This is a genomic window from Cognatundibacterium jejuense (assembly GCF_014284255.1).
Classification (GTDB): domain Bacteria; phylum Pseudomonadota; class Gammaproteobacteria; order Burkholderiales; family Burkholderiaceae_D; genus Undibacterium; species Undibacterium jejuense.
This window is the reverse complement of the sequence record NZ_JACOFV010000015.1, coordinates 1-115343: the sequence shown is the minus strand read 5'-3', so window position 1 is coordinate 115343 and position 115343 is coordinate 1. Positions and strand designations below refer to the sequence as shown.

Annotated in this window: 112 protein-coding genes and 2 pseudogenes (1 of these 114 running past the window's edge); 42 read left to right on the top strand and 72 right to left on the bottom strand. The window is 46.5% G+C overall.

Features of this window, described 5'->3' with window-relative positions; translation table 11 throughout:
• The 5 genes in view from H8K32_RS15790 to H8K32_RS15770 are tightly spaced (at most 5 nt apart) and all read right to left on the bottom strand, a layout consistent with a single transcriptional unit that may run on beyond the window.
• Positions 1–7, bottom strand: partial view of an SCO family protein gene (locus H8K32_RS15790; RefSeq protein ID WP_186913509.1) — the 5' end (the start) only. Its footprint begins 581 nt before the window's first position; the window shows 7 of its 588 coding nt (coding positions 1–7); its start codon is at positions 5–7; the stop codon falls past the left edge of the window.
• Between the two features lie 2 nt (positions 8–9).
• The gene (gene cyoE, locus H8K32_RS15785; RefSeq protein WP_186913508.1) at positions 10–894 is read right to left on the bottom strand and encodes a heme o synthase; all 885 of its coding nucleotides are present in this window, start codon (positions 892–894) and stop codon (positions 10–12) included.
• 1 nt (position 895) lies between these two features.
• On the bottom strand, positions 896–1987 hold the full coding sequence (locus H8K32_RS15780) for a COX15/CtaA family protein (protein ID WP_186913507.1): 1092 nt from the start codon (positions 1985–1987) through the stop codon (positions 896–898).
• Between the two features lie 5 nt (positions 1988–1992).
• The gene (locus H8K32_RS15775) at positions 1993–2604 is read right to left on the bottom strand and encodes an SCO family protein (protein WP_186913506.1); all 612 of its coding nucleotides are present in this window, start codon (positions 2602–2604) and stop codon (positions 1993–1995) included.
• Positions 2588–3352, bottom strand: a complete 765-nt coding sequence (locus H8K32_RS15770; RefSeq protein WP_186913505.1) for an SURF1 family protein — start codon at positions 3350–3352, stop codon at positions 2588–2590. Before H8K32_RS15770 ends, H8K32_RS15775 begins: the two co-directional genes overlap by 17 nt.
• A gap of 68 nt (positions 3353–3420) precedes the next feature.
• Here H8K32_RS15770 and H8K32_RS15765 point away from each other — a divergent pair, with 68 nt between their 5' ends.
• Entirely contained in the window at positions 3421–3621 is a 201-nt protein-coding gene (locus H8K32_RS15765) for a twin transmembrane helix small protein (protein ID WP_186913504.1), read from the top strand.
• A 101-nt stretch (positions 3622–3722) separates the two neighbouring features.
• On the opposite strand, the gene H8K32_RS15760 is transcribed toward H8K32_RS15765, so the two are convergent.
• The 7 genes from H8K32_RS15760 to H8K32_RS15735 all read right to left on the bottom strand — a co-directional run bounded on the left by H8K32_RS15760 (position 3723) and on the right by H8K32_RS15735 (position 9885).
• Positions 3723–4583 carry a cytochrome c oxidase subunit 3 gene (locus H8K32_RS15760; protein ID WP_186913503.1) on the bottom strand — a complete coding sequence of 287 codons (861 nt, stop codon included), beginning with the start codon at positions 4581–4583 and terminating at the stop codon, positions 3723–3725.
• A 40-nt stretch (positions 4584–4623) separates the two neighbouring features.
• A complete protein-coding gene (locus H8K32_RS15755; protein ID WP_186913502.1) occupies positions 4624–4851 on the bottom strand; it encodes a DUF2970 domain-containing protein in 228 nt (75 codons plus the stop codon).
• Entirely contained in the window at positions 4848–5438 is a 591-nt protein-coding gene (locus H8K32_RS15750) for a cytochrome c oxidase assembly protein (protein ID WP_186913501.1), read from the bottom strand. Before H8K32_RS15750 ends, H8K32_RS15755 begins: the two co-directional genes overlap by 4 nt.
• Before the next feature lie 12 nt (positions 5439–5450).
• Positions 5451–5561, bottom strand: a complete 111-nt coding sequence (locus H8K32_RS20175; RefSeq protein WP_222613146.1) for a cytochrome oxidase small assembly protein — start codon at positions 5559–5561, stop codon at positions 5451–5453.
• A gap of 63 nt (positions 5562–5624) precedes the next feature.
• Positions 5625–7238, bottom strand: a complete 1614-nt coding sequence (gene ctaD / locus H8K32_RS15745) for a cytochrome c oxidase subunit I (RefSeq protein WP_186913500.1) — start codon at positions 7236–7238, stop codon at positions 5625–5627.
• A 26-nt stretch (positions 7239–7264) separates the two neighbouring features.
• A complete protein-coding gene (gene coxB, locus H8K32_RS15740) occupies positions 7265–8437 on the bottom strand; it encodes a cytochrome c oxidase subunit II (protein ID WP_186913499.1) in 1173 nt (390 codons plus the stop codon).
• A 533-nt stretch (positions 8438–8970) separates the two neighbouring features.
• Entirely contained in the window at positions 8971–9885 is a 915-nt protein-coding gene (locus tag H8K32_RS15735; RefSeq protein ID WP_186913498.1) for a methyltransferase domain-containing protein, read from the bottom strand.
• Between H8K32_RS15735 and H8K32_RS20670 the strand changes: the two genes are divergently transcribed.
• Both H8K32_RS20670 and trmL read left to right on the top strand, forming a co-directional pair.
• Positions 9782–10732: a ComF family protein gene (locus H8K32_RS20670; protein WP_343068042.1), complete on the top strand. Its 951-nt coding sequence runs from the start codon at positions 9782–9784 to the stop codon at positions 10730–10732. The two genes, H8K32_RS15735 and H8K32_RS20670, sit on opposite strands and share 104 nt — an antisense overlap.
• A 9-nt stretch (positions 10733–10741) precedes the next feature.
• Positions 10742–11212: a tRNA (uridine(34)/cytosine(34)/5-carboxymethylaminomethyluridine(34)-2'-O)-methyltransferase TrmL gene (gene trmL, locus H8K32_RS15725; protein WP_186913496.1), complete on the top strand. Its 471-nt coding sequence runs from the start codon at positions 10742–10744 to the stop codon at positions 11210–11212.
• Between the two features lie 138 nt (positions 11213–11350).
• Here trmL and fahA read toward each other — a convergent pair whose 3' ends face one another.
• Positions 11351–12682: a fumarylacetoacetase gene (fahA, locus tag H8K32_RS15720; protein WP_186913495.1), complete on the bottom strand. Its 1332-nt coding sequence runs from the start codon at positions 12680–12682 to the stop codon at positions 11351–11353.
• Positions 12683–14011, bottom strand: coding sequence for a homogentisate 1,2-dioxygenase (gene hmgA, locus H8K32_RS15715; RefSeq protein WP_246447409.1), 1329 nt, complete (start codon positions 14009–14011; stop codon positions 12683–12685). It lies immediately after the preceding gene.
• A gap of 186 nt (positions 14012–14197) precedes the next feature.
• On the opposite strand from hmgA, the gene H8K32_RS15710 reads away from it, so the two are divergent.
• Positions 14198–15106: a LysR family transcriptional regulator gene (locus H8K32_RS15710; protein ID WP_186913494.1), complete on the top strand. Its 909-nt coding sequence runs from the start codon at positions 14198–14200 to the stop codon at positions 15104–15106.
• Positions 15107–15276: 170 nt separating this feature from the next.
• Entirely contained in the window at positions 15277–16410 is a 1134-nt protein-coding gene (locus H8K32_RS15705; protein WP_186913493.1) for an alpha-hydroxy acid oxidase, read from the top strand.
• Between the two features lie 257 nt (positions 16411–16667).
• Here the strand turns inward: H8K32_RS15705 and H8K32_RS15700 are convergent, their stop codons facing one another.
• The 9 genes from H8K32_RS15700 to H8K32_RS15660 all read right to left on the bottom strand — a co-directional run bounded on the left by H8K32_RS15700 (position 16668) and on the right by H8K32_RS15660 (position 26636).
• On the bottom strand, positions 16668–17741 hold the full coding sequence (locus tag H8K32_RS15700) for a protein-glutamate methylesterase/protein-glutamine glutaminase (protein WP_186913543.1): 1074 nt from the start codon (positions 17739–17741) through the stop codon (positions 16668–16670).
• Between the two features lie 17 nt (positions 17742–17758).
• The gene (locus H8K32_RS15695; RefSeq protein ID WP_186913492.1) at positions 17759–18253 is read right to left on the bottom strand and encodes a chemotaxis protein CheD; all 495 of its coding nucleotides are present in this window, start codon (positions 18251–18253) and stop codon (positions 17759–17761) included.
• 136 nt (positions 18254–18389) lie between these two features.
• A complete protein-coding gene (locus H8K32_RS15690; protein WP_246447407.1) occupies positions 18390–19223 on the bottom strand; it encodes a CheR family methyltransferase in 834 nt (277 codons plus the stop codon).
• Positions 19213–19803, bottom strand: a complete 591-nt coding sequence (locus tag H8K32_RS15685) for a chemotaxis protein CheW (protein ID WP_186913491.1) — start codon at positions 19801–19803, stop codon at positions 19213–19215. The genes H8K32_RS15690 and H8K32_RS15685 overlap by 11 nt, the downstream gene beginning before the upstream one ends.
• A gap of 9 nt (positions 19804–19812) precedes the next feature.
• Complete coding sequence (locus tag H8K32_RS20745) at positions 19813–22491, bottom strand: methyl-accepting chemotaxis protein (protein ID WP_186913490.1); 2679 nt, start codon at positions 22489–22491, stop codon at positions 19813–19815.
• 53 nt (positions 22492–22544) lie between these two features.
• Positions 22545–24794: a chemotaxis protein CheA gene (locus H8K32_RS15675; RefSeq protein WP_186913489.1), complete on the bottom strand. Its 2250-nt coding sequence runs from the start codon at positions 24792–24794 to the stop codon at positions 22545–22547.
• Between the two features lie 152 nt (positions 24795–24946).
• Positions 24947–25240, bottom strand: a complete 294-nt coding sequence (locus tag H8K32_RS15670; RefSeq protein WP_186913488.1) for an STAS domain-containing protein — start codon at positions 25238–25240, stop codon at positions 24947–24949.
• 12 nt (positions 25241–25252) lie between these two features.
• Positions 25253–25621 carry a response regulator gene (locus H8K32_RS15665; RefSeq protein ID WP_186913487.1) on the bottom strand — a complete coding sequence of 123 codons (369 nt, stop codon included), beginning with the start codon at positions 25619–25621 and terminating at the stop codon, positions 25253–25255.
• Between the two features lie 562 nt (positions 25622–26183).
• Complete coding sequence (locus H8K32_RS15660) at positions 26184–26636, bottom strand: Hsp20 family protein (RefSeq protein ID WP_186913486.1); 453 nt, start codon at positions 26634–26636, stop codon at positions 26184–26186.
• A gap of 196 nt (positions 26637–26832) precedes the next feature.
• On the opposite strand from H8K32_RS15660, the gene H8K32_RS15655 reads away from it, so the two are divergent.
• Complete coding sequence (locus H8K32_RS15655; protein WP_186913485.1) at positions 26833–27384, top strand: thymidine kinase; 552 nt, start codon at positions 26833–26835, stop codon at positions 27382–27384.
• Between the two features lie 62 nt (positions 27385–27446).
• Here the strand turns inward: H8K32_RS15655 and H8K32_RS15650 are convergent, their stop codons facing one another.
• Positions 27447–28982 carry a cytochrome C gene (locus tag H8K32_RS15650; protein ID WP_186913484.1) on the bottom strand — a complete coding sequence of 512 codons (1536 nt, stop codon included), beginning with the start codon at positions 28980–28982 and terminating at the stop codon, positions 27447–27449.
• A gap of 282 nt (positions 28983–29264) precedes the next feature.
• Between H8K32_RS15650 and H8K32_RS15645 the strand changes: the two genes are divergently transcribed.
• Both H8K32_RS15645 and H8K32_RS15640 read left to right on the top strand, forming a co-directional pair.
• On the top strand, positions 29265–30734 hold the full coding sequence (locus H8K32_RS15645) for an ATP-binding protein (protein ID WP_186913483.1): 1470 nt from the start codon (positions 29265–29267) through the stop codon (positions 30732–30734).
• 10 nt (positions 30735–30744) lie between these two features.
• Positions 30745–31428 (top strand): response regulator, encoded by a 684-nt coding sequence (locus H8K32_RS15640; RefSeq protein ID WP_186913482.1) that lies wholly within the window; start codon positions 30745–30747, stop codon positions 31426–31428.
• Between the two features lie 13 nt (positions 31429–31441).
• On the opposite strand, the gene H8K32_RS15635 is transcribed toward H8K32_RS15640, so the two are convergent.
• Positions 31442–32776, bottom strand: a complete 1335-nt coding sequence (locus H8K32_RS15635; protein WP_186913481.1) for a cytochrome-c peroxidase — start codon at positions 32774–32776, stop codon at positions 31442–31444.
• Positions 32777–32954: 178 nt separating this feature from the next.
• Positions 32955–35399, bottom strand: a complete 2445-nt coding sequence (locus H8K32_RS15630) for an alkaline phosphatase family protein (RefSeq protein WP_186913480.1) — start codon at positions 35397–35399, stop codon at positions 32955–32957.
• A 322-nt stretch (positions 35400–35721) separates the two neighbouring features.
• Between H8K32_RS15630 and rlmF the strand changes: the two genes are divergently transcribed.
• Both rlmF and H8K32_RS15620 read left to right on the top strand, forming a co-directional pair.
• Entirely contained in the window at positions 35722–36672 is a 951-nt protein-coding gene (gene rlmF / locus H8K32_RS15625) for a 23S rRNA (adenine(1618)-N(6))-methyltransferase RlmF (protein ID WP_186913479.1), read from the top strand.
• Positions 36673–37173: 501 nt separating this feature from the next.
• Positions 37174–38418 (top strand): nitronate monooxygenase, encoded by a 1245-nt coding sequence (locus H8K32_RS15620; protein WP_186913478.1) that lies wholly within the window; start codon positions 37174–37176, stop codon positions 38416–38418.
• 83 nt (positions 38419–38501) lie between these two features.
• On the opposite strand, the gene H8K32_RS15615 is transcribed toward H8K32_RS15620, so the two are convergent.
• Positions 38502–39644 carry a ribosomal protein uL16 3-hydroxylase gene (locus tag H8K32_RS15615; protein ID WP_186913477.1) on the bottom strand — a complete coding sequence of 381 codons (1143 nt, stop codon included), beginning with the start codon at positions 39642–39644 and terminating at the stop codon, positions 38502–38504.
• A 113-nt stretch (positions 39645–39757) separates the two neighbouring features.
• Positions 39758–40768 carry a DUF2804 domain-containing protein gene (locus H8K32_RS15610; RefSeq protein ID WP_186913476.1) on the bottom strand — a complete coding sequence of 337 codons (1011 nt, stop codon included), beginning with the start codon at positions 40766–40768 and terminating at the stop codon, positions 39758–39760.
• Positions 40769–40947: 179 nt separating this feature from the next.
• Between H8K32_RS15610 and H8K32_RS15605 the strand changes: the two genes are divergently transcribed.
• On the top strand, positions 40948–42339 hold the full coding sequence (locus H8K32_RS15605) for a 3'-5' exonuclease family protein (RefSeq protein ID WP_186913475.1): 1392 nt from the start codon (positions 40948–40950) through the stop codon (positions 42337–42339).
• Positions 42340–42355: 16 nt separating this feature from the next.
• Here H8K32_RS15605 and H8K32_RS15600 read toward each other — a convergent pair whose 3' ends face one another.
• The 10 genes from H8K32_RS15600 to H8K32_RS15555 form a co-directional block, all read right to left on the bottom strand.
• The gene (locus tag H8K32_RS15600; RefSeq protein ID WP_343068036.1) at positions 42356–43660 is read right to left on the bottom strand and encodes an alkaline phosphatase family protein; all 1305 of its coding nucleotides are present in this window, start codon (positions 43658–43660) and stop codon (positions 42356–42358) included.
• Positions 43661–43867: 207 nt separating this feature from the next.
• Complete coding sequence (gene pncB, locus H8K32_RS15595) at positions 43868–45058, bottom strand: nicotinate phosphoribosyltransferase (RefSeq protein ID WP_186913474.1); 1191 nt, start codon at positions 45056–45058, stop codon at positions 43868–43870.
• A gap of 81 nt (positions 45059–45139) precedes the next feature.
• Entirely contained in the window at positions 45140–46012 is an 873-nt protein-coding gene (locus H8K32_RS15590; RefSeq protein ID WP_186913473.1) for a cysteine hydrolase family protein, read from the bottom strand.
• A gap of 210 nt (positions 46013–46222) precedes the next feature.
• On the bottom strand, positions 46223–49897 hold the full coding sequence (locus H8K32_RS15585; RefSeq protein WP_186913472.1) for a pilus assembly protein: 3675 nt from the start codon (positions 49895–49897) through the stop codon (positions 46223–46225).
• Positions 49898–49929: 32 nt separating this feature from the next.
• Positions 49930–50523, bottom strand: a complete 594-nt coding sequence (locus H8K32_RS15580) for a hypothetical protein (RefSeq protein WP_186913471.1) — start codon at positions 50521–50523, stop codon at positions 49930–49932.
• A 2-nt stretch (positions 50524–50525) separates the two neighbouring features.
• Complete coding sequence (locus H8K32_RS15575) at positions 50526–51623, bottom strand: prepilin-type N-terminal cleavage/methylation domain-containing protein (RefSeq protein ID WP_186913470.1); 1098 nt, start codon at positions 51621–51623, stop codon at positions 50526–50528.
• A 202-nt stretch (positions 51624–51825) separates the two neighbouring features.
• A complete protein-coding gene (locus tag H8K32_RS15570; RefSeq protein ID WP_222613144.1) occupies positions 51826–52275 on the bottom strand; it encodes a type IV pilus modification PilV family protein in 450 nt (149 codons plus the stop codon).
• Positions 52276–52291: 16 nt separating this feature from the next.
• Positions 52292–52801 carry a GspH/FimT family pseudopilin gene (locus H8K32_RS15565; RefSeq protein ID WP_186913468.1) on the bottom strand — a complete coding sequence of 170 codons (510 nt, stop codon included), beginning with the start codon at positions 52799–52801 and terminating at the stop codon, positions 52292–52294.
• Between the two features lie 16 nt (positions 52802–52817).
• The gene (locus H8K32_RS15560; RefSeq protein ID WP_186913467.1) at positions 52818–53222 is read right to left on the bottom strand and encodes a type IV pilin protein; all 405 of its coding nucleotides are present in this window, start codon (positions 53220–53222) and stop codon (positions 52818–52820) included.
• Positions 53223–53713: 491 nt separating this feature from the next.
• The gene (locus H8K32_RS15555; RefSeq protein WP_186913540.1) at positions 53714–54418 is read right to left on the bottom strand and encodes an MgtC/SapB family protein; all 705 of its coding nucleotides are present in this window, start codon (positions 54416–54418) and stop codon (positions 53714–53716) included.
• 682 nt (positions 54419–55100) lie between these two features.
• Here H8K32_RS15555 and H8K32_RS15550 point away from each other — a divergent pair.
• From H8K32_RS15550 to H8K32_RS15520, 7 genes are all read left to right on the top strand, one after another.
• Positions 55101–57338 carry a TonB-dependent receptor gene (locus H8K32_RS15550; RefSeq protein ID WP_343068035.1) on the top strand — a complete coding sequence of 746 codons (2238 nt, stop codon included), beginning with the start codon at positions 55101–55103 and terminating at the stop codon, positions 57336–57338.
• 196 nt (positions 57339–57534) lie between these two features.
• On the top strand, positions 57535–58608 hold the full coding sequence (locus tag H8K32_RS15545; protein ID WP_186913466.1) for an extracellular solute-binding protein: 1074 nt from the start codon (positions 57535–57537) through the stop codon (positions 58606–58608).
• Positions 58609–58765: 157 nt separating this feature from the next.
• Positions 58766–59884 (top strand): ABC transporter ATP-binding protein, encoded by a 1119-nt coding sequence (locus H8K32_RS15540; RefSeq protein ID WP_186913465.1) that lies wholly within the window; start codon positions 58766–58768, stop codon positions 59882–59884.
• Between the two features lie 8 nt (positions 59885–59892).
• Positions 59893–60759 (top strand): ABC transporter permease, encoded by an 867-nt coding sequence (locus H8K32_RS15535; protein ID WP_186913464.1) that lies wholly within the window; start codon positions 59893–59895, stop codon positions 60757–60759.
• Complete coding sequence (locus H8K32_RS15530; RefSeq protein WP_186913463.1) at positions 60756–61616, top strand: ABC transporter permease; 861 nt, start codon at positions 60756–60758, stop codon at positions 61614–61616. Before H8K32_RS15535 ends, H8K32_RS15530 begins: the two co-directional genes overlap by 4 nt.
• A gap of 269 nt (positions 61617–61885) precedes the next feature.
• Positions 61886–63451 carry an HD domain-containing phosphohydrolase gene (locus H8K32_RS15525; protein WP_186913462.1) on the top strand — a complete coding sequence of 522 codons (1566 nt, stop codon included), beginning with the start codon at positions 61886–61888 and terminating at the stop codon, positions 63449–63451.
• 315 nt (positions 63452–63766) lie between these two features.
• Positions 63767–64000, top strand: a complete 234-nt coding sequence (locus tag H8K32_RS15520) for a hypothetical protein (protein WP_186913461.1) — start codon at positions 63767–63769, stop codon at positions 63998–64000.
• 170 nt (positions 64001–64170) lie between these two features.
• On the opposite strand, the gene H8K32_RS15515 is transcribed toward H8K32_RS15520, so the two are convergent.
• Positions 64171–65046: a c-type cytochrome gene (locus H8K32_RS15515; RefSeq protein WP_186913460.1), complete on the bottom strand. Its 876-nt coding sequence runs from the start codon at positions 65044–65046 to the stop codon at positions 64171–64173.
• A 319-nt stretch (positions 65047–65365) separates the two neighbouring features.
• On the opposite strand from H8K32_RS15515, the gene H8K32_RS15510 reads away from it, so the two are divergent.
• Both H8K32_RS15510 and acpA read left to right on the top strand, forming a co-directional pair.
• A complete protein-coding gene (locus H8K32_RS15510; RefSeq protein WP_186913459.1) occupies positions 65366–66313 on the top strand; it encodes a cation diffusion facilitator family transporter in 948 nt (315 codons plus the stop codon).
• A gap of 143 nt (positions 66314–66456) precedes the next feature.
• Positions 66457–67884: an acid phosphatase gene (gene acpA / locus H8K32_RS15505; RefSeq protein WP_186913458.1), complete on the top strand. Its 1428-nt coding sequence runs from the start codon at positions 66457–66459 to the stop codon at positions 67882–67884.
• Positions 67885–67968: 84 nt separating this feature from the next.
• On the opposite strand, the gene H8K32_RS15500 is transcribed toward acpA, so the two are convergent.
• Positions 67969–68223 (bottom strand): hypothetical protein, encoded by a 255-nt coding sequence (locus H8K32_RS15500; RefSeq protein WP_186913457.1) that lies wholly within the window; start codon positions 68221–68223, stop codon positions 67969–67971.
• A 13-nt stretch (positions 68224–68236) separates the two neighbouring features.
• The gene (locus H8K32_RS15495; RefSeq protein WP_186913456.1) at positions 68237–69040 is read right to left on the bottom strand and encodes an inositol monophosphatase family protein; all 804 of its coding nucleotides are present in this window, start codon (positions 69038–69040) and stop codon (positions 68237–68239) included.
• A 113-nt stretch (positions 69041–69153) separates the two neighbouring features.
• On the opposite strand from H8K32_RS15495, the gene H8K32_RS15490 reads away from it, so the two are divergent.
• A complete protein-coding gene (locus H8K32_RS15490; protein WP_186913455.1) occupies positions 69154–69909 on the top strand; it encodes an AraC family transcriptional regulator in 756 nt (251 codons plus the stop codon).
• 11 nt (positions 69910–69920) lie between these two features.
• A complete protein-coding gene (gene chrA, locus H8K32_RS15485) occupies positions 69921–71126 on the top strand; it encodes a chromate efflux transporter (RefSeq protein WP_186913454.1) in 1206 nt (401 codons plus the stop codon).
• 118 nt (positions 71127–71244) lie between these two features.
• On the opposite strand, the gene H8K32_RS15480 is transcribed toward chrA, so the two are convergent.
• Positions 71245–71886, bottom strand: coding sequence for a c-type cytochrome (locus H8K32_RS15480; RefSeq protein ID WP_186913453.1), 642 nt, complete (start codon positions 71884–71886; stop codon positions 71245–71247).
• A gap of 40 nt (positions 71887–71926) precedes the next feature.
• Positions 71927–73318 (bottom strand): cytochrome C, encoded by a 1392-nt coding sequence (locus H8K32_RS15475; protein ID WP_246447405.1) that lies wholly within the window; start codon positions 73316–73318, stop codon positions 71927–71929.
• A 402-nt stretch (positions 73319–73720) separates the two neighbouring features.
• On the opposite strand from H8K32_RS15475, the gene H8K32_RS15470 reads away from it, so the two are divergent.
• Both H8K32_RS15470 and H8K32_RS15465 read left to right on the top strand, forming a co-directional pair.
• Positions 73721–74266 carry a kinase inhibitor gene (locus H8K32_RS15470; protein ID WP_186913452.1) on the top strand — a complete coding sequence of 182 codons (546 nt, stop codon included), beginning with the start codon at positions 73721–73723 and terminating at the stop codon, positions 74264–74266.
• A gap of 37 nt (positions 74267–74303) precedes the next feature.
• A complete protein-coding gene (locus H8K32_RS15465) occupies positions 74304–75092 on the top strand; it encodes a helix-turn-helix transcriptional regulator (protein ID WP_186913451.1) in 789 nt (262 codons plus the stop codon).
• Positions 75093–75200: 108 nt separating this feature from the next.
• Here the strand turns inward: H8K32_RS15465 and H8K32_RS15460 are convergent, their stop codons facing one another.
• Both H8K32_RS15460 and H8K32_RS15455 read right to left on the bottom strand, forming a co-directional pair.
• On the bottom strand, positions 75201–75932 hold the full coding sequence (locus H8K32_RS15460) for an anti-sigma factor (protein ID WP_186913450.1): 732 nt from the start codon (positions 75930–75932) through the stop codon (positions 75201–75203).
• Positions 75929–76513: a sigma-70 family RNA polymerase sigma factor gene (locus tag H8K32_RS15455; RefSeq protein ID WP_186913449.1), complete on the bottom strand. Its 585-nt coding sequence runs from the start codon at positions 76511–76513 to the stop codon at positions 75929–75931. Before H8K32_RS15455 ends, H8K32_RS15460 begins: the two co-directional genes overlap by 4 nt.
• A 319-nt stretch (positions 76514–76832) precedes the next feature.
• On the opposite strand from H8K32_RS15455, the gene H8K32_RS15450 reads away from it, so the two are divergent.
• The 5 genes from H8K32_RS15450 (at position 76833) to H8K32_RS15430 (ending at position 79319) form a co-directional block, all read left to right on the top strand.
• Positions 76833–77642 (top strand): DUF3034 family protein, encoded by an 810-nt coding sequence (locus H8K32_RS15450; RefSeq protein WP_390313036.1) that lies wholly within the window; start codon positions 76833–76835, stop codon positions 77640–77642.
• A 53-nt stretch (positions 77643–77695) separates the two neighbouring features.
• Entirely contained in the window at positions 77696–78151 is a 456-nt protein-coding gene (locus tag H8K32_RS15445; RefSeq protein ID WP_186913447.1) for a group I truncated hemoglobin, read from the top strand.
• 4 nt (positions 78152–78155) lie between these two features.
• Entirely contained in the window at positions 78156–78416 is a 261-nt protein-coding gene (locus H8K32_RS15440) for a hypothetical protein (RefSeq protein WP_186913446.1), read from the top strand.
• Positions 78417–78739: 323 nt separating this feature from the next.
• A complete protein-coding gene (locus H8K32_RS15435) occupies positions 78740–79126 on the top strand; it encodes a hypothetical protein (protein ID WP_186913445.1) in 387 nt (128 codons plus the stop codon).
• Position 79127: 1 nt separating this feature from the next.
• Positions 79128–79319: a helix-turn-helix transcriptional regulator gene (locus H8K32_RS15430; protein ID WP_186913444.1), complete on the top strand. Its 192-nt coding sequence runs from the start codon at positions 79128–79130 to the stop codon at positions 79317–79319.
• 43 nt (positions 79320–79362) lie between these two features.
• Here H8K32_RS15430 and H8K32_RS15425 read toward each other — a convergent pair whose 3' ends face one another.
• Positions 79363–80166: an arylamine N-acetyltransferase family protein gene (locus H8K32_RS15425; RefSeq protein ID WP_186913443.1), complete on the bottom strand. Its 804-nt coding sequence runs from the start codon at positions 80164–80166 to the stop codon at positions 79363–79365.
• Positions 80156–80662 (bottom strand): flavodoxin family protein, encoded by a 507-nt coding sequence (locus tag H8K32_RS15420; RefSeq protein WP_186913442.1) that lies wholly within the window; start codon positions 80660–80662, stop codon positions 80156–80158. Before H8K32_RS15420 ends, H8K32_RS15425 begins: the two co-directional genes overlap by 11 nt.
• Positions 80663–80740: 78 nt before the next feature.
• Between H8K32_RS15420 and soxR the strand changes: the two genes are divergently transcribed.
• Positions 80741–81235 carry a redox-sensitive transcriptional activator SoxR gene (soxR, locus tag H8K32_RS15415; RefSeq protein WP_186913441.1) on the top strand — a complete coding sequence of 165 codons (495 nt, stop codon included), beginning with the start codon at positions 80741–80743 and terminating at the stop codon, positions 81233–81235.
• Between the two features lie 216 nt (positions 81236–81451).
• On the opposite strand, the gene H8K32_RS15410 is transcribed toward soxR, so the two are convergent.
• The 6 genes from H8K32_RS15410 to H8K32_RS15385 all read right to left on the bottom strand — a co-directional run bounded on the left by H8K32_RS15410 (position 81452) and on the right by H8K32_RS15385 (position 85611).
• On the bottom strand, positions 81452–82333 hold the full coding sequence (locus H8K32_RS15410) for a pirin family protein (protein WP_186913440.1): 882 nt from the start codon (positions 82331–82333) through the stop codon (positions 81452–81454).
• On the bottom strand, positions 82326–82745 hold the full coding sequence (locus tag H8K32_RS15405; protein ID WP_186913439.1) for an OsmC family protein: 420 nt from the start codon (positions 82743–82745) through the stop codon (positions 82326–82328). Before H8K32_RS15405 ends, H8K32_RS15410 begins: the two co-directional genes overlap by 8 nt.
• Positions 82746–82908: 163 nt before the next feature.
• Positions 82909–83562 (bottom strand): CDGSH iron-sulfur domain-containing protein, encoded by a 654-nt coding sequence (locus tag H8K32_RS15400; protein WP_186913438.1) that lies wholly within the window; start codon positions 83560–83562, stop codon positions 82909–82911.
• Between the two features lie 34 nt (positions 83563–83596).
• Complete coding sequence (gene ygiD, locus H8K32_RS15395; protein WP_186913437.1) at positions 83597–84382, bottom strand: 4,5-DOPA-extradiol-dioxygenase; 786 nt, start codon at positions 84380–84382, stop codon at positions 83597–83599.
• Positions 84383–84478: 96 nt separating this feature from the next.
• Positions 84479–84955, bottom strand: coding sequence for a MoaF-related domain-containing protein (locus tag H8K32_RS15390; protein WP_222613143.1), 477 nt, complete (start codon positions 84953–84955; stop codon positions 84479–84481).
• Positions 84956–85050: 95 nt separating this feature from the next.
• Positions 85051–85611: an ester cyclase gene (locus tag H8K32_RS15385; RefSeq protein WP_186913435.1), complete on the bottom strand. Its 561-nt coding sequence runs from the start codon at positions 85609–85611 to the stop codon at positions 85051–85053.
• 197 nt (positions 85612–85808) lie between these two features.
• On the opposite strand from H8K32_RS15385, the gene H8K32_RS15380 reads away from it, so the two are divergent.
• Positions 85809–86693, top strand: coding sequence for a LysR family transcriptional regulator (locus H8K32_RS15380; protein ID WP_186913434.1), 885 nt, complete (start codon positions 85809–85811; stop codon positions 86691–86693).
• A gap of 122 nt (positions 86694–86815) precedes the next feature.
• Positions 86816–87295 (top strand): hotdog fold domain-containing protein, encoded by a 480-nt coding sequence (locus H8K32_RS15375; RefSeq protein ID WP_222613142.1) that lies wholly within the window; start codon positions 86816–86818, stop codon positions 87293–87295.
• A 25-nt stretch (positions 87296–87320) separates the two neighbouring features.
• On the opposite strand, the gene H8K32_RS15370 is transcribed toward H8K32_RS15375, so the two are convergent.
• From H8K32_RS15370 to H8K32_RS15360, 3 genes are all read right to left on the bottom strand, one after another.
• On the bottom strand, positions 87321–87713 hold the full coding sequence (locus tag H8K32_RS15370) for a nuclear transport factor 2 family protein (RefSeq protein WP_186913433.1): 393 nt from the start codon (positions 87711–87713) through the stop codon (positions 87321–87323).
• 82 nt (positions 87714–87795) lie between these two features.
• Positions 87796–88497 (bottom strand): DsbA family protein, encoded by a 702-nt coding sequence (locus H8K32_RS15365; RefSeq protein ID WP_186913432.1) that lies wholly within the window; start codon positions 88495–88497, stop codon positions 87796–87798.
• Between the two features lie 62 nt (positions 88498–88559).
• Positions 88560–89444 (bottom strand): MBL fold metallo-hydrolase, encoded by an 885-nt coding sequence (locus H8K32_RS15360; protein ID WP_186913431.1) that lies wholly within the window; start codon positions 89442–89444, stop codon positions 88560–88562.
• Between the two features lie 140 nt (positions 89445–89584).
• Between H8K32_RS15360 and H8K32_RS15355 the strand changes: the two genes are divergently transcribed.
• On the top strand, positions 89585–90475 hold the full coding sequence (locus H8K32_RS15355) for a LysR family transcriptional regulator (protein ID WP_186913430.1): 891 nt from the start codon (positions 89585–89587) through the stop codon (positions 90473–90475).
• 131 nt (positions 90476–90606) lie between these two features.
• Here H8K32_RS15355 and H8K32_RS15350 read toward each other — a convergent pair whose 3' ends face one another.
• A complete protein-coding gene (locus H8K32_RS15350; protein WP_186913429.1) occupies positions 90607–91062 on the bottom strand; it encodes a ricin-type beta-trefoil lectin domain protein in 456 nt (151 codons plus the stop codon).
• Between the two features lie 537 nt (positions 91063–91599).
• Between H8K32_RS15350 and H8K32_RS15345 the strand changes: the two genes are divergently transcribed.
• Positions 91600–92199 (top strand): hypothetical protein, encoded by a 600-nt coding sequence (locus tag H8K32_RS15345; protein ID WP_186913428.1) that lies wholly within the window; start codon positions 91600–91602, stop codon positions 92197–92199.
• Positions 92200–92330: 131 nt separating this feature from the next.
• On the opposite strand, the gene H8K32_RS15340 is transcribed toward H8K32_RS15345, so the two are convergent.
• A complete protein-coding gene (locus tag H8K32_RS15340; protein WP_186913536.1) occupies positions 92331–93227 on the bottom strand; it encodes a LysR family transcriptional regulator in 897 nt (298 codons plus the stop codon).
• Positions 93228–93337: 110 nt separating this feature from the next.
• Here H8K32_RS15340 and H8K32_RS15335 point away from each other — a divergent pair, with 110 nt between their 5' ends.
• Complete coding sequence (locus tag H8K32_RS15335; protein ID WP_186913427.1) at positions 93338–93940, top strand: short chain dehydrogenase; 603 nt, start codon at positions 93338–93340, stop codon at positions 93938–93940.
• 55 nt (positions 93941–93995) lie between these two features.
• Here the strand turns inward: H8K32_RS15335 and H8K32_RS15330 are convergent, their stop codons facing one another.
• A complete protein-coding gene (locus H8K32_RS15330) occupies positions 93996–94643 on the bottom strand; it encodes a LysE/ArgO family amino acid transporter (protein WP_186913426.1) in 648 nt (215 codons plus the stop codon).
• A gap of 73 nt (positions 94644–94716) precedes the next feature.
• Here H8K32_RS15330 and H8K32_RS15325 point away from each other — a divergent pair, with 73 nt between their 5' ends.
• Positions 94717–95622, top strand: coding sequence for a LysR family transcriptional regulator ArgP (locus H8K32_RS15325; protein ID WP_186913425.1), 906 nt, complete (start codon positions 94717–94719; stop codon positions 95620–95622).
• Between the two features lie 24 nt (positions 95623–95646).
• Positions 95647–98034, top strand: a complete 2388-nt coding sequence (locus H8K32_RS15320; RefSeq protein ID WP_186913424.1) for a DNA polymerase II — start codon at positions 95647–95649, stop codon at positions 98032–98034.
• 40 nt (positions 98035–98074) lie between these two features.
• Here H8K32_RS15320 and H8K32_RS15315 read toward each other — a convergent pair whose 3' ends face one another.
• From H8K32_RS15315 to msrB, 4 genes and pseudogenes are all read right to left on the bottom strand, one after another.
• Complete coding sequence (locus H8K32_RS15315) at positions 98075–98644, bottom strand: DUF7482 domain-containing protein (protein ID WP_186913423.1); 570 nt, start codon at positions 98642–98644, stop codon at positions 98075–98077.
• Between the two features lie 346 nt (positions 98645–98990).
• A pseudogene (locus tag H8K32_RS15310) lies at positions 98991–99098 on the bottom strand (transposase); the annotation flags it as partial.
• 157 nt (positions 99099–99255) lie between these two features.
• The gene (gene msrA, locus H8K32_RS15305; RefSeq protein WP_186913421.1) at positions 99256–99753 is read right to left on the bottom strand and encodes a peptide-methionine (S)-S-oxide reductase MsrA; all 498 of its coding nucleotides are present in this window, start codon (positions 99751–99753) and stop codon (positions 99256–99258) included.
• Between the two features lies 1 nt (position 99754).
• Positions 99755–100201: a peptide-methionine (R)-S-oxide reductase MsrB gene (gene msrB / locus H8K32_RS15300; RefSeq protein WP_186913420.1), complete on the bottom strand. Its 447-nt coding sequence runs from the start codon at positions 100199–100201 to the stop codon at positions 99755–99757.
• Between the two features lie 430 nt (positions 100202–100631).
• On the opposite strand from msrB, the gene yghU reads away from it, so the two are divergent.
• The 3 genes from yghU (at position 100632) to fumC (ending at position 104565) form a co-directional block, all read left to right on the top strand.
• The gene (yghU, locus tag H8K32_RS15295; protein WP_186913419.1) at positions 100632–101507 is read left to right on the top strand and encodes a glutathione-dependent disulfide-bond oxidoreductase; all 876 of its coding nucleotides are present in this window, start codon (positions 100632–100634) and stop codon (positions 101505–101507) included.
• A gap of 141 nt (positions 101508–101648) precedes the next feature.
• Positions 101649–103049, top strand: coding sequence for an aminotransferase-like domain-containing protein (locus tag H8K32_RS15290; RefSeq protein WP_186913418.1), 1401 nt, complete (start codon positions 101649–101651; stop codon positions 103047–103049).
• A 118-nt stretch (positions 103050–103167) separates the two neighbouring features.
• A complete protein-coding gene (gene fumC, locus H8K32_RS15285; protein ID WP_186913417.1) occupies positions 103168–104565 on the top strand; it encodes a class II fumarate hydratase in 1398 nt (465 codons plus the stop codon).
• A gap of 95 nt (positions 104566–104660) precedes the next feature.
• Here the strand turns inward: fumC and H8K32_RS15280 are convergent, their stop codons facing one another.
• The 4 genes from H8K32_RS15280 to coaE all read right to left on the bottom strand — a co-directional run bounded on the left by H8K32_RS15280 (position 104661) and on the right by coaE (position 109877).
• Positions 104661–105803 (bottom strand): serine hydrolase domain-containing protein, encoded by a 1143-nt coding sequence (locus H8K32_RS15280; protein WP_186913416.1) that lies wholly within the window; start codon positions 105801–105803, stop codon positions 104661–104663.
• Positions 105804–105862: 59 nt separating this feature from the next.
• The gene (locus tag H8K32_RS15275; protein WP_246447403.1) at positions 105863–106540 is read right to left on the bottom strand and encodes a substrate-binding periplasmic protein; all 678 of its coding nucleotides are present in this window, start codon (positions 106538–106540) and stop codon (positions 105863–105865) included.
• 1563 nt (positions 106541–108103) lie between these two features.
• The gene (coaD, locus tag H8K32_RS15270) at positions 108104–109243 is read right to left on the bottom strand and encodes a pantetheine-phosphate adenylyltransferase (protein ID WP_186913414.1); all 1140 of its coding nucleotides are present in this window, start codon (positions 109241–109243) and stop codon (positions 108104–108106) included.
• A gap of 4 nt (positions 109244–109247) precedes the next feature.
• On the bottom strand, positions 109248–109877 hold the full coding sequence (gene coaE, locus H8K32_RS15265; protein ID WP_222613141.1) for a dephospho-CoA kinase: 630 nt from the start codon (positions 109875–109877) through the stop codon (positions 109248–109250).
• A 121-nt stretch (positions 109878–109998) separates the two neighbouring features.
• On the opposite strand from coaE, the gene H8K32_RS15260 reads away from it, so the two are divergent.
• Complete coding sequence (locus H8K32_RS15260) at positions 109999–110622, top strand: TetR/AcrR family transcriptional regulator (RefSeq protein ID WP_186913412.1); 624 nt, start codon at positions 109999–110001, stop codon at positions 110620–110622.
• Positions 110623–110935: 313 nt separating this feature from the next.
• Here H8K32_RS15260 and H8K32_RS15255 read toward each other — a convergent pair whose 3' ends face one another.
• The 3 genes from H8K32_RS15255 to glmS form a co-directional block, all read right to left on the bottom strand.
• Positions 110936–111274, bottom strand: a complete 339-nt coding sequence (locus tag H8K32_RS15255) for a hypothetical protein (RefSeq protein ID WP_186913411.1) — start codon at positions 111272–111274, stop codon at positions 110936–110938.
• Positions 111271–111444 (bottom strand): hypothetical protein, encoded by a 174-nt coding sequence (locus H8K32_RS15250; RefSeq protein WP_186913410.1) that lies wholly within the window; start codon positions 111442–111444, stop codon positions 111271–111273. Before H8K32_RS15250 ends, H8K32_RS15255 begins: the two co-directional genes overlap by 4 nt.
• Positions 111445–111704: 260 nt before the next feature.
• On the bottom strand, positions 111705–113522 hold the full coding sequence (glmS, locus tag H8K32_RS15245; RefSeq protein ID WP_186913409.1) for a glutamine--fructose-6-phosphate transaminase (isomerizing): 1818 nt from the start codon (positions 113520–113522) through the stop codon (positions 111705–111707).
• A gap of 156 nt (positions 113523–113678) precedes the next feature.
• Here glmS and H8K32_RS15240 point away from each other — a divergent pair, with 156 nt between their 5' ends.
• Positions 113679–114140, top strand: a complete 462-nt coding sequence (locus H8K32_RS15240) for an Lrp/AsnC family transcriptional regulator (protein WP_186913408.1) — start codon at positions 113679–113681, stop codon at positions 114138–114140.
• Between the two features lie 15 nt (positions 114141–114155).
• Here H8K32_RS15240 and H8K32_RS15235 read toward each other — a convergent pair whose 3' ends face one another.
• A complete protein-coding gene (locus tag H8K32_RS15235; RefSeq protein ID WP_246447401.1) occupies positions 114156–114986 on the bottom strand; it encodes a substrate-binding periplasmic protein in 831 nt (276 codons plus the stop codon).
• Between the two features lie 237 nt (positions 114987–115223).
• A pseudogene (locus H8K32_RS20740) lies at positions 115224–115343 on the bottom strand (IS30 family transposase); the annotation flags it as partial.

Below are 115343 nucleotides of genomic sequence, written 5' to 3'. Positions count from 1 at the left end.
TTAACATAATCAAAACTTCAGATAGTGATCGACCAACAAAGCGGCGAACAACAAAGACAAATAAATGATCGAGTAAGCAAAGGTTTTACGCGCCAGAATATCGCTGTAATTGCGATACATTTGCCATGCGTACCACAGGAAGATCCCACCCAGCACCACAGCGCTAAACAAATAAATCAAACCACTCATATGTACTGCATACGGCAACATCGTGGTCGCAAACAAAGCAATGGTGTAGAGCCAGATATGCAAGCGTGTTATTTCAGGTCCATGAGTAATCGGCAACATCGGCAACCCCGAACGTGCATAATCGTCACGGCGATACATCGCCAGAGCCCAAAAATGCGGTGGTGTCCAGATAAAGATAATCAATACCAGCAACCAAGCTTGCATAGGCACATCATTGGCAACCGCTGCCCAACCTAAAGCAGGTGGCATCGCACCGGATAAACCGCCAATCACAATATTTTGTGGCGTTGCCGGTTTTAAAATGATCGTATAGATAATGGCATAACCGACAAAGGTCACAAACGTTAGCCACATCGTGAGTGGATTGACCAAGGTGTTGAGTACCCACATACCGATGCCGCCAATCACACCAGAAAATACCAGAGTTTGCAAGGCACTGATTTCTCCTTGCGCTGTGGCACGACGTGCAGTGCGCGCCATACGGGCGTCAATTTCACGCTCGACCAGACAGTTAATCGCAAATGCAGCACCAGCCAATAACCAGATACCGATGGTCGCAGCTACTACAACATGCCAGTCAGGCAAATCAGGGGTAGCGAGAAACATGCCAATAACGGCACAAAATACCGCCAATTGGGTAACGCGCGGTTTGGTTAATGCCCAGTATTGGGCTAAACGGTTTGAGGGCAAACTTAAAGTGGTCATGTTAAATGGGTGAACTGAGGGCATGGCTGGCATGCCTAACGCGATAGTTTAACATGGTCAGCAACAGGACTAGCATTGCCGCACCGCCGTTGTGTAAAACTGCTAATAATAAGGGCCAAGAAAAGAAAATGGTCGACACCCCGATCAGGAACTGTAAAACAATTGCCAACAACAATTTATTTCCTAGTGACTCAAACCCTGGTGTGCGCATTGCCTGCCATGCTACATAGCTCACCACCACTATTACCAGCAAGGCAAAGTTCCGGTGTAACCAATGTATCGCAACTAAGGCAGGAAAAGGCAAGTACTCTCCATTAGTGGTCATCCCTAGCTGACGCCAGAGACTAAAACCATGTTCAAAATCCATCGTTGGCACGACTTGACCGTGACACAAAGGATAATCCTGACAAGCGAGTGCTGCGTAGTTAGTGCTTACCCAACCACCTAAGGCGACCTGTATAAACAAGAGAATCAAAGCAAACGTCGCGGGCAGTATCAATGCTTTTGCGACATTGGGAGCCATACTGGAGACATGCTTAATCTGGTGGCTATGCTGTTCAAGTACAGCCGCTAACAAAGCCAAAAGACCCATGCCCAATAACAAATGGGTGGTCACGATAACAGGTTGTAATTTGAGCGTGACCGTCCACGCACCAAAAGCACCTTGTACACACACGCAAAGCAAAGCAGAGGTGGTCAACCACGGTGAAATATCAGTCGTCTTTTTTCGCATCCAAGCCAGCAAGACCTGAGCACAGATTAGTACACCGACACTCATCGCCAAATAACGATGCACCATTTCTATCCAGGCTTTTTGTGTTGTTACTGGTCCATGTGGCATAGCGACTTCGGCAGCTTTGATCGCTTCATGAGACAACAAAGGATTCGCTTGTCCATAACAGCCCGGCCAATCGGGACATCCCAGACCGGAATCAGTCAGCCGGGTAAACGCACCAAACATGATGAGTTCAAACGTCAACGTTAAGGTGACCGCGATCAGTTTGCGATGTTTATTTGTTTCTTTTGATAAGAACACAATGCACAACGGTATGACCGCGACACCGAGTCCAGTTAAAGCAAGTTGTAACCACATAATGTTTAACCTATTGCTGATGCGCGCAGCAACTTGGTCAGATCCTTTTTAATCAGATTCGGATTAGCATCTTTGGGAAAGCGCATCATCAGATTTCCCAGAGGGTCGATCAAGTATATATGATCGCTGATTTCTGATTCATTGGTGGCGGGCAACCAGCCTTTGAGCGCCTTGGCATCAGCACGCAAAACATGCAAACCATCGTGTTCGCGCAACAGACTGGTCGCGATTGCTTGCTCATCCGCTAATAGCCAGACACGCTCTATCCTGTCCATGTCTTTGCCCTGAGTTAATCTGAGCTGACGCACATCGATCAGCTTTTTTTGACAGGCATCCGCACAATCACCACTATCAACACTCAACATGATCCACTTGCCGCGGTACGCTTCTAATCCCGTGGTTTTGCCTGCATTCACAGGCGTGGCATCACCCAACAAATGCGCGTGCAGTTCTGGCATTGGGTGTTCGCGTGGATCGAGTATCGTGCCATAGTTGGTGCGCCCTTCAGGCTTGATGACATAATACGCAATGTACGAAGCAATCATCGGAGCCGCGCAAATAGCGATGACTAAAAATAGTTTCCAGCGGCCTTTGGCGGTATTAGTGTGTTGCTGCATTGTTTGTGTCTGATTTGTCATTGCTGTTTGATACTTTGTGTTTTCCACGACGAATTCCTGTCACTACAAAAAATAAACATGCCATGCCCGATAAGGCATACCACTGAAATGCATAGGCACGGTGTTTTTCAGCACCGGCAGACGGCACAGACCAATGTCGCAACAAGCCGTCGGAAGTATCCGACGTTTGCTCCACGATGAGCGGCTCCAGCGCTATGCCGCTTTGTTGTGCCAGACTCGTTACTTCAAGATTCTGCACAATAGCACCAGGCTTTAAAGCATCTGGCTGCCCTAATTGCATCACTCTATCTAACTTATCACGCAGAACGCCTTCGATTTCGACGACGCCTGTTGGCGTTATCAGCGTGGGCACAGTCTTTCTGTCTTGCTGATTTCGTGCCTGCCAACCCCGTGCGATCAGCACGTTGCGCTGACTACCTTCGAGATGAAACGGCATCAACACGTACAGACCCGCATTGCCCTGCATAGGACGATTATCGAGATAGAGTGGCCATTGTGCGACGAATTCACCACGTAGTAAAACCTTACTAAATACTGGCACCGTCGATAAGGCTTTATCAGCAGCGATGCGATGCGCAGGCATCCGAGCAAGTGTACTGATCTGGCTCGCAATCTGTTCTTTTTCCAGCGCACGTCGCGTCTGCCATTGGGCTAAACCGATACCAATGCTAACCACCACGACGGTAGCAACGAAGGGAAAAAACTTCAATCGAAAGGAAATAAACATAAGCGCATGACGAAAGTATTACAATGGAAAATCATTCAACTAGTATGACGTCTTAGCAAAGTTCAAGTATGAAAATTCTCGTCGCCATTGCTTTTTTTCTGATTATATTCAGTATGGGCTCTGCCCTGGTATTTTTGATGAAAGATAAAGGTCGCAGCAATCGCACCGTCAAAGCACTGGCGTTTCGCGTTGGCTTTTCTATCAGTCTGTTTTTATTAATTCTGCTGGCCAATCATTTCGGCTTAATACAACCCACTGGTATCAGATAAAACCTCATTCCCCGTATAAAAAAGCCGCACTGAAAAAGTGCGGCTTTTTACATGGTGATGCTCATTCAAACAGCGAAGTAAGTAATGAACAGCCAGGCAACTTAGAGCCAATATACAACCACGTACAAGCCCAGCCAAACGACGTCAACAAAGTGCCAGTACCATGCAGCCCCTTCAAATGCGAAATGCTGCTCAGGCGTAAAGTGACCCTTCATGACGCGGAACAACACGACTGACAACATAATCGCACCCATGGTCACATGGAAGCCGTGGAAACCAGTCAGCATGAAGAAGGTGGAACCGTAAATACCGGAGGTTAATTTCAGGTTCAGTTCGTGATAAGCCTCGATATACTCATACGCCTGGCAACCCATGAAAGTGGCACCGAGCAAAATCGTCGCAAACAACCAGAAGGCCGTTTGAGAACGATGACCAGCACGCAAAGCGTGATGCGCAATCGTCAATGTGACACCAGATGTCAACAACAAAGCCGTGTTGATCGTCGGGATAGGAAAAGGCGTCATGGTTTTGAATGCTTCTATCGTTCCCGCTGGCCCAGTGTTGCCCCATTGACCAGAGAAATTCGGCCATAAGACCTTATGGTCCAGATCAGACAACCATGGCATAGAGATGCTACGCGCATAGAACAAAGCACCGAAGAATGCACCGAAAAACATCACTTCAGAGAAAATGAACCAGCTCATACTCCAACGGAAAGACGTATCAATACGCTCGCTATATTTTCCACCTTCGGATTCAGCGATAGCATCGCCAAACCAGTTGTACAACACCACCAGCGTCAAGAAAATACCAATACCATTCGCGTATGGCCCCCAGCCTAAGCCATTGACCCAGGCAGATGCGCCAAACATGGTCACTAGCAGAGAGAAGCCCGCCAGCACTGGCCATTGAGATGGCCCTGGTACAAAATAATAAGGCGCTTTCGCGTTTGAAGAACTCATTTCCATCTCCTGATGCAATTGAATATACTTACTTAAATTGTTATTTTGCGACTACCTGCCGAACGATCAGCACTAAAGTTGAAATAAAAATTAGTGCTCCGATCAATCCGGCAATGATGACGTGAACCGGATTGAGCTTTGCTGCGTCCTGCTCATAATCATTTTTTTTACGAATACCAAGAAACGACCAAAACACCGCTTTCATTGCTTTAAAAAACGAGGCTTGCTGTTTCGCCTGGGGTTTCGTTGTTTCTTCTACTTCACTCATGATTTACCTTGTTCTGTCGAACTACTTAACTTCGGTGCCCCGCCTACCTCAAAAAAGGTATAGGACAGCGTAATTGTTTTGACATCCTCAGGTAAAGCCGGATCAATATAAAACACCACCGGCATTTGCCGCGCCTCATTGGGCCCCAGCGTTTGCTGCTTAAAACAAAAACATTCTATTTTTTTGAAAAACGCACTCGCTTGCTGAGGCGCATAACTGGGTATCGCTTGCGCATCCATCTTATACGACTGCTTATTAACCACTTCATACACAATCTGCGACATCTCGCCAGGATGCACTTTCATGCTTGTCACCGTCGGCCGAAAGCGCCATGGACCTTGCGTGTTAGCATCAAACTCAATGGTGACTTCACGACTACGATCAATCTGTGAATTCGATAACTCTTTGGCAGAGATATCTTTAGGCGTCAAAATATTAATGCCCGTCACTTCACAAATTTGTTTGTAAATCGGCACTAAAGCATAACCAAATCCAAACATCACTATCGCAATCACGATCAACTTACCGAGCATGGTCGCATTGAGTTTTTTACTTATATCTGACAATTTCTGGTCTTGCTCAGCCATGCAATTTCCGTTTTAAAAACGCAGGGTCTGTTTCAAAATGACACCAGCAAAAAAGATGATGGCAACTGAAAACAAGATCAGCGCAGTCCTGAGATTATTCGGCTTTTTTTTATCGTTTTTCATAGTGGCTTTTGCCATCCGTGACGCTGCACTTGAATAAGTCAACTACAGCGTCGTTCAGGTTGATTATTTAACGACAGGTGGTTCTTCAAATGTGTGGAATGGTGCTGGGCTTGGTACAGTCCATTCCAGACCTTCAGCACCTTCCCAAGGGCTTGCAGGTGCAGGTTTGCCGCCTCTGATGGAAGGAATCACCACCGCCAGAATAAAGAACACCTGAGATAAACCAAAGCCAAACGCGCCAATACTTGCAAGCTGATTGAAATCAGTGAATTGCGCTGGGTAATCGGCATAACGACGTGGCATCCCCGCTAATCCCAAGAAATGCATAGGGAAGAAAGTGATGTTAAAGAAAATCAACGATGCCCAAAAATGGATTTTGCCACGGGTTTCGTTGTACATGAAACCTGTCCATTTTGGTCCCCAGTAGTAGTAACCAGCAAACAAGGCAAACAAAGAGCCAGCCACCAACACATAGTGGAAATGCGCCACCACATAGTAAGTATCTTGCAACTGGATATCAATCGGTGTCACCGCCAGAATCAATCCAGTAAAACCACCCATCGTAAATACGAAGATGAAACCAACGGCAAACAACATTGGCGTCTCGAATGTCATCGAGCCTCTCCACATTGTCGCTACCCAGTTAAAGACTTTCACGCCAGTTGGTACGGCAATCAACATCGTCGCGTACATGAAGAACAACTGGGCCGTCACTGGCATACCAGTAGTGAACATGTGATGCGCCCAAACGATGAAGGACAAAATCGCAATCGATGCCGTCGCATACACCATGGATGCATAACCAAACAAAGGCTTACGGGCAAACGTAGGAATGATGTGAGAGATAATACCAAACGCTGGCAAAATCATGATGTACACCTCTGGGTGACCAAAGAACCAGAAGATGTGTTGATACATCACAGGATCACCACCGCCAGCAGCATTAAAGAAGGAAGTACCAAAATGACGATCTGTCAGCGTCATGGTAATCGCGCCAGCCAGGACAGGCATCACAGCGATCAACAAATATGCAGTAATCAACCATGTCCAGCAGAACATTGGCATCTTCATCAATGTCATACCTGGAGCACGCATATTCAAAATCGTTGTGATGATATTGATCGAACCCATGATCGACGAAGCACCCATGATATGCACAGCAAAAATTGCCATATCCATACCAGGCCCCATTTGCGTCGACAGCGGCGCGTACAAGGTCCAACCCGCAGCCGTGGCACCACCAGGTACCCAGAACGACGTCACCAGCAAAATCGCTGCAGGTGGCATCAACCAGAATGAAAAATTATTCATACGGGCAAATGCCATATCGGAGGCACCGATTTGCAATGGAATCATCCAGTTCGCAAAACCAACGAAGGCCGGCATAATCGCACCGAACACCATGATCAGACCATGCATCGTGGTTAATTGGTTAAAGAATTCTGGTTGCACCAATTGCAAACCAGGTTGGAACAATTCTGCTCGAATGATCAAAGCCAATACACCACCCGTCAACAGCATGGTGAAAGCAAACCACAGATACAGCGTGCCAATATCTTTATGGTTAGTGGCAAATAACCAACGACGCCAGCCATGCGGATGGTCGTGCGCATGATCATGATCGTGGCCGTGAGAATGGTCGTGATCGTGAGCGTGATCAACGGTGGTTGTACTCATCTTGTCTCCTGTACTGTTCTGTGCAATTACTTACGCGCCGCCAAAACTTCGGCCGGCTGGACAATGTTTTCTGCGGATTTATTGGACCAGTTATTACGTGTGTAGGTAATAACTGCTGCAATTTCCGTATCAGATAAAGTTGCCTTCCAGGATGGCATCGCCGCTTTACCGTTCAACACCAAATGTACCTGCGCGTCTTTAGGACCTGCAACAACACCGGAACCATCTAATGCAGGGAAAGCACCAGGAACACCTTTACCTGAGGCTTGATGGCAAACCACACAATTGGAAGCATAGACTTTTTCACCACGCTGTTTGAGCTCATCGATGGTCCAGACTTTATTAGGATCATCGGCTTTTGCGGCCATTTCTTTTTTCTTACCGTCAACCCACAATTTGTAGTCTTCAGCAGAAACCACTTTAACCACGATAGGCATAAAGGCGTGCTCTTTACCGCATAACTCTACGCACTGGCCACGGTAAGTACCGATTTTTTCTGCTTTGAACCAGGTATCGCGCACATATCCCGGAATCGCATCTTGTTTCACACCAAATGCGGGGATAGTCCAAGAGTGGATCACGTCATTGGCCGTCGTAATCAGGCGGACTTTTTTGTTGACCGGCACCACAACTTCATTGTCGACTTCGAGCAGGTAGTTGTCACCGCGCGCTTCCGTTGGAGCGACACCAGGTGAGCCAACCTGCGTACGCGGTGTAGCGAGTGTCGATAAAAATGAAATCCCTTCGCCTTCACCTTTGAGGTAGTCGTAACCCCATTTCCACTGCATACCTGTGGCTTTAATGGTGATATCGGCGTTTGAGGTGTCTTTCATCGCTACTACCGTTTTGGTCGCTGGCAGCGCCATACCGATCACGATAAGGAAAGGAACGATGGTCCAGGCAATTTCTACTGATGTACTTTCATGGAAAGTCGCAGGCTTGTGACCCAAAGATTTACGATGCTTCAGAATAGAATAAAACATGACCCCGAACACGGCCACGAAGATGACCAGGCAAATGATCAGCATCAGATTGTGTATCGAGTAAATTTGTTCGGCTATCTGCGTAACTGGTGTTTGCAAATTTAGCTGAAGTACCGCAGGGCCGCCCTGACTATCTACCACTGCCCATGTCGGCAAACTGGCCGCCAGCAGAGAGGCACCCAGCATGAACGACTTTAATCGCTTTGCTTGTTTCATGTTTTCCCCAAAACCCCGATTAGAATTATTATGAACCAGCGCCAAGACGCATCACCTTGACTACAAATTACATTTAGAGCTAACGCAAAAACATGACTGCAAGGCGCAAATGCATTCGGGGTTAGGGAAATATCCTGTCATCAATTCATATGACACAGTATATTCATTTGATCGGCTAATACTAAAGAGCACTATTCCGACTACACCATATCGACGAAGGCAGTGCAAATTGTACTAGGCTGAACCTTGAAGCTTTCATGCCGACAGCGGCATTTTTTGCATAAGACCTAACAAAGTGCGAACTGGCAACTTCTACAACGGTCTGAGTATAAGATGGAAAGTGAAAGGATATCAAGCAGAATGCACGACAGAAATCGTTGATCTGGCTCAAATGAAACAAATAATTAAAAAATGCTTTACAAGTTTTTGTATTCGTTTTTGATCTGGATTAAATTAGCAAAAATTTAATCCACTCTGGCAATTTCATTTGAGAGGCAAGCTCAGATCCACGAATGCCATTAGCTACCAGAATCTCAATCCCGTTTTTTCGGCAAATCAAAACGCACGATCGATTCTCCTGCAGCCGTTGTGCGGCTGACGGGACGGAAGGCGTGGCCGTAGACAACTTCAAACGTCAGCTTGATGCGACCATCGGCAGCACGTTGGCGTTCTATTGCTGCCAGCAAAGCGCGGTAGGCGTTTTTTCCGCTTAAGCCTTGACGACGCGTACTTAATGGATTGCCACCCAAGGCTCGCACGTCGGCCAGAAGTTTATGCGGATCTTGATAGGTTAGTGTGATTTTTTCCATATCCATGACCGGTGTCGCAAATCCAGCATTGACCAGCATGTCGCCAAAATCATGCATATCCACAAATGGCAGTACGTGCGGTGTTGCATCGACCTGGGCAAAAGCCTCGCGCAATTCGATCAACGTATCCGGACCAAAGCAAGAGAACATCAGCAAACCTTCAGTGCGCAAAATGCGGCGCCACTCAGCGAAAATCAGATCGGGCTGAGGATGCCAGTGCAAAGCCAGATTTGACCAAATCAAGTCAACACTTTGCGGTGCCAGAGGGACACTGGCAAAGTCGCCACATAGTAAGGTGGCGCCTTGTTCACTGCGCAAAGCAGCAGGCGTCCATTTTGCCAACAGGCGTCCGACCGCGCTCATGGCGGCATGCTCTTGCTGCTGAATCTGCGTCAACATTGGTAATGCAGCGTCCAGACCGACTACCTGCGTATCCGGATACATTCTTTGCAATTCAGGCAAATCAGCGCCAGCACCACAACCCGCATCGAGCACCCGTATGGGCTGGATTTTGACGAGTTCCAGCTTTTCGCGCATGCGTCCGGCAATTTCTCTGCGTAAAAAATCAGATGGAGAGATTTTTTCAGGACGAGAGAAAAGCTGGCGAACCAGTTGCAGATCGATAGGAGCACTGAGCATAAAATGGAAACGAACGAAGTTTGGATTTGAATGTGGTAAGGTCGTAGTTTACACGTTTGTGATACCTCACGCTGATTTGCTGCCCATTTGCCACCTATCTATGTTCTATTTACCCCTGATAGTCAGAAAAAGCCTGAGCGTGACAATGAACGCGCTGCTGCCATGCAGTTGCGTGCTGTGCCACGCGCATCAATCCAAAATATTATGTACAGATTGTCAAACCAACTATTTTAGACGAGCGACAAGCCGTTGCAAACAGTGTGCGTTGACTATGCCTCCTGGCGCGAACACGCCACGTTGTGGTGATTGCCTGCAAAACCCACCCTCGTTTGATACCAGTATTGTGGCATGTGATTACGCAGCACCACGAGATCAAATGGTGTTGGCACTCAAGTTCGGTCATCAACTCGCTTTAGCACCTTTATTTGCGCGGATGTTAAGAGATGCGATTTTGCAGAACACGCCGGATAGCCTGCCTGATTTCTTGTGCGCTGTGCCGCTGGGGGAGAACAGATTACGCGAACGGGGTTTTAACCAGGCGACAGAAATTGCCCGTCCCTTAGCACAACATCTTGGTATACCATTCGCGGTCCAGGCAATGCATCGCATCCGCGAGACCAGCCAACAAAGTAGCCTGACACCGGATGCTCGCGTGAAAAACGTCAAAAATGCGTTTATGCTGGATGAAGCCTGGTTATCAAAAGTAAAAGGTGCACACATTGCAATTGTCGATGATGTGATGACGACTGGCATGACCCTGCATGAAATCGCTACAATGCTGAAACGCTTTGGTGCGGAGAAAGTCACGAATTACGTATTTGCCCGCACGCCACCTCATTTTTATTAAGGAAATGCCTTGTTTCACGTCGTCTTAGTTGAGCCCGAAATACCACCAAATACTGGCAATATCATTCGCTTGTGCGCAAACACGGGGGTGCAACTGCACCTGATCGAACCGTTGGGATTCCCCCTTGATGATAGCAAAATGAAACGTGCAGGTCTGGATTACCATGATTATGCGACAATGAAAGTGCATAAAAATTGGGAAGCGTTTCTCGCTCAGGAACAACCAGATCAAAGTCGTATGTTTGCGCTCACTACGCATGGATCTGGTGTATTTGCTAATGCAGAGTTTAAACCTGGCGATTATTTTGTATTTGGCGCCGAAACCCGCGGTCTTGCCCCAGATCTACGCAACAGCTTTCCGGAAGCCCAGCGCATACGCCTGCCTATGCGTCCCGACAACCGCAGCCTGAACTTGTCGAATACCGTGGCGGTCGTCGTTTATGAAGCCTGGCGCCAGAATGGGTTTGTGGGCGGCGCATAAGAAGTGATAGCTTGCTATGCCTTGGCGCTGGCACCCATTGCATAAAATTCACTCACTTTTGTCATTACCTTCCCCCGCAAGCGGGAGAAGGTCTTCAGTTTTGCATAGCCTGAATATAGTAGTCAGGCTGATATAGATTTAGCTACGTGCAGGCAACAAAGTACCTACAACCTCACCAAAACCTACCCGTGCTACGCCTTCTTTTTGTGCCCAACCACGCATGATAATGGCATCGCCATCTTCCATGAAAACGCGCTGCTCACCGTTGCTCAAAGCGATGGACTTTTTACCACCTTCAGTCAGTTCCAACAACGAACCTGCTTCCTCCGGTGCTGGGCCTGATTGCGTGCCTGAACCTAACAAATCACCAGGATTCAGATTACAACCGTTGACGGTATGGTGCGTCACTAACTGAGAAACCGTCCAATACGAATGACGGAAATTCGACAAAGACAAGCGTTGTGGTGGCGTACCGTCAGTGCGCATTTTTTCAGTTTGCAGCAAGACTTCGAGTTCGATGTCGAATGCTGCGCTGTCACGTAAATCAGCAGAATCGAGATAAGGCAATGGCTGTGGATCAGCAGCATCGCGCGTCCAGCCTAGGCGGTACGGTGCGAGCGCTTCCAAGGTGACAACCCAAGGAGAAATCGTCGAAGCGAAATTTTTTGCCAGGAAAGGGCCAAGCGGTTGATATTCCCATGCTTGCACATCACGCGCCGACCAGTCATTCAACAGGCACAGGCCAAACACATGGGATTCAGCGCGTTCCATATTAATCACATCACCCAGTGCATTGCCCTGACCGATGAAAATACCGACTTCCAGTTCATAATCCATACGTTTAGCGGGACCAAATACTGGCGTTTCGGACGTAGGCGGTTTGGTTTGTGCAATCGGGCGACGGAACTGTTGACCTGACACGCCGATAGACGAAGCGCGTCCGTGATAGCCGATTGGTATCCACTTGTAATTTGGCAACAATGGATTATCTGGACGGAATAATTTACCGACCGCTGTTGCGTGGTGCACCGACGTATAGAAATCAGTGTAGTCACCAATCTGTGCTGGCAATGCAAACTCCGCTGCAGATTGTGCCAACAGGCAGGCTTGTAATGTGCCTTGCTGTGAGGAGCCTTCACGCAGCACACGGGACAGCGCCAGGCGTAATGCTGACCATACTGGCGCACCCAAGCCCATCATGCCATTTAAATTCTGACCATTCACAGCAGCGGTAAAATGTCCGCCCTGCAATTCGGTATACCCGGCAAAGGCGTGCACGGCGTGCGCTGCGGCCAGATCGAGAATCTGATCGCCAATCGCCACACCAATGCGGAAAGTCTGATTACTGCCCTGACGACGAAACATGCCATACGGCAAATTTTGGATCGGGAAATCAGTCTCAGCATTGTTGGCCGAGGCGACCCAGCTACGCAGGTTGATGTCGTGGGTTTCGTTGAGTTGAACCGTCATTTATTTTTGCTCCGGATTGAAATACTTTTTAATACCCTGCCAGCATTGGTAGTAATCGGCCTGCAATTGCGGCGATTCCATCGCGGCACGGGTAGGTTTGATGATATTACGCGTTTCTATCATAAACGCCATCGTATCATCGACTTTGTGCGGCGTGCGGGTATCGGCATTACTTGCCTTCTCAAAAGTCGGCGCATCGGGACCATGTCCACTCATGCAATTGTGCAAACTAGAACCGCCCGGACGGAATCCGGTCGACTTCGCATCGTATTGTCCATGTATCAAACCCATGAACTCGGATGCAATATTGCGATGGAACCAGGGTGGGCGGAAGGTATTTTCAGCCGCTAACCAGCGCGGTGGAAATATCACAAAATCAATCGTATCGACGCCTGGTGTATCGCTAGGCGCTTGCAAAACCAGGAAGATCGACGGATCTGGATGGTCGTAGCTGATCGAGCCAATCGTATTAAAGTGACGCAAATCATATTTGTAAGGCGCGAAATTGCCATGCCATGCCACGACATCTAAAGGCGAATGACCAATTTTTGCCGACCACAAATGACCGCTGAATTTTGCGACCAGTTCAAAGTCGCCTTCTTTGTCTTCATACCAGGCAACTGGGGTCTGGAAGTCCCGTGGATTGGCTAAACCATTGGAGCCAATCACGCCCAGATCTGGCAATTTCAACATGCAGCCAAAGTTTTCGCAGACATAGCCACGTGCTTCGCCATCGGGTAATTGCACCTGGAAACGGATACCACGCGGAATGACTGCGATCTCTTGCGGCTCAATATTGAGCAGCCCCATTTCTGTGCGCAAATGCAGGCGACCTTGTTGCGGAATAATCAGCAATTCAGCATCAGCGTTGTAATAAAAACGCCCAACCATGTCTTTATTTGCTGCGTATAAATGAATCGCACATCCGGTTTGCGCATCAGCAGAACCATTACCTGCCATCGTCAACCAGCCATCAATAAAATCGGTCGGCACGGCCGGCATTGGCTGCGGATCCCAACGCAATTGATTTGGCGTTGAAGGTGCAGCTGAAAAGTCATTGGTCATCTTACCATTATCGATTTGTTTGAATGGCTGATGCATCGCTGCCGGACGAATACGATAGGTCCAGGAGCGACGATTCGCGTGACGCGGCGCAGTAAATGCCGTGCCAGAAATTTGCTCGGCATATAAGCCATACGCACATTTTTGTGGTGAATTCTGATTTTGTGGCAAAGCGCCTGGCAAGGCTTCGGTGGCGTATTCATTCGCAAAACCGGTTTGATAGACCAGGTCTTCTGTTGCCACGGGTGTATTTATCTGCACGCTCATCATCACTCCTTGATCAAAATATTCAATGTGAAATTCATTTATCTGGTAACACGATACGACCTCGCCGGACACCGGGTCAAATTCGTCAGTTCTTATGTGTTATTTCCGTGTCAGTCCGGAATGTAGTGCATGTTAAGTATTTTTGCGATATAAATACAAAAATACAGATCATTCACTAAATCAATAATGCTGGAAGCCAAAGACATAGACTTAAATCTGCTGGTCATCTTCCAGCATGTATTTCAGGAAAGACAAATTTCTGCCGTAGCGCGGCAGCTTGGTTTGTCGCAGCCAGCGGTCAGCAATGCTTTAGCCCGCTTGCGGCGTGCCGTCGGTGATGAGTTATTTGTGCGGACCGCCACAGGTATGCAACCGACCCCCAGAGCGCAAGAGCTGGCTGATTCGGTCACTGTTGCAATGAGGCACATAACATTCGCCCTTAATCCGAAAGAAGATTTCGACGCCAGCACCAGTCAGCGCCAATTCACGATTGCCATGACCGATGTGGGTGAAGTTTATTTCATGCCCTTGCTTGCCGCCAAATTGCATGCGTGTGCCCCACATCTGTGTCTGACTACGGTGCGTGCCAGCAGCATTGATCTCAAAACAGAAATGGAATCGGGACGCGTCGATTTGGCCATTGGCGCATTTGATGATTTATCTGAAGCCTGGTATCAGCGGCGTTTATTCAAGCAAAATTATGTGTGTATGTTTCGCCAGACGCATCCTTTAGCTGACAAGCAAATTGACATGAAGGAATTTGTGGCGGCACAGCATCTTATTGTTGCCTCGCAGGAACAGCCTTACCTAAAAATTAATCAAAGTTTGGAAAAAGCTGGAATCAGCGCCTCGGCGCATTTTAAGGTGCCGCATTTTGTGGCTGTCCCTTACATCGTCAGCAGCTCGGATTTGCTGGTTACGGTGCCGCAAAAATTAGCCGAACGTGCAGCAGTGCCTTTTGGTCTGAAGTACGTCAAGCCACCGCTACGTTTGCCAAGTTTACAAACCAATATTTTCTGGCATCGTCGATATCATCAGGATGCAGGTAACTTGTGGTTAAGACATTTTATTTCAGAACATTTCTTAGAAACTTAACTACATAAAAATCCAATGTATTCGCAAAAATTCGGCAAAATTCGGCAAAAAATAAGATAAATCGATTCTGAGCTGAAAAAACTTCATTCTTAGACTGAAACGATTTCCCCCATCAAACAGAAAATATCCCCTACACTTTTGCTTATTCAATTTCCATCCGGAGTCTCAGCATGCCTGTCATTACTTGTGTAGAAGATTTACGTTTGCTCGCAAAAAAACGCGTTCCGAAAGCGTTTTACGACTACGCCGATAGTGGCTCCTATACCGAAAGCACCTACAAGGCGAACAGCAGTGATCTGGCGGCAATCAAATTGCGTCAGCGGGTTGCTATCAACGTTGAAAACCGCTCTACCCGTACTACGATGGTGGGACAAGAAGTGACCATGCCCGTGGCGATTGCGCCCACCGGCCTGACTGGCATGCAATGGGCTAATGGCGAAATGTTAGGCGCCATTGCAGCTGAGAAATTTGGCGTGCCATTCACCTTGTCAACCATGAGTATTTGTTCGATCGAAGATGTGGCGAGTGTCACTACCAAGCCATTCTGGTTTCAGTTGTACGTAATGCGCGACCGCGGTTTTGTGAAAGAAATGATACAACGCGCCAAAGCCGCCAAATGCTCGGCGCTGGTGTTGACCCTCGATTTACAGATTTTAGGGCAACGTCATAAAGACCTCAAAAACGGCATGTCCGTGCCACCAAAGTTGACCCTGGCGAATATCATTGATCTGACAACCAAACCAGCATGGGCATTGCGTGCATTAACTGGTCGCAAAACCTTTGGCAATCTGGTCGGTCACGTCAAAGGTGGTGATGGTATTTTGACTTTGAGTCAATGGACCGCAAGTCAGTTTGACCCCACCCTGAATTGGGAAGACGTAGCATGGATCAAACAAGAATGGGGCGGTAAGCTGATTCTTAAAGGCATTCTGGATGTGGAAGATGCAAAATTGGCAGTAGCAGCGGGAGCCGATGCGATCGTAGTGAGCAATCACGGTGGGCGTCAGTTAGATGGCGCAATGTCATCGATTGAAGCTTTGCCTGCTATCGTTGAAGCGGTTGGCCATCAAACTGAAGTCTGGTTTGACGGCGGCATCCGCACTGGTCAGGATATTTTAAAAGCTACCGCGCTAGGTGCGAAAGGCAGCATGGTTGGACGTGCGTTTTTGTATGGTCTGGGTGCGATGGGCGAGCAAGGCGTGACCAAGATGTTAGAGATTTTGCAGAAAGAATTGGATGTCAGCATGGCGCTGACTGGCACCAAGGATATACGTGATGTTGGGTTGAGTAATATTATCCGCTAATCAAATGCCGTACTCGTCTCACCCGTGAAAGAGAAAAATAGGTGATGGAGGTAATTGCAAAAGATAGATTAGTTATCGGTTGAGGCGATAACAACATGTCGATCGCATGAATTTGTAGCGCGGCTCATCAAGCCTCCTCATCCCTGCCCTTCCCCTGCTTGCGGGAGAAGGGTTCTGGCGCTTAGTGCTGGCGGCACCCGCGCAGCGAATGCACCATAACAAATTTGGCGTGTTGCACTCGCCCAACCAAACTCATTTCAAGTATTTTTTCGCCCGTACGCCTCTATCATTCCGGAGATATCTTTGAGGGGCAGGATGGTATCAACCGCACCAAGTTTGACGGCTTCTTTGGGCATGCCGTAGACGACGCAACTCTTCTCGTCCTGCGCCAGCGTTTCTGCACCGGCATCATGCATTTCTTTCATGCCTAGCGCGCCGTCATCTCCCATGCCGGTCATCATCACACCGAGGGCATTTGCCCCCGCACATTTGGCAACAGATCGGAACAGAACATCGACCGAGGGCCTATGCCTGTTGACAGGTGGTGCATCAACAATCTCTACGTGATACTGAGCACCACTGCGCTTAACTAACATATGCCGCCCACCGGGTGCGATCAGTGCCCGGCCATTGATTACGCGATCACCATTCTTTGCTTCCAACACTTCGATAGGACAGATTTTATTGAGCCTGTCAGCAAATGCGGCGGTAAATTTTTCTGGCATATGCTGCACAATCACCATACCGGGCGTAGTGCGATTTAACGCACTTAAGACCAGCTCCAGGGCTTGTGTGCCGCCGGTAGACGTACCTATCGCCACCAACTTATCGGTGGTCACTGACATCGCCACTGTACCTCTGGCTTCCAACGCTGGAATCGCTTCGCTAACACTTAACTTAGCTGTCGGATTCAGCGATGCCATACTCAGCGCTTTGACGCGCCGCATATCAGCCGACGCTGCAGCTTTCACTGCCTGAATTATCTCGCCGGCATCTTGCTCCAAAAAACCCTTCAACCCAGCTTTCGGTTTAGTGACGATGCCGACCGCACCTGCGGCCATCGCTTGCATCGAGGTCGAAGCACCCTTTTCTGTCAAGGTAGAACAAATAATCACAGGGGTTGGACGGACAGACATCAGCTTTTTGAGAAAAGTTATACCATCCATACGTGGCATTTCTACGTCTAGCACCACGACATCGGGCCAACGCTGATTCATTTTATCCATCGCAAAGATGGGATCAGATGCCGACGCAATGACTTCAATGTCAGGATCTTTGCTCAGCACGGCACTCAATACTTGACGGACAACCGCTGAATCGTCGACTAACATGACTTTTATTTTGGTACTCACGGTACGATCACTTTCTCTACGTGCTTGACCCAAACGTCACCCGACCATAGATCAAACATAATGTTTCTATGCCCCACGCCCCCCATGTGCTCGGTTCTGACTAAAAAACCGTGCTCAGATAACAACTTGCGACCTAAATCGATATTTTTGTCCGACACCGTCATTTCCCCCACATTTTGGGACGGAAATTGATTACCGCCACCAAACATTTTGACATCAAAATCACGCGGAAGAGTGCGAAATTTTTTAATTTCATGCATAAACAGTTGTACCGCATCTTCGGCATAACGGCCATCAAGATGCGCATGTTGTTGACGACGATTATTCTTGGGAAGCATGTAGTGACACATACCACCAATTCGCAAGATCGGATGCCACAGCGTTATAGCAACACATGAACCAAGTATAGTACGAATACGCGTGTCACTATCACCGAAATAGAACTCTCCGGGTTGTAAAAAAATTTCTATGTAAAAACTGGGAGCATCCATACTAAGAAGATCACTTTACTTGAAAAATTTGGTGTGTCGAACGTATTCAAAAGCAGCGCGTTTTTAAAAATTCTCAAAAATCACTGCCCACCAAAAAAGAAAAATAATCTTAACAAGCAGCTTTGGCTGAGATGACTTAAGCCTCTAACCGGTAAATCGAAGGATTCACTAATTTCAATGCAGTCTTCATTCCGTTGAGTGTTTCGGAATGACTGATAAATAAGTAGCCGCCGGGTCGCAATTTTTCAACCAGTCTTTGCACCAATTTTTGTTTAGTTTCCTGATCAAAATAGATCATCACATTACGCAAGAAAATAACGTCTAACAGACCAACATCCGGTAATGGCTCAATCAAATTTACCGGCAAGAATCGCACACGTGAACGTAATGCCGAGTCGATCAAAAAAAAGTCTTCAAATTCGTCACGCCCTTTAAGACAATATTTTTTTAACAGTGATGGCGGAATTTTATCGGCCGCACTCATGGGATATAAAGCACGAGACGCTTTCTCGAGTACTTGGGTAGAGATATCGGAGCCTATAATTTCCCACCCGTCACCCGGAAAATATTCCGCTAACATCATCGCTATCGTATATGCCTCTTCACCACTGGAACTGGCAGCACTCCAGATCCGCAAACCACGTTGCTTTGCATACTGCGGAAATATCACTTTTTGCAAAAAATCAAAATGCTTGGGTTCACGGAAAAAATAGGTTTCATTGGTCGTCAGTAAATCAATGGCAACCGTCGTTTCATCTTCAAAACCTGGTAATCCGAGCAAAGCAAAATAATCCCCATAAGCAGTCAGACCACGCTTACGAAGACGTTTATCCAAGCGCCCCATGACCAAGGCCTGTTTACCATCATTGAGCGTGATTCCGGTGCGGTCATACATGAACCGGGATATCCATTCAAACTCATTTTTTTTCAGTGGTTGTATGCCCCTCAGCACCATCGGTTCAGGCTTCATGCTCCGACTCCGCACTGATATTCAATTCTGCACCACCCAACATGGAGCTGCCTAGTGCAGACATCTCCTCGACAGACAGTACTTGCGCAAGATTAAGCACAATGATGAAACGCCCATTGCGCTTTGCCATTCCACTGATAAAGTCCTGCCGTATGCGTCCGCCGAAAGCCGGAGGCGGTTCAATGTCGGCATTCGCAATGTCCACGACTTCATTTACCGCATCCACCATGACACCGATACTTTGCTTCTCGGTTTCGTCTTCATGCTCTTGCGCCATTTCGATAATCACGATACTGGTACGGCGTGCGACATTGGTGATGCCTTTACCAAAACGTGCCGTCATATCAACCACCGGAACTACTTTACCGCGCAGATTAATAACGCCACGTATAAAGCTTGGCATCATAGGTACTTCGGTTAAATCTCCATATTGGATAATTTCTTTAATATGAAGAATCTCCAATGCATACACCTCACCGCCTAATACAAAGGTTAAGTATTGACCTGTCGTACCCAAGTCTTTAGCTTCGCCCGCTGACACCTCGCCGGACCGTTTTTTTGCCTCGATAATCGCCCCCATTTCTAGCTCCTAGAAGCGCTCAAACTTAGCTTCATCAATATTATTTCCAGCTACGGCGACGATACGGCCACGTTTTGAAGTATTCGATCCATGCCGGACTGATTTGATTTCAACAGCATGAGGACGATGACTGTCTTGCGCAATTTTAAAGAAACCAACCAGATCTTTTAACTGTTCAGCCTGACTGGTCATTTCTTCAGAAGTTGCTGCAAGCTCTTCGCTCGATGAAGCATTTTGCTGGGTAATTTGATTCATCTGATTCATCGCGGTATTAATTTGCGATACACCTGCAGACTGTTCTTGCGACGCGGCCGCGATCTCTTGTACCAAATCCGAGGTGCGGCCAATGCCTGGGACAATTTCGTCAATCAACTCACCTGCACGTTCTGCCGTCTTAACGCTACCACCCGCAAGGTCGCCAATTTCTTTGGCTGCAATCTGACTGCGTTCAGCCAGCTTACGTACTTCTGCCGCAACTACTGCAAAGCCTTTACCGTGCTCACCCGCACGAGCCGCTTCAATCGCCGCATTCAATGCCAGCATATTTGTCTGGTAGGCGATGTCATCAATGATGCCAATCTTCGAAGCGATTTCTTTCATTGCCGATACGGTATGTTTGACAGCGACACCCCCCTCAGTCGCTTCTTTCGCTGCTTTACCTGCGATACCATCGGTAACTTTGGCATTTTCTGCATTCTGATTTATACCCGCTGCCATCTGTTCTATGCTGGCACTGGTTTCTTCAACACTGGCAGCCTGCTCACTCGCCGCTTGCGATAAAGCTTGTGAAGTGGCACTCACTTGCTCAGAGGCGTTAGATAAAGCATCTGTGGCGTTAATCACGTCAGTCACAATTTGCGACAAACGATCAACCGTTTCGTTACTAGATGCTTTCAAGGCACCGAAAGTACCTTCATAATCTTTATCGATAGTTTGCGTTAAATCACCTTTGGATATTGCAGCCAGAACGCGCAATACTTCATTCAGACCCTCATCGCTGGTTGCCATCAAACGATTAATGTCAGCACTGAGTTTGCCGAAGAAGCCGGTTTTACCTTCTTCAACAATACGGGTTGTAAAGTTACCGGCCACCGCTTGCTCAACAATATTGCCAACTTCTTTTTCAATCGCAACTTCGGCAGTACGGTCTACCCACTCCACCACGCTGCCCAAGCGTTCGCCTTTATCGCTCATGACCGGATTTGCAGATAAGGAAAAGGTACGCGCACCGACCACGATTTGTGCTTTGTGATTGCTGGTAAAGCTACCCAGCATGGTTTTTTGATGTTCGGGATTTTTATGGAACTGATCGATATTTGAACCCATCAATTTCGACACATTGAAATTTGGCAGCACTTTACGAATGTCAGCTTCCGCCGCTGTCAGCATGTCTCCTATCGACTTGTTCATGTAAATGATATTGCGATCAGGATCAGCAATCATGACGTTGGTTGCGCAATTATCGAGCGCAATTTTAATCCGCAAATTTTCTTTGGCGACGATTTCCGATTCATCCATGCGAGCGCGTATATTACCTACCATAGCTGCCAGGTTAGCAGCAATACTGGAAATATCATTGTCAGCCAATTTCAGCTCTGCAGAAAAATCTCCGGATGCCACGCGGTTTGCATATTCAACCACATCAGTAGGTTCCTGACCGATTTGACGGATCACCATCTTAATCATGAACCACGCCAATAATACGACAACCAAAAACATCAACAGGCACGCACCGACAGTAAGCATGCGTTGCGATTTCAATTGCTTATTCCGATCCTCAGTACGTCTGACTAATTCTTTGATCACTAAACGCTCTAAATCGTGCGTCGAGTCAATGATTGCTGAGATTTTTTGTGCATAAGCAGGCGCTTCAATATCGAATGTTTTGGCATCCAGTAATTTTTCAGCCGTAAGCTGCGCAGCCTCTTTGGCGCGAATTTTCTGTTCCTCCATTTTGCTACTAAGTGCATCTTTGTAGATATTATCGACAGCAATGAGTTTAGAAAAATTCCTTTCATTTCTGACGACATGATCAGCAATGACTGCATTATTTGCCGCGAGCTTTCCTCTATTTGAATCAGTGAGTGCTTTATTGACCAAGGCATCAACGCCGATTGCTCTCGCTATGCGGAAGTTTTCTGTCAATCTGACGACACTATCACTACCCATGGTAGCAAGATAAAACGTGCCTGCATCTGGGCTTAAGAGCAAGTTTCCATTATCAGAAATCGTCTCTATCAATTCAAAAATTTTACCAATTAATCTTCCATGCGTTTCCCGATTTTGCTCTAAATTTTGGTTATCTTGTTCTCCAATGGTGGTAGTCCAGGTTTGCTTTAACTGGTTGATTTTTTCATCGAGGGTCAGCTCGGGATATTGTTTGCTATAAGCCTGTATCGCATCAATCTCAGTATTAAATTCCTGTGCCGTACCGTCGCGCAGAGATCTCGCATTTTTGTCACCATTAATGAGGGTCTGATTTTGCAGACTATGGCGTTGCGCCAATTGCAAAAGCTTAGTAGCGGGCTCCAAAGAATGAGCACCCGATTTTTCAAAGTCGGAATCATGCACTTCCTGATTCGCCGCTCGAAGATACAACGCAAATGGCAAGCCAAATAAGGCTATGACAAATAAGCCGACGAGTGAAAATTTCTGCCACATTTTCAAGGATTCTAAGAGCGATTTCATCTGTGCTTCCTTTCTTCGGGGAACAACATTCACTATGAACTAAAAGTATTCGTTTAAACTTCCTGAACCTGTTTGGAATTTCCAATGACTGACATACTGGAAGTCAAATGCTTCCTCTGTTCTTGTGCTGTGTAGAGTTGTGTCATGGCTGGGATACTTAGTATTAACGCCACTTCACCACTACCTAAAATTGTTGAACCACCTAAACCTTTAACGTGGTTAAACAACCGGCCTAAAGGTTTAATCACTGTTTGAAATTCTCCCATCAAACGATCAACGACCAATCCCGCTTTGGTATTGCCGTAGCCAACCACGACAATGTTTTGACGGCGCGGTACATCGCCTTCAATATCAAACAGATGACGCAAACGGATGAACGGCAACACTTCGCCGCGCAAATCCATGTAATCAAGATCTTGGTTATCCTTAGGTAATTCCAGGCACTCAATCACATGATCGAGAGGGACGACAAACGACGAGGTACCAACCCCGACCAAAAATCCATCAATGATGGCCAGGGTCAGCGGCAGGCGTATGCGCATCGTGGCACCGACGCCCATTTCACTATCGATATCGATGGTACCTCTGAGGGCATTGACATTACGTTTGACCACATCCATACCGACACCACGGCCAGATAAATTGGACACCTGATCGGCCGTTGAAAATCCGGGCTCAAATATCAGTGCGTATATTTCTCTGTCACTCAGGTTAGTATTGGGTGCGACTAAACCGCGTTCGACCGCTTTTGCAAGAATTTTGTCTTTATTCAAACCGCCACCATCGTCACTGACTTCAATGATGATGCTGCCAGATTCGTGATACGCATTCAGGCGTAAAATCCCTTGTGCAGGCTTGCCTCTGGCGAGCCGTATGGCAGAAGACTCTATGCCATGATCCATAGAATTGCGAACTAAATGCATCAACGGATCGCCAATTTTTTCAACGACAGATTTGTCGACTTCTGTATCACCGCCAGAAATCTCAAGCACGATGTCTTTACCCAATTCCATACTGACATCTCTGACCACACGCTGAAAGCGACTGAAGGTCGTTCCGATAGGCACCATGCGCAATTGCAAGGCACTATCGCGGACTTCTTCGACCAGACGCATCACTTCACTAGTAGATTCTAATAATGCAATGTCAGCCGTCTTACTAGCACGTAAATTTGCACCAGCACCAGCGATGACCAGCTCGCCCACCAGATCAATTAATTTATCGAGCCTTTCAGCATCGACACGAATGCTTTGTCGTTCGCGCGCCTTAGAGTCTTTCACCTGTTGCTGCTTGTTGAGCGCCGCAGTTAACACCAGCGCTTGTAACATCTCCTCTTTCACTAGAATTTCACCGATAGGTAATTGCGATGCGCGATCTTCTGGTGACAGATTTTCTTTTCTTTGCTTCTGCAGTTGCAAACAAGTTTCTAATTCATTTTTGGTCAGTACACCGCTCTTGATCAAAATCTCGCCAAGCAATTCATCATCATTCGGCAGCGCATTGATGATTTCTATGTACTCGTCAATTTTGCTATTTGGTGGAACGATGCGAATCACACTGTCTTCATTGACGAACTCAAAGACATTTTCTATCGCTTCTTTTGTTGCATTACTTTTTAAGACGACCTCAAAACCCAGATAACAGGTCTCAGGATCCATGTCTTCTGCTTCAGGCAAATCGTTGCTAAGAGTAATCAAGTGAACGACATCACCTAAGGTGCTCAGGTAACGAATAAAAGAGAGGGGATCCATGCCATTACGCAGACAATCAGGGCCGAAACGTAAAGATAAGTACCAGTTACCCGCATCCACTGCCTCACCTTCCGTGCGACTTGCCGGGTTTGCCTCGTCGTGTCGATGGTGAGCAAGCCGACCATGATCGGTCGATCCATCTGGTTTCTGATCGAGAAACTGTCCTAACTGAAGATGTAGTTGTGCCCCTGCCGCAGCTAAATCAATGGCGTCACCCAATTCACCGGCAGCAATCCGGTCTATCAGCAAACCAAGATGATCACAGCAAGGTAGGAGAACAGCAACTAATTGAGAAGAAATCGGAATATCACCATCACGGACTTTGTCTAACAAGCTTTCAAGCACATGGGTAAAACGCACAACGTGATCTAGTCCAAATAAGCCGGAGGAGCCTTTGATGGTGTGCGCAGCACGGAAAATAGCATTGATCGCATCAACAGAGTCATCGCTGTGTTCGAGGCTCAGCAACAAATCTTCCATATCCCGCAACAAATCGCGACTTTCAACGATAAACGTTTCCAGCGCAGCTTTCATTTCAAAATCGAAACTCATTCAATCCTCCGCCTATATTCCTATGGAATGCTGTGCTTCAGGTACTTGAGATGGTATGTCGGTTATCCGGTAAAACGAATGCTATGAATGCTATGAATGCTATGAATGTTATGAGTCCGATGAATCCGATGAATCTGAAAAGTATTTAAGCTTTAAGTTAATACGACTTGATCACCGAAGTGAGCGGTCATGTTTGAAATTTCTAAAATGTCTAACACCGCTTTACTATGCATCACGTAATGCAAAACTTTGCCGCGACGTCTGGCTTCATTTTTCATCAAAATTAGTACTTGTAAGCCAGCCGTATCCATCTCCGATACTTGCGATAAATTGAGTTCCAGTTCACGGTCTGGACCAACCTCTGAATCGAGAAAATTAATCAGCCTTTGCTTTTCAATGGCTGCCGTATAAATGGTTAATTCACCCTCAATCGACTGGCTAATCATGGCAAACCTCGTTTAAGGTAAGATCAGTTTAGAGACTGCCGCCAGCATTTGTGCTGGTTGAAAAGGTTTGACCACCCATGCTTTTGCGCCAGCTGCCTGACCTTGCAATTTTTTGTTTTCTTGTGATTCAGTGGTGAGCATAATCACCGGGGTGAATTTATAGGCGGCGAGTTTTTTCACTTCTGTCACGAAGCTAATACCGTCCATATTGGGCATATTAACGTCGGAGATAATCAGGTGAACTTTTTGACCTTTGAGTTTGGATAAGGCGTCGACACCGTCACATCCTTCAATCACGGTATAGCCAGCCCCTTTTAAAGCAAGGCCAACGACTTGGCGCACCGATGCTGAATCATCTACTACCATGATGGTCTTGGACATACGACATCCTTTCCTGACGTTTTATGCAAGTACTTCCAGAATCTGACTACTTTCCCTATTAGCAAGAGAAACACCAATCAGCGAGAAATTAAGCTTATTCAACTTCAGTCATCAAGCATCGAATTCACCGAACACCGGAATGGACTTTGATGAATCATCGATAAAACTCGATTACATTATTTCACACACTTATTTTTCTGCACACAAGTTAGTCCAAAAAAAATTTGCTAACGCGTAAAAACTGAACTATTCGACAATACTTATAACAGTATATTAACCAGATTGTGGCTTAATAAATAATTTTTCATGCATTTTTTCCAAAAATGCTAAAAAAGATACATAAATATTTCGTAAGAGAATGTAAAACCAAGTTGAACAAGTAAGCATCTGATTATTTACGGAATCTATTTCTTATAAACAACCAAAAAGAGTAGTTTTGACGCCGCTCAATACGCAAAAATGTTGAAAAGTAACGAGCAACAAAAAAAGCATGGCGTTGCGTACGCCATGCTTTTTATTTATTTCCCCAAGTAAAAATTACCTGGGAAAAGAAACTTCAGATTTACGCCGCCTGGCTTTGCACCAGTTGCAGATTATCGCCATCAATTTGAATCCGGCGTGGCTTGTAGGCTTCAGGTACTTCACGCACCAATTCTATCGTCAGCAAGCCATTGTTCATGCTAGCTGTAACGACTTTCACATGATCAGCTAAGCGGAAACGGTGTTCAAAATCGCGTGAAGCGATACCACGATGCAGATAATTTTTTTGTATTTCATCCTTGTGTCTGTGTCCCACAATTTTGAGCGTATCGCGCTCACTTTCAATCTCGATTTCACTGCGGTCAAAGCCAGCAACAGCCATGGTAATGCTGTATTTATCTTCGGCAATTAACTCGATATTGTAAGGTGGGTAACTAGGTGCTGCATCGTTGCGTTGGGCATCGTCAAACAATTGTGCCAGACGGTCAAAACCGATAGCGGAGCGGTATAAAGGGGCAAAGTCAAAATTACGCATGGTGATATCCTTTTAGAAAGAAGCGATATAAATTATTTTCAGCAGACCTCGATTGAGCATCTGCTGAGTCAAAGATAAGGTGATTTTTTTCGATTTCAAGACATTTTTTTTGCTTTTTTTAATGCAATCAAAGCTCTTGAAATTCTGGCATAACGTTACAATATGCACCCGTCGATAAAAATTTAAGGACCCAACCGTGGCCAAGCTTTACTTCAGATACTCTGCAATGAACGCAGGTAAATCTACTGCTCTATTGCAAGTTGCACATAACTATGAAGAGCAAGGGCAGAGTGTCCATTTATACACGGCAGCAATTGATCATCGGTATGGCGTAGGCAAGGTCACTTCGCGCTTAGGTCCACAACGCGAGGCAGCAGTTTTTGATAGCCAATTTAATTTTTTCAAAGAAGCGCCACAAGTCAATTGCGTGTTGGTGGATGAAGCGCAATTTCTGACGCCAGAACAGGTGAGGCAATTACATCAACTCGCACATGTGCGCGGCGTTCCTGTGATTTGTTATGGCATACGCAGTGATTTTTTGGGCGAACCTTTTCCAGGTTCTACGTACTTATTAGCTTTATCCGATACGATAGAAGAGTTAAAAAATATCTGTACTTGCGGAAAAAAAGCGACTATGAATATTCGCGTTGATACCAGCGGAAAACGTATGAAGTCCGGCGAACAAATTGATATCGGCGGCAATGAACGTTACCAGCATGTTTGTGGACGCTGTTTTTATTCAGCGTAATCTGCAATCACCAAATTCCAAAACCGGAACTGCAATTATCGCAATTCCGGTTTTTTTTAAGATTAAAGTACTTTCAAAAATTCGGTCAGGTCATTGACTTCTTGTGGCGTAAAACCAATATTAAAACGCCTGTCATAAAATCGGATCACACCAGGAATATCTGCCGCGGAGCCATTATGAAAATAAGGTGCACGTGCAGCCAAAGCCCGTAAAGCGGGAACTTTGAAACGGCCAATATCAGCCCACTGTCCCGTTGTCAACGCAAAACCAGGATCAGTCGTCTGAATCACTTCTCCGGTTATTGTATTTTTAAGCGTGTACAAGGGCATATCAGATGTACGCAAATTCGCTGCAGCTACCCCGGTATTAAACAGACGCGGCACAGATTGCGTACCCACTGCAGGTGTGCTGTGACAACTGGCGCAAGTACCGCGTTGTAATGAAGCGCGCAACTGACCATTGAAACCGGCTACGCCAGCAATGTTGATTGGCATAGTATTGAAAATTTGCTCACCGCGTGCGATGGATGCTCGCAGCACATTGACTGCGGTCGGCGCTACAGGAGGCTGACCTTGCGCACCCGGTGTAGGCGCATCTAAACCGATCCAGGTACTATACATGGTCATTACATTCTGATTGAAAGCCGCACCAGTCTGATAATCTCCTGCACTAATATCGTTGATACCAAAATAATAATTGGCAGCGACTAAAGCAACCACTCCACCTTTTGCACCCGCATCAGTCAGGCTACCGGCACGCGTGCTGGTAAGTTGCGCGGTGAACAAGGACTCTTCAAAATTAGCAATCGAGCGTTGCTGCGCCGCGGTCAATCCTTGCGGTGATTGGGCATGAGTAATCACGGCGGTGTTTGCCTGATTCAACAGATCAGAATCAGCCGTCGCAAAACATGATGCGGGGTTAGCGTCTTTAATGCATAAATTAGATTGCGGATTGGTGAACGTTTCGCGACCATCCCACATCACCGTACTTTCAAATTTTAAGTTCGTCGTTGGCAAAGGTCGACGGAACAAAGAAAGCTGAGATGCACTGGCAAAATTATAAGGATCATCGACAGCCGTCAACGTAAATTGAGCACCATTGGGAATTGGCAAACCAATGCGTATCACGCCTTTGGTCAGCAACATACTATACGCGAGGCGTTTTTGATCCAGCGTTGCGACGACATCATTCGGTGAGGTAGCGCCATCAACTAAATTAAAAATAGGATCGGTACCATTAGTATTGGCAAAACGCTGTTGCAAGACATCCGGACGAATACTCCATGCCTGATTTTCCTGATGACAGCTGGCACAGCTACGACCATTACCGAATGCTTGAAAAAATGCATTACTGAGATCAATGTTGCCAGAGGTGCTGCTAGTGAGCACGGTACCTTCACTATTCGCTTGTGGTACGGGAGCCGCCACGTTTGAGGTGGTACCGGCTGATGCGGACGTACTGGTTATGGCAGTCGTTGTATCTGTTGCCGCCTGAGTGCTATTGCTACCTCCGCCGCCACAGGCACTTAAACTCATTATAGGAAAGCTTAGCGTCAATAATTGTTTGCCAAACTTCCAACTCCGTTTTTTCTGGTCCATTCGTAGCCTCCATCTATGCGCGTGAAAATAACCGTACATGTTCATATGCAGTACGCAGCGCACATTGAGGCGCATGCTTGCCACAATGCATCAAAAATATGGAGATAAAATGGAGAAAAAACGAATTATTGAGAATTTTTTGACATACTTTTTACGGCCCAAATAACTTATTTTTAAAAAAATTTTAATTGCTATTTTTCTTCACAATTAAGATTTACTATGTACCATCATGCACAGCGTGGACGATAAAAAATCTTTTTAACTACTTAAATATATTCCTTTATGCAATTAAGCATTGCCAAAAAGCTCGCGATTGCAATCACTGCTATCGTGATTTTATGTATAGGAACAATGGCATGGGTTAGTAGCCAGAATTTAAAGCGCGGTTTTATTTCGTATCTGAGCGAACTGGAACAACAAGATTTGAACAAACTCAGCCAATTGTTGGCGGAAGATTATCGAAAAAACGGTAATTTTGATCGCTTCTATCATGACCGCAGAAACATGCGCGATGTACTTGACCAATTGCGCTCGCATCGCGAAAATGAAAATGACAATCCAAACCACCGCCAGCCACCACCGAGACCACGCGACGATAGCGAAGTATTGAATATTCCACCGCCAGAAGTCCCACCTGAACAACGTCCGCCGCCAGATCCAACCGGGTTCGCGCAAAGGCTGTCACTGATTGATGCACAAGGTAAGGTCATTATCGGTCCCAAAGATGTCGCCACGGCACCTGATGGAAGTTGGCAAAGCATAGTCTACGATAAACACATTATTGGTCGCTTACGGCTCGCTCCCTTACGCAATATTTCGAATGCAAATGGGCTCGATTTCGTCCGTATTCAAATCCGGCAAACAATCTGGTTAGCCACGGTTTTAATCGTATTCGCACTCATTTTTTCAATATATCTTGCGCGGCACTTATTACGACCATTGAAGTCACTGCATCAAGTCACTAAGCGTATCGCCAAAGGGCAATTTCAAGCGCGTGTAGAAATTGTCAGTCGCGATGAACTCGGTGATTTAGCCAAAGACATTAATAGCATGGCACGCTCTTTACAGCAAAATGAGACTCAACGGCGACAGATGCTGGCTGATATTTCACATGAATTGCGAACACCATTGACCGTTATTCTTGGTGAAATAGAAGCATTGATCGATGGTGTTCGTGTCTCATCTCCGCAAGCCATGGAATCACTACGTTCTGAGGTCCTTCATCTCAATAAATTGGTCGATGACGTACGCCAATTGACACTCGCCGATGCCGGTGATTTGCGCTACGAGTTTGCCAGAATTGATATCGTTAATTTAGTCAACTCGGCAATACAACGCTACACCCTACGTTTAGAGAAAGCACAGATCAGCGTGCAAAAAATACTGCCGCATGAACCATTATTTGTTCACGCAGATGTGGTTCGCCTGACGCAAGTCATCAGCAATTTGCTGGAAAATAGCATACGCTACACAAATAGCCCCGGCCAACTACGATGCAGCGTGACAAGCAGCCATCACCTGGTTGAAATTGGTATCGAAGATAGTGCGCCAGGCGTTCCACCACATACCCATGCCTTGCTATTTGACCGCTTATACCGTGTCGATCAGGCACGCAGTCGCGCCCATGGTGGTAGTGGTCTTGGCTTATCTATATGCCGCGCTTTAGTGGCTGCGCATCATGGTGAAATTGACGCCATGCCCTCTGACATAGGTGGTTTAAAAATTGTAATCCGCCTGCCTTTGATTAAGTAGAAAGATAATAATGGGAAATCCAGTTCAACGTATTTTAATCATTGAAGACGATTTAAAAATTGCTGCGCTGTTACAGGATTATTTTATTGCCAGCGGTTATCTGGTCGAACAGATACACGATGGCAGGTCAGGACTCGAATCTGTTCGAAGAAGCACGCCTGACCTGCTATTGCTTGATCTCATGTTACCCGAATTGGATGGCATTTCGGTTTGCCAGGAAATCCGAAAATTTAGCCAGCTTCCCATCATTATGTTGACCGCCAGAGTCGAGGAAGTCGATCGTTTATTGGGATTAGAGGTCGGTGCGGATGACTATGTCTGCAAGCCTTTCAGCCCGCGCGAAGTAGTGGCACGAGCAAAAATACATCTACGCCATAGCACTCTCAAATCAGCGCCAGAAAATCGCTTTTATATAGAAAAAGCAGAGCAAAGAATCTTAGTCGACGGCAGCGCATTAGCTCTGACTCCAGTTGAATTCCGCCTGCTGTCAGAACTGGTCAGCCACCCAAGTCGGGTTTTTTCACGCCAGCATTTGCTTGATATTGCCCATGAAGACCAACGCGATATCAATGACAGAACCATCGATTCTCACATTAAAAATATCCGTAAAAAAATTCAAAGCAAACTGCCAGAACCAGATTGCCTTAATTCTGTATATGGGGTTGGTTACCGCTTTGAGATGCCTGCGTCTTGAATTCCAGATTATTTTAATGCCCTACTTTTCGATAACCATCATCAAGCGTTTTCAGAAATGCTAACAAGTCTTGCATTTCGGCTTCCGTCATAACTGGACCGTCGGTTTTTTTGCGATTAAATGGTGCTGTGATATGGTCGACATTTTCACGGTACTTTTTTGGAAGATCATTGTAGAGTTCGGTTTTACCGTGCGACTTAGGAAACCATTTTTCAGGTTTGCTATCGCGCTCGGCATAAAAATGAATCACATCATCGAGACTTTTAAAAACACCATTATGCAAAAAAACCTGACGTGTTGCGACGTTACGTAAAGTTGGTGTTTTAAACATGCCGCAATAGTTAGTTTCTTTAATGAGATCTTTGCGCGCAGGTCCACAAATACCAAGATCAAAATAGGCAGGATTTTTATTGGCAGGAATCTCGGCATTGCGTGGAGCGCCGATTGCTTCAAATTCAAAATCAGTAAATTGTGCCGGACGACCACCGGGCCCGATCTGATTGGTGTGGCATTTGGCGCAATTACCTTTGCGTACATCATTAAAGACAATGAAGCCTCGCATTTCAGCGTCACTTAACTGCGTCTCACCGGATACTGCCGCATCATATTTACTTGTGTAAGGATGAAAGCTATAGTCCTCCATTTGAAACGCTTCCAGGGCTGCCCCTGCGCGCTCTAAGGCTTGCTCTGGACGTTGCAACATATCCGCGCCAAACAACTTAATAAAAGCAGCCGCAGAAGGACTTTGGCGCAATCGTTCTGTGAAACCCCCTGCAGTTAAGTTCGCCATCTCATTTGCGGCCAGAATAGGAATCGCCGCTTGTAACGATAATGAATCAACCGCACCGTCATGCGTAAAGCCACCGGTTGGCCCTTCATCCTCTACACCTTCACTTGAAGGGCGATAAAAATGCCGAGTAAATTTTGGCGTAAATGCCAGATAGCGGAGAGAAGGAACAGCACGAGTACCCGGCTGTTGCATGTCAGAACCGCCTAATTGCACCGCCAGATTATTGGATGGAGCGTAAGCATGATCAGGTTCGTGACAGGTCGCACACGACATCTTGCCGGAAGCAGAAAGGGTAGCGTCGAAGAATAATTGTTTACCCAAACTCGCTTCAGGACTTAGCGGCGTGTTGGGATCAGGATATTGGACCCAGATTCTTTTCTTCTGTTGCGTAGCGACCTGACTTGCGGAGACTGCTGATGTTGATGCTGACGCAGTTTGTGCGCGGGTCGTAGCTACTGACGCTGAGTTTGTTGCCACTTGCTGTGATTCGGTTTGCTTCTGGCAAGCAGCCAGCGCCAACAGAAAAATTGAACAAAAAATCTTACTTCGTATAGACATGCAAACTTACCTTCGTAATCAAAAATACTTAGAGTGCTCAACTTGCTTAAACTTACTTAATGAAACCATTATTGTGAAATCAGTGTATCTCTGATATTTCGCGCTTAACAGCCTCAATAAAAAGCAAAAAACGGAGTCAATGCCAGGCATTCACTCCGCTGCTACTCAATGCTACAACTTAAAACTTGAACATCGTTGTCAGGTCACCCAATGCTGCCGAGTTTGCCGGGCGATACAGATCTGCAGCCGTATTGACTGGATTTGGACGATTGTCACGGCTGCGTGCTGACAAAGGTTGGAGTTTCCAGTTGCGTTCAATAAACTTCAAAATTGAAGAATGATCGTGGTAAGTATGATCGATATAGTTCGTACGTGCATACGGAGAAACGATCAGGAACGGAATACGCGGGCCATCGCCAAAGAAATCAATGTTCTGGATAGGACCAGTATCGAAGTGACCACCACCTTCATCGGTCGTGATGATAATCGCAGTGTGTGCATACAAAGCTTTATTGGCCTGTACTTGGGCGATCAGATTTTGCAGGAAGTACTCATATTTAGCAGCGACCGAATAGCCTGGGTGTCCACTGTCCAGATTTTTAGGTACAACGAAGGAGACTTTAGGCAAGTTATTACTGTTCAGATCGGAGAAGAAAGTTGTCAACCCTGCCAAACCTGCCTTCAACTTAGGATTTGTCATCACGTTTGAGGACGCAACCAATGGATCGCCAATCGCATTATATTGAACAACTTGCGCATACGGTGCGGGAACGCCAAAAGCTAATGCATCTTGTGTTACGTCGGCCAGGTCACGTGCACCGGTGTACCACTTCCAAGTTACATTTTTACTTGCAAGCGCTTCGGCAATTGTCGGTACTGTCTGTGGCGGGTAGTTGTAATTGTTTGGACCAATAGGCTGAGGATTACCGTTCATGTCATAGCCCGGACCATAGTTATTGACCAGATAGTATTTACCAGCATCGCAATTACTCTTTACACCTTTGACAGCAAGTGCCGCCAAAATTGGTGCAACGCCAGGCTGGGTAGCATCTGAGCAATTCACGTAAGAGCCGCCACTATAGCCGTCTCTGGTATAGAAGTTAGACGTGCCAGACAGCGGATTAGGATTCTCAATTTGCGTAGCTGGCGGCACGGCAACTGCACCGGCAACATTAAAGTATGGTACGTCAGCAGTCGCAATTGCAAAGAAGTTAGCACCAGTTCCACCAAGAATCGATTGGTGATAGTTGTCACTCATTGCATAGTTCTGTGCAAGGAATTTGAAATAAGGTGCATCACCTGTATTCATATTGAAGAAGCCCATCAGCTCACCACCTTGCGATGGGTTCGCTGGCGTGATGCCAGTCGTATCGCCGCCCTGTCCAACTGAATTAGAAATCCATGTAAACATATCCAATTTAGAATTGTCACCGCCAGTTTGCTGCCACATCTGGAAGAAACGGTGCACTGGATCACCCGTCGTCGTTCCGATAGGATTGGCCATAGTCACACCGTAAGGAACGTATTTGGTGATTTGAAATGGTCCATTCGGCAAATTAGCCGGGAATTTTGGATCAGGTGTACCACCCTGTGTCACTAAACCAGTTTTAGTCGGAACCAATTCACCAATTTGCAAAGGCTGCGGCAAGTTTGTGTACGCTGTCGTACGGGTCGGCGTGATGCTATAGGTGCTGAGATTCGCTGCCTGATTTTGCGTCGCCAAAGCAAAATTAGGACCTGGCGTGCCATCAGCATTGATGATGCCTTGGGACAGCAAGTTTTTCACTGTCTGGCCTTGCGGTGCAGAGTAAGCGCCGAAAACACCGTCAAATGTCTGGTTTTCACCGATGACGACGATCACGTTGGTAATTGGGGTTGTCGTCGCACCGTTTGCCAATGCAACCACTGAACTCACTGCAGTTGCCGGAACGCTTGTAGAAATAGTACCTGTCGCAGGAACATTCAATACCGTATTGTTCGCATCAGTACCTACGCTGATTTGACCAGTATGGACGTTGAAACTAGTCACGTTAAACAAATTGTCCAGGGGATCAGCACTACCCGCTTTGTAAGCAGTAGAACCGATAGGATCTGTTGTCTCGGAAGCAGGAATATTTAATGCGGTATAAACCGGTTGCAACAAGGTACTCAACGCTTGTTCAGCGGCAGTAATCTGCGTTGCAGAAATTGTCGCGACCGCGGAACCGGCAACATTGCTGCTCGTTGGAACGCTACCCAAAACACGTTGGGAAATCAACGAAGTTAAAGGATTCAAATTAGCCTGTACAGTCACGGTCTGACCGGCTGCGACTGTCGGGCTAATCGCTGCAGATAATACGACAGGTGTGCCGTCTACGTCGTTATATGGCGTAGTTAACAAATACGGTGCGGTGCCTGACAAATTGAGCGTGTAGCGACCACTTGCATCAGTTGTAGTAGACGTTGTGATTGCTCCGGTTGCATCGGTTGCACTAACCACGACGCCGACTAATGGTGTCCCAGCAGAAGCAACACCATTAACACTAACTATTGTCGGTGAGGCTGCAGCGGGCGTAGAACTTTTGCTGCAACCCGTGGCAATCGCCAGGATAGAGCAAGCTAGTGCAATCGAACGAAGTCTCATGATCGTACATCTCCAGAAATGAAAATTGGTTATATAAAAAACATGATGTTAATGACCATGTTTTGTGATAAGGATGCCGCAGTCTCGCAGCACTTTATGACTGGGGCATGAAAAGTTTAAAAAATGTTACAGATTAGAAAGCCTGCTCTAATAGAATGTCGTATTTATACGAATCATGCAATGAAGGCTTTTTCTACGCATATGCAAACCATAAAAATTAAGTCGAATCTGAAGATAAAGCAGGCTTGGGCTTACAATGGTGTGGCGGTGGCTCCCTGAACCGAGGTCGCCTCTGATAAACACTCCCTTTTCATCGTTATCAATGCCAACTACCGTCCAACCGTTTCACGCTAAAAACCGCCACCAGGGGCAGTACGACTTTGCCCGGCTAACACAAGCCAGCCCTGCGTTGCAGGGTTTCATCACAAGCAACCAGCATGGTGGTACCAGTATTGATTTTTCAGATCCGTTGGCGGTAAAAACCCTGAATGCAGCGATCTTAAAAAGTGACTACAGCATCATCGGCTGGGACATTCCTGAAGGTCAATTGTGCCCACCGATACCCGGACGTGCTGACTATATCCATTACCTCGCTGACCTTCTCTCACACAGCAATAACGGAAAATATCCCAAAAAGAAACGTCTGGATGTGCTGGATGTAGGTACCGGCGCCAGCGGCATTTACCCCTTACTTGGGGTAGCGGAATACGCCTGGCACTTCGTCGCTGCAGACATCAATCAAGACTCACTCAACAATGTGCGGCAGATACTGAGCACCAATCAAGCATTGAGTGAGCGGATTACATTACGTTTGCAAAGCGATCCCAATGCGATTTTTAAACACATTGTCAGCAAAGATGACTGGTTTGATCTGACTATGTGTAATCCGCCTTTTCATATCTCATTGGCAGAAGCGCAGGCTGGCACACAAAGAAAATGGCGTAATTTGGGAAAGGTATCAACCTCCGATGAGGCAGCACCCTTGCTTAATTTCGGCGGTCAGGGAGCTGAACTCTGGTGCCCGGGTGGTGAACTGGCATTTATTGAACGCATGATCAAAGAAAGTGCAGATATTCAGGGCCAATGCTTTTGGTTCACTTGCCTGGTGTCAAAATCGGCCAACTTAGCACCACTGAAAACGGCGCTCAAGCGCGCCCAGGTGTATGAACTACGTGAAGTCAATATGGCACAGGGAAATAAACAAAGCCGGTTTCTGGCCTGGACATTCTTGAACCCCGTGCAACAAGCAGGATGGAAAAAAATGCGCTGGTAAGCTGGTCTAAAGACCTTGGTTTCTTGTGCGATTGAAAAGATTTAGCTCAGTGTCACTACCCTGACATAGTTTTCAGGCACATTCTCCATGCGAGAAATACACGCTGATTTTGGAAAAATTCGCCCGAATATGTTTGATTCTCATCAAGAATGCATAAAAAATTTTAGTCTTAAAAATATATTTGAGGACAAATTCAGACTGATATATAAAATTCATACCGGAACTAAAATTAGAGAAAACAGTCTAACTCTGATTATTTTTCAGCCTTTATCGCCTAGCTGTACGCAACATCAAGAATATTAAAATATTTGCAATTTTAAAAGGCGATATTTTCAGCATTTTCAGACGGCGATCAGCTTGATTTTCGCTTTTAAATTATTCACAGGACATCCCTCGCCTGGCTTACAATCTGGGTCGCCCTCATTCTGAATGCGGGCTTCGCCCATAAAATAAGCTTTGGAATTGGGTGTGACCTTTAGGCTCAATGTGTCAAGGATAGCAATGAAACGAGTAGATGATTTCCGCCTGAAGTTAGGCAAAGATGAACTGGTTCCTATCATGATTGGTGGGATGGGCGTTGATATTTCCACGGCAGAATTGGCATTGGTCGCTGCCCGCCTCGGTGGTATCGGTCACATTTCTGATGCGATGGTGCATGATGTCTCGGATCGCCGCTTTGACACCAGCTACATCAAAGAAAAAACCAAATTCTATAAATACAATATTAACAATACCGACAAGACTGATATCAAATTCAATCTTGAGCATTTGGCAGAAGCCACGCGTATGCATGTCGGCAAGACCATGGAAGCCAAACAAGGCTCAGGCATGATCTTTGTTAACTGCATGGAAAAGCTGACCATGAATGGTCCGCGCGAAACCTTAAAGGTACGTCTCGAAGCCGCACTCGACGCTGGCATTGATGGCATTACCTTAAGCGCAGGCTTGCATTTGAGCTCGTTTGGCCTAATGGCAGAGCATCCACGTTTCCGGGTAGCCAAACTGGGCATCATCGTATCTTCGGTGCGCGCTTTGCAATTGTTCTTGCGTAAAAATGCCAAGCTTAATCGCTTGCCTGACTATGTGATCGTTGAAGGCCCCTTGGCGGGTGGTCACTTAGGTTTTGGTGATGATTGGGCAACGCACGATCTGCAAACCATCATTACTGAGATTGTGGCCTACTTAAAGGGTGAAAATCTGGATATTCCATTGATTGCCGCCGGTGGTATTTTCACTGGCAGTGATGCAGTGTCTTTCCTCGAAAACGGCGCGTCCGGCGTTCAGGTAGCGACGCGCTTTACCGTGACAAATGAATGCGGTTTGCCAGCGGATGTGAAGCAAGAGTACTTTAAAGCCAGCGAAGGAGATATTGAAGTCAATCATATCTCGCCAACTGGTTACCCTATGCGCATGCTGAAAAACACACCAGCGATTGGCGATGGCATCCGCCCGGGTTGTGAATCCTATGGCTACCTGCTCGACGGCAATGGCAACTGCGCTTATATCACCTCATATAACCGCGAAGTAGCTGCGCATCCAGACGCTAAAAAAGTCGTCGTCATGGACAAAACTTGCCTGTGCACTCACATGCGCAACTTCAATTGCTGGACTTGCGGGCAAACCACGTATCGCCTGAAAGATACAACACGCAAATTACCAGACGGTAGTTACCAGTTATTGAGTGCCGAGCACGTATTCCGTGATTATCAATTCAGTACAGATAATCAAGTCGCTTTACCGGAATAAATTTATATCCGATTAAAAACGGCGCTCAGATCGATCTGAGCGCCGTTTTTATTTTCAGCATCTTCATGCCATAGAACTCCGCCTTAGTCAGTGTACCAATAACCCTGATTTACCCATTCCTGTAACGCCTTAACAAATACAGGATTACTCAAACCATCGGCAAGCATGTCTGCATCGATCTCATCGTTATTGCACAACGCAATCACCGCATCCTGTGTTTGCGCGCCGAACACGTAACGTTGCCCATCAATGTAGCAAACACCCTGACCTATGCTGTGATCGATATAAAAACAGCGCAAACCACCAGTGCGTCGCAAACCTTCATTATGCAAAATATCGATAAGCTCATCTTCCGATATCTCGTCGTCCAAAGCCTGCAAATCCAACTCGCATTTCGTTTTGGATAAAAAACTACCGATAAAATCCGTCATCACGGTTTCATCATTCAAAATCGCCTGCATCTGCGCCTTAATCATAGCCAGATCGCTGTTATTAATATGCCCTTGTTCTGTATGCAACGGGCGCTCAGGATCAGTGATCAAAGCAGAGCCTAAATCCTGGTCGATCAGATGATCAGCCAGACCGCTCAACATATCGCGCGCCGATTTACTACGAAAACCCACAGAAAAGCTCATGGAATTCTCCAGACATACCCCTTCATGTGGAAATCCAGGCGGTATGTACAAAATATCACCTGCCGTCAATTCAGCATCAATGATGGCTTCAAATGCTTCAGTATGTAAAAGTACGGGATGCGCTGCAAACTGACGATGATTGCCACGATCACCAACCCGCCAATGGCGCCGTCCAGAACCCTGACAGATAAATACGTCGTATAAGTCAATGTGAGGGCCAACGCCGCCGCCAGCCGCCGCATAGCTGATCATCACATCATCCAGACGCCATTTCGGAATAAACGAAAAAGCCTGCACCAGATCAGCTACATCCGGCGACCAATGATCAACGGCTTGAACGACCAGCGTCCAGTCTTTTTTCCCAAACCGGCCATAGCTTTCAAACGGCCCTGATTCGGCTTGCCACTCACCGTCTTTTTTGTAAATCACACGCGATTCGATCTGTGGCTCACACGCCAAACCCGCCAACTCGTCGGGGCGTATCAGATCATAAAAACCCGGAAAGCCCTGGCGTATCAACACTGGTTTTTTCTGCCAATAATTGGCCAGAAATTCTTGTATGGAAAATTCACTGAGCTGGAGTGTCAACATGGCGCGCCACAAAAATGTATAAACCCCTCTTGTAGCATGATGTTCCGCCTGAACGTTTCGCCCAGATCAAACTTTGTCTAAAAAAACGGCACAAGGCCATTGATCTATACAAGTTACCAACGGGAAAAATGATCTTCCGTCACGCCAACCAAGTTATTGATCGCCCTTGGTTCGGCAGCTGGATGTGCTTTGACCCATCCGCTAAACGTACCGATTGGCTGTACGTAACGGCTGGCGGCGATCAGCAGATTTTTATCTTCGCGTCGACAACCTTCAGGCTGAAAAATGACGTCCAACAAACCATCATCGGTGGTGATATGCCAACTTGCCAACGGATTGGCAGGGTCAAAGTCAAACCGTGCCGCGCTCAATGAAATCAGTTTTCCATCTAACCACAAGGCATTTTCATTGTTACCAAAATATCCAGACTGTAAGTTGAAGCCTACGTCCAGGCCATGCGCCGATGCCCAGCGCCAATCTGTTTCTCGGGCCAGAAAGCCATTGCTGTGATCAGTACTGGCGACGCCATCGTCAAGCGAATAGCGACGGCCTGCAGCCTGCACCTCGCCTGTCATTGGCATTCCTGCAGATTTAACTGTGGCGTGCACAGTGCCGCCAACCACTGTACCAATCGCAGTCAGCGCAGGTGCTGCCTGCTGTTCGTGCAACTGTGCATGAATAGAAAAGTCCCCGCAGACCAAGGTCAATCGGGCCGAGCCGGTCGCGCTCCCCCCCGTAAAATCGATACGGTTTCTTAAAAAATGAAAATGACTGGTGGCACCCAGCGCCGGCCGGGAATTGATGCTGGCAGTCAGCCCCGGCAAACCATCTTGTGAAAAGCTGGCAATCAGTTTTTTCTCTTTTCTGTCAAAAGCATAGGCAAAGGCCGTATTCGTCCAACCGACATCCACAATCGCGATGCCACAAAAAATGTCTGCCGTCGCCAGTGCCAGATATTGCCAATGCTTGTGATGCACAGCGCGCCACAAGGCACTGCGCTGGTAAGGCGCTGCTAAACCCGACCAATCGATATCCGCTATCGCACCAGAAAATTTTCCAAAACCTACCTCGCCTTGCGTATTGAGAACGGTTTGCGGAACAGGTGCGAGAAAAAATTCGGACATAAGATATCTTTGAATAAATATGGGTTATTGAATGTGCATGATTATGCTGGAGCAGTACCACCCTATGTATTGCTAAATCGCGCCAAAGACCACGCCAGGATAATGACAAGCAGGCAATGTTAGTGCCTTGATAGCGCCAGAACCTCACTCAACCTATACAATGGCGGGAAATTTATTAAATGAGTACCACCTTGACCTTACTTGCACGCCCGCTGGCCTTCGTCGACCTGGAAACCACAGGCACCATCGCAACCCGAGACCGTATTACTGAAATCGCTATCCTTACTTTTGATGGCGAGAAGGTAGAACGCTGGAGCCAGTTGCTGAATCCAGAAACGCCAATACCGCCGTTTGTCGAACAATTGACTGGCATCAGCGATGCGATGGTGGCGGATCAGCCGAAGTTCGCCGATGTAATAGACGAAATTCTACGGCGTCTGAACGGACATATTTTTGTCGCACACAATGCCCGTTTTGATTACGGTTTTCTGAAAAATGAATGCAAGCGACTGGAGAAGTCATATCGCTCCACAGTGCTATGTACTTTGAAGCTGTCGCGTAAATTATTTCCTCAATTTGCCAAGCACAATCTCGATAGCATCATGGAACGCCATCATATCGTTGCTGAAGGCGAACGTCACCGCGCCATGTGCGATACCGATGCGATTTATCAATTCTGGTGTGCCTTGGTATCGAGCCTACCTGAAGGTGAGTTGGAGTCCGCCGTCAAAGAATTGACCACGCGGTCAAGTCTGCCACCGCATCTGGATGCTGACATCGTTGACCAGTTGCCTAAGGGTTATGGCGTCTACCTGTTTTATGCGGAGAACCGCCTTCCGCTATACATAGGCAAAAGCAACACCCTGCGCCAACGCGTGTTATCGCATTTTTCTTCTGATCATGCGATTGCAAAAGAGATGAATATTTCCTTGCAAGTGCGTGATATTGAATGGATAGAGTGTGAAGGCGAAGTAGACGCTTTGATTACCGAAGCGCGTTTGATCAAAGAAAAGCAACCGACACTCAATCGTCAGTTACGCCGGAATTCAGAATTCTGTTCGTGGCGCCTGGTCGATATGGGTTCCGGTTTATTACAACCGCAACTCGCGTATGGACGTGATCTGGATCTGGGACGACAGGAACAGTTGTACGGTCTATTCAAAAGCGGTGCGAGTGCACGCGAATTTTTGATGCAAGCTGTAAAACAGTTTCAGCTCTGTGCCGCCACGTTGGGGCTAGAAAAAGGCGGCGCCGGAAAACCTTGTTTTGCGCGTCAGTTAAAACAATGTAAAGGTGCTTGCGTCGGTCAGGAATCTCCGCTGCAACATAATCTGCGCCTGGTTGAAGCCTTAAGTGAAATGAAATTAAAAGCTTGGCCATTTAACGGCCCAGCCATGTTTAAAGAGGGCAACATCCACCACGTGATCGAAGCCTGGTGCTATCTCGGACGGGCTAAAGATGAAGCCGAAATTCAAACCTTACTGGCATCAGGAAAACCACGGTTTGATCGCGATACTTACCGGATACTGGTCAAATATCTGAACCGTATGACGCCGGTAAATATCGCTTAATATCGCGGGAAGTAAGTTAACGTAATGCTGCCGCAGTAGAATTCATATTGCCGTCTGAAGGCAAAGCAGGAACATCAATCAATTTCATCAAAAGCGGATAAACATCGACATTGTCAAATGCGGGCAAGATCATATTTTGCTTAAATGCCGGGCCAGAAGCGATGAACAAGGCGCCCATTTCTTTGCTCATATTGTCGTAGCCATGGGCACCGCCATTGGCATGAATTCGTGGATCTTCAGCCGCAAATATTAACCAACCTACATCCGCTAAACAGATTATTGCCGGAACACGCGGGTTTTTCCCATACTGCAAGCGTGCCGGAATATCTGCCTTATTCCAACATTCCATGTGTTCATGTTTTTTGACCAACGCCTGTGAAACTGTTGCTTGTTGTCCAGGGAGCGGATCAATGCCAGCATAAGTGCCCGCCGTCACCAATTTGAAGCTATTGCTTGCTACTGATTTGTCGAGATAAATCACACGCTTCTCGTTCGTTGTTGCCATTCCGTGGTCAGAAACAATCACGATATTGGCATCAATGTGGCGCGCATCAAGCCCAGTCATCAAACGAGTCATAGCACGATCAACCTTGGCTACTGCGTCTGTCACTTGCTGCGTATCAGGTCCAAACTCATGCCCTGCATGATCCACGTCATCGAAATACAAAGTAAAGAATCCCGCTCTTTGCGCAGCCGGTTTATCCATCCAGCCTAACAACACATCGACACGACTGTCGGGCGGAAGTTTGCCATCAAATACCTGCCACTGCGTTGGACGCACTCCGTGGATGTCAGCTTCCGATCCCGGCCAGAACATGGTGGCTGCATGCACCCCATGTTTCTCTGCTGTCACCCAGATTGGTTCGGCCTGATCCCACCAGCGACGATCAACCACTGCTGCATGATTACTAAGCGTGAAATGTTGATCTGGTATCTGTACGTCATCCATACTATTACCAACAATACCGTGATGATCAGGACGCAAGCCTGTTACCAATGTGTAGTGATTTGGAAATGTAATCGAAGGAAATGAAGGATGCATTGCTTCGGCTAATACCCCTTTATTCGCCAGACCATTGAGAGTTGGCGTCACACCTCGTTGCAAATATTCTGGTTTAAAGCCATCTATAGAGACCAGAATCACTGCCGGACGCGTAACTTGCGCGGCGGGTTCTTTTTGTGACGGGTCAGCCGTAACAGCAGTAACAGCCACATCTGCAGGTGCAGCAGATTTCAATGGCTGATTGCAGGCCGATAGTAAGCAAACGAAAGAAGCGCAAGCCAGATACTTGATATTCTTTAGAGTAAAAAAAGTAGTCACATCACACCTTATGTAAAGAGCAAAATTTCAAAAAATTATTATGTCTGTTTTGTTCAGAGTCTTACCTGCTACATCGATGTCATCCGTGACTTTCAGAACAATTAAAAACGGACTGAAACCATCACAACATCTCGCAGCTTTTTTAGTGTCATCTTTATGTCGTAATTGCATGCAGAGACAATTGAAGCGAAGCTGATTTTACGTCTCTTAAACGACAGGATGATTAAAAATTTGCCGCAAATAGGCCAGAAAGGTCTCATCTGTGCACAAGGTCTTGCCTGCAGAATCAGATAACTTAGCCACAGACTGTCCGTTGCAGGACATCAATTTCATGACGATATTGAGTGGCGTAATTCCTGTGTCATTCGTTAAATTGGTGCCGATGCCAAATGCTGGCATGGTGCGATCAGCAAAGTGGCGGTAGAGGGAAAATGCCGTATCCAAATCCAGACCATCTGAAAACACCAGCCGTTTGGTATGCGCATCGATACGCATTTTTGCGTAATGAGCGAGTGCCTTTTCACCCCAGACTACCGGATCGCCAGAATCGTGACGTAAGCCATCGAAGAGTTTCGCAAAGTACAAATCAAAATCGGCCAGAAAGGCGTCCATGCCAACAACATCTGTCAATGCGATACCCAGATCACCACGGTATTCTTGCACCCAATCTTCTAAGGCTGCTTTTTGGAAGTCGCGCAAACGTACGCCGAACGCCTGGTAAGATTGCAGGTATTCATGCGCCATGGTACCGATAGGAATGATTTTAAATTTTTTGGCGAGGTAAACGTTGGAAGTACCTTTAAAAAATTGCGGCACTTCACGCGCAAGGGTTTGAACAACTTCATCTTGCCAATCACCAGAAAAACGACGGCGTAAGCCAAAATCGGAAAATTCAAATGGATGCGCGCGGGGCGCTTCTTTTGCAAACGCACGTAAATCGTCGATTTTTTTTCCCAGCCGCAGACGCGCTTCATCCATCGTGTTCGGCTTTTGCAAACGACGGAAATACAATTCGTTAACAATATGAAGTACAAAGATCTCGAAGCCCATCACATGGACTTGCGGGCCGGTTGCAACAATTTCTAAATCCTTGCCATTTGTCGTGACTTTGATGAATTTTCTTTGAAAGTAAAATACCGTCAGAAAGTCAGTGAAATCACTTTTGATAAAACGTAAGGAGCGCAGATAATCAAGTTCATCTTCGGTAAAGCGTAAAGAACAGAGATGATCAATTTCCCGCTCCACGTCTGCATGCAATTCAGCCAGTGGATACGCTGGCTCATTACGGCATACAAATGCGTATTCAGTATGCGCATCAGGATGCTTGTGAAGCAAAGCCTGCCACATCGTAAATTTGTAGAGATCGGTTTCTAGCAGGCTGCGAACAACAGGTTTCATGATTTTTTCTTCTTAATAGGACAAACACAAATTGGGGCTGATAACGCACCAGACGCCATTCTTTTGTGCGGGTGTTCCTAACTATCTGCTTTGACTATTGGCGATCAATGCCGGCAATACATCGCCGGCATTCGCAATTTGCAAACCACGCGCCAATGCATTTTGAATAAACTGTTCGTGCATTGCCTCGAAACCACTCACTGGACTCATACAATCCGTTAAAAGGACCAACTTAGACAATGCGGCAGGCTCAACGTGTTCGATAAGATGCTCAGTCGTTGCTTTTACGCAGTGACTGCTTGCTTCTCCAGCAATGTAAACAGTATCTGCCTCATTAATGGTTTGTATCAAACGCTGATTTAACTGCGTGTGTGGGTCATTTTCTTCTGGCACTTCCGCCATGATGGCCGAATAGTGCTCAGTCCACGGATTACTCCCCTTATAAATCTTTTGCACAATCTTGCAATACGCTTCTTCCCAGGCATTATAGGCGTGACGCACATCAGGATGAATATTGTGTCCCCAACTTCCGATTTCGCAGTGTACTGGCCAGACCATCAATTGATAACGTCCATTTTTTTCCAACGCATCAAGATAGGCTAACACCCTGGGTAGTCCAGTACGATCACGCGGCAAATAATCCTCTTTGCGTACCGCTGCCGCAGAAATGACTGTGAACGGGAAAACAGGTTGCTGATCTTTTTTTATCCAAAAACATGGATGGGCGATGTCATAGTGATGATGCGAATCCAGTGTCACGCTGATCGCCGATAAACCTGCACCGCCCAGTTTGATCAACTGTGCCACTCTTTGCATGTCGGCATGAGCACCTGGTACCGCCAATGCCGGAAAAAGTTTTTCTTTTTTTTGTGAATCGTAACCGAGATAGGCTTGTGGCAAATCACAGAAATCGTTTTGTGGATCAATAACGAGTAGATGTAGATTCTGTTTCATAGAGATGATGTTTATTATTTATATGTCGCTAAAACTCGAACAGTGCACGGTCACCAAGATTTAATATATTCGCTATTTTAGGATACTCTGAGATGCTCCATTCTATACAAGCGTTTTTTCAAGAATCGCCTGGGCATAAGAAATTTGTACGTTCGATAAAAAAAAGCGCCAAATAAGTTGGCGCTTTTCAGGAGATTGATTAATTTAGCCTTAAAAAAAGCTAAATTTGCGAATAATTTCTTTCCATGATGTCACTCGAGGAACAGAGTTCGCTGACGAAAATACCATCGGTACAATTTGTCCATTTTGATTGAATTCAGAAATAACCTTACCTGAAGTCAATCGGACAATGACGGGGCTAGATACGGTAAAGTTACCGATATAACTACGGCCATATGTGGTTACACCTTGCGTTTGCGAAGGTGAGACTTGTTGACCGGTATTGCTCAGGATATAGCTGAAGCTCGAAGAAGAGCACAAATTGGATGACAATACGTTCGTCGTAAATGTAATTTGTCCCAAAGCAAATGCCGGATCACCAATACTACGTTCACCACCTACTGGATAATCCAGATACCAGGCATCATTATTAGCAAAACTAAATATCGTTCCAGTAGGATCAGAGATAGTACTGGAGGTCGTTGCAGCGGCAGCATTTCCACCAACTGTTGTGACGGTCTTACCGATCCATTGACTCGAAGAGCGATCCATCTTCGAGACAGACTTGCCACTGTCTTTAATTGCATAAAAACTTTGCTGGGACGTATCCGTTAAATCGGACAAACCTAAGAGTCGCCCTGTACCAACATAAATAATTGGATACGCATTACTTGCATCTTGCACGTAGGTGCTCAATTCTGGGGCACTAGTAATCGGTTGGGGGTGACCTGCCGGATACGAAACACCCCCTATCGTACATCCACTGACACAACCCACGGTCGCTACACGGCTTGCTGCCCACGAAGAAGACGCCTTTGAATCACTAATATCAAATTTCCAGACATTCCCTAGCTGATCACCCACATACACAGCGGTTGCAGTAACACTCACTTTAGGATTGGCTGCATAGGCCGATGGTGTCGCAAAGCCCAGCGTGCCCATTCCGCTCACAGCAGGGGTCACCACCTCTTGCTTCACCGCACCGGTCAATGGATCGAGGAACCAGATATGCCCTTTGCCATCCCCGCCAGTGCCATTCGCATCGTTGTTATAACCACTGGCGACCATTACCACCTGACCTAATGCAGCTGTCATAATTACACTGGGCTTACTGCTGGAAGTGCCCATATTTTTGATATCGGATGCCGCAGTTGGGAATTCCCATAATGCTTTGCTGGCAGCATCCGATTCGGACGCCGCTTTCGGATTGCTGATATCGAGTGCATAAAAACCTGTACCACCGCTACCTATACCACCGACCAGTATTGTTTTAGTACCTACAGCAGCTGCCACCGGGGTCCCATCCACTAAAAATTCATGCGAGTACGTAGGAGAAGCCAGATCAGCAATTTTTGGCAGTACTGCATAAGGAATATACGACCAAAGTTCATTACCGGTTGTACTGTCAATCGCATGTAACATGCCGTCATTGGCAGCCTGATAAACTGTTGTCGTCGCTGACGAACCGGTACCTAAACTAATAACCAAAGGCGAAGCATTCACTGCGTCACCAAACAAATATTGTCGCTGACGATATTGTCCGCTCGCTTCACTGGTTTGATCACCACGCAAATAGGCCACCATATCGGTAGTCAGGCGTGGATCTATACTTATCGTATTGGCCGAAGAAAACGCCATGCCACTGTTTGCTGTGCCTTTGGACGTCACAATATAGCGTGTCGTCGCAGGTTTTGTGAGCGCTTGCAATTGGTTACGTGCACTCCAGTTCGATCCACCGGTCACTGTACCATCCGTTTGATTTAAGGTGTACTGTTGCACGTCACCAAACCAACCACCTGCGTTATACGTCGCCACATAGGCAAAGTTATTGGTCGATGTCATGTTAACGTTTGCAACGGCAATAGCAGATTGGGACCCGGCACGTAATACGATGTCGTTCATCGCATTTTGGATTGAGGTCACCATGTTATTTGTATTAGATGCGGTAAACATCAGACCACGACTATTGATCGTTGCATGCCATAAATCATCAATCTCTATTGGCGTATTTAATGCAGATGACGTGGTTGGATCAGTCCAGAAAGAAGTAGATGTAATCTGATTATAGGGATCAGCTTGTTGTGCTGCGAACGAAGGTTGGCCAAATTGCTTTCCCTTCGCACCTAAGGTTAAACCATAGGTATTCATGTGCAGGTTGGTGTTCTTATCAGCACCACCACCAGTCGTAAACGTATCGACTGGCACCAAACCAGCAGGCAAATCAGGTCGCAAATTCAAATCATAGTAAGCAAGTGCTATATCCGCCAAGCTCTGGGAATAGGATGTTGCAAACGGTGCGTTCTGATCACCTGCGGTCTTGGCATAGGTAATAGCATCGGGTAAATTTGTGGAGTTCGCAAATCCATCCGTTACAACAAATACGGCATTTTTTTGACATGCATATTGAATAATGCCGTTCAAATTTGATGGCGTATAAATCGCGTTACCAGAGTTGTATTGATTTAAAGTAAGCGGGAGCTGGCTATCTTGATACAAAGCACCAGTTCTTTGTAACGCAGCTTGGGTCGGTGTGCCGTTGTAAGGCAATACATTATAAATAATATCTAACAAAGCATCCGTATCGGAAGCAATTGACAGATTAAACATCTTGCCTGAACTCGCCCAGTATGAAGAATCATACTTATCTGTCACTAAAGTGACACTTGAATCCATTCCTGCCGTAACGCTGTTAGTGATTGCATTTGCTGCATATTGCATCCCGTATCTTTGAGCGGTTGCCTTATTGCTTTGACTGTCAACCGGAGGATTCATGAAACTTATCCCCATATTAATGCCCTTTAATTTGGGCAGCACGTTACTCATCGCATATGCAGCTAATAAAATATGTGTACTAGCATACTGCTCCCAGTTTGCGAAATTTTGTAAATTAGTGATATCGTTAGGTGCAATAGTGACCTGCTGCATCAACGCTCCCTTAGGAGTCGCAGCATTACATGCTGATGTTGAAGTACATACTTGAGCATTGACACAAGTAACACCCTGATCCGGCAAACTAGAACTATCCAACGACCAATTACTCGGAGTACAGGTACCTGATGGGACCAAATTCCAATAAGCCGCTGAAGATTGCGGAATCATTTTTTGCCAGGATTGACCTGCTTGAACCGAGTAGGCTGCGGCTAACGTATATTGTTTTTTACCACTTTTACTTAGACATGTTGATTTGTTGGCGAATACTTTGCCAGTGTCAAAATCATAGGTCGTTTTATAAGCATTTGGATTACAACTATAGTTCACTACGTAAGTTGAGCCACTCGATAAAATGCCACTGCTCACAAGCGATCCAGTCGCAACCCAGTTGGAGATCAAATGGGTGTAATCAGCATTTGGATAGGTTGTTTTAGTTGCTGATTTTTTGACCCATGGGGTATAGGTTACTTTGGGATTGTAGTACAACGCATTGTAATAATTACTTTGCAATGAAACGGGATTGTAGTCCGTAGCATTACCACTATCAGCATCAGACTGCGAGTTAAAAACTCCCTGCGGACTCAAAGATGGATCAATATTATCCTGTGCGGAACTATCAGGAATATTCGTCCACAACATCGACCCAGAATCGTCAATCAACAAAATTACATTCGGATTAACTTTTAAACTAGCATCCAAAGGGCCTGGCGCAATATCGGTAGTCGGCGTTGCAGCTATGGCAGCCACTTGTAAAAATGCGAACGACAAAGTCGCAATGAGGTAGTGAGTTTTCATTAGTCTCTTCGGTTCAGGATTTTTAAATTTACTTAAATTTGTTTAGGTATGACGACCTGGACATAGCTCTCGGTATTACTTGCACCCAGTACTTTAACGGTAACGCGGTAGTAAATTGAGGTGGTTGAAATCGTTGTCGAGGTTAAGGAGTTACCAACCTTGCTAGAGTCGCTGATCGCCTGTTGATCAATGAGGCAATTTAAAGAAGGATCGGCGCTGGGTGAAGCGTTACACAGCCTGTCGATGACGGTAAATACTTGTGCTGTTCCAACGGTAACTGCCGTACCCCAATTCATCGTTGAAGCGGTACAAGTACCACCCAAAGCAAGTGAACAAGGAATGCCATCTCCTGTCACAGCACGTTGCGTCGCATAATAAGCGGGCGCAGCATCAGTATTGAAACTAGCAGACGTCAGGGTATTCGTTAAATAGTCGGTGGCGTTCTTAATTGCCACATCGGATGCTCTGACGGACACATCACGAAACGCCAGATTGCCAGCGATCATGGATGACACATCGGCATTTCTGAACATGGCGATGGCGCCGACCAGTAGTACTGCCAAAACGATCAGTGCCAATATCAGAGAGCTACCTTGTTGCTTCGCTTTAGTTATCATAGATTTCATTGCTAAGTTGCAGACAAAAGAACGTTCTTCAGAGGCACAATCAGATCACTGGTGCTGTAGCGGTAGCACCCCCAATTGTTAGTACTACTCAAATCAATTGTCGGTCCACCAGTCCATGACACTGGTGCAGTGGTGGTAGTTGTACAATTATTGTTGCTATCTGTTTTATTCAAAACGGGGCTGCGAGCCACGATGAACATCCGGATTGATTTGATGTTTTTCAGATTAGCAGGCGTTGCCGTTAAACCAGCCGGGCTATAGTCGGTTCCAGCATTATTATTTTTATCAGCAGACACAAAGCTACCGTCCACTAAACCGTAATAAAATCGCACCATGACAATATTGTCTGAGACCAACGTGGCTGGTGTCCCTGCCACCGCATCAACCACTTGCAACGATGTACCATTTAAACTGTAAGTCAGATTTTTAATGCCGTTAAATCCGAGCACCGTTGCGCCAGCTTTACGTATCGTCGCGTCCGTCCAGCTATTCCCATAGGCATCTTTGTCGCTTCCATACGTAACGGTATAACTATTGCCAGCCGAATTTTGCGCCGGAGCCGCGTTCACAAAATACACATCACACGATATGCCATCAGATATCAACGCTAAACTTCCCTTTGTCAACTGCCCCGCATAATTCACATTGAAAGTGGTGGTAGTCATTGCAGTTAAAAACGACTTTGAGATGCCAAATTGCGAATCGCCATACACGAGCTGCAATGTATCAGAACTCTTGTTATTGGCACCAGCTGTGATGGTCACGGCACGCGTCAGATCTTCTGTGTCGTTGGAACTGACCACATGCGTGACAGGACAACTAGATAAGCCAAAACCCGCCATGCGAATATCTTCTTCAAGAGTATTGGTCGTAATCGCTAGCGTTTCTAACGTACTGTTTTTACCAACGGTGATACGCTTTTGAACTTCAAGAAACTGTGCCGTACCAGCTACCGCTAATACCACTAGCATTGAAATCAATACACCGACCAATAGTTCAATCATAGAAAAACCGCTCTGCGCTTTCCCAATTTGATTCTCTTTTTTACTCTTCATTTGAAACACGTTCTGTATTCGCTTAGGTCTGATACAATTTTTCATGACATTTCCGTTATTTCCAAACAAGATACCCATTCTATTGCCCGCGTCTTCGTCAGCGTTGAGTATCCTTGTATCCTCACCTCATCGAGGCCAGAAGATCGAATTGTTTCAGGCCACTAAATGTGGCAACTCATATGGCTACGCATAGTGAATTCACATCTGATTAACCATAAGAAACCCACAGCGTTGATGTGGCAGAAGTTCAAGTACCAGCAGGACGCGCTATTGACACTAATTGATGAGGTAGTGCACTTGCCTTCTCGCTGGGTAATTTCCAGGAAACGGTCACTGTTAAATTACCACTCGCATCTAAAGCGGCAGTTGGCGTCGTCGTTGCTGCACCAGGCATTTTCTTCACTGTCGTGACCCAGTTATTGACATAGGCCGTTCCAACCGTACAGTTCGCGCCAGCCACCGCTTGTGACGGATAGGTGTAACATGAATAATTGGCAGCATCGGCGTCAGCTGCACCAAGCAAGCTATTCACCAGCATACTGGCATTTAATCGATACGATGTTTGCGTACTTTGCGCCACCATATTTGATTGGTAAGCGACCAGACCCAGCATACCGAAAGAAAAAATACAAATTGCGATCAGACCTTCTAGCAGAACTGAGCCGCCTTGCTGATCTTTTCTATGAAGTTTCATCATTTGTCTAACTTGTCGATTAAGCACAAGCATACGGAGCACTTGCTGCACCGGGATTGCAAATTTTTACCTGCCCACCGTTGTCTACCTGAACACGTAAACAATTGGCACTACCACCATTCGTGCCGCTGCAACTGACCGACTGTGGTGTGATATCAAAAATCACTGGTGTACCAGGTCGCCCTGAACCGCTGAACGATGTGCTCATTCGCGGCGTACCGTTGGCATCCGCGCCATTCACATTGACAGTAGCGACATTCGTTGATCGGGATTGAATCACAACTTTTGCAGGTGTAATCACTTGCCAGCTACCATTCGCAGTTGCACTGAAATTAATCACCGTATTGCGTGTAATTGCTTGCGCGCGTGCGTAGAGCAGGCCCTCGCGCAGCTCTTCAGAAGTCGATCGTACCTTGGCATTGGTCATATAATTTTTGCCGGTACTGATGACACCCATCAAGAGAATACCAGTGATCACTAATACGATAAGCAACTCTATTAAGGTCATGCCTTGTTGTTTCGACGTCATCGCGACTCCATTTGAATTAACAATTGGTACTGGAAATCAACCAGCAAGTAGTTGAGGTTCCGAAAGGACTGGCAAGCGTCGCCTTTGTACCGAAATTATCAATGCTGTATTTATATGCGGAGACAGAACCCGATCCAGTCATTGTCACGCTATAAGTGGTAGCCGTTGCCGTACATCCAAAATCGAATCCATCTGTTGATGCTGGCGTGCCGGCCCCACAATTTGCGCCGCTGAGATAGGTACCATTGTCCTGGAAGAACTGCTCCATCCCTGATTTGGCATTAGATAAGTTGCCAATCGCATCGGCAACCTTTGAGCGCGCAACGTAACGGCTATAGCTTGGTAAGGCGATAGCCGCCAATATGCCGATAATAGCAACCGTGATCATCACTTCTATTAACGTAAAACCTGATTGCTTCATTTTCCTTATCCTTACTTCGGTATGCCAAGCCGGCCTGTTTTCGTCGAACAACTTCGCCACTCAACTTCAAGCTCTAAAAGCATTTTTAAATATTAATTAACAAAAATATCTATATTGAAATTTAAATTGCCGGGTGACAATCATAACAGTAAGTTTCAGTCCGATACAGTTTTATGAAACTTAATTTTCACGTAAATACAACGCTAATTAGAAATTGCTCAATTTATTTACTATTTACATTAAAAGAACTTAAGTTATTGTAAAAAGCGTTGAATTTTATTAAATTAAATATATTAATATCTTTGCATTGCCTATTAATTAGTCATATTGAGCTATGTCGCCACATAAAAAAAAACCTGCATCATCGCTGATACAGGGGTATAAATTGGACGCAAATATTGTTAATACGACTAAGTTAAAAGACCATCTTAAAACACAATCATCAAAGTTAACTCAATCCTCTTTTTTAATACCACCGGCGTAGTGCAAACTCATTCTTCCACTCTGTGCAATACTGCCCAGCGCGCAGCGCTGACTCCTTTTTCCAAACTGATACGGCTGACAATTTGTTCCAGCTGTAACAGGTTATTTGGTGATGCGATCAAATCTGCACGCACTTCGAGTTGACCCGCTAAGGGAATGTCTTCGCTATGCAAAGATTGAATAACAAGTTGCGGCATGCCGTTGAGCATATGTAACATCAAAGTACGCACATGGACTTCATCGTCGGCCTGACAAACGATAGACAGTCGGTACATTTGTTCAACCTCCGTCGCGCTTTCCATACTTTGCTTATTGATCAACTGACCGACGCTGCGTAAAACCAGGTTGGCACCAAGAATCACGATGGCACCAATGGTCGCTTCCAACATGTGACCCAAACCTGCTAACACGCCGATGGCAGCCGAACACCACAAAGTAGCAGCGGTATTAAGCCCACGTACATTCAGGCCTTCACGCATAATGACACCAGCGCCTAAAAAACCGATGCCAGAAACAACCTGCGCCGCTATCCTGGCCTGGCCTTCAATCGTGCCGGTGATCACACCGACGCCAACAAATAGACACGCACCCGCTGCCACCAGGGCATTAGTGCGCAGACCAGCCATACGTTGACGCATCTGACGCTCAGCACCGATGAGTGAGCCTAGGGTCAGTGCCAACAATAATCTAACGGTAAAAATATCCCATTCCATCATCAACATTCTCCAAATAAATTTGCCCACAAGGAGCTCTGATTGGCATCTGAGCAAGCAATCACAATGACTTGCTCAGAAAATAAAATGAATGGGGAATGCGGAAAAATTTACCACAATACGACAGCTCACATTTACCGCGAGCCAGAGCAGGAAAAATCTACATGAAGCAAGCAGAAAAGATAGACGTATCATCCCATTCATCGTATCGAAAAATACAACCACTACAGTCCACGATGGGAATCCTTTAGAACAATAACGGGTGAATTGTAAGCGCCATGTTTTCAGAGTGTCAACACAAAGGGTGCATCAACAGAAATTGCGAGAATGAAGCGGAAATAAAATAAAGCGACACATTATGTTGAAATAAGTCTCGAAATTTATACTTATTTTTACTTAACTTTAAGGCAATTTTAATATTTATAACAAAAAAATATGTCTTTGCCATGACATAGGCCTAGTAACTTTATTCAAATTCACTAGTGTTGTATTACGTTTCTATTCACAAGTTTGTCATATTCACTCTATAGACTTCGCCGCGTTGATCTTCAAGCTTGAATTTGTATCGCAATATTGCAAAACACACCTCAATAAGCATTCGTCAACCATATTAAAAAAGACGACGTGCCGCTTAGACAACACCTTAAAAATTTTAAATCCAACGATCTGAAGGGAAATTCCTGTGGCAAACCATTTCCGACGCACCCCGATTTATCTCGTTTTGATGCAAGCATTTGCAGCACCTGCATTTGCTGAAGCAGTGGCAACACCTGACCCTACTCCAGTTGCGACAGCATCTGCTGCAACAACAGTGACTATCGTCGGCGAAGGAAAAACTCGCCAGGTACAGGACATCACCAAAGAAGATTTGATGAAAGTTGTGCCTGGTTCCAGCCCATTGAAAACCTTGGATAAATTGCCAGGCGTATCATTCCAATCGGCTGATCCGTTCGGTGCTTACGAATGGTCTACCCGTTTCAGCGCACGTGGTTTCAATCAGAATCACTTAGGTTTTACCTTGGATAATGTGCCGCTTGGCGATATGAGCTACGGCAACAATAACGGCTTACACATCAGCCGTGCGATTTCTTCCGAAAATATCGGTCACGTTGTTTTGTCCCAAGGCGCGGGTGATGTAGGCACAGCCTCCACCAGCAATCTGGGCGGTACAGTGCAGTTTTACTCGTCCGCACCAACTGAAGAATTTGGCTTAACTGGTGGGCAAACTTTCGGTAGCAATAGCACGTCACGTACTTTTGCTCGCATTGATACAGGTTTGCTGTCTACCGGCACTAAGGCATATTTGAGCGTCACACGTCAACGCACAGACAAATGGAAAGGTAGTGGTTCCCAGAACCAGGATCAGTTCAATTCCAAGCTGGTACAACAATTAGGTACGAACAATAAACTGTCGGCCTTCTTCAACTATTCCGATCGTAAGGAAGTCGATTACCAGGATATGTCTCTGGAAATGATCAACCGCCTCGGTTACAACTGGGATAACTACGCACCTGACTGGCAGCGTGCAGTGAATGCAGCGAAAAAAGTGTACACGGGTGGTGTGAATAGCCTGGATGACGCTTACTATCAAGGTAGTGGCTTGCGTAAAGATAGCCTGATTGGTGCGACCTTAGACAGCTATTTATCTGACGCAATGGCGTTGAAGACAACGGCATATCACCACAGCAATCAAGGCCAAGGTCACTGGTACACACCGTACCAGGCATCGACCAACGGCTTACCTCTGTCTATCCGTACGACTGAATATTCCATCAGCCGCAACGGTCTCTTATCAGATTTGACATGGGAACTTGGTCAACACACAGTCAATGCTGGATTCTGGGTTGAAAGTAGCTTGCACACAGATACACGCAACTACTACGATGCAACGGGTCCACAAGACACTAACTATTACTTAAGTAATCCTTTTAAAACCGACTTCAAACAAAATTTCACGACGACAACGACACAGTTCTACGCTCAAGATACCATGAGCTTCATGGACAATAAATTCAAGCTGAACTATGGTTTCAAATCGCCGTCCGTGAAAGTGAATTCTGTGGTGATCACTGGCAGCCGCGCAGGTGGCGAAATCAAAGCATCCAAAACGTTCCTGCCTCAAGTTGGTGTGAATTATGCGATGACGAAGAATGACGAATTGTTCGCCAGCGTAACGCAAAATATGCGTGCCTTCCAACCAGGTGTGGATGGTCCATTTTCTCAAAAACAAGTTGCCTTTGATCTGGGTCAGGCAAATTTGAAACCAGAAACATCAACAACTTTTGACAGTGGCTATCGCTTCAAGAGAAATGACTTTGTTGGTTCTGTTGCTCTCTACTACACTAAATTCAGCGATCGTTTGCTGTCAGTCGCCACATGCGCTGGTATCGTAGGTTGCCCAAGCACATTAGTGAACGTCGGTGAAGTTGAAACGAAAGGTGTTGAAGCAGCACTGTCATGGTCTTTGGCTAAAGATTGGACATTGTTCAACTCTCTGACTTACAACGATTCGAAATACAAGTCCAACTATGTTGACAATAATGTCGTTGTGAATATCGCTGGAAAACAAGTCGTTGACGCACCAAAAACGATGTTTAAAACAGAATTGTCCTATGACACGCCAGTCTGGTTCTCTCGTGTTGGCGCGAAATTTACAGACAAACGTTTCTACACCTACACCAATGATGCCAGCGTTCCTTCTTACTGGATCGCTGATCTGACTGCGGGCTACAAACAGAAATCGTTTGCTGGTCTGAAAGATTTTTCAATTCAGTTGAATGTACAAAATCTGTTGAACAAACAATACATCAGCACCATCGGCTCTAACGGTTTCCAGGCGACAGATCCTAACGGAACAGCACAAACAATCCTGACTGGCGCACCACGTCAATTCTTTGTTTCTGTTAGCGGTAAAATGTAAGACCAGTTAATGTAATCTGAGAAATCGAGTGCCGGAGCAGAAATGTTCCGGCACTTTTTTCATGGGTACCATTTAGTCAGAGCTGTTTTTACAACTGACATACATTTGATGACGACAAATTCTTGACCTGTCATCAAATTGTCATCACAGTGTGAAATCATGCTTGGTTAATCTGCAATTTAAGTAAAGAATATAAATGAAAAATTTTCGCCGCTCCTTCATTTCAATGTCGCTTGTTTGTGCATCATTTGGTCTCTTGCATAGCACCAGTTTTGCCGCTGAAAAATTGCGCATACTGACGTGGGCAGATTATGTTCCTAGGGATGTGGCGGAACAATTTACCAAAGAGACTGGTATCGCTGTTGAACTCACTTTGTCGAATAATGAAGAGATGATTTCAAAACTGCGCGCCACCGGCGGTGCCGGTTTTGATCTGGTACAACCGAGTCAGGATAGGATCGCGGGTCCGGCAACGGAATTTGGCATCTACAAAGCAATCGATCTGTCTAAAGTCAAAACAGCGCAATTCATGCCAGACATGTTAGAGGCGACTAAAAAAGTTACCACAGTCAATGGCAAACTTTACGGCCTGCCATTTTTCTGGGGTACCGATGGTCTGGTGCTTGCCAGCAGTAAAGCAAAAATTGTTGATTATAGCGATCTGTGCAAACCAGAATTACACGGCAAAGTTGCTGTGCGCTTAAAACGCCCGACCCTGATTGGCATGGCGTTTTCTATGGGTGCCGATCCTTTCAAGGCATACAACAACCCAAAACAATACGAACAAATCATGCAACAAGCAGGCGAAAAGCTGATCGCCTGCAAGAAAAATCTGAAATATTTCTGGGAAAGCAAAGACCAGTTGCTCAACGATTTACGCACTGGCGAGTTGTTGGCTGCACAAATGTGGGATAGCGGCGGCTGGAAACTTAACTCAGAAAATCCGGATCTTAAATTTATTGCGCCAAAATCCGGAGCACTAGGTTGGGTTGATGGCTTTGCGATACCCGCACGCGGCAAAAATGATGCCGCTGCTTATGCCTGGATTAATTTTGTAACACGCCCTGAAATCGCCGGACGCATGGCAAAATCTGCGCGTACCTTTACGGCAGTGAAAGATGCAGACAAGTTCATGGACGCCAAAATGAAAGCACAATTCAATGAATCATTCTCTGCCGACGCCTTAAAAAATATTAAATGGTATCCAGCGATTCCTGCTGGTCTGGAAGAGTTGGACGGCAAAATTCTCGATAGAATCAAAGCATCCTGATATATTTTGCTTTTTTTATGAAGGAGGGAGTCTGATGCCCCCTCCCGATAGTTCAGCGCACTTCAAGCACCAATTTCATTATCGCAAGACGAAAAAAAATCTAGCACACGCGCCTGATGCACACTCGTTTTGCTGAGAATCACTTTTAACTTTCACTATGCAAACGTCATCCACAGAATCGATCGACCTGGATATCCAAGGCGTATCTAAACGCTATCAACTTAACGGGCAAACCTTTACCGCGGTTGATTCACTGTCATTGCAAATTCCTAAAGGACAGTTTTGCTCAATTCTGGGTCCCTCTGGCTGCGGCAAGACAACGCTATTGCGTATGGTTGCTGGCTTTATCGAGCCGGATGAAGGCGAGATCCTGGTCGGCGGAAAAAGTATGCGTTCGGTTCCTCCAAATCAACGACCTGTGAATATGGTGTTTCAACATCTGGCTTTATTTCCAATGATGTCGGTGGGCGAAAACGTCGGCTACGGACTCGCCAGACGCCAGCTTAAAAAGGCCGAGATTCAACATAAAGTACAAGACATGCTACGCCGCGTCGGTTTGCCAGGCATAGAAGACAAACGTATTGAGCAATTATCCGGAGGACAAAAACAACGGGTGGCGATTGCCCGTTCGTTGGTGTTAGAACCGACTTTATTATTGTTGGATGAACCATTAGGAGCACTTGATCTGAAATTGCGCGAACATATGAAAGTCGAACTCAAGCAATTGCAGGCACAAATCGGCACCACCTTTTTATACATTACCCACGATCAGTCTGAAGCATTAGTGATGTCGGATATGGTGGCAGTCATGAATCACGGAAAATGCGAACAAATTGGTACGCCACAAGATTTGTACTATCGTCCGCAAACCAGCTTCGTTGCAGGTTTTGTGGGTAATGCAAACAAACTTTCAGGGCGAGCTTTACCCGGAATGACAAATTTAATTTCTGCTGAAATAGCCGACAATTTATCGCTGTACTGCGGTTCCCAGCACGCATTTCGCAATGGACAGGAATTGAGTTTATACATACGTCCGGAAAGCATCGCCATCAGTCAGCAAGCCTTGCCAAGTGAAGCCTATGCAAACCATTTGCGCGGCAATGTAAATAGCATTTTATTTGATGGTGCCAATTCGTCCGTCTTGGTTAATTTGGACAATAGCGCACTTTCATTACAAGTATCCTTGCCACAAAATGGTCAACTCAAAGACCTGCAAGCGGGTGATGCTGTGCATCTGGCGATCAGCGCCGAACACGTGCAAGCTTTTTCTGCCTGAGTATTACTATGATTACCAAGCAAAAATCGCTATTACTCTGGTTGCTGCTCGCACCTGCGCTGATCTGGTTAAGCTTATTGATACTCTTGCCGCATCTGGAAATGCTGACCCTTTCTTTGCGCACGCGCGTCGCACCACAAGAGTACGCATTCAGCCTCAAGCAATATGCGACATTTTTCGATGAGCCTTTGTATTGGCATACGTTTTTACGCACCGCCATTCTTTCTCTTTCCGCGACCGCGATTTCTTTAGTGTTGGCGTTTCCTGTAGCTTGGTATATCGCCAAAGTTGCCGGTAGCAAATCTAAGCCGCTATTACTGGCAATGGTATTACTGCCGTTCTGGGTCAGCGAAATGGTGCGGACATTAGGTTGGATGATTTTATTGCGCGGCAATGGTGTACTACCGCAATTATTATTTCACTTAGGCCTCACATCAGAACCGATAGAGTTGTTATACAACGACGCAGCAATTTTATTAGGCCTGGTGTATTCCTCACTGCTATTTATGCTGATTCCTCTGATCAATGCTTTGGAAACGCTGGACGACAGTTTAATTGAAGCAGCTTACGATTTAGGTGGTCGTCCATCCAATATTGTGCGTCAGATCATCATTCCTCATGCAGCACCAGGGATCGCGGCGGGCACCATTATGGTGTTCATGTTGACCCTCGGTAATTACCTGACGCCAGTGTTATTGGGTGGCAAAAATTCCATGTGGTTCACCGAGCAAATTTATACGCAATTTATTACCCGTTTTAATTGGGAACAAGGCGCTGCCTTTGCTTTCTTGTTACTGGGCTTATCCACATTCCTGGTGTGGTGCGGCTTAAAATTGAGTCGCCAATCCTTTACTCATGTCATGAGGCGTACATGATACCGACCATACATCAATCGGGCACGATCAAAGCTTTAAGGCTGACTTATGTTGCCGCTTTTTTTCTATTTTTATTTATTCCTCTCATTGTTGTTATCGCTTTTGCGTTTAACGATGCCGCTTACCCTATGCCACCTTGGCATGGTTTTACACTGGACTGGTTTTTAGCCGATGGTAGTAGTGACAGAACTGGCTTATTTTTTGATCAGGATATTCTGACCAGCCTTGGCTATAGCTTGAGAGTAGCAGTCTGTGTCAGTGCTATCAGTGTGTTTCTCGGGACCTGCAATGCCTTTTTATTGGAGCGTTTTAAGTTTAAGGGTCAGCAAGTTCTCTCAGTCATGATGCTATTACCTTTGGTGATCCCGGGCGTAATTTTGGGGATTTCTATTCTTGCCTTAATGAGTCACATCGCGCAATTTGTTGAAGACATGACAGGCATGGAGCTGGATTTTTTACGTCCCGGGTTGGTATTGGTGACGATAGGGCAAATTTCTTATATTGCCTCGATTACCACCTTAACGATTAGTGCACGTCTGAAACGTTTTGACGTCAGCCTGGAAGAAGCCGCGCTCAATCTCGGTGCTAGCCGCTGGGCAATATTTATAACCATCATTTTGCCGTATTTACGTCCCGCGCTGGTCGGGGCAGCGATGATTGCGTTTTTGTTGTCTTTTGAAAACTTTAATACCACCTATATGCTGACCGGAAGTGATGCACCTTTAACGGTGATGATCTATGGCCGCATGAAAGACGGCGCAACGCCAGTTGTAAATGCCATCAGTCTGATGCTCATGCTTGTTTCTGCAGCGTTGGTATTGGTGATGAATTTTCGCAAAACAAAAAGCGATAATTAAACCAATAGTAAATATGCAAAATTGTCCCAACAAGGCATGTTGACCAAGATAGTACGAATAACTGTTTAGGATCTATATTGCTGCTCGGGCGGTTTTGCGTACGCCTTAACCATTTTTAATTTTGCATTTTGATTAATAATAAAGTAATATTTATTCATCACCCAACTTTGTTAAACAAAGTAAGTTGTTTGAAAGAACGGGCAGAATAAAAAGCTTTTAAAAAATGTCCGATCCACATCACCTTTTGTATCCACGATACGGACGGGCACATGAATGCGCGAGACGAAAACGTTACCAAGAACGACTCAGGTATCTACGCGAGCGCTTGGCAGCATTCATCTTTTCCACTGATTGCCATCAATCGCAACACTGGTATCGTCCTTGACGTCAATCATGCCGTTGAGGAAATGACTGGTTACTCACCGGTGGAATTGATAGGAAAGTCCTATTTTTTGCTACATTTTCCTGAAGAGCAGTCTGCTATCGCAAACGCGATTGAGCAATTTTCAGGGCCCACAGTGTTAAAAAATGTACATCTACAGCACAAAGACCGTCATGCGATTCCTATAGAGATTTCATTCGCCTGTAGTTTGGAAGTGCAGGACGTAATGATACTGATTATCAGTTTTCGCGACTTAAAACATGTCTCGCAGTCGGAGTTTGAACTTCAGGTTAAAAAGTGGGAATTAGCTGCCTATGCCAGTGCTGTCATGGCATTGTCCAATGCAAAATCACGTGAAGATCTGATGCAAGCGGTATGCGATGCACTTACTCATGAGCATCGTTACACGCTGGCATGGGTTGGCATTGCAGAAGATACCGATGAAAAAGACGTGCGCATTGTGGCAGCATCAGGTCGCAGTAAAAGTTATATCGACGATTTGAAAATCAGCTGGTCAGAACGTTCCCCGCATGGGAGAGGTCCAACTGGTATAGCAATTCGAACAGGTATCATTCAAGTTCTTAATGATGTTGAAATGCATCCAAATTTCAAACCGTGGGGCGAAAAAGCACGGCTGGCTGGCATACGCTCATGTGCCACGATTCCTTTTGTCTTTGAGCAAAACCGCCACGGCGCCTTGATGGTCTACTCATCAGACGCCAGCACATTCGGACCTGCCTTGATTGAACTCTTTGAACGACTGGCCGATGAAATTGCCCATGGTTTGAATTTTTTCTCTCATTTTGATCTGATCGAAAATGAGCGCAGGAAGTGCAAAGTTGCGGAGCTCAATTTGTCAAACGCTTTACTGGAAACCATTAAAGCAATGGCAAAAACCATGGAAAATCGTGATCCTTACACGGCAGGACATCAAGACAGGGTATCGATCATTGCGTGCGCGATTGGACAGCAACTTGGCTTATCAGAGGAACAATTAAAGTCCATTCAAATGGCAGCCCTGGTACACGACATTGGTAAAATTGCGGTACCTATTGAAATTTTAACCAAACCAAAAAGCCTGAATAACGCAGAATTTAGCCTGATCAAAGAGCATCCGCTGACGGGATATAACATACTAAAAGATGTGCCTTTTCCATGGCCAGTCGCTGAAATTGTGTATCAGCACCATGAAAAAATCGACGGCTCTGGGTACCCCCGTGGATTACACGGGGATCAAATTCTATTTGAAGCCCGCGTATTAGCCGTCGCAGACATTGTCGAGGCGATGGCATCCTACAGGCCTTATCGTCCAGCGTTGGGAATCGATATTGCATTGAATGAAATTCAAAGGCAATCTGGCAAACAACTTAATGCAAAAATTGTCGCTGCTTGTGTAAATATGTTTAAACAGGGATATTTTTCGCTCCCACTGCCACTAAGACAGCAAGACTGATCAAGCATATCCAATGCATCACTATTGAAAGTCACTGCCTACATACAATCGATCAGAAGTGACGTTTGTTTAAAATACTAGTTTCTCAAAGAAAGATTTTCTTTAAATACCCACGATTCAGTCATGCATAAATTCTCAACTTGTCCTACACTGATTACCGAGAGGTAGTGTTTTTAATAGATATTCGTCATTTCGAAAAAAATATCAAAGACATAAAACTCCGTTGACTAAGCTTCTAAAATTGTGTCGAAGATTGGCTTTGACTGATGTTAGTAATAGGCAATTCATTTCTTTTAGTATATTTGGGAGCTAAAAATGAGTATCAGCTCAATTAATACAAACAGCTTTAGCAGTGAAGCTGTGACAAGTAAACCCGATCCAGCACAAGTTAAAAAAGCCGCACAGCAGAATCAGGATGTAAAAAATAAACAAGATTCAACGCAGCAAACACCAGTGCCGCAGGTGCAGACAACGCAAGCAGCACCGCCAGTGCCATCAGTTAACACGAGTGGCCAAACTGTTGGTCAAGTAGTCAACGTAAAAGCCTGATTAACAACTGTGTTGGCAAATATTAAGAGGCAGCGTAATAACAATTTCGCTGCTCGCCTTCGTCGTATTCAAGACTTTCCTCAAGTTGCGACCCTCAAGGTTGTACTGAGGTATACTAATTTGGAGCAACTTTGCCCCCTCCCGGCATGTCGCATTATCATTTCAAATTTTCAGCGCACACTTAGACCATTGCGCTGTGCTGCCATCTGACGCAAATAAACCAGCAAATCGTCCAATTCATTATCAGAAACGATATCGGCTTTAAAACCCGGCATTACAGACTGACTCCAACGACGTACTGACCCCGGTTCACGAATCAAGTGCCGCAATGCAGCTTCTTGAAAATACTCGCTGGGATTCATAGGTAAATTCAAATCTGGACCTATTTTTGCATCGCCACCATCATTTAAAGAATGGCAAGTCGCACAATTCTTGGTGAATACTTGCAAACCCCGCAAAGCAGTCAGCTGTAACTCTCCCTCCGCATGTGGTAGCAATTGTGGATAACGCACTTCTAACGGCGTCGTCACCGCGATTTTTGCGATCTGATAAGGCCATTGTTCGCCAGAGATGTGTGATTTTTCTGGCGCCAACCACACCAGATAAAATGGCCCGGCACTTGGTTGACCAGGCTTCAATGCGTCCCATGGGTGAGCCGGATCTTCTATCGCCAACCACGCTTGTGCCGCATTTGCATCATTTGTTATTAGCTGATTTGGTATGGTGGCGACGAAGCCATCCAATGCCGTAAATTGTAAATTGCCTTGTGACGGTAAAGATCCAACCAAAGACCATAAAGGCACAGCCATATAGGTCTGCTGACGATGATAAGACGCGTCGTCCGGGATCACGATGCTTTGCACTAACCTAGAATGCAGCAGCTCAGATTGGCTCAGATTTTTTATTTGCGCATCAAGTTGTAATTGTAAAACTGGTCCGCGGATGCTGTCTTTGTTCACATCGGTGTTCAATATTGAGCATGCGGCCAGCACTAAACAACTGAGCGCTGGAAACAGTAAGGAGCGTCGCAAGAATAATGTGTACATGTTTTAACCAGCAGTGAAAAAAGATATGTGCATTATCGCTCTATTTTAAAAATACGGCATCTTGCCTGAACAGTTTGAGAATCAGAATAATTTAGTATTACTGCGTAAAATTTACGTCCCAACATTGCTATAAAAAATCGAATAAGAATCCTTCCTTTTTCTAAATAAGAATCAGTCTTCATCGAACAAAAAATATTTCAATTTATCGATAAAACTTGATGCAAGACGGAGTTAAGCACCATACAATGGCGCCTGAAAAATAGGCCAATACAATCGATTATTTTGCATCACCAGGCGCACTCTTTCAGATTTAGATACTATGAAAAATATTGATCATCACGATGAACACGACAGCCCGCAATATGGGACAACTGAACGCGCCGCAGCGATGTCGCGCAGCACCTGGACCAGCGTTGCTGTTAACGTGTGTTTAAGTACGGCCCAGATTGCTACAGGTATCTTTGGTAAATCACAAGGCTTGGTTGCCGATGGTATCCATTCTTTATCCGATCTGATTGCAGACTTCGTGGTTTTGCTGGCAGGTCATCACAGTAAAAAAGATGCCGATGAAGATCATCCTTACGGTCATCAACGCTTTGAAACCGGAGCCTCACTGGCGTTAGGGTTGATATTGCTGGTGGTTGGTTTAGGCATGTTGTGGTCGGCATTTTTAAAACTACAATCTCCAGAAACCGTGCCTAAAGTGCATACGCTGGCATTGTGGGTGGCAGGGTTTGCATTAGTTTCTAAAGAACTGCTCTTTCGCTATATGCTGGCCGTCGCACATCGGGTTAAATCGAGCCTATTAGTCGCAAATGCATGGCATGCGCGTTCTGATGCAGCATCTTCGCTGGTGGTCGCATTAGGTATTATCGGCAACCTCGCAGGCTATCCGATCTTAGATCCGATTGCGGCTTCCATCGTTGGTTTCATGGTAGCAAAAATGGGCTGGGAATTCGGCTGGGAAGCCTTAAACGATTTGATGGACAGAGCCGCTGACGACGAAGAGGTGCAAGCAATACGTCGCACCTTGCAAGAAACACCCGGTGTTATCGGTGTGCATGACGTCAATACACGAAAAATGGGCGACATGATCGTGGTAGATGCACACATCGAAGTGGATGCAGAAATCACGGTAGAAGAAGGCCACGACATTGCCGTTGAAGCCAGAAAACGTGTCATGCAACATCACCGGGTTCTCAATTTGATGACGCATATTGATCCATGGAAGCGACCAGATCTTGACCATGCAATTGAAACTTCCTGATCTGCGACACAATGAATTTGCCCGGAGACGTTCCGGGCTTTTTTATTTCTTCCGTAAGATCAAATTCCAGTGACACGACAGTTCTTCAAGCATTCATCAATTAGAATTAGAATGTTGCCTCCTTTCACTCCCGAGCGAAATCCATGAAAATTTTCCTGATTCCAGCCTTGCTGGCAAGCGCATTTGCCCCGGCAACAGTTGCCGCAAGTAGCATAGAAAAAATCCAGAACATTGTCGTTATCTATGGCGAAAATCGTAGCTTCGACAATTTGTACGGTATGTTCCCCGGTGCAAACGGAATCGGTAGAGCATTTGCGGAACAACGTTATACGCAGGTCGATATGCAGGGAAAACCACTGACACAATTGCCACCGACATGGGATAAACCTGGCGTGGCAAATAAGGATTTCCCTCAGGGTATGCCTAACATGCCTTTCAGTATTGATGCGGCGCCTGTCAACCAGGGCTTAGATAAAAAAACGGTTGATCTGGTACACCGCTTTTATCAAAACCAAATGCAAATCAATGGTGGGAAAAATGACCGTTTTGCGGCGATCTCTGACGCTGGTGGTTTGAGTATGGGACACTACAACGGCGCGTCTCTGCCGATGTGGAAAATCGCTCAGGAATATACCCTGGCAGATAATTTTTTTATGGGTGCTTTTGGCGGTTCATTTTTGAACCACATATGGCTCGCTTGTGCTTGTACGCCGGTATTCAAGGATGCGCCAGATTCTATGCGTGCAAAAATTGATGCTCAAGGCAACTTGCTATTGAAAGCAGGTTCTCCTACTGACCCACTAACAGGTGCGCCGCAATTCCAGGACGGTAGCGTGACCCCCGATGGTTTTGGTGTGAATACTTTACAGTCGAGTTACCAGCCTAGTGGCATTCCATCAGCGAATGACCCTGCATTAGCCGATAGCAGCAAACACCCGCTACCACCACAAACTCAAACCACCATTGGTGACACCCTGAGTCAAAAAACTATCAGCTGGAAATGGTACGCAGGTGGCTGGAATCAGGCGTTAGCAGATCGCTCGCAAATCTACGGCGGCAAAATTAATTTCCAACCGCATCATCAGCCGTTTAACTATTTTTCGCGCTTTGCACCAGGCACTAAAGACCGCGCTGAACATCTCAAAGATGGTGCGGAATTATTTGACGATATCGAGCACGGCCGTCTGCCGCAAGTGACCTTCTACAAACCGCAAGGCGAATTGAATGAACACCCCGGTTACACTGATGTGATGTCGGGTGACGAACACATTGCCAATCTGGTTAAAAAACTGCAAGCCAGCCCACAATGGAAAAACATGCTGATCATCGTTACTTACGATGAAAACGGTGGCTTCTGGGATCACGTCGCACCGCCAAAGGCCGATCGCTGGGGACCAGGCAACCGCATTCCGGCTATCATTATTTCGCCGTATGCAAAACGTGGTTACATCGATAGCACGCCTTACGATACAACGTCGATTCTTAAGTTGATCACTAAGCGCTTTAAACTGGCACCATTACCAGGCGTACGTGAAACAGCAGGTGATTTGACTGGCGCGTTACAAAACTAAGCTTTAATAGCTGGCACTACCCAGCTCTGATTTTTAGATATCTAAAGAGGGGACGGCACTCACTACGCCCCTCTTTTTTCTTGTTTAACTTGCGCCAGTTTGTACCAATTTCGCTAGGGTAGGATCACGCGGTGCCAACACCTCAAACAAACCAAGCGCGCTCAATGCGGGGATTAAGTCCAGCAAATCGTTGGTAGCCTGTGCATGTGCGCTTAGCTGGTTTGGATCTTGCAGAATACGCCAGTTCATCAAAAACGCACCGACACTACCTTTGCGCACCAACACTTCATTGATCACTATCGTATTATCCTGATCCGCTAAAATATCGTTCGGTTTCATTTTAGCTCCAGATTTATTTCTTAAGAATCGTTGACAGCATTGAATAAATTACCGGACTGGCAAATAAGATGCCATCGCTGCTCCAATCCAACTTCTCTCCTTTGATGTCTGAGCAAATCGCTCCGGCCTCTTGCGCAATCAAGATACCTGGCAACCAATCATATAAACTGCGTCCAGTTTCCCAATAGCCATCCAATTTGCCTTCAGCCAATTGCGCCAGACTCAGTGAGCTTGGCCCCATCCATCTTTGCGCAAAAACCTGTGGAATCACTTTCGATAGTAAGTGAAGAAATTCATCAATTTCAGATTGTGGGCGCTGTGGATAATTTGGAAAACTAGTACCCAATACAGCGAGACTTAACTGATCACGGTGTCTCACTTGCAGACGTCGCCCATTGCAAAATGCACCCTGACCAGCGAGTGCGTGATACATCGCATGAGCGACTGGATCATAAACGAAGGCCATAACAGGTTTTGCATCGATGACCAGACACAGACTCAATGTCCATAGCGGCAAGCCGGACAAAAATTGCACAGCACCATCAATAGGATCGCAAATCCAGTAGGCGGGATGCTCAGGCTTGATTTGCTGTTCTGGATCAAACTCTGCATGTGAGAAAGGTATTTCTGGCCAATGACCACTCAAAGCCATTTCAAGTTGTTGTAAAACAGTACCTGAACATCGTTCAAAAGTGTCTTGCATGGCTGTCAGATCACGGGGCGCAGATGCTGGTTGCTGCTGCAAGAGCCATGCACCATGGCGAATAAGTAGGGCAGTGATGGTATTAGGATCAATTTGTTCAATCAGCGTTTTCATTTTGTTCTCCGGGTTGAAGGAGTGCTTATTGTGCTAATACCCAGACTTGCCTGCTAACGCTATAATGTCATTCAATATCTCGAACAGGCCAATTTATCTCCTAAGCAATTAATATGGACTTACTTGATGTTCGCCACTTAGCTCACAGCGCACTCGAAGACTCGTCACCACATGCACATTCGCAGGGACAGTTGTTTCTGGTGCATTCCGGACTGGTCAGCGTCGTGACCAAAAACCAGCATTGGGTTATGCCCTCCGGATGCGTCGGTTGGGTGCCGCCACAGATGCTACACGGTGCTACAGTGCACGGTGATATGAGGGGTACAAGCATGTATTTCTCCGAAGCCTTTAGCCGAAAAAAAATGCCCACCGAGTTGAAAGTCGTTCGTACTTCACCACTACTTGCCTCACTACTTGCAGAAATCAGTGAACATCAGTGCCATCAACAAAACCCTGCCTACATTGCAGTTCTTGCAGATGTGCTACATCGACTTCCTGCGCAAACACTGTTCGTTCCAATGCCTGTTGATCCACGCTTACTAAGGATGGCACAGGCCTTACTAAAGCAGCCTGACGATGAAACTAATCTTGATGGTTGGGCCGAGAAAATTGGTATGTCACGGCGTACCCTGACGCGTCGATTTCAACAAGAAACGGGTTGGAGCATAGGACACTGGCGGCAACAAATGCGCTTGCTGCTGGCCTTAGAAAAACTCAGTGCTGGATTACCAGTCACCACAATTGCTCTGGACATGGGCTATCAAAGCGTTAGTGCTTTTATCAAAGTGTTCCGTCAATATTTAGCTTGCACTCCGAAAGCCTGGCTGGAACAATCTGGCATGGCAGCACAATCTTATCTCACCAAATAAATCAAACTTCGATGACAAATCAGGAAGTACAAAAAACATCCAATAGTGTCTGGACTATCTTTAAGATCTTCTTACGCCTGGGATGTACCTCATTTGGTGGCCCGATTGCTCACCTCGGTTTTTTTCGCACAGAGTTCGTTGAAAAACGTCAATGGCTCGATGCCAAAAGATATGCTGATCTGCTAGCGCTGTGCCAATTTTTACCGGGGCCAGCAAGCAGTCAGATGGGGATTGCATTGGGTTTATCACGTGGCGGTATTCCGGGTGCGCTGGCGGCATTTCTTGGTTTTACTTTGCCGTCTGCGATTGTTTTGACTTTGTTTGCGCTGACCTACGCGCAAGTTGGTAGTCATTGGGGTGAAGGCTGGTTGCACGGTTTTAAATTAGTGTCTGTGGCGGTTGTTGCACAAGCACTGTGGGCGATGGGGAAAAATTTCTCATCGGGTTGGCAACGCGCACTCATCACTTTGCTATCTGCTGCGGGCGTAATACTGCTGCCTCCAGCGATCGGGCAAATTCTTGTGATTGCTTTCGCTGGTGTGATCGGTATGTGCTTTTTACGAGCTGCACCTGACAATAGTCAGCAGGAAGAAAATGCCACTATTTCCAAGCGTACCGCGACCATTGCTCTGATTTTATTTTTTACTTTACTCATCGCTTTGCCTTTATTGGCCAAGGCTGCTCAGTCCTACCCAGTCACACTATTCGACAATTTCTATCGCACCGGTGCACTGGTGTTTGGTGGTGGTCATGTGGTGCTGCCATTATTGGAGTCACAAGTTGTACAAAGTGGTTGGGTATCAGAAGCGACGTTTCTGACGGGCTATGGTGCTACGCAGGCAATGCCGGGGCCTCTATTTACGTTCGCTGCATTTTTGGGCGCAAGTTCCAACCAAGTTCCTTCCGGTTGTTTGGGAGCCTCGATTGCCTTGGCAGCGATATTTTTACCTGCATTTTTACTGGTCATTGGTGCCCTGCCTTTTTGGGAAAGGTTGCGTCATCAACAGTATTTAAAAAATGCTTTACTAGGCATCAATGCTGCCGTTGTTGGTATGCTGCTCGCTGCTTTTTATCATCCGGTATGGACGAGTGCGATACACAATGTCAGCGACTTTCTAGTCGCGGCGGGAGCACTTGCATTGCTGACGTTGGCAAGGCTGCCGGCGTGGTTGGCGGTATTAATCACGGTGATTTTTTCAGGGATTTTTTTGTCCTGAGAATTGATCTTCTAAGATTGAGGCGAAACTCTTCAGTTAAACCCATGAGGTTTGCTTGACGGGTTGTACCAGCCACCACATTCAGGCGATGCGATAATCAACATTTTTACCATTGAACCTAACTCCCCATCGACTCAAGATAATGCGAAACATCATCCATATTTTCTTTGGTCAGCGCATGTGATACACCCTTCATCATCGCGCCATTGGGGCGTTGTTCCGTGTTTTGAAACACGTTTAGTTGTTTGAGCAGATACGTAGAATGTTGACCAGCTAAACGAGGAAAAATTTGATTTCCTTCCGCCTTGGCACCGTGACATGCAACGCAGGCAGGTACCTCTTTTTCCGGGATACCATGTTCGTAAATTTCCTGCCCACGAGCTAGCTTCTCAGGCAAGAAAACGTTCTTTGATGTCTGCGCTGTTTGCTCTGAAAAATAGGTTGCCAGTCCTTGTATTTGCGCATCGCTCAGGTTTGCCGTAATGCCCCACATATAGTCATAGCCATCTTTGTCGGAGCGTGTGTGAGCGCGAAAACCTTGCAACTGCGATATCAGATATGCCTCTGGTTGTCCTGCCAAATTAGGAAAATTTGGCGAATTCGAATTGCCGGTCATTCCATGGCAATTCGAACACAGCTGCATCACTATCGTTTTAGTCGGGACATGCTGAGTAACCAGAGAGCGCGAGCGCTCTGGGGTGCCGCAGGCATTTAAAAACAAAGCGGTCAGCATCAGTGCATAGATTGACTTGTGTTTCACGTTTTTCTCCCATGGTGTTAATCGTCAATCGACGTCACGCTTAATAAGCAGCCCACACATAAACAAACAGGGTATTATTATCTTTCGCATTCCGTCCGGCGCCATCGTAATTGCTGCTGGCACCATTGAAACGATTGAACTTGTAGTACTGCAAACCGACTCGCGCATACTGAACCGGCATCCAGAACAATTCGGGAATCAAAATTCTGGTATCGGGATTGTTGGTGATACTCCCGCTTCCTGGAATCGGAATCATATTTCCCGTTCCGGTTCCATCGTCCTGCAAGCCTGCGTAAAGTGTGGCGTCCGAACTTCCAGTGGATTGGCGATAAGTGAAGCTACCACCATATTTAGCGCGATAAATATAGCTGCCTTTGATTTGCAACTGGTTCAAGGTATTACTGCTATTACTCGCCACACCTGTCACGTCACCGCCATTGCTCGATTCACGGATATAGCTCAGTTGTGCCGTAAAAGTGTGATCATCGAGTAGATACTGATATTGGGCGTCGATACCACGATCGCGAAAGTGGGTAGTCGGTCCGGTTGGATTGGTGGGATCTGGATACACATCAGCATTCATGCCAAACATGCCCACCATCATATTATGTGGCCCCCATTCATGACTTGCAGCCAAACGCCAATAGGGATTGCTGCCGCTAAGCCGGTTACCGATATCATTGCCTGACTTCAGGATGGTGAATGCTCCTTTGGCGGTCTGGTACAAAGATAACTCTGCATAGAGTGTTTTATTCCAGAACACGTAGGCACCAAGACCGGCGACTTGTTGCCCTAACTGTGACATCATCGGTGCAGCGCTGGCACCTGTGTAACCGAATTTGGTTGGCACGTATTGTATCCATGCTGGTGCCGTATTCCAGACATCGGCAACGGATGGATTATTGTTCAGGCTGAGCCCAACAATCAGGTCACTCCCGCTGCTGATAAAGCGATCAGAATAACGCACGTCAATATTGTCGGAATGCGAATGCCCGCTCCATTGATTGGTGTTTGGATCCTGATTGGCATAGTTGTCGTAGGTTGCCTGAGCGAACATGCCGATATTGTCAGTGATTTTTCCAGCCAGAAAAACGCTGCCAGTCTGAAATAATGCGGCTGCATTTTTTGGAAAGTCAGATGAAGGATCAGCATTGATGGTTTTGGTATAGCTTGCCACGCCCATCACCGAAAGTGGCACTGCAGGACGTTCGCCCAAGGTATATCCAGTCAGTTTAAACAAGCGACCATAAGGTGTAAGCTCAGGATATTGCCCACCCGCATGGCAGGCAACACAGGACTGTCCAGTCTGCCGGGCAAAAGTAGGTAAAGCGTGGGCTGAGCCAGATATCATCAGCATGATCAAAGCAACCAATCCAAAGATATACACGTCTAGAGAGTGATCAGCACGAAAGGTAGTCAGAACTTTACTCATTGATGACCTCGTCTTAAATCTTGGGTAACATTGAAACGACCAGATGGTTAATTTCTATGCAATGAGCCAGGAAAGCGTATTCAAAAAATAATAAATACACATAACTAATCCTATGCACTAATTTCAGCATAGGCTTGAAACAGCAAAATCAATTGATGCAAATCAAAGTAGCCCTAATCAACACCAAGTTGCCTAGGGGTCAGTTGTTTTTCAGTGAGAATGCTCGCAATGTTGGAAAAACGCTGGTTGCTTCGCTCTCTAAAAAAAATAGGCAAAGTAGTGATCACGATGTACAAATTTGGACGTTTTTGACCAAAATCGCATATAAAATGAGCGTTTTGGCACAACACGACTTTCTTTTAAGGCCTACACTAGCAACTCACTTTTGAAAGGAATACCTCGATGAAAACGCGCGTTTTATTCTCTGTATTATTGAGCTTAGCGGGTACCGCATTGGCTGATGATTTCAAACTCAGCAGCAAAGACATCGCAGAAGGTCAGACTTTAAGTGCGGAACAAGTGTTTAAAGGTTTTGGCTGTGAAGGCGGCAATGTTTCTCCTTCCTTAGCATGGCAAGGTGCGCCAGCGGAAACCAAGAGTTTTGCGATTACCGCTTATGATCCTGATGCACCGACCGGTAGTGGTTGGTGGCACTGGACGCTGGTTAACATTCCGGCAACCGTGACGGAATTGCCTAAAGGTGCAGGCAGCAAAGGCGGCAAATTACCAAAAGGTACCGTACAAGGTCTGACAGATTTTGGCACTAATGGTTTCGGCGGTGCATGCCCACCAGTTGGAGATAAACCACATCACTATCAATTTACTGTCTGGGCATTAAAGACGGATCGTTTGCCGATTGATAAACATGCAAGTGGCGCTATGGTCGGTTATATGTTGAACGCCAATGTCATCGCCAAAGCATCAATCACTGCAACTTACGGACGTTAACTTGATATGGGCATGACATCTCACGCGGTAAGCTGCCATGCCTGCGATTGATTTAACGGTCGTCAAAGCCAACAAAAGACATAGCTTGCGGCAGGTTTCCAGCATCCTGCCAGCGCTATGCCTGGTAAAGCATGGGACCAAACAAGTTATATGGGATGAACAATTCCTGGATATCGAATCGCAACAGCTGTTACTCTTTCCTGCCGGGATGAAATTCACCGTCAGCAATATTCCTGACAAAGATCTCTATCTGGCAGAAATGGTCAGCGTTCCACCGCAACTGATATCGCGCTTCCGCCAACGTTATGGCGATCAATTATTGATCACTAAGCGTCAACCACTCGAAAACAATTTACGTTGCAAAGTCGATACACACACTACAGAAGCATGGCGTCAACTAATGGCGAGTATTGCAGCGCAAGCACCAGACAGTTTGCAGGAACATTATCTTGAGGGTGTGCTTCTGGCGCTGAGCCTCAATAACGATCTCTCACCGATCATCAGCATTCGCGCCGATACACTCTGCGAACGCATACAGCACCTAATTGCGCTACGCCCTGCTTACGAATGGAGTACCACCAAAATAGCCCAACAGCTACATATAGGCGAGTCGACTTTACGCCGACGACTACAAGCAGAAGGTAAAAAATTCGGACAAATCTTGCTTGAAGTCCGGTTTGGCCAGGCATTAAATTTGTTGCAAACGACATCGAAAGCGATTGGAGAAATCGCCATCGAAACCGGCTACGCTTCAGCATCACGATTTTCACATCGTTTTCGTTCACATTACGGCATCACGCCAAGTGAACTGCGCAAGAGCATGTAGCTGATGTGAAGCAAGCTGATCAGTCACGATTGTTATAACGCGAAATCTAACGAGGGACTGAACTCTTAGCCCAATTCCCTCGCTACGATCCTCGTTCTAAATCACCAACTAAATCACCAACCATTGCCCCTTAAACAAAATAGGACCTGATGGCTTCTCCGGATTAGCTGATCCACCTTTGGGTTCCAGAGAAATAGCCAACACAGCCTGCTCCTGTTTGAGCATGTGTTCCGGCATCCGCACCGTCACCTGACCAGCACTGGCGATCAAACCCAGTGAATGTACTTTGCCCTCTTTAGAAATCGACCATAATTCCAGACTTTGATCAGCACGAATCGACTGGGCGCTCACCATCTTGACGACCAATTCACCGCGTTTTTTGTCGCCAGTAATCAAAGCGATGGCTTGCGCCTTCTCATCCGTCAAAGTCGCCACATATTGATTACCGACCGCGCCATTTTGTTGACGTTCTAACGTGCTAAACAAGACCGACACTAAAATCATTGCAGCCGCAGTTGATACCATACCAAGACCACGCCAGAACGCCAAATCTTGGCGCAGTTCGCGCCAGAAGCGCCAACGATCATGGACAGGCACAGCGATCCCAACGCGCTGGCGAATGCGCTCCCATACCTGAGGTGGGGGCGCAATCGCAGGGGTCAATTCTGCCATCGGCAATAAATGTGCCTCCCATTGCCGAACGACGTGGCGTAGTGTGGCCTCTTGTTTCAACCAGTATTCGAAGCGGCGCCGCGCACCTCCACGCAAGCTACCCAACACATATTCCGCCGCAAGCTTTTGTTGCAGCCGGGAGTTCGCCATTAAGTTTTGTAGATTCATGATGCCTCCCTGGAATTCAGACACAATCGCAGTTTACCCAGACCGCGCCGGATCCAGGTTTTCACTGTACCTATCGGCAAGCTCAACTGCTGCGCCACTTCCGAGTGCGACAGGTCATGAAAAAACGCCAGTGCCATTGCTTGTCGATGGGTATTTTCCAGACGCGACATACACGACGACAAGGCACGTGCGTCCTGACTCAATTCCAAATGTCGGGTCGGCGTAGGCTCTTTGCTTTCTAATGTGTGTAGCAAACCCATATCAAAATCCTCTCCATCGATTTCTACGTCATGGTCAATGCGACGTAATTGATCAATTGCGCGATGGCGGACGATAGTCACCATCCATGTCATCGGCGCTGCAAGGCTGGACTGATAATTGGCGGCATTATTCCAGATATTGACATAGCTTTCTTGCAATACCTCTTCTGCCAGCTCGCGCTTATTCAATATACGCAGCGCAAAGCCAAACAGTTTCGCCGATGTCGCATCATATAAAGCCTGAAATGCACGCCCATCTTGTTTCGCAATAGCAGCCAACCAGTGATGTAACTGGCTGGCATCGGAAGTTGCCTGAGTCAATCGCTTCTCCAAAAAATATTTATGTTGGCAGAAATTGTAACGAGATTTTTACCCATTCATTCACGCCATGCGCACGAAACCACACAAACAAAAATATTTTCAGCTTTTTAAAAAAACTTGAATCCAATTGGTTTTTCGCTGCGTATCAGTTATCAGGTCATCGCAGATTGAGTAGCTTCAAACGCTTAAGCGATGTTTTCAGACGAAAATCCAAGGAAAAATGATGCAACTGATACTAGGCTTACGTTACACCAGCCTGCTGGCTGGATTAGCACTCATCGCACAAACAGCGCATGCGCAAGAATTCAGCAAACCAGATATGGGTAAATTAACCGCCACTGGCGGTGTCAGCAGCGTAGAAGGTGCCGGTGGTGGTGGCATTACGCCGTGGGCACTGATCACTGGCTATGGTTCACGCGATAGCTACGGTGGTAATGCGCATGCTACTCGTATTTCAACACAGGACTATGGTCTGACATCCTATGGCGTTGCCGTTGGTGTCGCCGACCGCGTTGAATTTTCTTTAGCGAATCAGGAATTCACTGGCAGCCTGGCACCATTAAACGCCCTCAAGATTCGCCAGGACATCGTTGGTATCAAAGTCAAAGTCGCTGGTGACGCGGTCTATGATCAGGGTAGCTGGATGCCGCAAGTGGCGATAGGTGCGATGTATAAACGGAATAACGGCATTGCAGGTTTAGAAGCACTTGGGGTGACTAACGTCAAACAATTGGGCGCATCTGATGACCACGGCATTGATTACTACGCATCTGCAACCAAAATCCTGTTAGATCAAAGCTTGCTGCTCAATGGCACAGTTCGCTTAACCAAAGCCAATCAAATGGGCATACTCGGTTTTGGTGGCGATAAAAAAGATAGCTACCAGGCCATGTTTGAAGGATCTGCTGCGTATCTGATTAACCGCAAACTGGTTGCCGGCATCGAATACCGCATGAAGCCTAATAATCTCAATGTCGACAACGAGAAGGCATACTACGACGCATTCGTTGCGTGGTTTCCAACTAAAAATGTGTCTGTGACTGCGGCGTACGCACGTCTGGGTGACATCACGATTTTCAATCCTAAAGATCAGCATGGCTGGTATTTGTCCTTGCAAACAGGTTTCTGATCAAGGACTTTTATTCTTATTTTTAGCGACTATTTTCTCAGAAAGAAATTCAAATGAAAAACTTCTCATCCTTCACTAGCGCGATCTCTGTTGCATGCAGCGTCGCAGCTTTAAGTCTGTCCGTACACATCAATGCACTGGCTGATTCTGGTGCCGACGCGGTTTATCAAGGTTTAGGCCAAAAAGCCGGTATTGCCAGCTTTATGCAAGATTTTGTTAGCATCATCACGACCGATGATCGCATTAGCGCAGCATTTGCGAATGCCGATAAAGAACGTTTGGGATTTTTATTGACAGAACAGTTCTGTGAACTCAGTGGCGGCCCATGCAAATATAGCGGCAAAGATATGAATAGCGCGCATGAAGGTATGAACATTAGCAACACTCAATTTAATGCTCTCGCAGAAGACTTGCAAATAGCGATGGATAAGCATGATATTCCCTCATCCATACAAAATAAATTGATCGCTAAACTGGCACCAATGCAACGCGTGGTTGTCACGAAGTAAGCAGATGACGATGCTTACCAGAGTATTGAAACAAATCGGTAGCGGCAGAATTTTTGCCGCTTTTTTCCTATCTTTGGGTGTGGCGCTGACACAGTCAGTAGGTGCCACTGAAGTAGTCACTACAGCCTTGGATAAAAAAGGCAACCCCATGTCAGACGTGATTGTCTACGCCACTCCTTCACACGGTACTGTGCCTCCAGTAACCGTTCCCGCCCTAGCGCCATTTAACCGATCAATAACTTCTTTTTCCAATGCGATCAAGTAACCGCCGGGATTTCCATCTTTAAAACATTGTTCCTTCATGATGCAGTTGATAAAAATAATTATCTTTAAATTTCAGATGCAAGCAATGTAAAGGATGCTTGACATTACATTTTTACTGCCCTAAGATGTAAAGCATACTTTACATCGAATCGCGACGAAAAGTTTGATGTTAGTATTTGCAGCACTGAAAAGAGCTGCAATTTTTTTGATCATACATGTCAAGTTTGTTTGACATTACTTTCTTTTGGTACCGTCTATACAAACTCGCTTAGACACAGCTAATTTAGCTCATTTGAACCACTCTTTTGAATATTGGAGGCAACGATGTACGAATCAACAGTCAACAAAATCTATTTCCGGGAATTATTTGGATCTATTGCTATCTATCTTGTCGTGCTATTCACCAGTGTGTGGATTGCAAGAGACATGCAAGCAGGCATATTACGTTTGCTGATCGCACTCTGTCCTATGATTCCGGTACTCTTCTCCTTATGGGCAATAGTGCGCCATTTCAGGCGAATTGATGAATATTTGCGTCAATGGAGCTTAGAAAATCTTGCCATGGCTGGTGGCTTAACTGCGATCTTCAGTCTGACCTATGGTTTCATGGAAGGCATAGGTTTTCCAAGGCTGAGCATGTTTGTCATCTGGGGCATTTTTATGGGTGGCTGGGGCATCATTGCTTGTTTGCGTAAAAAGCTCGATGCCTGACATGAAAAATATTATCCGCGAACTCCGCACAAATCAGGACTGGAGTCAGGCCAACCTGGCCGATCAGCTTCAGGTTTCAAGACAAACCATCAATGCAATTGAAACCGGTAAATACGACCCCAGTCTGCCACTTGCCTTTGCCATTGCGAAATTATTTAAGCTACCTTTGGAGAAAATTTTTGAGGTAGACTAAATTGCCCGCTCTGAATACGAATCGGATGTAAGCAATTCAAAATTCAGATCGGGTTTACTCCGAAGAATATCGAAAAATTGGCGTCTTCGTGAAGTGACATTCGAAATTTATCTTTCAGTATCAAACGATATTCAGTTTCACTTTTAATTTGATATCCATTGCGTATTCCCTTGCAGGTATCGATGAAATAACCATCCCTGATGCTCTGCCGACCATACGACGTCGCTACCGAGCAAAGCGCGTGCTGGGTAAAATGCGACTCCGGAGATGTTTGATGAAAGTTGCATTGCTGTTCAAAAGCATCAAGCTCGTGAACGTCTGCTGAGAAGCGATAAAGCGGCACAGGATGCGAAAGAATTTTTTCTCTATGCAAAATATATTCACCTCCCTCACCTTTTAGAAAATAGCTGACATCGTTTTGCGTTTGAGCTGCACCACTCAATGGCAACGGCTGTTTGAACGAATCTCCAAACCCGACGTCAACAATCACATCAACATTTTCAATATTAACGAGCAAGAGCATGTGATCAAAAGCCGAACCATAATGACTGCCATTGAATACGCGTGCGGACAAAAATCTGACCTTGAACCCCAGCCTTAACAATAGTGCGCGAAATAAAGTATTAAGCTCGTAGCAAAATCCACCACGATGCTTTAAGACAATTTTATCGAACAAAGCATCAAGGTTCAGGTTTATTTGTTGACCGAGAATAATATCAAGATTTTCAAATGGGACACTCAACATATGTGCTGTATGCAGTGCATTCAACACAGAAAGATCACACTTCCGACTATCGCGGTAGCCTATCCTTTCCAGATACAATGCGACCTGCTGATCATCCAACATGTAAGCTCCCGATAAACGTATCAAACGTCGTTTTATTCGCACCAATATCAATCTGATCATTGCAAGGACAATACAACATACCTAAGTACCTGGCGCCGAGATGCTGATAAGTCAATTCAAATATCTGTTCAAAACAGGAAGGCAAAATCACATCACAACCGGTGGCAAGCAAACCGCCTTGTTTATTTCTGAGAGCACGTCCGAGTTCTTTTTCTATCGTGACTAAATCAGACAGCCTATCAAGAAATATTTTCATGATGCCACTTGGCGCATACCAATATACTGGTGATGCGAGCAAGATCCTATCAAAGCCGAGTACCTGCTTTATTAAGGGTAAAAAATCATCGTGTCTATTTTTATGTTCGTAGTCATATTGCGCAATATCATGGTCCGCTAAATTAAACAGCGTTGCAGCGATACGATCCGCAACGTACATTGCCAACTGATGAGTATTTCCTTGCGGTCGCGAAGTACCAAGAATAATTGCCGTACCCATGCCTGTTCTCCCGTTAAGTCTTGAGTTTTCAAAGAAGTCAGTGTAAAACCTCAAGTTAACTTCAGGTCAAGGATTATTATGTCGACGTTAAAAGCCAACGATAAAGGGCGTTTGCTTTCTGTTGGTGAGCTGGCTTCGCGCAGTGGTGTAGCGATTTCAACCATCCATTTTTATGAGGCCAAAGGCTTAATCCAGAGCACGCGTAATGCTGGCAATCAACGCCGATATACACGGGATACTTTACGTCGTGTGGCAGTCATTAAGGTGGCACAACGGATCGGCATTTCACTGGCATCAATCAAAGAAAATTTAACCGATTTGCCACAAGCCAGAACGCCGAATGCAAATGATTGGAAGCGCTTATCAGCGCGCTGGCAGGTTGAGCTTGACGAAAAAATTGCCGGATTACTGGAATTGAGGGGGCAATTGAGCAACTGCATAGGTTGCGGTTGCTTGTCGCTACAAGCATGTGCACTTCGTAACCCTGAAGATGAACTATCGGTACAAGGTAGCGGCCCGCGATTACTGGGATCAGATAAAAAGAAGCCCGGCGTAAAATCAAAAGCAATTTAAACCTGTTTGTTTAACGCCCATCTACTTTAATCCACTCTTGTCGCTAGCAAAATAGGACGATTGACTGTCGCCGTCATGGTCTGAGCTTGTTGGCTTCTTGAAGAAGAAATGTATTCAAAAGAGAGAAAATGAAATCGAAAGCCTACGACTGAGGCTTTCGGTTTTGAATCGGTTGAGTATGTCAACAGGCGCAGTACAGGCGTGGTCGGTTCTTCATTACTCCCGCCACTTCGGTGCCGGAATGCGTTCAGTCTCTCCGGCGATCATGGTAAATTCGTTCGCTTCCCAACGTTTAGCTGCGGCAGCAATGTGGTCACGATCAACAGAAACAAAGTTCCACCACATACGCACTGGTTGTTCCAACGGTGCACCACCAACAACGACAAAGCGCGCACCATCTTCACCTGCACAAATACTGGTCGCAGCATCTGGTGGCAACACCACCATGTGCTGCGCCGGGATGGTTTCGCCATTCACCACTAGCGCATGCTCTGGACTATATAGCGCCATTTCTGATGCCAATGCAGGTAGATTCCATGTGCCATCGGGTGGCAGCTTCACATCCAGATAAAGCGTAGGTGAACTGGTTTTAACAGGGCTCGTATGACCGAATGCTTCACCAAGCAATACTCTGACCACCGCACCGCTGAGTGCTTTGTATTCTGGGATATCTGCTGCGGCCGCATGCTGAAACGATGGTTCTACTTGTTCTAAGGCTGGTGGCAATGCGACCCACAATTGCAGCCCATGCATACGACGTGCCTTGCCGCGCTCGTCATCAGTCACACGCTCGCTATGCACCACACCTTTGCCAGCGATCATCCAATTGATGTCACCCGGTGTAATCAATTGCACGCTACCGATACTGTCGCGATGAACAAAGCTACCTTCGAACAAATAGGTCACCGTCGCCAGGCCGATATGCGGGTGCGCACCGACATCGCTATCGGTTTCCGGTGCGAGATCCACTGGACGCATATGATCAAAAAACACAAACGGCCCCACTGATCGCTTCACCGCCGCTGGTAACACGCGGCGCACGGTCAGCCCTGGCGCTAACTCAGTAACGTGCCCCTGGATCTGAAGCAAATCAGCCATGTTGGCTTCCATCCACCATCTCAGACTGGATCGAAATTTGTCCACTGAGTAGTTTATGTATCGGGCATTTATTAGCGATTTCTAACAAGCGTTGACGATCAGCTTCCGGCAGATCACCCTCAATAAAAATCCGGCGCTGCATTTGATAACGCACGGTGCCGCTTTCATCTTTATCTTCCACATGATCCACCGTCACGCGCAGATCTGTGACTGCCATTTGACGACGACGGATATACAACTCCAGGGTCAGCGTCGTGCAAGCAGCCAGTGAAGAATCCAATAAATCGTGCGGATCAGGAGCCAGATCGTGCGAACCGAGAGATTCATCCACGTCCGCATTCCAGACATGACGGCCGTTGGACAGCGTGGTCAATGCGCCATTCGCGCGGTGTAATTTTGCTTCTATCGTCATGGCCTGTTCCTTGTTTAGTTTTGCGATTTGTTCTGATTTGTTCTGATATGCACTTCGTGACTAATTAGCTCATAAAAATGCTTCATTGCAATATGATATCTGTTTGTGAATTTTTCAACAGCGTACGTACCAAAACCGCTTAGCAGAACACAAAGACGACAGACTACTCAGCGATAAAACCTGCCGAGTTATGACTACCATCGCAGTACGGTTTGTTTTTAGAGTGTCCGCAGCGGCACAGATAGGTTTCGGACACTTTATTGCACGTACGCCCTGTGCCACTGACCACTTCCAAATTTCCTTTTACCATCAATGGGCCATTTGGAAGCGGTTGCACATTCAAAGTACCGTTACGTACTGCCAACGCTTCAAACTGCACAGTGACTGGTTCGCCCGATGCAACAAAGCCAGCAACTGCATGTGCACCATCGCAAAACGGCTTATTTTTAGACTGGCCACAACGGCACAAAGTCGCACGTGGTGAGGTTTGCGGTGTACCGCGAATTTGCAATTCTGCCTCGATTGCCAATGGACCATTTTCTCGCACGCGCACTGTGTTAACCAACGGAGCGCCATCACTATTGGCCCCAACACCTGCACCAGCGGCATTGCGTACCACGCGGATAGCGCCTGATGGGCAACTTTTACCTAGATGCATTAACTCTTCGACAGGCTGGGCATCGGGATGTATCCATTCGCCCTGCACGTTTGGCACAAACACATCCGGATGCGACAACACGCAGTTGCGCGAATGGATGCATTTGCTGGCATCAAAATGGATAGTAGCCTCACGGCCAACGACGGTTTCTATGCTCATGTTCTGCTCCCTGAAATTAAGCGGTTGTGTCTGATCATTTACCCAGTGCAAAGCTGGTCATGGAGATGGACCCCATGGCGATACCATCGATAAAGACTTCTGGCTTTTCCCCTGAGGCTGCCGCCAGACCTGCGATGTAGAGTAAAGGAATAAAGTGGTCCGGTGTCGGCACCGCCAGTTTATAGGCCGGTTGATTGAGCAATTGTGCTATGTCCTGAGGTCTCTGCACTATCAGGTTACGGGCTTCATCATCAAATTCCTGTGCCCACGGATAAGATCCGCGCTGCATCAGCCTCAGATTATGAACAACATTGCCGCTGGCAAGTATCAATACACCTTCGTTTCGCAGTGGTGCTAACTTTGCGCCAAGTTGCACATGTTCATCAAACGACAAACGAGCATTGATAGAAAGTTGAATAACAGGAACATCTGCTTCAGGAAACATAGGAGCTAAGACCGACCATGCGCCATGATCAAGGCCCCAGGTATTCTGATCGAGTCTGACATCCATCGGACTGAGTAATTCTGCTACCCTCTGCGCAAGTAGCGGATTTCCCGGTGCCGGATACAACATCTCCGAGATTGCTGGTGGAAAACCATAAAAGTCGTGAATCGTCTTCGGCTGCGGCATTGCAGTAACCGCAATATGGTCAATATACCAATGTGCAGAAATGACGAGTATCGCTTTCGGTTTTGGTATGCGCTGAGCGAAGCCCGCCCAAGCCTGCGTAAACTGGTTATTCTCTAATGCGTTCATTGGCGAGCCATGCCCAATAAATGCTGCTGGCATCATCGCTATGTCATGATTTTGCGTTGTCATCAATGCTTTCTCAGGTCATCAATACTATAAAAGCCTGATAAAACTCAGAGCTCGAGTTTTATCAGGCTGTTCTCAATGAGTGTAGTCTAGTTTTCTTTATTTGGCTGTGGCAGGTGCCAACTCTATAGTGCCAATGTGCAATTCACTGTGACGGCCATTGGCGTCTTGCCAGGTCCAGAATGCTTTGAGTGTGTTCGTGTTCAAGTCCAGCACGTGGCTTACGGTCGTACCAGACTTTTCAACCCAGCTCACAAAATGAAGACCTTGGCTTACTTCTGTCGCCATTAAAGTAACTTCTTCGGTACTGACGGGCATGCCTTCCAGCACTTCATAGCGCATCTTTGTACCGTCGGCGCTGTAGGTGTTGCGGAAAACAACGCCATTGTCGAGACGCACCAGATAAACCTTACCGCGATAGCTGATGTTGTTCATGGTATTCACTTTTTGCTGATTATTTTTTTCTACGTTGCTGGATGCACTTTTGGTTTGTGCTGTTGTTGCAACTGCAACTGTCATTAAGGCGATTGCAGCAGTAATTTTCTTCAATGTGTTCGATACGTTAGCAATCATCATTTTTCTATAACAAATTCGTTTTCTACATAGCGGGCTAAAAAAGCCCGCTATGAGCCCTTACTTTGAGGCAGCTTAGATTTCGCTTTTTACCAACTTTATTGCGCCAAACCGATTTGCTTCAACAAAGCCTGGTTATCCCACATCAACCATTCTTCATCCATGACGCTGCCGTTCCAGTGACCAATCGTGACCATGGTGAGTTTGAAAGATTTACCCGTTGCAGGGATTGTTTTACCTTCACCGATAGGCATAGGCTGTGAAAATGTGCCCTCCACCACGCCTTGTACCGCAGTCCACTCACCCGATGCAATACGGATCGGGTGCTCATGGATGCTGGTATTTGGCGCAAAAATAAACATTGGTTTCAGTTCTTCGATGTGTGCTGGAATGCCTTTTGTGGTGTGACCGTCTGGATAATGCACAACGATGTCTTTAGCATGGCTCTTGCTAAGCTGATCCCATTTTTGACCCGTATAGACATTGAAATCCAAGTCGTCAAAATTTTCCAAGTTCACTTTTTCGTGTTGCTTGGTATTTTTAATTTCAGCCAACTGACGTTTCATGGATTCAATATCAGCGGCAGATTGTGCGGAAGCGGTCGCGCTGACGGCCAAAGCAGCGAGGGACAATAACAATGATGGGATAGATTTTTTCATTTCAAAATTCCTGTAGGGGTAATTGGAATTAATAAGCAAATTGACACATTTTGTGTGTACAAAAATGCCTTTGATATTTTTTTGTATCGATTCGATTTGAGGCAACACAAATTGAAAGTGCGGCATTGTAAAAGTTTGTTAAATTTTTCGGTAGATGGTAAAGTTGGGAATTACTGCGCAGAAATATGGACAATGATATGGATTTCGATTCCATCACCGTCTTCGTCAAAATTGTAGAAGTTGGCAGTATTTCCAAGGCGGCAAGATTAATGGGTATGCCGAAAACCACTGTCAGCGCTAAACTAGCCGCTCTGGAAAAACGGCTCAAAGTCAGCCTGATCCAAAGAACGACGCGCCAACTTCATGTCACTGAAGCTGGCAAGCAATTTTTTCAGCATTGTGCGAATGCCGTCCGGGAAGTGGAAATGGGTGAGGCAGTATTGCAGTCATTACAAGCAAAGCCATCCGGCGTACTAAAAATCACCACACCTGTCGACATAGGGCACACGGTACTACCCGTCATTACCAGTGCTTTTCTGGATAAATACCCAGATGTCACTTCGGATCTGGTGATCACTAATCAAAAAATAGATTTGCTACAAGAGGGTATTGACTTAGCAATTCGGGTCGGCGTGCTCAAAGATTCAACCATGATTGCCAGACACTTTTTTGATTTACATAATTGTCTGTTGGCTGCACCTGCTTATTTGAAGCAATTGGAAAAAATCACGCGTCCACAAGATTTGCTGAACGCCACTTTTATCGGCCAAAAGGGAATAGAAAAACTAAAACTGACCAAAGATAAATTAAAAGTAGAAATACCGCTCAATTGCCGCGTCTTCGCTAACGACGTAGAGACCGCAAAATCACTGGCAATGAACGGCGTGGGAATAGGATGGCTTCCTAGCTTTGTTACCATCGACGCCATTGAAAACGGACAATTGGTACCTGTTTTACCTGAATGGAAATTAGAAGCTGCGGTCGCATTTCATTTTGTGTACCCGGGCCATCGATACACGTCACCCAATGTACATGCGTTTATTCAAACAGCACTCGATGTTTTTCCAGTCGGCAGTTTATAAAACCTGGATTTGTGCAACCCGCATAGTGATTGCGTTGACAGAGACTTGGCGGGTGACCCCGTCCTACTTCACTTAACTACCAGAATATCCAAAAGAAATTTATTTATAATCCAGGAAAGAAAATGAGCAAGACAATGAATACGTTAAAGTTATGGCAGCGCTGTGCTTCTACATTGGGTGGCAAATGGCTCTTCGCAAAGATGTTGTGTTTCAAAGCGCCGTATTTCAGCAGCATTAGTCCACAGTTCGTGGAACTAAGACCAGAGCACTGCAAAGTACGAATCAACAAACGTCGCGCCGTACTCAACCATATTGGAACAGTACATGCTATCGCAATGTGCAACATGGCGGAATTAGCTGGTGGAACCATGACAGAGGTGACAGTGCCAGCAACCCATCGTTGGATTCCAAAGGGAATGACCGTCGAATACCTTAAAAAAGCCAGCAGCGATCTGGTCGCCATCGCTACGCCTGTGAAAACAAATGATTGGTCGGAGGCTGGCGAGTATAAAGTCAGAGTAGATGTGTTGGACGACATGAACGATCTGGTATTTCAGGCCATCATCACGATGTGGGTATCTGCGAAAAAGACCGTTTCCTGAATACTTAGCTACGTTTCTACGTAGCTTATTTCACCAATGCTTGTTGCACCATGTGACTATCTACGTATTGCACCATGCGTAAAATCTTACCGTCTGCAAAAGTATAAAGATGTGCAAAGGACGCCGTCATCGCTTTACCCGTCGCTTTATAGGTACCTGAATAGACGCCAAAGACGGCGATTTGATTTCCATGTTCCAGGTATTGTCTGGCTTCGGCGCGGTAATCTATCCATTCAGTCGCCAATCGCTGAAAGACGTTGGCGATAATGGCGTCTGACCCAACATATGTTCCGGCATACGGAAACCCTGCTGCTTCAGTCCATTCAGCATTTGGTGCTAACACTGAGAGGAGTCGGGTTATGTTGTCGCCGGACACACCTTCGTAGGTGGCTTTCAGAACTTCGAGATGAGAACTCATGGTTACGCCTGTTCTATTTTTTATGTCAGCTTTGACTTCAGTGGATGTATCAACTGAAGTCAAAGTTAAAACTCATCGATCTTTATATAGAACAGCCATCAATGTTACAAGCAAGCTCATTGATAGATGATTCCTCATCGCCTTTACTGCCTGTGATGTGACGCAAATAGTCTGTCCATTGTTCGACGTTCCCAAGCCATTTACCCAGGTCGATACGCTCGAACGTCGCGTCTGCATATTCCAATGCCAGGGTAGGAAATCCTTGCCCACCTACACGCGCCAGCATTTCTCTGCTGTCAGAAAAATGCAGTTGTGTTTCGAGACCATCCAACCGCACATATGCTGCGATAAATGCAGTCACATCTAAGCACATCTCATTTGCGATGTTTTGCAGAACCTCGATTTCAGCGATACGCAGACCGTGAACGTAATGCGCAATTTGAAGCTGCTTGAGCATATCCAGACCACGACCAGCTAATTGCTCTGCCGCCAGAATAGCTGTACTTGGTGGTGCAGAATTCAATACGACGCTGCTATCGCGCAGTAAACCATCAAGATAATCTTTACCAAAAACCTGACCAGTCAATTGCGCAATGCGTTCATCGCTGGCAACAATGTAATTACGTAATTGCGTTGTCACCGGGCGACGATTCATACCGGTCATCATCCCCCCGGCATGAAACACCAGCTTCAGGCCGGGGATAGTACGTGCCGCCGAAATAAGTGGCGCGGCACCGTAACACCAACCGCATACCGGATCGAAAATATAGTGTAGCTGAGTCATTCTTTTTCCTTTTTTGTTATTTCGGCGAACGTATTACGCATTGCTATCTGACCGCACTTAAATTACTGAGGCCACTTCATGTCGCCTTTGATGACCTTGGCACTGATATCCAGTGACGCGGGCAAACCCGCTTGTGGGTAGCGTGCTTTCATGGCTTCAACCAATGCTGTTGAGTCTTTTGCTTTTGCCGCTTCTTCCTCAAACGCTTTGACATAGTCACTGGTATAGGTCACTGCAGCTAAGCCTGCTGGAGCAGCGCCCAAAAAATGACCCGGAACAACCGTCGCTGGTTTCAACGCTGCGATTTCTGCCAACGTTGCTTGCCATTCATTGCGTGATTCTACTGTTTGTGTATCAGCCATCCAGACATGGATACCATTACCGACAACAACTCCTCCAGCCACCGTTTTCAGAGAAGGAATCCACAGATAACTACGGTCAGGGCTAGGGCCTTTAAGACCTTTAATCGCTATGGTTTTACCTTCGAGGTTCAGGTGGTCTGCTTTCAATACTTGTGGCAGTACCAATTTTTGCGGCGCATTGTCTTTCAAAATCGGGCCCCAATATGCTTTTTTACCTTCCATATTGGCCTTGATCGCGGCAACGGTTTGCGGTGTCGCAACGATCTTTGTATCAGGGAATGCTGCCTGAATTACATCCAGACCGAAGTAATAGTCAGGATCGCTGTGGCTGACATACACGGTACTGAGTTTTTTACCGCTTTGTTTAATCTGCTGCACCAGTTGCTCGGCATCATTACGCTGAAATTGCGCATCGATCAGAATCGCATCATGTGCGCCGCTAACGATCACCGACGAAACCGGGAATATCGCTTTTTCGCCAGGGTTATATACCTGCAACTGCAAAGGTTGAGCAGCGTGCGCAGTCATTGCGGCAACGCTTAAGCTGATGGCGGACAGTGCAGTAGTGAGCTTACGAATAGTCATAAAATTCCTCTTAGTAGTTATTAAAAACGGGAGAAGCAGGTGTTGAGGACTGAATCATAATTGCTTCCAATTGTTTTATAAACAGCCTAAAATGAAATGAATTATTGCGTAAATCGATCAAATAAACAGGAATTTTCAATATGGACCGCATCATTGCTGCGCAAGTGTTTGTCACTATTGCTGAACGCGGTAGTTTGAGTAGCGCTGCCGAATTGCTCGATATGTCACGTGCAATGGTGACGCGCTATCTGGCTGAGATGGAGAATTGGTCAGGTACTCGACTCTTTCATCGCACGACGCGGCGCATTAATCTGACCTCCGCTGGTGAAGCAACGCTGGTACGTTGTCGCGACATGCTGGCACTGGCAGAACAAATGTCAGCCGTCTCGAATACCGAAAAAGATGAACCACGCGGCATCTTGCGCATTGCCTGTTCGCAAGCGCTCGCGCAAGATTCGCTCTCCGCAGCCATTGCGGCTTATTTAAGGCAATACCCACGCACCGCTGTCGAGCTGCGCGTTGATAACCGCACTGTCAATTTGGTCGAGGATCGCATTGATCTGGCAATACGCATCACCAATCAGCTTGATCCAGGCTTGATCGCGCGGCGACTTGGTGATTGCCCTTCAGTGATCTGCGCATCACCTGCGTATCTAAAGGAGCATGGCATCCCTAAAAATGCTGAAGACCTCGCGGTGCACAATTGCCTGACGTATTCTTACTTCGGCAAAAATTTATGGAATTTTGAGCGCGCAGGCGAACCACTCAGCGTGCCCGTGAGTGGCAATTTCAGTGCCAATGATTCTGTCGTGATATTGAGAGCGACGCTGGAAGGCGCTGGTATTGCCATGCAGCCAGTGATGTCTGCTGCACCCTACATCGCCAGCGGTCAACTCGTCGCTTTAGTGCCGAAGGATAAGCCGATCACCTTAGGAATTCATGGCGTATATATGTCACGCCAGAATCAAGCTTTGATTATGCGTAGCATGTTGGATTTTTTGACGCAGTGGTTTGGGGCATCGAAAGTTTGATCGTGAACAAATATCGTGTCTTCCCGCGCGAGGAAAGTATGATCTTCTCCCAACTTTTAAAATCTAAAAACCGATACCAAAAATGAAGCGACCCACATCAACAACGCGGCTGAATGTGGGTCTAAAGATTCTTATCGCACTAAAACCCAACTTTGCGCATTAGTTCGATTACATTCCCACAATTGCACGCGCGTGCCATCGTTCGTATCAGCGTTATCCACGTCCAGACATTTGCCTGCAATACCGCGCAGTTCACCGTTGGCATAGAACCAGCGTTGGGCATCGGTTCCATTGCATTCATACAATTGGATACGTGTGCCATCCGCAGTACCTGCATTGTCTACATCTAAACACTTACCACCAGGTCCGCGGATTTCACCGGTGCTCTGGTAGTAAACCCAATTCTGCGCTGAAGTGCCATTGCATTCCCATATTTGCACTTTCGCACCATCGTAGACCCGATTTTGTGCCACATCAAGGCACTTACCTGCGATACCGCGAATTTGCCCGGCACTTGCCATCGACGGAGCGCCAATCGCGAAGAGGGTGACAAAAATAAATGCGATCGTTGTTACTAGCTTTTTCATCGTTTTCATCCTTCCTGAAATAACATGCATTAAGACCATCAGATACAGAATTACAGAATTACAGAATCTAAGGGAACTTTTATTAACAAAAGATAACCAAGACATGTAGAAAAAATTATGACAAATCACCTTTTATTCGCACAGGAAAAAATTGGTGACAGCGACATAAATGTAATTGCCTGGAATAAGACCAATCACCAACGAAGACTATTGAGATGCGGACAAACTACTTTTGTTTCACCCTGAGATATTTCTGACCTTGGATAAAACAAGGTAAAACGCACCAAACTTAGCCCGATTGGACAGCGAAATGCAACGTTACAAAATTACATATAACGTTACAAGTTAGAAATATAGCACATAAATATAAGAAAGATAGAAGAAAATAGCAGCTTTTACCCTTAACTATGTCTAATATGGCAATATTTTGATTACAGCACAAATTGCTAAGATGGGTGCAAACTGCGCAGCGTTTGCCATCACGAGATTTGGCGATAGTACCGACCCTACTCCATTGAAAAAATTTCGACACTATCGATGACTGTCCATTTGCTATCTACGAGGTATCAACAAAGAACGACGAACGGACGTATCGCTACCGGCGTTCTGATTTCGGTCAGCATCCAGGTCATTGCCTGGTATTTACTCGTCTCGCCACAGCTCAGATTGCAAGGTGAAATACATCGCCCCTCATTGCAGCCATTGATCTTACAAATCATTTCAACAGCGCCTCCACAGCAGCACACCACTACGGTGTCTCAGCAGCGTATTCATCCGGAAAAAAAGTTACTTCCAACGCACACCAAAACGTCGTCAGAAACGGCTACAAAAATCTCAGAAACATCCTCTTCTTCACAAACCATGCCGACAGTGCAGCAAGCGGAAATCCTGGATCTGGAAACACTAAAAGAAGCCGTCCGCACACATCCATTTGAATATAGAGAAAAAGAAGCACAGCGAGAATCAAAGCGAGAGACAGTCACTTCTGATACGGTAAGCCGGTCAATAGAAAAAGCAGCGCGTCCTAAGTGCGATAAAGATTACACGCCCCAATTGGGCGGCGTGAAATTTCAGAATTTATTGAAAATTCCTTTTCTGATGAAAGGCGCTGTGTCAGATAGTGGTTGCAAGTGGTGAGTAATTCCACCGGTATCGATAAAATGAATTTTGATTGAACGACAAAGAGCAGGCGCGGGTCTGTTTTAGTCCCGATACTGCCCGACAACATGCTCAGAGACAGAGACATGCGTTGGTTAAGCAAAACAAATCTACGGCAAACGTTTCGCCGGACCAAAGCGCTCCAAAATAAAATCAATAAAGCTGGTCATCTTAGGTGTCGCCTGACGATCACGTGGATAGACCAAATGCATAGGCCGCGCAGCGGGAACATAATCTTTCAGGATAGGTACCAAGCGTTTGGCCGCAATATCCTGCGCCAGCAACACCTCTGCCTGCATCACAATGCCGAAGCCGTGCAAAGCCGCCATGCGAAGTGCCTGACCATTGTTCGAGCGAAAGCGTGCTGGTGGTACCAAATGAGCATCCGTACGGCCTTTTAAGCGCCAACGCACGTTGTGTGGCCAATCCATAAATTCCAGACATTCATGATCAACCAACTCATCTGGTGTGCGTGGCTTTCCGAAACGCTTCAAATAGGCGGGCGAAGCGCAGATGACCATCGCATAAGGAAACAAATCCCGCGCCACCAAACCGGAGTCTTCCAGCTTACCAATCCGGATCGCCGCATCGTAACCCTCTTCGACGATATCCACCAGTCTGTCATTGAGCGACAGATCCAGCGAAACCTCTTGATATTGGCTAAGATAATCAGTCATCGCTGGCCCCAACCATTCGCTGCCAAACGAAACTGGCGCCGTGATTTTTAGCCGCCCACGTGGGCTGGTACGCATTGCTTCAGCTCCGCGCTCGGCTGTTTGAATTTGCGTCAGAATGGCGCGGCATTGCTCGGCATATTGCGCACCGATTTCAGTCAGACTTTGACGCCGTGTAGTACGTGTTAAAAGACGTGCCCCAAGCAACTCTTCCAACTGGTTGATATGTTTGCCGACCATCACTGGCGAAATCTCAAATGCCTTAGCCGCCGCCGAAAAACTACCAGCATCAACTACTGCGACAAATATTTCCATACTGCGTAGCTTATCCATGATTGCTAACTCCTGGTTAGTAATGATCTTCATTCTAGCTCATTTATTCCTGTCCGAACCGGGTGCATACTGAACGCTCATTCATCGTTATCACACACAGGAGTCCCAGCATGAAAAAAATTATTCTTATCGGTGCTAATGGCACCATCGGAAAGTCCATCGCCGCAGAATTAAGTAAGCGCCATGAAATCATTGGCGTTGGCACTCATAGCGGAGAGTATCAAGCCGACATCAGCGATCTATCTCAGGTACGTGCGTTGTTTGAAAAAACCGGCAAAGTGGATGCTGTGGTCGTAGCGGCTGGTGCGGTGCATTTCGCACCACTCGCTGAGTTTAGTCCTGAGAAATATTACCTAGGCATACACAGCAAACTCATGGGACAAGTCAATGTCACGTTGGTGGCACAAGAAATGCTCAATGACGGTGGTTCGATCACATTAACCAGTGGCATTCTCACACAAGAGCCCATTGTGGGCGGCAGTGGAGCCAGCCTTGCTAACGCAGGCGTAGAAGGTTTTGTGCGCGGTGCTGCCATTGAACTCAAGCGTGGTCTGCGCATCAATGTGGTAAGTCCAAACGTACTCGAAGAATCGATGGATGTGTATGGCGACTTCTTTCGCGGATTCGAACCAGTGCCTGCTCGCCGGGTCGCTTTGGCCTACAGTCGCAGCGTGGAAGGTGCGCAAACCGGGCAAATTTATCAGGTTTGGTAAGCAAATGTGGCGGGTCACACCCACCTTACCAGGCCAGGAAATCGAAACAAGCGCTTCATACAAAGAAAGTATGCCGTAATAATAAAATCGCCAGCAACCACATCGTCACACCGATTAATCCGTCCAGAATCTGCCAGGCTTTAGGACGAGCGAACCAGGGCGCTAACCAGCGGGCGCCAAACCCCAGCATGCTGAACCATAACAGGCTCGCGCAACATGCGCCGGTGACAAACCAAGGGCGCAGCGCGGGGGCTTGCTGGGCGCCGATACTCCCAAGCAATAACACCGTATCCAGATAGACATGAGGATTGAGCAAAGTAAATCCGGCAGCTTGCAGAATGACTGCTGCCAGCTTGCCTTGCGCACCTGACTCAGCGGGACGTAACTGATGCGATTGCTGCGCCCGGCGTAAAGCTTGCCAGCCATAGGTCGCCAAAAATGCAGCGCCAGCCAGAGACAGTGCTTTGGTGATCATAGGGCGCTCACCCAAGGCTTGCGCCATCCCAAACACCCCGGCAGCGATCAACAGCGCATCTGCCATTGCACAAAACAAAACGATACTGGCAACATATTCGCGCCGCAGACCCTGGCGCAAAACAAAGGCGTTTTGCGCACCAATAGCAACAATCAGTCCCAGACTGAGCAGCAGCCCCTGGGTAAATGCTGGCGCGATGCCAGAAAATGAAGAAATAAGATATGTCATGCCGCCAGCTTGCACCCAGCCTAAAATGAAGTCAAACTACGTTTTCTTCATCCAATTAAGTAAAACTAATCTTATGCTGGACTATACTTCACTTGCTGTGTTGTCTGCCGTGGTTCGCGAAGGAAGCTTTGAACGGGCGGCACGAACACTGCATGTCACGCCTTCAGCAGTATCGCAACGCATACGATTATTGGAGGAATTTATCGGCGGTGCGTTGATCATCCGCGGTCAGCCTTGTATTGCAACAGAAACCGGACGCCGTCTATGTCAGCATGTGGACCAGGTTCGATTGCTGGAATATGAATTACAAAAATCGGTACCAACAGTAATGAGTTCCGACCAAGAAGCGCCGAGCCGCGTGCCTTTGCCTATCGCAGTCAATGCTGACAGTCTTGCCACGTGGTTTGCGCCTGCTATGTCGGCTTTTGCTGCTACCGCACCAGTGTTGATGGATGTGGCCGTTGATGACCAGGACCATACGGCGGAATGGTTGCGCACTGGTACCGTGCTGGCGGCAGTCACGAGCAGCGCCCAAGCGGCATCGGGCTGCAATAGCCGCTCATTAGGCGCGATGCGTTATCTGGCGGCTGCCAGCCCAGAGTTTATCGAGCGTTATTTTCGTAAAGGTGTTAATGCTGCTAGTTTGGTGCAAGCACCTAGCCTGGTGTTTAATAGCAAAGACGAACTACAAACGCGCTGGGTGCGCAGGCTTTGCCATCGCCACGTTGAATTACCACGGCATACACTACCAGCCGCCCATGCCTTTGTTGCGGCTGCGGCCGTTGGTATGGGCTGGGGTCTGCATCCGCAAGCGATGATCCAGGATCATTTAAGGAATGGCACATTGGTAGAACTGGTTCCTGACACACCTTTAGACGTGCCGCTATACTGGCAACAAGCACGTTCTGCATCATCGTTACTCGATGGTCTGACCAGAGCCGTGACGAACGCAGCAAGTTCAACGCTTTTACAGCTTTAACACCAGCACCACCGGAAATGACGCATGACCGAGCTTCAACCAGGATTTATTCTCACACGCCATTGGCGCGATACTGCTGCGGGGACAGAGATAGAATTTTGGCTGACCAGCGACCGGGGACCACGGCGCTTACGCTTACAGCATCAGCCTTCGGTGGCGTTTATCCCCGCCGAACAACGCGAACGGACAGAGTTCATCCTTCACAGCCAGACTCAACATGAACGAAGGCAGGCGGAACTGCGCGAACTATCCCTGAAAGATTTTCAGCAGCGCCCTGTGCTGGGATTATATTGCCAGCAATACCGACATTTGAGTACGTTGGAACGTCGTCTTCGGCAAGGTGGCGTGGACGTGTATGAGGCAGATATTTTCCCGCCCGACCGCTATCTGATGGAACGTTTTATCACCGCGCCCGTGTTATTTCACGATCAAGTGCTCAACCCCGGCGAGGTGTTAAGTGGGGACTTAAAGCCCGCCACCGATTATCGCCCGCAACTACGACTGGTGTCGCTCGATATCGAAACCAGCGTGCATGGCGACTTGTATTCGATTGCTTTAGAAGGTTGCGGTCAGCGGCAGGTCTATATGCTGGGCCCTGCGAATGGCGAAGATGATGCAGCGGCAAAAATCGATTTTGCACTTGAATATTGCGACACGCGCGCCGACCTGCTGGAAAGACTAATCACCTGGATCGCGAGCCATGATCCTGATGCCATCATCGGCTGGAATCTGGTGCAATTTGACCTGCGCATTTTGCAGCAACATGCAGAACAATACCGGATACCTCTGCGACTCGGGCGCGATGGCAGCGCGATGGAATGGCGCAAGCACAACCGACAAGATCATTACTTTGCCAGCATTGCCGGGCGTCTGGTCATTGATGGTATCGAAGCACTGAAATCTGCAACCTGGAATTTTGCATCATTTAGTCTGGAATTCGTTTCACAAACGTTACTAGGCGAAGGTAAGGCCAGTGACAATCCGTATCAACGCATGGATGAAATCCAGCGCCGTTTTGATGAAGACAAACCTGCATTAGCCAAGTACAACCTCAAAGACTGCGAACTGGTGACGCGGATTTTTGCTAAAACCGAATTGATCTCGTTTTTAATGGAACGCGCAACCGTGACTGGCTTAGCGGCAGATCGTAGCGGTGGTTCGGTAGCGGCCTTCACGCATCGCTATCTACCATTGATGCATCGTCAGGGATATGTCGCACCGAATATTGGCGACATCCACGGTGAACCGAGCCCCGGCGGCTTTGTGATGAACTCGCAGCCGGGCTTGTATAACTCGGTGCTGGTGCTCGATTATAAAAGCCTTTATCCGTCTATCATCCGCAGTTTTTTGATTGATCCTGTGGGCTTGATTGAAGGCGTCAACAATCCTGATGACGAAGCCTCGGTACCAGGCTTTATCGGTGCACATTTTTCCAGACAAAAGCATTGCTTGCCGTCGATAGTGACTCAGATCTGGCAAGCACGTGACGTCGCCAAACGTGAACGTAACGCACCGTTATCACAGGCATTGAAGATCATCATGAATTCATTTTATGGTGTACTGGGTTCAATCGGTTGCCGCTTCTTTGATCCACGACTCGCTTCGTCTATCACCATGCGTGGTCATCAAATTATGCACCAGACCCGCAAGTTGATTGAGCAGCAAGGCTATGTCGTGATTTATGGCGATACCGATTCGACCTTTGTCTGGTTAAAAGAAGCTCGCAGCGAAGACGATGCAACACAGATAGGAAAAACCTTAGTTACGCACATTAACAATTGGTGGAAAGAATATCTGCTATCGCAGTTTAAGCTGACGAGCGCCCTAGAAATTCAGTTTGAAAGACATTACAGTCGCTTCTTCATGCCTACCATACGAGGTACCGAAGAAGGCAGTAAAAAGCGCTATGCAGGATTATCGATTCGCGCCGACGGCGGCGACGATATTGTGTATAAAGGTTTAGAAACCGTCCGTTCCGACTGGACTCCGCTGGCACAAGAATTTCAGCAAACGCTGTACGGAAAAATCTTCAGACGACAGCCATATAAAGATTTTTTACGTGACTATGTACAACGCACCTTGCGCGGCGAATTCGACCACGCACTGGTCTACCGCAAACGCCTGCGCCGCCCTTTGGCCGACTACCAACGTAATGTGCCACCGCATGTACGCGCAGCCCGCATCGCTGACGAATACAACCTGCAACGTGGGCGCCCGTTGCAATATCAAAACGGTGGCTGGATCAGTTATGTCATCACACGTAACGGACCAGAACCGCTAGAGATCCGGCAAGCAGCAATCGATTATGAGCACTATATTTCAAACCAGCTCAAGCCGATTGCTGATGCGATTCTTCCTTTGCTGGATGATAGTTTTGATGCGCTGATCAGCCGTCAACAACAATTATTTTGAGAAACAAACACATCTGCATTACCAGCGACTTGCCAACAGACTATGGCAATCGCGTACCCGGTAGCAACGAATTCTCCACTTTCACCACTGGACAATTAACAATGATGCGAAGCGGCTTGATCTGAATAAGGTTCTGCTCTTGCGCGTCTAAGACTTCTTGCTCTGAGTGCAGTTCGTGTGGTGTTTGATCAGGCATCCAATAAACCGCATACAACTGCCACAACGGGCTGTAATTCGCGTTGCCGTTTCCACCACCTAATGGTTGCGGGATCGAAGGCAAGACGCTACCTTGATCAAAATTCATAAACTTATAAATACGATCAACTGAAGAAGGTTTTCCCGGTACGGGAGGATCTGGCGGCAATGCATTCGCCAGTCTGGCTACAAAATTAATGTTTGCTTGCTTTGCCATCGATTCATCCGAGATATCGGTCGTGAGATACCAAACCCGCTTACCCTCAAACCAGCCTGGAACCAATGGCAGCGTCAGAAATTGATTCTCGCCATGGAAAGCAGACACGCTGGCACAACCGCTCATAAGTAGAGTACTCAGCAATGCTACGATGAAACTCAGCGAGACAAACTGGCGACTAGTTTTACCTCGGTTCATGTCAATTTTCCTTGGTGAAAAGTTCATGTTTCTAAAAAGTTGATCAAACTTGATGTTTTCTTAACTTAGTCAAAGTATGTCACGAGAACTTACATTCACATCAAAATAATTCACTACCCCGTCGATCAGTGATCATATTTTCTATCGTTCTGACTGCATTTCAAATAAGCCGTCAATCGACACCTCAAGAAAGCCATCCTCTGGGCTTAAAATATGTGGGGCGTTGCCTGATTCAGCTATAGAGTCCGCTAATAGCAACAGGAATTTTACCGCCAATAAAATTGCTATTTTTTTATTTTTAATTTACTGTGCTCTATCACGAATGGCGGCTATGTGTGGTCAGCGGTCGCTTGGATTTTGAGGCAACGCCATGCCCACGCTCAAGGACCTGCTTAACGGCTTCTGCTTTAAATTCTGCTGTGTAACGATTGTTTCCCCTTCTTAGTTTCGACATTACGAAATGTCTACTAAACTAGGAGAAGTCCACACACATGATTTTGCTTATGTGCCTGACATGGCACGTGCGGTACGCAATTTACCGGAGGCAAATTGAGAGGCGTCCAAACAGACTTCGATAACGGGAAGTCTGTTTGAATCGGATTTAACGAGGTTTAACGGCGCGGTAATACCCAATTTGCACGAGGAAAATGACAAGTATAGCCATTCGGATGTTTTTCCAGATAATCCTGATGCTCTGGTTCCGCGTCCCAAAAATCGCCAACCGGCTGTAATTCTGTAACCACTTTGCCAGGCCAAAGATCTGAGGCATTGACATCAGCGATCGTGTTTAATGCTTCAAGGCGTTGCGCTTCGTTCGAGTAATAAATGGCCGAACGATACGACATACCACGGTCATTGCCCTGACGCATGGGTGTAGTCGGATCGTGAATCTGGAAAAAGAATTCCAGAATTTTCCGATAACTAATCACTGCGGGATCAAAGTTAATTTCTATGCCTTCGGCATGGGTGCCGTGGTTACGATAGGTGGCGTTCTTCACGTCACCTCCAGTGTAGCCAACACGTGTACTTTGAATGCCGGGCAATTTACGGATTAAATCCTGCATGCCCCAAAAGCAGCCACCTGCCAGAACGGCTCTTTCTGTTGTCATCTCAAACTCCCTCTACCTGACTGATGTAATCGCCGTAACCTTCGGCGAGCATTTTCTCCAACGGCACAAACCGCAATGAGGCCGAATTGATGCAATAGCGCAAACCGCCACGGTCACGCGGGCCATCAGGGAAAACGTGTCCAAGATGGCTGTCGCCATGCGCTGAGCGCACTTCGGTGCGGCGCATGCCGTGACTGTCGTCGTGCAATTCTTTGATAAAACCATGGGTCAGTGGTTTGGTAAAACTCGGCCAGCCGCAACCGGATTCGTATTTATCTGCTGAAGCAAACAAGGGCTCACCAGAAACAATGTCCACATAGATACCTGGCTTTTTATTGTTCAGATATTCACCGGTGCCTGGTCGCTCAGTACCGTTGCGCTGGGTGACATTAAACTGCTCTGGCGTCAATGCTTTGATCGCTTCTGCCGATTTAGTGTAGCGTGTCATAAAAACTCCGTTTCTAGGTAATACACGATGCCTGATTTGTGTTTGCAAATTCAAATGGTGTGCATGAGGTAGTCGTCCGTAGCTGAAAAAGCTTACAGCGATCCCTTAAAATTTTATATGCTAACAGAGTCTGTTAAGGAGAGTTGATGAAGCCTCGAATGACGGTTGGCAGCACAATTGCATGAAGCAAATTATCATTGTTGTAGTTACACCTGATCATTTTTATAAAAATTCGTCAGCGGTACCTCAACGACAACAGACATCAGGTATTTTTTAAGTTACTTACATGAACAAACGTTCTCATGCCGATGTTTGATTTTCCTGCCTTTGATGCAAAAATTCTATTTGAGTTACCATCTACCTCTTTCCCTTTCATCAAAATACCGAGATCGGGGACAACGGATAAAATCAAAGACAATTGAGGATGAAGATGAGCGATTCAAGCACTTATACCCCACCAACAGTCTGGACCTGGGCTAAACCTAATGGCGGTACTTTCGCAAGTACCAATCGCCCGGTTGCCGGACCTACGCATGATAAAGAACTGCCAGTTGGCAAACACCCGTTGCAACTGTATTCATTGGCGACGCCTAACGGTGTCAAGGTGACGATCATGTTGGAAGAATTGCTTGCCCTTGGTCATAGCGGTGCTGAGTATGACGCATGGTTGATCAAAATCGGACAAGGCGATCAATTTGGTTCAGGCTTTGTCGACATCAATCCCAACTCCAAAATTCCGGCTTTGTCAGACCATAGCGGTGATGCGCCTGTCAGGGTATTTGAATCGGGATCGATTCTCTTGTACCTCGCAGAAAAATTCGACGCATTTTTACCGAAAGATATTGCGGCTCGTACTGAAACCTTGAACTGGCTGTTCTGGCAAATGGGCAGTGCGCCGTATCTGGGTGGTGGCTTTGGACATTTTTATTCGTATGCGCCAACGAAAATTGAATATGCCATCGACCGCTTTGCAATGGAAGTCAAGCGCCAGCTGGATGTGTTAAACCAACGCCTTGCAAACAACACCTATCTGGCAGGCGAAGAATATACGATCGCCGACATTGCCGTATTTCCCTGGTATGGCGGTTTGGTAAAGGGTTGGGTCTACAATGCAACCGAGTTCCTCAACGTCGCAGAATATCAGCACGTGCTGCGTTGGGCAGAACAGATATCACAACGCCCGGCGGTAGTGCGCGGACGGATGGTCAACCGTACCAGTGGCGAACTGTCTGAGCAGCTCCATGAGCGTCACGACGCCAGTGATTTTGAAACAAAAACCCAAGATAAGATTGCAACGGCAAACTAATGCAGACTGGATAGTACGTCGATAAGGAACTTCACCGTCATACTATCCAAGCGGTGTGCGGTCATCGCGCTTTCTATGTATGGAAAGAAATGAGGATTACGCGGATAATATCCGAACACAAAGTCCCTACATGAAGACAAAATGCCGCAGTCCAAATCCATACAAGATGAAAGCCAGGTAATTGTCTGGTTAGGTCAATTTGTCCAGCATGGCGGACCGCGCTATATGCAGATCGCCGATTTCATCGAACGGGCAATCGACAATCAACAGCTCAAGACCGGTGATCGCCTGCCATCACAAAGACGCATGGCTGAGCTATTGCAAGTCGATCTGACCACCGTCACTCGCGCATATGAAGAAGCCAAACGACGTCAGTTACTGAGTGGACTTGGTGCTCGCGGAACCTACGCAACCGCACCCAAATTCGATCTCGGGCAGATGTTGGATCTGAGTATGAATATCCCTCCCCCACCCGCAAACGTCGCTCTGGCAGAGTTGCTCAAGCAAGGATTAGCACAAGTACAGCGCAATGCCGACGATGATTTGCTAATCAACTATCATCTAGGTGGTGGCAGCCTGGATGACAGAGCCGCCGGGGTCAGTTGGCTACAACCTATGTTGGGCAAAATTGCGCCTACCCAGATCAGCGTCTGCCCCGGTGCGCAAGCAGCACTGGCGGCTTTCATCATGAGCCTGACAAAGCACGGTGATGTCATTCTGGCTGAACCAGCGATCTATCCGGGCTTGCGTATGGCGGCAGAACAATTGGGACGACGCATCATTGCGGTTGACATCGACATCGACGGCATGCGCCCCGATCTTCTGGCTGCAGCACTAAAAAAATATGCGGCGCCCATGGTTTATGTAAACCCGACCTTGCAGAACCCGACAACGCACACCATGCCCACAGCACGCCGTCAGGAGATCGCCAAAGTCATCGCGCACAGTGATGCCTATTTGCTTGAAGATGATCCGTATTGGTTATTGTTGGACGATGCGCCGCCACCTTTGGCGACCATGATTCCTGACCGCGTGTGTTACATCGCTACGCTGGCAAAATGTCTGGCTCCCGGCTTGCGTACGGCATTTGTCTGGCTGCAGGAACATGAACTGCAACAGCGTTTTCTCACTGCACTCAGGTCATTCAGCCTGATGACGCCACCGCTCACGAGCGCCTTGGCATCACAATGGATACGCAATGGTACGGCCACGACTTTGTTAGCTGGCATCCATGAAGAAGCTAGCCTGCGCCAACGTATGGCCGCCGATTTATTAGCAGGACGATCCTGTTTAAATAATCAGGGGATACATGTCTGGTTACCCTTACCGAGTTATTGGACAGCACAAGAATTGGTGCAGTCAGCACGCAATGATGGGCTTGCTATTACGCCGTCAGAAATTTTCTATAACCAAAGCAATCCACCACATAGCGTTCGCATCGCACTTGGTGGCATACGTCAGCGCGAACAATTGGCAGCGGCGCTAAGACGACTCTCGCATTTGCTGGCGCGACGGCCAGAAGCTCATTTACGTCAGATTTAATTTCTGAAATTGCAATGTCATTTATAATTCGATGCGACATGTCTGAGTCGATTCAATCACCTTAGATAAGCCCCCCCCCTGATCGAAGAAATGAACATTTTGATGAGAGATGTAAGCCATGCAAGCATTCAGAACTGAGTCAGATTCTATGGGTAATGTTGAAGTGCCCGCCGACAAATATTGGGGCGCCCAAACGCAACGTTCTATTCAACATTTTCCGATCGGCGTGGATAGATTTAAATGGCCTTTCGCCATGATACGTGCCTTGGGTATACTCAAAAAATCAGCCGCACTAGCTAACCTGGAATTGGGCGAGTTAGCACCAGACATCGCCAACGCAATATCACAAGCTGCGCAGGAAGTGATCGACGGCAAACTCAATGGGCAATTTCCATTGGTGGTGTTTCAGACCGGATCCGGTACTCAATCAAATATGAACGCGAATGAGGTCATCTCCAATCGCGCAATTGAAATTTTGGGTGGACAACTTGGCTCAAAAAAACCAGTGCATCCGAATGATCATGTCAACCGCGGACAGTCTTCGAATGATACCTTTCCAACTGCGATACATATTGCCGTGGTCGATGAACTGTATCAAAAATTATTCCCGGCTCTCAAAGTATTACGCGATACACTCGATGCCAAAGCACAGCTATTTGCGACGACTGTAAAGACCGGCAGAACACATCTGCAAGACGCAACCCCGATCACATTGGGCCAGGAAATCGGCAGTTGGGTCGCTCAAATAGATCACGCGACGCTACTCATCAAAGCATCGGTCAATGGATTGCTGGATTTGGCCATAGGCGGCACCGCCGTGGGTACAGGATTAAACGCACATAGAGATTTTGGCGCAACCTGTGCGAAACATATTGCATACCTCAGCGGCCACGCTTTCCGTTCCGCAGACAACAAATTCTTCGCACTGGCGGCGCATGATGCACTGGTCAATACGTCAGCCAGCTTACGCACTCTGGCGGGAGCGTTAATGAAAATCGCCAATGATGTGCGTTGGCTCGCAAGTGGCCCACGCTGCGGCATTGGTGAAATTTTTATCCCTGAAAATGAACCTGGCTCATCCATCATGCCCGGCAAAGTTAACCCGACGCAATGCGAAGCATTAACCATGGTGTGCGTACAAGTATTTGGCAATGACACGGCAACTGCATTTGCAGGCAGTCAGGGCAACTTCCAGCTCAATGTCTACAAGCCCATCATGGTGCACAATGTGTTGGAAAGCATAGGTTTATTAGCCGACAGCTGCAAGGCCTTTAACGATCATTGCGCGCTAGGCATAGAACCCAATCTGCCAGTCATCAATCGCAATCTGGACAATAACCTCATGTTGGTCACCGCCTTAGCGCCCCACATTGGTTATGACAACGCCGCAAAAATCGCCAAGACAGCACTCCATGAAGGTCTGACTCTGCGACAAGCGGCGCAACAACTCGCCCTGGTCACGCCAGCGCAATTTGATGAGTGGGTCAAACCAATGGCGATGACGAAGCCGGAGTAAGGCAGGTACACAGGGCTGATCGGTATTTCAGTGAGGTACGGTGGGTATAAGCCGCCGGCCCTCATAAAAATTTGACAGTACGGATTGCACCAAGCTTACTGACTAATATTTCGAATGCTAAGCATACGCTCAATGCTTTCCGCAATCGGAGCAGCATGCCAATAATTCGATAACGCTATCACCACAATACCGCTGTTGGTGTATATATTGACGTTTCCACTGACACCCGGAAAACCACCACTATGCCCGACGACGGGTCCTATTTTGCTGTTACTAAGTTCAAAACCATAACCGTAGCCACCGTGTTTTTGTGTTTCTTCAGGCGAATGGTTTTGCCATAGCGTTTTCAAGGTCGCAGGCTTGATCAGCCTGCCATCTTGCAAAGCCTGAGTGAAGCGCAGTAAATCACGCACGGTCGAATAACCACATCCAAAAGAGAAGCCACGCATCACGCCTTCAAAAGTGCTTTCTCTTATGCCTCCGGGCATCTTCATATAGCCCATTGCGAGATTTTCTACTGGTTCGTCAAGCGCATAACTATCCGTGTCATTCATGCTGGCCACTTGGTAGATGTGTTGCCGCACGTAGTCATAATAATTTTGACCCGATAGTTTTTGCACAATCACTCCCAGCAATACATAGCCAGTATTGGCGTAATAATATCTTGTACCCGGTTCAAACTCAGGCTGTATGCCTTGCAACATAGGTTTTAAGTCATCGAGTTCTCGATACAGTGCACGCGAACTTTGACGCGCTCTTTCCATTGTCATAAACTCAGTTAATCCATCGCTATGAGCCAGCAATTGGCCAATGGTGATGCGTTCAGTCACCTTGGCTGGTAACCAACTTGGATCGATATACTTGTTAATCTTATCGTCGAATTTAAGTTTGCCAGCTTCTGCCAGTTGAGCAATAGCAACCGCGGTAAACATTTTACCGATAGAGGCGATATTAAACTTAGTGTCTATCTTGTTCGGCACATGGTAGCGTTTGCTAGCTTCACCGCATACCCCTTCGGCAATCACATTACTACCTTGAGCAATCAACATCGCGCCAGAAAATTCATCTCGCCGGCATTCTTCCTGAAAAACCAATTGCGCCTTAATTGCAAGCGCATCCTCTTCAATGTTGAGTGATGGTCCGGCTTGGGCAAAAGGCGCATTCAATACGACGCCACAGGCCAGCAGAGAAATTATGGCAGATTTAAGAAAAAAATGATGTTGTAGTATTTGACTCATTTTTGTCCTTTAAGGATATACAAAAATAAACAAGTGCTGCTACGGGGAAGCAGTACAAACTAGTCCACGCCTAAATCTGATTTGACTGTTTTTTGAATATCTCTGATTGCTTTTTCGTTCTGCATTTTATTTAAAACGCTGGTCAGATCAGGAATTAAATCTGCATGTTTTTTATTTAAATAATGATACACAGGAAAGACGACCAGTGCGGGAGAAAGCAGAGCAATTCCGGGAAGAGCGAGTTCCCTTATCATTGCCAACCCCGACAAACGATTGGTAACCACGACGTCAGAACGTCCCAACATCATTTTAAGAAAAGCATTGCGAAGTGATGTCGCCACTTCGATTTTCATACCTTTGGTGTTTTCTTCGATAATTTTGATACTCTTTACAAATCCTATCGTATATGGTCGCAGACTTTCCCATCCATTGACAGGGAAATTCAGGCCGCGGGAAAACACCACAATTTCGTAGTTCATCAAAGGAACAGGTACCATGACCAGATTTCGATACTGTGCTTCGATTCCTGCTTTGCGATACAACTCACCATCCGTCAATCCAGAATCCGCACTTAACAATGAACGTTCACCTGGTAGTTCATTGATATCCACATGAATATTCAGTCGCCGGTATGCTTCAGTGATAATTTTCTCAGCAATAATGGTCGCGGGATCACTCCCCATTAAAGTAGAAATATGTAGCGTAGCCGCTTGTTGCGCATGCGATGGCAACGCCATTAAAAACGGCAACCCTGTCAACTTTAAAAGTATCCGACGTCGCATGAATAGGTGTATTTCATGTCAATGATTCACCATTGTACCTGTTTCAAGCCGGGAAAAATGAGTACTTTAAGGCAACATAGTTTTTGCGATATCAGCAGGTAAATATCGTTGATAAATCGATTCTAAGCTCCCATCTTTGCGCATCTCATCCATTGCATGACTTAATCGATCGACGATTTCTGGTGGGATTCGCTGACGTGAAAAAGAAAAGGAGCATTCGAAACATACAACTGAGCCATTTGCGACACGCCTCGAAAATACGAGACAGCGAACTAGCAATGGGAAATAGAGTTTGGTTTATCAAACCATCAGACTATCAGACTATCAATCACGATATTACTTTTAAAAGAATAAGACTACCATGTAGTACTATTCAAGCTCGCAGTCAATCATCTCCAAACTTGCGTATCGAATAAAAATACCCAAACCTGTGTTCAGGTCTGGGCTTTGTTAAAGATTTTAATTGTTGACTTTGATGTTTTCTTTAAGGGCTAAAAAGTGATGTTCTCGTACATTAAAGTCGTAAACTTGCGTCTATATCTGGTGCGGTGTTCAGAGCAGGCAAATAAATCACATCAGAATTAAAGTCGTAAACTCGCTTTCAGATTGATATTTTTATCGGATATTTTCGTCAATTAAAGTCGTAAACTAGTTTTTGTCCTACTCCGCAAATAAGCACGAAACCAAATTAGAGTCGATGGTTAAAACTGTCTACAAAGTGATTCGAACAAATGAGAATTCTTGAGAATGAGTGATTTAAAAATGAACCCTAGCAAAAATTCACTAGGAGCCAGAATTATTTTCGCTCGATGCAGCACTGCACCGGGCTCTCAGCTTAACGCGTAAGGTAGTGGGATGCCGCTAGTAAACCGCTCTCTCTAGCGTTCATAGCAGAAAGCGTCAATGCATGCCATTCTGGAATCCCAAATACGACCGCCGAGATCATCGCTCGGACGGCTCGAGTTCCACCAGGGGCTGCATAGTAAAGGCCGAATAACATGAGACCAGTACGAATCGAGCGTTATATGATTCATCCTGATGCCTATGGCCTCAGACAATTTGCTTTTATTAGCTTTATCCACGCACACGAAATAATCGGGTCGTTTCAAGGCTAAGAGACGACTGGCCACACTTGCCGACGCTGGTCGGGTGACGGACACAGTCGTTTCGGACGAAGTTCTGCGGCTAAAAAACTCTGGCGGCACTACTAGCAAAATGACACCTCAGACAGAATTGAATTAAATAAAGTGCTGGCGCGAGATGAGTTAGATAGGCTTGACCTGTTCGATGAGATGCAACTTAGAGCCGTATTAGGCGTGTGTAAACGTTCGAAATCCATTTCCGATGCCGGGAGAAAATTGTATGCCGCCTCACGAAGTGCCAAAGAGAAGCCCAATGATTCCGACAGGCTGAAGAAATACTTAGCTAAGTTTGGACTTTCATGGAATACACTCTTTTTGGAATAAGGATCACATTGGATGATGCGATCCTTCGTTTCAGAATGTCACTGGCATAAACTCAACTAAGACTTTCGATTTCCCGTTCGAAATTAACAAGTGCTTGCTGGTTATAGAGATCATTGAAGTAGGCATCATGGAAGAGTTCCTCAGAGCCCGCTTTATGCTGGAAGTACATCATGACGGTTTTTCGATTCGTGCGGTAGGTTTCTTCTTCAATAGAGCGATATTCGTTTCTGACGTCGCGCGCATATTGGTCATAGACCTCGTTTGGCTGACCCAAGATCGCCAAGTCCACACCTATCATGATGTCTTTCAGTGGATGCGCAATTTCATTCTGTTGCAAATGATCCGTCGCGCGAATTAAATCAGCGACCTCTGCCGCATTATCGATATCGAGGCCTGATTCAAGCCACAGTCTTGCGCTAGCTTCTTCGTTTGAGATGCCTTGCTTCACGTCATCGTACACAACATCATGGAACCAAAACGCCTTTTTAATTGTGCTAATATCATTGCGATTCGCATTCGTCGTAGCGGCCCATGCCGCAATCTCAGTTAGTCCATGAACCAAATGATTGAGGTTATGGTAATGGCGCTGAGGAGATCCATATGCCGAGCCTCCCGCAAGGTACTGGAACCATTTGTCTTCATTTGCACGTGCAGAAGTATCGACGTCAGACTGAATCCAAAGTGATCGCCATTCACGACCGAGCCAATCGACTATCCAGGCCTTGTATGCAGGCTCAGGTAAAAATTTCTCTACATTCCAATGCCAACCTACAGGGCCTTGCAATGCCCGAACAAAACTGGAACTGACAGAGCCAAGGTCACGTGGAGGCATGACGAAGATCGTTTTAGCACCCTGCAATACCTCAACGTTTGCTTGTTGAATGAGATTTTCATAGTCGAAGTCGGCAGTATTGCGAATACCCCTGATCAGGTAGTCAATACCCAATCGTTTTGCAGTTCTTGCGGTGTAATCGTTTTTCACGAGTACGACACTCACATTCGTCCAACCTTGTGCCATGACACTTTTTTCGACTATCGCTTTGCGTTCTGATGCAGAAAATTGCGGCTTCTTGAAAGGGTTTTCGGATATCATAACAACGACTTCGTCTGCTAAAGCACGCGCCTCTTGAATTACCCACATATGACCATTAGTGATGGGATCTAACGTGCCTGAAAATGCAATTTTCTTCATGATCTTATTTCCAAATATTAATGAACTTGTTATGTAACTTGGCGACCTGCAACTGTAGATCTCTACGTGAACATTCATTGCAAATAATCTGATCAGCACCAGTCAAATAGCTTTTTCTTGATGCCTGCATCGCGAAGATGCGCAGTATCTGATCATGGGTCCAACTAGGATTTCTTGCTCGAACTCGATCAACCCTGATGTCGTTTGATGCATCGACGCATACAACATAATCTGCATCGATACCACCGTCTACAATCAATGCAGATTCCCAGATAACGTAAGGCGCTGTCATGCTACTCGTCCAGTGTTGGACATGATTTAACACATACGGCTTCAAGATCGCTTTTAACTTCACATTGGCTATGCAATCTACTGCGAAGAGTGTGTGCAAACTTCCACGACTTAACTTTCCGTCTGGGCTTGCAACTTCCGGGAATGCCTCAATAATTTCAACTGTTGCTGGATGCTTCGGATTTTGATGAATTTCTCGAGCAACTAGATCTGCGTCAATGCACGGCACCTCTAAATCCTCAAACATTTTCCTCACCGTTGATTTGCCACTACCAATACCTCCGGTCAGTGCCACCACATGCGGCACAGTTCTTAAACAAGGTTTTTGTTCTACGCTCAACATTCTCTCAACCACTTTTTTCAATATTTTAAATTGGTTAATCACCCAATAAACTGGAGATTAGTGGGAAACCCAAAAGAATGCAAGTATAATTTGGTTAATCAACCAATTAAATGTTAATGCCATGTCCAGACCTCCCAATACCGAACAGCGTCGAACAGAGATAGTTAACGCGCTCCTCGCTTCTATGGCAGAGCATGGCTACGAAAAGGCAACGATTCAGGTCATCGCAAAGAAGGCAAATCTCAGCCCAGGGTTATTGCATTACCACTTCAAAACCAAAAATGAGATCCTTTTGGCTCTGGTTAAAACCTTAGCGGAACTGTCTCGTGCACGGTATTTCGAATTTTCGAAGAACGCATCATCCGCAGAGGATAAACTTCAAGCGTATATCAACGCACGACTAGGGAAAGGTGATGGTGCCAATCCAGCAGCGGTGGCTGCATGGGTAGTTATTGGCGCAGAAGCAGTACGTCAACCAGAAGTGAGATTGATTTACCAGGAATCTATCAAAGAAGAGTTAGCTCTAGCCCAAAGTCTTTTGACTGCATGTTTGAAAGACAAACGTAAAAGTTTAAAGAATGCTCCTCGATTGGCAGCCGCGTTGCTGGCATTCATGGAGGGTGCTTTTCAATTGGCTAGCGCAGCACCAGAGGCGATGCCTTCTGGCTACGCAGCGGAGACCGCTTACCAAATGGTACAGCGGTATGTCGACGGAGAGAAGATATTGGGTATCCGAAATTTATGATCAAAATACCGGAAAACTTTTGAATTCAGAATTTCAGCGGAACTATCGAAATCATCAATTCTCGCTACACGCAAATATTTGTCCTTAACGACTATTTAGAAGCTCCGTAACAGGCGGCATAATGCCTTGAGAAGAACGTCGAGATTTTCCAAACATGTCAATCAAAATATCGTTGTCATATTTGGAGTTGAATGATCGTGAGACCATTAAGGTCTGCAATTGCGAAAAGTTGGTTGATGGAATCGACGGCGATAACGGGCAAATTCTGGTCAGACATTAAAATGCTACTTGTCTGCGTTCCAGATTTGAACTGCTACCACTTATAAACTTCCTTCCCGGTCACAAGATTAATCAATCGAGGGTGGTCGTATAGAGCCAACAAGGGGTCGCTACCTAAAGCAAAAATAGTACCCAATTGACCAACAGAGCGAACAACTTTGGTTTCTCCGGATTTTTCCAAATCGACGATTCGTAGTTCGCCTTGCGTAATAGAGCCTTCGTCTGAATCGATATCACCCATGAGAGCTATAACCAAGCGACCATTCGGCAAGAAGGTTGAGCTACTCTCTTCTGCGTATGCTTGCAAGTTTAGTCCCGGCCCATCGAGATGAGTTGGATCACTTAGCGCAGCGAGAACATCATATGCGCTCACATCGTCGATGGGATGCCATAGCCCCCTTGCGCCTTTCCATACAGCAGCAAACTCGTTTTTCTGGCCAGAGAATGTCCCCAAAATGCATGCTGGCGACTCGAAATACTGAATAAGGTTTCATTCGGGAGCGCAGTCAACAGCGATGTCACTTCTGAACTGAATAATGGCATAGCTTGCCCCTCGCTCGTCAATTGAGTCATTTTCCACGGATTTGCGCCATTTCATCTTTGATGTTGGCGTCACACCAAAATACTCTACAGCGAGCTCACGATAAATCAAGAGCTTATTTGTACTCGGCTTCAGATACAAAAATGCCCAAGCCCGATCATCCAGGTTTGGGCATTTTCTTAAAGGTTTTTAGTTTACGACTTTAATAGCCAGTTTATGACTTTAATTGCCGAGAACATGAGCAAAAATTTTCTCATCGACATTATTCAACCGTGACACTCTTCGCTAAATTCCGTGGCTTATCAACGTCGGTGCCACGTGCTAAAGCCGAGTGGTACGCGAGCAATTGCAGTGGAATTACATGCAATATCGCTGACAGTTGACCATAGTGTTCTGGCAGGCGAATTACGTGCACACCTTCACTCGAAGTGATGTGCGAATCAGCATCCGCAAAAACGAACAACTCACCGCCACGTGCGCGGACTTCTTGTAAGTTGGATTTGAGTTTTTCAATCAACGCATCATTAGGTGCCACGGTGACGACAGGCATTTCTTTGGTAACCAATGCCAATGGACCGTGTTTCAATTCACCTGCTGGATAGGCTTCTGCGTGGATGTAGGAAATTTCTTTGAGCTTTAATGCGCCTTCGAGGGCGATTGGATAGTGCAGGCCACGGCCGAGGAATAAGGCGTTTTCTTTGTTCGCAAATTCTTCTGCCCAGGCGATAATTTGCGGCTCCAGCGCCAGAACTGCACTGATGGCGGCTGGCAAATGGCGCATCGCTTTGATGTGTGACGCTTCTTCTTCTTCAGACAAACGGCCTTTGCTTTGTGCCAGTGTCAGCGTCAACAAGAATAACGCAGCTAATTGTGTGGTGAATGCTTTGGTCGATGCGACACCAACTTCAACGCCAGCGCGGGTGATGTATGACAATGCGCATTCACGTACCATGGCACTGGTGGAGACGTTGCAGATGGTCAGTGTGTGTTGCATGCCCATGCTGCGTGCATGCTTTAAAGCAGCCAAGGTGTCTGCAGTTTCACCGCTTTGAGAAATGGTCACCACCAAGCTGTTTGGATTAGGCACGCTGTCACGGTAGCGGTATTCGCTCGCGATCTCGACATTGACTGGGATTTTAGCAATCGATTCCAACCAGTATTTAGCGGTCAGACCTGCGTAGTAGCTGGTACCACAAGCAAGAATCAGCACTGAGTCGATTTGTTTGAAAATACCATAAGCTTTATCACCAAACAATTCTGGCATGATGCCTGTCACACCTTCCAGCGTATCGCTGATAGCGCGAGGCTGTTCAAAAATTTCTTTTTGCATGTAGTGGCGGTATGGGCCGAGTTCTGCCGCGCCGCTGTGGGCATGGACTGTGCGCACTTCGCGATCAACAGATTTGCCATTGACATCAACTATCCAGACGCGTTGCAATTGCAGATCAACCACATCGCCTTCTTCAAGGTAAGTGATTTGGTCTGTCACTCCAGCTAATGCCATTGCATCAGATGCGAGGAAATTTTCACCTTTGCCGATACCAACGATCAATGGCGAACCATGACGTGCGCCAACGACGCGATGTGGTTCATCACGGCAAAAAACGGCAATTGCATACGCTCCGGTCAGACGTTTAACGGCTTGCTTGACTGTTTCAAATAAATCGCCTTGGTACAAATGATCAACTAAATGGGCGATGACTTCCGTGTCGGTCTGACTTTCGAAAACGTAGCCGAGTGCGCTCAGTTCTGCGCGCAATTCTTCATGGTTTTCGATAATGCCGTTATGTACCAGTGCGATACGGTCACGGGAGAAATGCGGGTGAGCATTCGCAGATGATGGTACACCGTGGGTTGCCCAACGAGTATGGGCAATACCGGTAAAACCAGCAAGGCCAGTTTGTTCGATTTGCGCCTGCAGTTCTGCCACGCGTGAGGTACTGCGCGAACGTTGCAATTGTCCATCGACGTGCAAAGCCACGCCGCATGAATCATAGCCACGGTATTCAAGTCGCTTCAGACCTTCTACCAGAATAGGAGTGATGTTACGTTGGGCAACTGCTGCGACGATACCGCACATAATGACCTCAAAAATAAAATTGGAATGTCGCCATGCTAATAGAATTTATGTGAATATTTATTTCAAAATTCAGTTATTTTTGAAATAATTCATCGACACAAAAAAATGTGAGTGCTATATTTCATAACTTGTTATTATTTGAAATATTATTCCATTATGATGGCACTCGATGAATTAGATAGACGCATTTTGTTGCAACTACAACAAAATTCAGCATTGACTAATCATGAATTGGCGGCGCGCGTGCATGCTTCGCCGCCAACTTGCTTACGACGCGTGAAGCGCCTGACGGATGAAGGTGTCATCACCCGTCAGGTTGCTCTGTTAGCACCAGAGAAGCTAGGCTCAAGTCTTACTGCGATCGTCGAAATTACACTGGATCACCAGGCGACAGAAAAGCTGCTTGAGTTTGAACAGTTAGTAGCGAACGAAACCGCTGTGCAACAATGCTATCGCGTCTCACCAGGGCCAGACTTTGTGTTGATTATTCAGGTCGCTGATATGCCTGCTTACCACTCTCTGGCGCACCGTTTATTTGCAACACAGAGCAATATCCGCAACGTGCGCAGCTTCTTTTCTATCGTAAGAAGTAAATTTGAAACGCGGATAGAGTTATAAGACTTTTTCTGAGAATCAAAGAGGACGTACGCCTTCGCGCAACACTTCCTCTTTGTAATAGCGTTGGAAGCCTTTCCAAATCAAACCATTTCGTGCCGCGTTCTCAAACATCTCTTGTATAGCCGCGAGATCTTCTGGGTTTAATGATTTTCTGGAAAGGTAAACGCCACTTTCGCCCCAAGGCAACTCAGCCAGGGCCTCATAACGCAATTGATCAACAATATCTGCAACGCGCGAATCAGTCTGCGCAGTCCCAGCCAATATAGAAGGCGCCATCAAGACATAATCAACTGCTCCCAATTTCAATAAACGAGCAACGGAAAGTGGGTCGACATCTAGTACTAGTCGTCCTTGCTTTTGTAAATCAATCAGTAAAGCCTGGTAACGTTCTCCATAATCGAAACCACGTACTACAGCAACTTTGGCTTTAGATTGATTCAGCAATTCCTGAAAATTTTTGACCGGTTGGCGATTAAGTGCAGACAGTGACATCAGCACGGCACGACTACGAATAAACGGAAAAAAAATGCCATGTTTATCGCGACGCGGAGTACGGGTCGAGGCAACCATAAAGTCAGCCTGACCATTTTCAAACATGAGCTCAAGGCGTGCGCGCGGCACTAAAGACATCACAAACTCACACCCTTCTTTTGCCGACAACGAGCGCAAAAATTCAGGATAAATTCCACTGATAATGTCGCCCTGATCGATCACGCTAAACCCAGTCACTGCCATCGGAACATTAATAGGTCGAGAGCAATGGGCAAACGCTGATGAGCACAAACACACTGCCAACATCGCTGCAAGCAATCTCACCAGAAGCTTCGTTGGACAGAGAATTAACATATCAAGGCTCATAAGATACGTAACGCTCATAGTCTACCTGAAACGCCCATTTTTATAGCGAAAAGACTACCAAACTACAAAAAGTGTTGGGGAAAACGCAGAAGTGATGGTTAATGAGGACGAAGCCCAAGATTCAACACTTCAGGATCGTAGTAGTTTTGAAAATATTTCCAGACTAATGCTGAATTAGCGGAATTTTCAAACAATGCTTTCAAGTAATTTTTATCCTCCGCGAGTTCAATTTTGAAGTGCAAGCGTATTTTTGAAGAATACCTGATTGGGTGTAAGGTATCCTAACCTTTTTCTTGGTCGATTATTCAGTCTATTCATGGCGTGATCAATCTCCTGTTGTGTAAT

Bases quoted from the DNA above. Each gene is read 5' to 3' on its own strand.
- H8K32_RS15575 (WP_186913470.1), bottom strand. From the start codon at position 51,623: ATGAAAAATTGTATCAGACCTAAGCGAATACAGAACGTGTTTCAAATG.
- H8K32_RS15335 (WP_186913427.1), top strand. From the start codon at position 93,338: ATGAAAAAAATTATTCTTATCGGTGCTAATGGCACCATCGGAAAGTCC.
- H8K32_RS15435 (WP_186913445.1), top strand. From the start codon at position 78,740: ATGTACGAATCAACAGTCAACAAAATCTATTTCCGGGAATTATTTGGA.
- H8K32_RS15760 (WP_186913503.1), bottom strand. From the start codon at position 4,583: ATGAGTTCTTCAAACGCGAAAGCGCCTTATTATTTTGTACCAGGGCCA.
- H8K32_RS15555 (WP_186913540.1), bottom strand. From the start codon at position 54,418: ATGGAATGGGATATTTTTACCGTTAGATTATTGTTGGCACTGACCCTA.
- H8K32_RS15695 (WP_186913492.1), bottom strand. From the start codon at position 18,253: ATGGATGCTCCCAGTTTTTACATAGAAATTTTTTTACAACCCGGAGAG.
- H8K32_RS15585 (WP_186913472.1), bottom strand. From the start codon at position 49,897: ATGAAAACTCACTACCTCATTGCGACTTTGTCGTTCGCATTTTTACAA.
- ctaD (WP_186913500.1), bottom strand. From the start codon at position 7,238: ATGAGTACAACCACCGTTGATCACGCTCACGATCACGACCATTCTCAC.
- H8K32_RS15250 (WP_186913410.1), bottom strand. From the start codon at position 111,444: ATGCCATTATTCAGTTCAGAAGTGACATCGCTGTTGACTGCGCTCCCG.
- H8K32_RS15385 (WP_186913435.1), bottom strand. From the start codon at position 85,611: ATGAAAAAATCTATCCCATCATTGTTATTGTCCCTCGCTGCTTTGGCC.
- H8K32_RS15780 (WP_186913507.1), bottom strand. From the start codon at position 1,987: ATGTGGTTACAACTTGCTTTAACTGGACTCGGTGTCGCGGTCATACCG.
- H8K32_RS15365 (WP_186913432.1), bottom strand. From the start codon at position 88,497: ATGACTCAGCTACACTATATTTTCGATCCGGTATGCGGTTGGTGTTAC.
- H8K32_RS15260 (WP_186913412.1), top strand. From the start codon at position 109,999: ATGTCCAGACCTCCCAATACCGAACAGCGTCGAACAGAGATAGTTAAC.
- coxB (WP_186913499.1), bottom strand. From the start codon at position 8,437: ATGAAACAAGCAAAGCGATTAAAGTCGTTCATGCTGGGTGCCTCTCTG.
- H8K32_RS15420 (WP_186913442.1), bottom strand. From the start codon at position 80,662: ATGGGTACGGCAATTATTCTTGGTACTTCGCGACCGCAAGGAAATACT.
- msrB (WP_186913420.1), bottom strand. From the start codon at position 100,201: ATGACACGCTACACTAAATCGGCAGAAGCGATCAAAGCATTGACGCCA.
- H8K32_RS15570 (WP_222613144.1), bottom strand. From the start codon at position 52,275: ATGATGAAACTTCATAGAAAAGATCAGCAAGGCGGCTCAGTTCTGCTA.
- H8K32_RS15500 (WP_186913457.1), bottom strand. From the start codon at position 68,223: ATGAAACCGAACGATATTTTAGCGGATCAGGATAATACGATAGTGATC.
- yghU (WP_186913419.1), top strand. From the start codon at position 100,632: ATGAGCGATTCAAGCACTTATACCCCACCAACAGTCTGGACCTGGGCT.
- H8K32_RS15460 (WP_186913450.1), bottom strand. From the start codon at position 75,932: ATGAATCTACAAAACTTAATGGCGAACTCCCGGCTGCAACAAAAGCTT.
- H8K32_RS20175 (WP_222613146.1), bottom strand. From the start codon at position 5,561: ATGAAAAACGATAAAAAAAAGCCGAATAATCTCAGGACTGCGCTGATC.
- H8K32_RS15605 (WP_186913475.1), top strand. From the start codon at position 40,948: ATGAGTACCACCTTGACCTTACTTGCACGCCCGCTGGCCTTCGTCGAC.
- H8K32_RS15545 (WP_186913466.1), top strand. From the start codon at position 57,535: ATGAAAAATTTTCGCCGCTCCTTCATTTCAATGTCGCTTGTTTGTGCA.
- H8K32_RS15665 (WP_186913487.1), bottom strand. From the start codon at position 25,621: ATGTCCAAGACCATCATGGTAGTAGATGATTCAGCATCGGTGCGCCAA.
- H8K32_RS15630 (WP_186913480.1), bottom strand. From the start codon at position 35,399: ATGAGACTTCGTTCGATTGCACTAGCTTGCTCTATCCTGGCGATTGCC.
- H8K32_RS15765 (WP_186913504.1), top strand. From the start codon at position 3,421: ATGAAAATTCTCGTCGCCATTGCTTTTTTTCTGATTATATTCAGTATG.
- H8K32_RS15345 (WP_186913428.1), top strand. From the start codon at position 91,600: ATGACTGTCCATTTGCTATCTACGAGGTATCAACAAAGAACGACGAAC.
- H8K32_RS15315 (WP_186913423.1), bottom strand. From the start codon at position 98,644: ATGAACCGAGGTAAAACTAGTCGCCAGTTTGTCTCGCTGAGTTTCATC.
- coaE (WP_222613141.1), bottom strand. From the start codon at position 109,877: ATGTTGAGCGTAGAACAAAAACCTTGTTTAAGAACTGTGCCGCATGTG.
- H8K32_RS15700 (WP_186913543.1), bottom strand. From the start codon at position 17,741: ATGTTAGTCGACGATTCAGCGGTTGTCCGTCAAGTATTGAGTGCCGTG.
- H8K32_RS15340 (WP_186913536.1), bottom strand. From the start codon at position 93,227: ATGGATAAGCTACGCAGTATGGAAATATTTGTCGCAGTAGTTGATGCT.
- H8K32_RS15240 (WP_186913408.1), top strand. From the start codon at position 113,679: ATGATGGCACTCGATGAATTAGATAGACGCATTTTGTTGCAACTACAA.
- H8K32_RS15235 (WP_246447401.1), bottom strand. From the start codon at position 114,986: ATGTTAATTCTCTGTCCAACGAAGCTTCTGGTGAGATTGCTTGCAGCG.
- fumC (WP_186913417.1), top strand. From the start codon at position 103,168: ATGCAAGCATTCAGAACTGAGTCAGATTCTATGGGTAATGTTGAAGTG.
- H8K32_RS15330 (WP_186913426.1), bottom strand. From the start codon at position 94,643: ATGACATATCTTATTTCTTCATTTTCTGGCATCGCGCCAGCATTTACC.
- rlmF (WP_186913479.1), top strand. From the start codon at position 35,722: ATGCCAACTACCGTCCAACCGTTTCACGCTAAAAACCGCCACCAGGGG.
- acpA (WP_186913458.1), top strand. From the start codon at position 66,457: ATGAAAATTTTCCTGATTCCAGCCTTGCTGGCAAGCGCATTTGCCCCG.
- H8K32_RS15685 (WP_186913491.1), bottom strand. From the start codon at position 19,803: ATGGGGGCGATTATCGAGGCAAAAAAACGGTCCGGCGAGGTGTCAGCG.
- H8K32_RS15590 (WP_186913473.1), bottom strand. From the start codon at position 46,012: ATGAAACAGAATCTACATCTACTCGTTATTGATCCACAAAACGATTTC.
- H8K32_RS15515 (WP_186913460.1), bottom strand. From the start codon at position 65,046: ATGTACACATTATTCTTGCGACGCTCCTTACTGTTTCCAGCGCTCAGT.
- H8K32_RS15710 (WP_186913494.1), top strand. From the start codon at position 14,198: ATGCTGGAAGCCAAAGACATAGACTTAAATCTGCTGGTCATCTTCCAG.
- H8K32_RS15280 (WP_186913416.1), bottom strand. From the start codon at position 105,803: ATGAGTCAAATACTACAACATCATTTTTTTCTTAAATCTGCCATAATT.
- H8K32_RS15705 (WP_186913493.1), top strand. From the start codon at position 15,277: ATGCCTGTCATTACTTGTGTAGAAGATTTACGTTTGCTCGCAAAAAAA.
- H8K32_RS15325 (WP_186913425.1), top strand. From the start codon at position 94,717: ATGCTGGACTATACTTCACTTGCTGTGTTGTCTGCCGTGGTTCGCGAA.
- H8K32_RS15635 (WP_186913481.1), bottom strand. From the start codon at position 32,776: ATGTCTATACGAAGTAAGATTTTTTGTTCAATTTTTCTGTTGGCGCTG.
- H8K32_RS15645 (WP_186913483.1), top strand. From the start codon at position 29,265: ATGCAATTAAGCATTGCCAAAAAGCTCGCGATTGCAATCACTGCTATC.
- H8K32_RS15650 (WP_186913484.1), bottom strand. From the start codon at position 28,982: ATGGACCAGAAAAAACGGAGTTGGAAGTTTGGCAAACAATTATTGACG.
- H8K32_RS20745 (WP_186913490.1), bottom strand. From the start codon at position 22,491: ATGAAATCGCTCTTAGAATCCTTGAAAATGTGGCAGAAATTTTCACTC.
- H8K32_RS15470 (WP_186913452.1), top strand. From the start codon at position 73,721: ATGAAAACGCGCGTTTTATTCTCTGTATTATTGAGCTTAGCGGGTACC.
- H8K32_RS15355 (WP_186913430.1), top strand. From the start codon at position 89,585: ATGGACCGCATCATTGCTGCGCAAGTGTTTGTCACTATTGCTGAACGC.
- H8K32_RS15445 (WP_186913447.1), top strand. From the start codon at position 77,696: ATGAAAAACTTCTCATCCTTCACTAGCGCGATCTCTGTTGCATGCAGC.
- H8K32_RS15510 (WP_186913459.1), top strand. From the start codon at position 65,366: ATGAAAAATATTGATCATCACGATGAACACGACAGCCCGCAATATGGG.
- H8K32_RS15525 (WP_186913462.1), top strand. From the start codon at position 61,886: ATGAATGCGCGAGACGAAAACGTTACCAAGAACGACTCAGGTATCTAC.
- H8K32_RS15735 (WP_186913498.1), bottom strand. From the start codon at position 9,885: ATGCTCAGTGCTCCTATCGATCTGCAACTGGTTCGCCAGCTTTTCTCT.
- H8K32_RS15690 (WP_246447407.1), bottom strand. From the start codon at position 19,223: ATGAAGCCTGAACCGATGGTGCTGAGGGGCATACAACCACTGAAAAAA.
- H8K32_RS15615 (WP_186913477.1), bottom strand. From the start codon at position 39,644: ATGTTGACACTCCAGCTCAGTGAATTTTCCATACAAGAATTTCTGGCC.
- hmgA (WP_246447409.1), bottom strand. From the start codon at position 14,011: ATGAGCGTGCAGATAAATACACCCGTGGCAACAGAAGACCTGGTCTAT.
- H8K32_RS15375 (WP_222613142.1), top strand. From the start codon at position 86,816: ATGAGCAAGACAATGAATACGTTAAAGTTATGGCAGCGCTGTGCTTCT.
- soxR (WP_186913441.1), top strand. From the start codon at position 80,741: ATGTCGACGTTAAAAGCCAACGATAAAGGGCGTTTGCTTTCTGTTGGT.
- H8K32_RS15450 (WP_390313036.1), top strand. From the start codon at position 76,833: ATGGGTAAATTAACCGCCACTGGCGGTGTCAGCAGCGTAGAAGGTGCC.
- H8K32_RS15670 (WP_186913488.1), bottom strand. From the start codon at position 25,240: ATGATTAGCCAGTCGATTGAGGGTGAATTAACCATTTATACGGCAGCC.
- H8K32_RS15620 (WP_186913478.1), top strand. From the start codon at position 37,174: ATGAAACGAGTAGATGATTTCCGCCTGAAGTTAGGCAAAGATGAACTG.
- H8K32_RS15535 (WP_186913464.1), top strand. From the start codon at position 59,893: ATGATTACCAAGCAAAAATCGCTATTACTCTGGTTGCTGCTCGCACCT.
- ygiD (WP_186913437.1), bottom strand. From the start codon at position 84,382: ATGACAACGCAAAATCATGACATAGCGATGATGCCAGCAGCATTTATT.
- H8K32_RS15475 (WP_246447405.1), bottom strand. From the start codon at position 73,318: ATGAGTAAAGTTCTGACTACCTTTCGTGCTGATCACTCTCTAGACGTG.
- H8K32_RS15755 (WP_186913502.1), bottom strand. From the start codon at position 4,851: ATGAGTGAAGTAGAAGAAACAACGAAACCCCAGGCGAAACAGCAAGCC.
- H8K32_RS15520 (WP_186913461.1), top strand. From the start codon at position 63,767: ATGAGTATCAGCTCAATTAATACAAACAGCTTTAGCAGTGAAGCTGTG.
- chrA (WP_186913454.1), top strand. From the start codon at position 69,921: ATGACAAATCAGGAAGTACAAAAAACATCCAATAGTGTCTGGACTATC.
- H8K32_RS15770 (WP_186913505.1), bottom strand. From the start codon at position 3,352: ATGTTTATTTCCTTTCGATTGAAGTTTTTTCCCTTCGTTGCTACCGTC.
- H8K32_RS15660 (WP_186913486.1), bottom strand. From the start codon at position 26,636: ATGCGTAATTTTGACTTTGCCCCTTTATACCGCTCCGCTATCGGTTTT.
- H8K32_RS15565 (WP_186913468.1), bottom strand. From the start codon at position 52,801: ATGACGTCGAAACAACAAGGCATGACCTTAATAGAGTTGCTTATCGTA.
- H8K32_RS15675 (WP_186913489.1), bottom strand. From the start codon at position 24,794: ATGAGTTTCGATTTTGAAATGAAAGCTGCGCTGGAAACGTTTATCGTT.
- H8K32_RS15360 (WP_186913431.1), bottom strand. From the start codon at position 89,444: ATGACTATTCGTAAGCTCACTACTGCACTGTCCGCCATCAGCTTAAGC.
- pncB (WP_186913474.1), bottom strand. From the start codon at position 45,058: ATGAAACCTGTTGTTCGCAGCCTGCTAGAAACCGATCTCTACAAATTT.
- H8K32_RS15275 (WP_246447403.1), bottom strand. From the start codon at position 106,540: ATGGCGTTGCCATCGCATGCGCAACAAGCGGCTACGCTACATATTTCT.
- H8K32_RS15390 (WP_222613143.1), bottom strand. From the start codon at position 84,955: ATGATGATTGCTAACGTATCGAACACATTGAAGAAAATTACTGCTGCA.
- H8K32_RS15530 (WP_186913463.1), top strand. From the start codon at position 60,756: ATGATACCGACCATACATCAATCGGGCACGATCAAAGCTTTAAGGCTG.
- H8K32_RS15405 (WP_186913439.1), bottom strand. From the start codon at position 82,745: ATGACGATAGAAGCAAAATTACACCGCGCGAATGGCGCATTGACCACG.
- H8K32_RS15775 (WP_186913506.1), bottom strand. From the start codon at position 2,604: ATGCAGCAACACACTAATACCGCCAAAGGCCGCTGGAAACTATTTTTA.
- H8K32_RS15350 (WP_186913429.1), bottom strand. From the start codon at position 91,062: ATGAAAAAGCTAGTAACAACGATCGCATTTATTTTTGTCACCCTCTTC.
- H8K32_RS15495 (WP_186913456.1), bottom strand. From the start codon at position 69,040: ATGAAAACGCTGATTGAACAAATTGATCCTAATACCATCACTGCCCTA.
- H8K32_RS15430 (WP_186913444.1), top strand. From the start codon at position 79,128: ATGAAAAATATTATCCGCGAACTCCGCACAAATCAGGACTGGAGTCAG.
- msrA (WP_186913421.1), bottom strand. From the start codon at position 99,753: ATGACAACAGAAAGAGCCGTTCTGGCAGGTGGCTGCTTTTGGGGCATG.
- fahA (WP_186913495.1), bottom strand. From the start codon at position 12,682: ATGACGGTTCAACTCAACGAAACCCACGACATCAACCTGCGTAGCTGG.
- H8K32_RS15290 (WP_186913418.1), top strand. From the start codon at position 101,649: ATGCCGCAGTCCAAATCCATACAAGATGAAAGCCAGGTAATTGTCTGG.
- glmS (WP_186913409.1), bottom strand. From the start codon at position 113,522: ATGTGCGGTATCGTCGCAGCAGTTGCCCAACGTAACATCACTCCTATT.
- H8K32_RS15560 (WP_186913467.1), bottom strand. From the start codon at position 53,222: ATGAAGCAATCAGGTTTTACGTTAATAGAAGTGATGATCACGGTTGCT.
- H8K32_RS15440 (WP_186913446.1), top strand. From the start codon at position 78,156: ATGACGATGCTTACCAGAGTATTGAAACAAATCGGTAGCGGCAGAATT.
- H8K32_RS15490 (WP_186913455.1), top strand. From the start codon at position 69,154: ATGGACTTACTTGATGTTCGCCACTTAGCTCACAGCGCACTCGAAGAC.
- cyoE (WP_186913508.1), bottom strand. From the start codon at position 894: ATGACCACTTTAAGTTTGCCCTCAAACCGTTTAGCCCAATACTGGGCA.
- H8K32_RS15640 (WP_186913482.1), top strand. From the start codon at position 30,745: ATGGGAAATCCAGTTCAACGTATTTTAATCATTGAAGACGATTTAAAA.
- H8K32_RS15370 (WP_186913433.1), bottom strand. From the start codon at position 87,713: ATGAGTTCTCATCTCGAAGTTCTGAAAGCCACCTACGAAGGTGTGTCC.
- H8K32_RS15380 (WP_186913434.1), top strand. From the start codon at position 85,809: ATGGATTTCGATTCCATCACCGTCTTCGTCAAAATTGTAGAAGTTGGC.
- H8K32_RS15465 (WP_186913451.1), top strand. From the start codon at position 74,304: ATGCCTGCGATTGATTTAACGGTCGTCAAAGCCAACAAAAGACATAGC.
- H8K32_RS15580 (WP_186913471.1), bottom strand. From the start codon at position 50,523: ATGAAATCTATGATAACTAAAGCGAAGCAACAAGGTAGCTCTCTGATA.
- H8K32_RS20670 (WP_343068042.1), top strand. From the start codon at position 9,782: ATGCGTCCGGCAATTTCTCTGCGTAAAAAATCAGATGGAGAGATTTTT.
- H8K32_RS15410 (WP_186913440.1), bottom strand. From the start codon at position 82,333: ATGGCTGATTTGCTTCAGATCCAGGGGCACGTTACTGAGTTAGCGCCA.
- H8K32_RS15540 (WP_186913465.1), top strand. From the start codon at position 58,766: ATGCAAACGTCATCCACAGAATCGATCGACCTGGATATCCAAGGCGTA.
- H8K32_RS15750 (WP_186913501.1), bottom strand. From the start codon at position 5,438: ATGGCTGAGCAAGACCAGAAATTGTCAGATATAAGTAAAAAACTCAAT.
- H8K32_RS15610 (WP_186913476.1), bottom strand. From the start codon at position 40,768: ATGTCCGAATTTTTTCTCGCACCTGTTCCGCAAACCGTTCTCAATACG.
- H8K32_RS15320 (WP_186913424.1), top strand. From the start codon at position 95,647: ATGACCGAGCTTCAACCAGGATTTATTCTCACACGCCATTGGCGCGAT.
- coaD (WP_186913414.1), bottom strand. From the start codon at position 109,243: ATGAAGAAAATTGCATTTTCAGGCACGTTAGATCCCATCACTAATGGT.
- H8K32_RS15425 (WP_186913443.1), bottom strand. From the start codon at position 80,166: ATGTTGGATGATCAGCAGGTCGCATTGTATCTGGAAAGGATAGGCTAC.
- H8K32_RS15400 (WP_186913438.1), bottom strand. From the start codon at position 83,562: ATGAGCATAGAAACCGTCGTTGGCCGTGAGGCTACTATCCATTTTGAT.